At 47.7% G+C, this 115,343-nt stretch carries 102 protein-coding genes and 3 pseudogenes (1 of these 105 only partly in view); 49 read left to right on the plus strand and 56 right to left on the minus strand.

Annotation, left to right across the window (positions count from 1 at the left end; translation table 11 throughout):
• Window positions 1–426: 426 nt before the first annotated feature.
• The 3 genes from ilvA to ORJ00_RS12865 all read left to right on the plus strand — a co-directional run bounded on the left by ilvA (window position 427) and on the right by ORJ00_RS12865 (window position 3,182).
• Window positions 427–1,995 carry a threonine ammonia-lyase, biosynthetic gene (gene ilvA / locus ORJ00_RS12855; protein WP_306140046.1) on the plus strand — a complete coding sequence of 523 codons (1,569 nt, stop codon included), beginning with the start codon at window positions 427–429 and terminating at the stop codon, window positions 1,993–1,995.
• Window positions 1,996–2,062: 67 nt separating this feature from the next.
• On the plus strand, window positions 2,063–2,713 hold the full coding sequence (locus ORJ00_RS12860) for a hypothetical protein (RefSeq protein WP_306140047.1): 651 nt from the start codon (window positions 2,063–2,065) through the stop codon (window positions 2,711–2,713).
• On the plus strand, window positions 2,697–3,182 hold the full coding sequence (locus ORJ00_RS12865; RefSeq protein WP_306126559.1) for a DUF2269 domain-containing protein: 486 nt from the start codon (window positions 2,697–2,699) through the stop codon (window positions 3,180–3,182). Before ORJ00_RS12860 ends, ORJ00_RS12865 begins: the two co-directional genes overlap by 17 nt.
• Before the next feature lie 29 nt (window positions 3,183–3,211).
• Here the strand turns inward: ORJ00_RS12865 and ORJ00_RS12870 are convergent, their stop codons facing one another.
• Window positions 3,212–4,231, minus strand: a complete 1,020-nt coding sequence (locus ORJ00_RS12870) for an alpha/beta fold hydrolase (protein ID WP_305976910.1) — start codon at window positions 4,229–4,231, stop codon at window positions 3,212–3,214.
• Between the two features lie 145 nt (window positions 4,232–4,376).
• Window positions 4,377–4,586, minus strand: coding sequence for a phosphoketolase family protein (locus tag ORJ00_RS12875; RefSeq protein ID WP_306126558.1), 210 nt, complete (start codon window positions 4,584–4,586; stop codon window positions 4,377–4,379).
• Window positions 4,587–4,797: 211 nt separating this feature from the next.
• On the opposite strand from ORJ00_RS12875, the gene ORJ00_RS12880 reads away from it, so the two are divergent.
• Complete coding sequence (locus ORJ00_RS12880; RefSeq protein WP_306140048.1) at window positions 4,798–5,265, plus strand: DUF2059 domain-containing protein; 468 nt, start codon at window positions 4,798–4,800, stop codon at window positions 5,263–5,265.
• Between the two features lie 127 nt (window positions 5,266–5,392).
• On the opposite strand, the gene ORJ00_RS12885 is transcribed toward ORJ00_RS12880, so the two are convergent.
• The gene (locus tag ORJ00_RS12885; RefSeq protein ID WP_306126557.1) at window positions 5,393–5,956 is read right to left on the minus strand and encodes a hypothetical protein; all 564 of its coding nucleotides are present in this window, start codon (window positions 5,954–5,956) and stop codon (window positions 5,393–5,395) included.
• A gap of 63 nt (window positions 5,957–6,019) precedes the next feature.
• On the opposite strand from ORJ00_RS12885, the gene ORJ00_RS12890 reads away from it, so the two are divergent.
• The 3 genes from ORJ00_RS12890 to ORJ00_RS12900 all read left to right on the plus strand — a co-directional run bounded on the left by ORJ00_RS12890 (window position 6,020) and on the right by ORJ00_RS12900 (window position 9,733).
• Entirely contained in the window at window positions 6,020–6,292 is a 273-nt protein-coding gene (locus ORJ00_RS12890; protein ID WP_306140049.1) for a hypothetical protein, read from the plus strand.
• Window positions 6,292–7,158 (plus strand): ADP-polyphosphate phosphotransferase, encoded by an 867-nt coding sequence (locus tag ORJ00_RS12895; RefSeq protein ID WP_306140050.1) that lies wholly within the window; start codon window positions 6,292–6,294, stop codon window positions 7,156–7,158. The genes ORJ00_RS12890 and ORJ00_RS12895 overlap by 1 nt, the downstream gene beginning before the upstream one ends.
• Before the next feature lie 181 nt (window positions 7,159–7,339).
• The gene (locus tag ORJ00_RS12900) at window positions 7,340–9,733 is read left to right on the plus strand and encodes a heavy metal translocating P-type ATPase (RefSeq protein WP_306140051.1); all 2,394 of its coding nucleotides are present in this window, start codon (window positions 7,340–7,342) and stop codon (window positions 9,731–9,733) included.
• A 79-nt stretch (window positions 9,734–9,812) separates the two neighbouring features.
• Here ORJ00_RS12900 and ORJ00_RS12905 read toward each other — a convergent pair whose 3' ends face one another.
• The 4 genes from ORJ00_RS12905 to ORJ00_RS12920 all read right to left on the minus strand — a co-directional run bounded on the left by ORJ00_RS12905 (window position 9,813) and on the right by ORJ00_RS12920 (window position 12,718).
• On the minus strand, window positions 9,813–10,016 hold the full coding sequence (locus ORJ00_RS12905; protein ID WP_027669431.1) for a YgaP family membrane protein: 204 nt from the start codon (window positions 10,014–10,016) through the stop codon (window positions 9,813–9,815).
• Window positions 10,017–10,193: 177 nt separating this feature from the next.
• On the minus strand, window positions 10,194–10,457 hold the full coding sequence (locus ORJ00_RS12910) for a hypothetical protein (protein WP_306140052.1): 264 nt from the start codon (window positions 10,455–10,457) through the stop codon (window positions 10,194–10,196).
• Window positions 10,458–10,715: 258 nt separating this feature from the next.
• Complete coding sequence (gene ssb / locus ORJ00_RS12915; protein WP_027669459.1) at window positions 10,716–11,336, minus strand: single-stranded DNA-binding protein; 621 nt, start codon at window positions 11,334–11,336, stop codon at window positions 10,716–10,718.
• Between the two features lie 20 nt (window positions 11,337–11,356).
• The gene (locus ORJ00_RS12920; RefSeq protein WP_306140053.1) at window positions 11,357–12,718 is read right to left on the minus strand and encodes an MFS transporter; all 1,362 of its coding nucleotides are present in this window, start codon (window positions 12,716–12,718) and stop codon (window positions 11,357–11,359) included.
• 396 nt (window positions 12,719–13,114) lie between these two features.
• On the opposite strand from ORJ00_RS12920, the gene ORJ00_RS12925 reads away from it, so the two are divergent.
• Both ORJ00_RS12925 and uvrA read left to right on the plus strand, forming a co-directional pair.
• Window positions 13,115–13,831, plus strand: coding sequence for a PEP-CTERM sorting domain-containing protein (locus tag ORJ00_RS12925; protein WP_306140055.1), 717 nt, complete (start codon window positions 13,115–13,117; stop codon window positions 13,829–13,831).
• A 127-nt stretch (window positions 13,832–13,958) separates the two neighbouring features.
• Entirely contained in the window at window positions 13,959–16,781 is a 2,823-nt protein-coding gene (gene uvrA, locus ORJ00_RS12930) for an excinuclease ABC subunit UvrA (protein WP_306140056.1), read from the plus strand.
• Between the two features lie 22 nt (window positions 16,782–16,803).
• On the opposite strand, the gene ORJ00_RS12935 is transcribed toward uvrA, so the two are convergent.
• From ORJ00_RS12935 to ORJ00_RS12970, 9 genes and pseudogenes are all read right to left on the minus strand, one after another.
• Window positions 16,804–17,265: a methyltransferase family protein gene (locus ORJ00_RS12935; RefSeq protein WP_306140057.1), complete on the minus strand. Its 462-nt coding sequence runs from the start codon at window positions 17,263–17,265 to the stop codon at window positions 16,804–16,806.
• 367 nt (window positions 17,266–17,632) lie between these two features.
• A complete protein-coding gene (locus ORJ00_RS12940; RefSeq protein WP_306140058.1) occupies window positions 17,633–19,558 on the minus strand; it encodes a DUF2075 domain-containing protein in 1,926 nt (641 codons plus the stop codon).
• Window positions 19,555–19,782 carry a helix-turn-helix domain-containing protein gene (locus ORJ00_RS12945; RefSeq protein WP_306140059.1) on the minus strand — a complete coding sequence of 76 codons (228 nt, stop codon included), beginning with the start codon at window positions 19,780–19,782 and terminating at the stop codon, window positions 19,555–19,557. Before ORJ00_RS12945 ends, ORJ00_RS12940 begins: the two co-directional genes overlap by 4 nt.
• Window positions 19,783–20,083: 301 nt before the next feature.
• Window positions 20,084–20,830, minus strand: coding sequence for an RES family NAD+ phosphorylase (locus ORJ00_RS12950; protein WP_306140060.1), 747 nt, complete (start codon window positions 20,828–20,830; stop codon window positions 20,084–20,086).
• Window positions 20,827–20,970 (minus strand): annotated as a pseudogene (locus ORJ00_RS19015) (MbcA/ParS/Xre antitoxin family protein); the annotation flags it as partial. The pseudogene ORJ00_RS19015 and the gene ORJ00_RS12950, both read right to left, overlap by 4 nt.
• 84 nt (window positions 20,971–21,054) lie before the next feature.
• Window positions 21,055–21,198: pseudogene (locus tag ORJ00_RS19020) on the minus strand (antitoxin Xre-like helix-turn-helix domain-containing protein); the annotation flags it as partial.
• 157 nt (window positions 21,199–21,355) lie between these two features.
• Complete coding sequence (locus tag ORJ00_RS12960; protein WP_306140061.1) at window positions 21,356–22,147, minus strand: putative porin; 792 nt, start codon at window positions 22,145–22,147, stop codon at window positions 21,356–21,358.
• 211 nt (window positions 22,148–22,358) lie between these two features.
• The gene (locus ORJ00_RS12965) at window positions 22,359–22,700 is read right to left on the minus strand and encodes a hypothetical protein (protein ID WP_305976897.1); all 342 of its coding nucleotides are present in this window, start codon (window positions 22,698–22,700) and stop codon (window positions 22,359–22,361) included.
• Window positions 22,701–22,753: 53 nt separating this feature from the next.
• On the minus strand, window positions 22,754–23,353 hold the full coding sequence (locus ORJ00_RS12970; RefSeq protein ID WP_305976896.1) for a peptidoglycan recognition protein family protein: 600 nt from the start codon (window positions 23,351–23,353) through the stop codon (window positions 22,754–22,756).
• Between the two features lie 163 nt (window positions 23,354–23,516).
• Between ORJ00_RS12970 and ORJ00_RS12975 the strand changes: the two genes are divergently transcribed.
• Window positions 23,517–23,903, plus strand: a complete 387-nt coding sequence (locus ORJ00_RS12975; RefSeq protein WP_305976895.1) for a DUF4920 domain-containing protein — start codon at window positions 23,517–23,519, stop codon at window positions 23,901–23,903.
• Here the strand turns inward: ORJ00_RS12975 and ORJ00_RS12980 are convergent.
• A complete protein-coding gene (locus ORJ00_RS12980) occupies window positions 23,900–24,370 on the minus strand; it encodes a hypothetical protein (protein ID WP_306140062.1) in 471 nt (156 codons plus the stop codon). The genes ORJ00_RS12975 and ORJ00_RS12980 overlap by 4 nt on opposite strands.
• Window positions 24,363–24,902, minus strand: a complete 540-nt coding sequence (locus ORJ00_RS12985) for a DUF6942 family protein (RefSeq protein WP_306140063.1) — start codon at window positions 24,900–24,902, stop codon at window positions 24,363–24,365. The genes ORJ00_RS12980 and ORJ00_RS12985 overlap by 8 nt, the downstream gene beginning before the upstream one ends.
• Before the next feature lie 98 nt (window positions 24,903–25,000).
• Between ORJ00_RS12985 and ORJ00_RS12990 the strand changes: the two genes are divergently transcribed.
• Window positions 25,001–25,864 carry a DUF817 domain-containing protein gene (locus ORJ00_RS12990; protein WP_027669470.1) on the plus strand — a complete coding sequence of 288 codons (864 nt, stop codon included), beginning with the start codon at window positions 25,001–25,003 and terminating at the stop codon, window positions 25,862–25,864.
• A gap of 66 nt (window positions 25,865–25,930) precedes the next feature.
• Here ORJ00_RS12990 and ORJ00_RS12995 read toward each other — a convergent pair whose 3' ends face one another.
• The 3 genes from ORJ00_RS12995 to ccoG all read right to left on the minus strand — a co-directional run bounded on the left by ORJ00_RS12995 (window position 25,931) and on the right by ccoG (window position 29,156).
• The gene (locus tag ORJ00_RS12995; protein WP_027669471.1) at window positions 25,931–26,581 is read right to left on the minus strand and encodes a thiol:disulfide interchange protein DsbA/DsbL; all 651 of its coding nucleotides are present in this window, start codon (window positions 26,579–26,581) and stop codon (window positions 25,931–25,933) included.
• A 152-nt stretch (window positions 26,582–26,733) separates the two neighbouring features.
• Window positions 26,734–27,729 carry a serine/threonine protein kinase gene (locus tag ORJ00_RS13000; RefSeq protein WP_306140064.1) on the minus strand — a complete coding sequence of 332 codons (996 nt, stop codon included), beginning with the start codon at window positions 27,727–27,729 and terminating at the stop codon, window positions 26,734–26,736.
• Entirely contained in the window at window positions 27,729–29,156 is a 1,428-nt protein-coding gene (gene ccoG, locus ORJ00_RS13005; protein WP_027669473.1) for a cytochrome c oxidase accessory protein CcoG, read from the minus strand. Before ccoG ends, ORJ00_RS13000 begins: the two co-directional genes overlap by 1 nt.
• Window positions 29,157–29,425: 269 nt before the next feature.
• On the opposite strand from ccoG, the gene ORJ00_RS13010 reads away from it, so the two are divergent.
• On the plus strand, window positions 29,426–29,788 hold the full coding sequence (locus ORJ00_RS13010) for a hypothetical protein (protein WP_027669474.1): 363 nt from the start codon (window positions 29,426–29,428) through the stop codon (window positions 29,786–29,788).
• A gap of 14 nt (window positions 29,789–29,802) precedes the next feature.
• Complete coding sequence (locus tag ORJ00_RS13015; RefSeq protein WP_306140065.1) at window positions 29,803–30,225, plus strand: DUF3010 family protein; 423 nt, start codon at window positions 29,803–29,805, stop codon at window positions 30,223–30,225.
• A 14-nt stretch (window positions 30,226–30,239) separates the two neighbouring features.
• Here the strand turns inward: ORJ00_RS13015 and ORJ00_RS13020 are convergent, their stop codons facing one another.
• The 4 genes from ORJ00_RS13020 to ORJ00_RS13035 form a co-directional block, all read right to left on the minus strand.
• Window positions 30,240–30,560: a hypothetical protein gene (locus ORJ00_RS13020; RefSeq protein WP_027669476.1), complete on the minus strand. Its 321-nt coding sequence runs from the start codon at window positions 30,558–30,560 to the stop codon at window positions 30,240–30,242.
• Window positions 30,517–31,215, minus strand: a complete 699-nt coding sequence (locus ORJ00_RS13025; RefSeq protein WP_027669477.1) for a nucleotide-binding protein — start codon at window positions 31,213–31,215, stop codon at window positions 30,517–30,519. Before ORJ00_RS13025 ends, ORJ00_RS13020 begins: the two co-directional genes overlap by 44 nt.
• Window positions 31,216–31,407: 192 nt before the next feature.
• Window positions 31,408–32,166, minus strand: coding sequence for a peptidylprolyl isomerase (locus ORJ00_RS13030; RefSeq protein ID WP_027669478.1), 759 nt, complete (start codon window positions 32,164–32,166; stop codon window positions 31,408–31,410).
• Between the two features lie 69 nt (window positions 32,167–32,235).
• Window positions 32,236–34,221 (minus strand): DNA topoisomerase III, encoded by a 1,986-nt coding sequence (locus ORJ00_RS13035; RefSeq protein WP_306140066.1) that lies wholly within the window; start codon window positions 34,219–34,221, stop codon window positions 32,236–32,238.
• 166 nt (window positions 34,222–34,387) lie between these two features.
• On the opposite strand from ORJ00_RS13035, the gene ORJ00_RS13040 reads away from it, so the two are divergent.
• Window positions 34,388–36,172, plus strand: coding sequence for a coiled-coil domain-containing protein (locus ORJ00_RS13040; RefSeq protein ID WP_027669480.1), 1,785 nt, complete (start codon window positions 34,388–34,390; stop codon window positions 36,170–36,172).
• A gap of 127 nt (window positions 36,173–36,299) precedes the next feature.
• Window positions 36,300–37,367, plus strand: coding sequence for an MBL fold metallo-hydrolase (locus ORJ00_RS13045; RefSeq protein ID WP_306140067.1), 1,068 nt, complete (start codon window positions 36,300–36,302; stop codon window positions 37,365–37,367).
• A 14-nt stretch (window positions 37,368–37,381) separates the two neighbouring features.
• Here the strand turns inward: ORJ00_RS13045 and ORJ00_RS13050 are convergent, their stop codons facing one another.
• From ORJ00_RS13050 to ORJ00_RS13060, 3 genes are read right to left on the minus strand one after another with little or no spacing between them, the layout of a single operon-like run.
• Entirely contained in the window at window positions 37,382–37,660 is a 279-nt protein-coding gene (locus ORJ00_RS13050) for a superinfection immunity protein (RefSeq protein ID WP_306137720.1), read from the minus strand.
• Window positions 37,661–37,663: 3 nt separating this feature from the next.
• Window positions 37,664–37,819: a hypothetical protein gene (locus ORJ00_RS13055; protein WP_306140068.1), complete on the minus strand. Its 156-nt coding sequence runs from the start codon at window positions 37,817–37,819 to the stop codon at window positions 37,664–37,666.
• 41 nt (window positions 37,820–37,860) lie between these two features.
• Window positions 37,861–39,336, minus strand: a complete 1,476-nt coding sequence (locus ORJ00_RS13060) for an amidohydrolase family protein (protein WP_306140069.1) — start codon at window positions 39,334–39,336, stop codon at window positions 37,861–37,863.
• A 175-nt stretch (window positions 39,337–39,511) separates the two neighbouring features.
• On the opposite strand from ORJ00_RS13060, the gene ORJ00_RS13065 reads away from it, so the two are divergent.
• Window positions 39,512–40,036 carry an RNA polymerase sigma factor gene (locus ORJ00_RS13065; protein ID WP_027669484.1) on the plus strand — a complete coding sequence of 175 codons (525 nt, stop codon included), beginning with the start codon at window positions 39,512–39,514 and terminating at the stop codon, window positions 40,034–40,036.
• Window positions 40,026–40,607 carry a hypothetical protein gene (locus ORJ00_RS13070; RefSeq protein ID WP_027669485.1) on the plus strand — a complete coding sequence of 194 codons (582 nt, stop codon included), beginning with the start codon at window positions 40,026–40,028 and terminating at the stop codon, window positions 40,605–40,607. Before ORJ00_RS13065 ends, ORJ00_RS13070 begins: the two co-directional genes overlap by 11 nt.
• A 161-nt stretch (window positions 40,608–40,768) precedes the next feature.
• Here ORJ00_RS13070 and ORJ00_RS13075 read toward each other — a convergent pair whose 3' ends face one another.
• Window positions 40,769–41,716 carry a glycoside hydrolase family 16 protein gene (locus ORJ00_RS13075; protein WP_306140070.1) on the minus strand — a complete coding sequence of 316 codons (948 nt, stop codon included), beginning with the start codon at window positions 41,714–41,716 and terminating at the stop codon, window positions 40,769–40,771.
• Window positions 41,717–41,810: 94 nt separating this feature from the next.
• Window positions 41,811–42,614, minus strand: coding sequence for a kinase (locus ORJ00_RS13080; RefSeq protein WP_306126539.1), 804 nt, complete (start codon window positions 42,612–42,614; stop codon window positions 41,811–41,813).
• Window positions 42,615–42,653: 39 nt separating this feature from the next.
• Between ORJ00_RS13080 and ORJ00_RS13085 the strand changes: the two genes are divergently transcribed.
• From ORJ00_RS13085 to ORJ00_RS13110, 6 genes are all read left to right on the plus strand, one after another.
• Entirely contained in the window at window positions 42,654–43,961 is a 1,308-nt protein-coding gene (locus ORJ00_RS13085; protein WP_306140071.1) for a short-chain fatty acid transporter, read from the plus strand.
• Window positions 43,962–44,110: 149 nt separating this feature from the next.
• Window positions 44,111–46,234, plus strand: a complete 2,124-nt coding sequence (locus ORJ00_RS13090; RefSeq protein ID WP_306140073.1) for a TonB-dependent siderophore receptor — start codon at window positions 44,111–44,113, stop codon at window positions 46,232–46,234.
• Between the two features lies 1 nt (window position 46,235).
• Entirely contained in the window at window positions 46,236–47,384 is a 1,149-nt protein-coding gene (locus tag ORJ00_RS13095; protein ID WP_306140074.1) for a PepSY-associated TM helix domain-containing protein, read from the plus strand.
• Window positions 47,374–47,841 (plus strand): PA2404 family protein, encoded by a 468-nt coding sequence (locus ORJ00_RS13100; protein WP_305977409.1) that lies wholly within the window; start codon window positions 47,374–47,376, stop codon window positions 47,839–47,841. Before ORJ00_RS13095 ends, ORJ00_RS13100 begins: the two co-directional genes overlap by 11 nt.
• A 200-nt stretch (window positions 47,842–48,041) precedes the next feature.
• The gene (locus ORJ00_RS13105) at window positions 48,042–48,950 is read left to right on the plus strand and encodes an aspartyl protease family protein (RefSeq protein ID WP_305977408.1); all 909 of its coding nucleotides are present in this window, start codon (window positions 48,042–48,044) and stop codon (window positions 48,948–48,950) included.
• A gap of 218 nt (window positions 48,951–49,168) precedes the next feature.
• A complete protein-coding gene (locus ORJ00_RS13110; RefSeq protein ID WP_306126537.1) occupies window positions 49,169–50,425 on the plus strand; it encodes a T6SS phospholipase effector Tle1-like catalytic domain-containing protein in 1,257 nt (418 codons plus the stop codon).
• An 81-nt stretch (window positions 50,426–50,506) separates the two neighbouring features.
• Here ORJ00_RS13110 and ORJ00_RS13115 read toward each other — a convergent pair whose 3' ends face one another.
• From ORJ00_RS13115 to ORJ00_RS13125, 3 genes are read right to left on the minus strand one after another with little or no spacing between them, the layout of a single operon-like run.
• On the minus strand, window positions 50,507–51,250 hold the full coding sequence (locus ORJ00_RS13115) for an ABC transporter permease (RefSeq protein WP_027669494.1): 744 nt from the start codon (window positions 51,248–51,250) through the stop codon (window positions 50,507–50,509).
• Window positions 51,247–52,176 (minus strand): ABC transporter ATP-binding protein, encoded by a 930-nt coding sequence (locus ORJ00_RS13120; RefSeq protein WP_306136926.1) that lies wholly within the window; start codon window positions 52,174–52,176, stop codon window positions 51,247–51,249. Before ORJ00_RS13120 ends, ORJ00_RS13115 begins: the two co-directional genes overlap by 4 nt.
• 11 nt (window positions 52,177–52,187) lie before the next feature.
• Complete coding sequence (locus ORJ00_RS13125; RefSeq protein ID WP_306140075.1) at window positions 52,188–53,165, minus strand: alpha/beta fold hydrolase; 978 nt, start codon at window positions 53,163–53,165, stop codon at window positions 52,188–52,190.
• Window positions 53,166–53,271: 106 nt separating this feature from the next.
• On the opposite strand from ORJ00_RS13125, the gene ORJ00_RS13130 reads away from it, so the two are divergent.
• Both ORJ00_RS13130 and ORJ00_RS13135 read left to right on the plus strand, forming a co-directional pair.
• A complete protein-coding gene (locus ORJ00_RS13130; RefSeq protein WP_305977812.1) occupies window positions 53,272–54,432 on the plus strand; it encodes an ATP-binding protein in 1,161 nt (386 codons plus the stop codon).
• Entirely contained in the window at window positions 54,432–55,028 is a 597-nt protein-coding gene (locus ORJ00_RS13135) for a response regulator transcription factor (RefSeq protein ID WP_306126533.1), read from the plus strand. The genes ORJ00_RS13130 and ORJ00_RS13135 overlap by 1 nt, the downstream gene beginning before the upstream one ends.
• Window positions 55,029–55,037: 9 nt before the next feature.
• Here the strand turns inward: ORJ00_RS13135 and ORJ00_RS13140 are convergent, their stop codons facing one another.
• The gene (locus tag ORJ00_RS13140) at window positions 55,038–55,949 is read right to left on the minus strand and encodes a CE1 family esterase (RefSeq protein WP_306126532.1); all 912 of its coding nucleotides are present in this window, start codon (window positions 55,947–55,949) and stop codon (window positions 55,038–55,040) included.
• A gap of 249 nt (window positions 55,950–56,198) precedes the next feature.
• On the opposite strand from ORJ00_RS13140, the gene dgt reads away from it, so the two are divergent.
• Window positions 56,199–57,656 carry a dGTPase gene (dgt, locus tag ORJ00_RS13145; protein ID WP_306140076.1) on the plus strand — a complete coding sequence of 486 codons (1,458 nt, stop codon included), beginning with the start codon at window positions 56,199–56,201 and terminating at the stop codon, window positions 57,654–57,656.
• Between the two features lie 3 nt (window positions 57,657–57,659).
• Here dgt and ORJ00_RS13150 read toward each other — a convergent pair whose 3' ends face one another.
• The gene (locus ORJ00_RS13150; RefSeq protein ID WP_306140077.1) at window positions 57,660–59,468 is read right to left on the minus strand and encodes an alpha/beta fold hydrolase; all 1,809 of its coding nucleotides are present in this window, start codon (window positions 59,466–59,468) and stop codon (window positions 57,660–57,662) included.
• Window positions 59,469–59,575: 107 nt separating this feature from the next.
• On the opposite strand from ORJ00_RS13150, the gene ORJ00_RS13155 reads away from it, so the two are divergent.
• Window positions 59,576–61,642 (plus strand): winged helix-turn-helix domain-containing protein, encoded by a 2,067-nt coding sequence (locus ORJ00_RS13155; protein WP_306140078.1) that lies wholly within the window; start codon window positions 59,576–59,578, stop codon window positions 61,640–61,642.
• 127 nt (window positions 61,643–61,769) lie between these two features.
• Window positions 61,770–62,747, plus strand: coding sequence for an aldo/keto reductase (locus ORJ00_RS13160; protein ID WP_306126529.1), 978 nt, complete (start codon window positions 61,770–61,772; stop codon window positions 62,745–62,747).
• Between the two features lie 4 nt (window positions 62,748–62,751).
• Here ORJ00_RS13160 and ORJ00_RS13165 read toward each other — a convergent pair whose 3' ends face one another.
• Entirely contained in the window at window positions 62,752–63,399 is a 648-nt protein-coding gene (locus ORJ00_RS13165; RefSeq protein WP_027669504.1) for a TetR/AcrR family transcriptional regulator, read from the minus strand.
• 2 nt (window positions 63,400–63,401) lie between these two features.
• Complete coding sequence (locus tag ORJ00_RS13170) at window positions 63,402–64,859, minus strand: coniferyl aldehyde dehydrogenase (protein WP_306140079.1); 1,458 nt, start codon at window positions 64,857–64,859, stop codon at window positions 63,402–63,404.
• A gap of 473 nt (window positions 64,860–65,332) precedes the next feature.
• Here ORJ00_RS13170 and ORJ00_RS13175 point away from each other — a divergent pair, with 473 nt between their 5' ends.
• The 11 genes from ORJ00_RS13175 (at window position 65,333) to ORJ00_RS13225 (ending at window position 82,106) form a co-directional block, all read left to right on the plus strand.
• Window positions 65,333–68,305, plus strand: a complete 2,973-nt coding sequence (locus ORJ00_RS13175) for a TonB-dependent receptor (protein ID WP_305976640.1) — start codon at window positions 65,333–65,335, stop codon at window positions 68,303–68,305.
• 144 nt (window positions 68,306–68,449) lie between these two features.
• Window positions 68,450–70,015 (plus strand): tryptophan halogenase family protein, encoded by a 1,566-nt coding sequence (locus ORJ00_RS13180; protein WP_306140080.1) that lies wholly within the window; start codon window positions 68,450–68,452, stop codon window positions 70,013–70,015.
• A 40-nt stretch (window positions 70,016–70,055) separates the two neighbouring features.
• Window positions 70,056–70,793, plus strand: a complete 738-nt coding sequence (locus ORJ00_RS13185; RefSeq protein ID WP_027669508.1) for a SapC family protein — start codon at window positions 70,056–70,058, stop codon at window positions 70,791–70,793.
• A gap of 7 nt (window positions 70,794–70,800) precedes the next feature.
• Window positions 70,801–71,817 carry a cupin-like domain-containing protein gene (locus ORJ00_RS13190; RefSeq protein WP_156885895.1) on the plus strand — a complete coding sequence of 339 codons (1,017 nt, stop codon included), beginning with the start codon at window positions 70,801–70,803 and terminating at the stop codon, window positions 71,815–71,817.
• 45 nt (window positions 71,818–71,862) lie between these two features.
• Entirely contained in the window at window positions 71,863–73,353 is a 1,491-nt protein-coding gene (locus ORJ00_RS13195) for a tryptophan halogenase family protein (RefSeq protein WP_306140081.1), read from the plus strand.
• Between the two features lie 2 nt (window positions 73,354–73,355).
• The gene (locus ORJ00_RS13200) at window positions 73,356–74,066 is read left to right on the plus strand and encodes a DUF6445 family protein (RefSeq protein ID WP_027669511.1); all 711 of its coding nucleotides are present in this window, start codon (window positions 73,356–73,358) and stop codon (window positions 74,064–74,066) included.
• Between the two features lie 69 nt (window positions 74,067–74,135).
• Entirely contained in the window at window positions 74,136–75,464 is a 1,329-nt protein-coding gene (locus ORJ00_RS13205) for a GH1 family beta-glucosidase (protein ID WP_306136329.1), read from the plus strand.
• A gap of 42 nt (window positions 75,465–75,506) precedes the next feature.
• Window positions 75,507–76,835: a glycoside-pentoside-hexuronide (GPH):cation symporter gene (locus ORJ00_RS13210; protein WP_305976636.1), complete on the plus strand. Its 1,329-nt coding sequence runs from the start codon at window positions 75,507–75,509 to the stop codon at window positions 76,833–76,835.
• A 49-nt stretch (window positions 76,836–76,884) separates the two neighbouring features.
• Entirely contained in the window at window positions 76,885–77,886 is a 1,002-nt protein-coding gene (locus tag ORJ00_RS13215; protein ID WP_306126522.1) for a LacI family DNA-binding transcriptional regulator, read from the plus strand.
• A 375-nt stretch (window positions 77,887–78,261) separates the two neighbouring features.
• Entirely contained in the window at window positions 78,262–79,545 is a 1,284-nt protein-coding gene (locus tag ORJ00_RS13220) for a sugar MFS transporter (RefSeq protein WP_306140082.1), read from the plus strand.
• Entirely contained in the window at window positions 79,542–82,106 is a 2,565-nt protein-coding gene (locus ORJ00_RS13225) for a glycoside hydrolase family 3 protein (protein ID WP_306140083.1), read from the plus strand. Before ORJ00_RS13220 ends, ORJ00_RS13225 begins: the two co-directional genes overlap by 4 nt.
• Window positions 82,107–82,410: 304 nt before the next feature.
• On the opposite strand, the gene ORJ00_RS13230 is transcribed toward ORJ00_RS13225, so the two are convergent.
• Both ORJ00_RS13230 and ORJ00_RS13235 read right to left on the minus strand, forming a co-directional pair.
• Window positions 82,411–85,416: a TonB-dependent receptor gene (locus ORJ00_RS13230; RefSeq protein ID WP_306140084.1), complete on the minus strand. Its 3,006-nt coding sequence runs from the start codon at window positions 85,414–85,416 to the stop codon at window positions 82,411–82,413.
• Window positions 85,417–85,442: 26 nt separating this feature from the next.
• Entirely contained in the window at window positions 85,443–88,079 is a 2,637-nt protein-coding gene (locus ORJ00_RS13235; RefSeq protein ID WP_306140085.1) for a glycoside hydrolase family 16 protein, read from the minus strand.
• Between the two features lie 424 nt (window positions 88,080–88,503).
• Between ORJ00_RS13235 and ORJ00_RS13240 the strand changes: the two genes are divergently transcribed.
• The 7 genes and pseudogenes from ORJ00_RS13240 to ORJ00_RS13270 all read left to right on the plus strand — a co-directional run bounded on the left by ORJ00_RS13240 (window position 88,504) and on the right by ORJ00_RS13270 (window position 93,418).
• A complete protein-coding gene (locus ORJ00_RS13240; RefSeq protein WP_305976631.1) occupies window positions 88,504–88,641 on the plus strand; it encodes a hypothetical protein in 138 nt (45 codons plus the stop codon).
• Window positions 88,642–88,652: 11 nt separating this feature from the next.
• Complete coding sequence (locus ORJ00_RS13245; protein ID WP_306140086.1) at window positions 88,653–89,672, plus strand: DUF1996 domain-containing protein; 1,020 nt, start codon at window positions 88,653–88,655, stop codon at window positions 89,670–89,672.
• Window positions 89,673–89,779: 107 nt separating this feature from the next.
• Window positions 89,780–90,709, plus strand: a complete 930-nt coding sequence (locus tag ORJ00_RS13250) for a substrate-binding periplasmic protein (protein WP_306140087.1) — start codon at window positions 89,780–89,782, stop codon at window positions 90,707–90,709.
• Window positions 90,710–90,758: 49 nt separating this feature from the next.
• A pseudogene (locus tag ORJ00_RS13255) lies at window positions 90,759–91,099 on the plus strand (FKBP-type peptidyl-prolyl cis-trans isomerase).
• 110 nt (window positions 91,100–91,209) lie between these two features.
• Complete coding sequence (gene arfA, locus ORJ00_RS13260) at window positions 91,210–91,455, plus strand: alternative ribosome rescue factor ArfA (RefSeq protein ID WP_037053303.1); 246 nt, start codon at window positions 91,210–91,212, stop codon at window positions 91,453–91,455.
• Between the two features lie 384 nt (window positions 91,456–91,839).
• Window positions 91,840–92,424, plus strand: coding sequence for a DUF1240 domain-containing protein (locus tag ORJ00_RS13265; protein ID WP_306140088.1), 585 nt, complete (start codon window positions 91,840–91,842; stop codon window positions 92,422–92,424).
• 256 nt (window positions 92,425–92,680) lie between these two features.
• Window positions 92,681–93,418, plus strand: a complete 738-nt coding sequence (locus tag ORJ00_RS13270; protein WP_306140089.1) for a type 1 glutamine amidotransferase — start codon at window positions 92,681–92,683, stop codon at window positions 93,416–93,418.
• Window positions 93,419–93,654: 236 nt separating this feature from the next.
• Here ORJ00_RS13270 and glmS read toward each other — a convergent pair whose 3' ends face one another.
• The gene (glmS, locus tag ORJ00_RS13275; RefSeq protein WP_027670536.1) at window positions 93,655–95,484 is read right to left on the minus strand and encodes a glutamine--fructose-6-phosphate transaminase (isomerizing); all 1,830 of its coding nucleotides are present in this window, start codon (window positions 95,482–95,484) and stop codon (window positions 93,655–93,657) included.
• 53 nt (window positions 95,485–95,537) lie between these two features.
• A complete protein-coding gene (locus ORJ00_RS13280) occupies window positions 95,538–96,305 on the minus strand; it encodes a DeoR/GlpR family DNA-binding transcription regulator (protein ID WP_306140090.1) in 768 nt (255 codons plus the stop codon).
• A gap of 258 nt (window positions 96,306–96,563) precedes the next feature.
• On the opposite strand from ORJ00_RS13280, the gene ORJ00_RS13285 reads away from it, so the two are divergent.
• Window positions 96,564–98,342: a flavodoxin domain-containing protein gene (locus ORJ00_RS13285; RefSeq protein WP_306140091.1), complete on the plus strand. Its 1,779-nt coding sequence runs from the start codon at window positions 96,564–96,566 to the stop codon at window positions 98,340–98,342.
• On the opposite strand, the gene ORJ00_RS13290 is transcribed toward ORJ00_RS13285, so the two are convergent.
• Window positions 98,339–98,896 (minus strand): YceB family lipoprotein, encoded by a 558-nt coding sequence (locus ORJ00_RS13290; protein WP_027670538.1) that lies wholly within the window; start codon window positions 98,894–98,896, stop codon window positions 98,339–98,341. The genes ORJ00_RS13285 and ORJ00_RS13290 overlap by 4 nt on opposite strands.
• A 164-nt stretch (window positions 98,897–99,060) precedes the next feature.
• Here ORJ00_RS13290 and ORJ00_RS13295 point away from each other — a divergent pair, with 164 nt between their 5' ends.
• Window positions 99,061–101,910, plus strand: coding sequence for a bifunctional diguanylate cyclase/phosphodiesterase (locus tag ORJ00_RS13295; RefSeq protein WP_306140092.1), 2,850 nt, complete (start codon window positions 99,061–99,063; stop codon window positions 101,908–101,910).
• A 134-nt stretch (window positions 101,911–102,044) separates the two neighbouring features.
• Entirely contained in the window at window positions 102,045–103,184 is a 1,140-nt protein-coding gene (locus ORJ00_RS13300) for a dicarboxylate/amino acid:cation symporter (protein WP_027670539.1), read from the plus strand.
• Between the two features lie 242 nt (window positions 103,185–103,426).
• Here ORJ00_RS13300 and glmU read toward each other — a convergent pair whose 3' ends face one another.
• From glmU to mnmG, 14 genes are all read right to left on the minus strand, one after another.
• Window positions 103,427–104,791, minus strand: a complete 1,365-nt coding sequence (glmU, locus tag ORJ00_RS13305; protein WP_306140093.1) for a bifunctional UDP-N-acetylglucosamine diphosphorylase/glucosamine-1-phosphate N-acetyltransferase GlmU — start codon at window positions 104,789–104,791, stop codon at window positions 103,427–103,429.
• Between the two features lie 156 nt (window positions 104,792–104,947).
• Window positions 104,948–105,364, minus strand: a complete 417-nt coding sequence (locus tag ORJ00_RS13310) for a F0F1 ATP synthase subunit epsilon (RefSeq protein ID WP_027670541.1) — start codon at window positions 105,362–105,364, stop codon at window positions 104,948–104,950.
• Between the two features lie 22 nt (window positions 105,365–105,386).
• Complete coding sequence (atpD, locus tag ORJ00_RS13315) at window positions 105,387–106,772, minus strand: F0F1 ATP synthase subunit beta (RefSeq protein ID WP_027670542.1); 1,386 nt, start codon at window positions 106,770–106,772, stop codon at window positions 105,387–105,389.
• Between the two features lie 33 nt (window positions 106,773–106,805).
• The gene (gene atpG, locus ORJ00_RS13320) at window positions 106,806–107,669 is read right to left on the minus strand and encodes a F0F1 ATP synthase subunit gamma (RefSeq protein WP_027670543.1); all 864 of its coding nucleotides are present in this window, start codon (window positions 107,667–107,669) and stop codon (window positions 106,806–106,808) included.
• Window positions 107,670–107,722: 53 nt separating this feature from the next.
• Window positions 107,723–109,264: a F0F1 ATP synthase subunit alpha gene (atpA, locus tag ORJ00_RS13325; RefSeq protein ID WP_027670544.1), complete on the minus strand. Its 1,542-nt coding sequence runs from the start codon at window positions 109,262–109,264 to the stop codon at window positions 107,723–107,725.
• A 14-nt stretch (window positions 109,265–109,278) separates the two neighbouring features.
• Window positions 109,279–109,812: a F0F1 ATP synthase subunit delta gene (atpH, locus tag ORJ00_RS13330; RefSeq protein ID WP_027670545.1), complete on the minus strand. Its 534-nt coding sequence runs from the start codon at window positions 109,810–109,812 to the stop codon at window positions 109,279–109,281.
• Between the two features lie 11 nt (window positions 109,813–109,823).
• Window positions 109,824–110,294: a F0F1 ATP synthase subunit B gene (gene atpF, locus ORJ00_RS13335; protein WP_027670546.1), complete on the minus strand. Its 471-nt coding sequence runs from the start codon at window positions 110,292–110,294 to the stop codon at window positions 109,824–109,826.
• Window positions 110,295–110,343: 49 nt separating this feature from the next.
• Window positions 110,344–110,577 (minus strand): F0F1 ATP synthase subunit C, encoded by a 234-nt coding sequence (gene atpE, locus ORJ00_RS13340; RefSeq protein ID WP_010376881.1) that lies wholly within the window; start codon window positions 110,575–110,577, stop codon window positions 110,344–110,346.
• A gap of 41 nt (window positions 110,578–110,618) precedes the next feature.
• Window positions 110,619–111,479 carry a F0F1 ATP synthase subunit A gene (atpB, locus tag ORJ00_RS13345; protein ID WP_305977791.1) on the minus strand — a complete coding sequence of 287 codons (861 nt, stop codon included), beginning with the start codon at window positions 111,477–111,479 and terminating at the stop codon, window positions 110,619–110,621.
• Window positions 111,480–111,493: 14 nt separating this feature from the next.
• Window positions 111,494–111,874 (minus strand): ATP synthase subunit I, encoded by a 381-nt coding sequence (locus tag ORJ00_RS13350; protein ID WP_306127044.1) that lies wholly within the window; start codon window positions 111,872–111,874, stop codon window positions 111,494–111,496.
• 131 nt (window positions 111,875–112,005) lie between these two features.
• Entirely contained in the window at window positions 112,006–112,881 is an 876-nt protein-coding gene (locus ORJ00_RS13355) for a ParB/RepB/Spo0J family partition protein (RefSeq protein ID WP_305977756.1), read from the minus strand.
• A 28-nt stretch (window positions 112,882–112,909) separates the two neighbouring features.
• Window positions 112,910–113,704 (minus strand): ParA family protein, encoded by a 795-nt coding sequence (locus ORJ00_RS13360; RefSeq protein ID WP_027670550.1) that lies wholly within the window; start codon window positions 113,702–113,704, stop codon window positions 112,910–112,912.
• 19 nt (window positions 113,705–113,723) lie between these two features.
• On the minus strand, window positions 113,724–114,341 hold the full coding sequence (rsmG, locus tag ORJ00_RS13365) for a 16S rRNA (guanine(527)-N(7))-methyltransferase RsmG (protein ID WP_306127043.1): 618 nt from the start codon (window positions 114,339–114,341) through the stop codon (window positions 113,724–113,726).
• Between the two features lie 8 nt (window positions 114,342–114,349).
• Window positions 114,350–115,343, minus strand: the 3' portion of a protein-coding gene (gene mnmG, locus ORJ00_RS13370; RefSeq protein ID WP_306140094.1) for a tRNA uridine-5-carboxymethylaminomethyl(34) synthesis enzyme MnmG. Its footprint extends 896 nt past the window's final position; 994 of the gene's 1,890 nt are visible here — the last part of the coding sequence; its start codon lies beyond the right edge, outside the window; the stop codon is at window positions 114,350–114,352.

Below are 115,343 nucleotides of genomic sequence, written 5' to 3' on the forward strand. Positions count from 1 at the left end.
GGCAACAACACGCGGGGACGTTGTAAATACGTCCATGTAAACTCTTCTCCAGCCTCCCTGCTGGAGAGGCCCCGCTTTGTTGTCACCTGTCTTCGCTTGAAACTTAAGTGTGTCGACTGGCACAAGCAGCATAACTTAAGACGAAGGGACAGGTGTACTTTCGCAGCAGCGGCAGGGATGCCGCACAGGCTGAAAGGGCACAGGGATGTGCTCCTTGAAGGCGGCGAAGAAAGTATTTCCTTGGCGCTGAGTTTAAATCTGAGCCTTAGCCTACGACAGGCAACAACACGCGGGGACGTTGTAAATACGTCCATGTAAACTCTTCTCCAGCCTCCCTGCTGGAGAGGCCCCGCTTAGTCGCCACCTGTCTTCGCTTGAAATTTAAACGTGTCGGTTGGCACAAGCATAAAAAGCAGTGGAGCAACAATGAGCAACCTGGCAACAGTCACGACAATGCTGACAGATACCGATCTAATGCAGCAGTATCTGCGAGAAATTCTGCTGTCGCCGGTATATCAGGCAGCGGTAGAAACCCCTCTGGATGCCATGACCAAACTAAGCCAGCGCCTGGGCCACAATGTGCTGTTAAAGCGCGAAGATAAACAGCCGGTGTACTCGTTTAAATTGCGTGGTGCTTTTCATAAATTACACAAAGTAAAACTACAGAGCCCCGATGCCAGCGTGGTATGCGCGTCAGCTGGCAACCATGCCCAAGGCGTGGCGTTGTCGGCCAGCAAACTGGGTATCAACGCCACCATCGTTATGCCCATTACTACGCCAGAAATAAAGGTCGCGGCGGTAAAGGCATTGGGCGGTAACGTGGTGCTACACGGCACCGCGTTTGACGAAGCCAACAGTTACGCTATTAATTTGGCCAAGAACGAAGGCGCTATTTACATCCCCCCCTTTGACGATGCCGATGTGATTGCCGGCCAGGGTACTGTAGCCAAAGAGCTATTAAGCCAACATAACCACTTAGATACCGTGTTTATTCCCGTAGGCGGTGGCGGCATTCTGGCCGGTATGGCGGTGTACATTAAAGCCATTCAGCCCAATGTGCGGGTTATCGGTGTTGAGCCAGAAGACGCGGCTTGTTTAAAAGCCGCCATGGCCGCAGGCGAGCCGGTTACGCTGGAGCGCGTGGGGTTATTTGCCGACGGTGTTGCCGTAAAGCGTATTGGAACAGAGAACTTTAACCTGGCTAAACGCTTTTGCGATGAAGTGGTTACCGTAACCAGTGATGAAATATGTGCTGCGATTAAAGATATTTTCGACGATTTACGTGCCGTGGCCGAACCTGCTGGCGCACTGGCACTGGCTGGGCTTAAAAAATACAGCCAGCAACTAAAAAACAGCACGCTAAGCAAACCACAACAGCTTGCAGCGGTGCTAAGCGGTGCCAATTTAAACTTTGATACGCTGCGCTATGTGTCGGAACGCTGCGAACTGGGCGAGAAAAAAGAAGCGGTATTTGCTGTTACCATACCGGAAGAAAAAGGCAGTTTCCGCCGCTTTTGCCAAACGCTGGGTGGCCGCGCCATTACCGAATTTAACTACCGTTACGCCAGCGACAATAAAGCACACATTTTTGTCGGCATTAAACTGCGGCACGGACGGCAGGAACTAAACACCGTCACCAAATTGCTTACTGATGCCGGCTATGAATATCAGGACTTGTCTGATGACGAACTGGCCAAACTGCACGTACGCCATATGGTCGGTGGTATGCCACCCCGTGCGCTACAAGAACAGGTGTATCAGTTTAACTTTCCGGAATATCCGGGCGCCTTAATGAATTTTTTAAATACCCTGGGCGAGCACTGGAATATTACGCTGTTTCATTACCGTAACCATGGTGCCGCCACCGGCGATGTACTGGCTGGCTTTGAAGCCTCCAGCCACGACGACATTGCTGCTTATTTAGACAAACTGGGTTATCAGTATCAGCAGGTGAGCAATAACCGCAGCTACCAGACATTTTTAACCTCGGGTTAAGCAACATAATTGTTACTTTTATGCCATAGCAGGTAAGATAACACCTTGTCTGTTGTGGATTAGAACAATGCCAAAGCCCTATTACTTTTACACTACTTTACTGATTGCATTGCTGATTTTTGTTGCCTGCTTAATGATGAACGGCCCAATGCGGCCTGGCTTACCTGTGGCTGATGACCTGGTTACCCGCATGGCATACATCAACGCTAACCTTACACTGTGGCAATGGGGCTGGCTTAGCTGGATGGTAGCTGCACTTAGCTTGCTGGCTTTTGCGGTGATGTTATCAACCGAGCTTCCCCACGGTGCAGCCCGACAGTATGGCGTGCTACTGGTTGCCTTAGGCATGGCACCGGATTTAATGGCCGAAACCCTGTTCGCCTTTGTGATGCCACAAATATCTATTGCCAATATCGCTTTACTGCAATTTATCGACAACCTGGCGATGCACTTAACCGGTTTCCTTGGCAATGGTTTGTATAACCTTGGCGGGATGGTGTTAACGCTGGTGCTACTTAAACAGCAACCGGCACTTAAGCTGTGGCTGTCTCCTGGCATTCTAGCCTGGATACTGGGGCTGGGGTTATCTGTTGCCATTGCGCTACAGCAATTAACATTGGCAGAGTATTTTACTGCTGCCAGCATGGTATTAAGTACCGCGTGGTTTGTATTAATTGCCTGGAAGCTATGGGGAGCGAGCAATGTACGCCGCACTTAAAGTAGTGCATTTAGGCTCGTTGATTATGTGGTTAGGCCCGGCTATTGGATCCTGGCTGGTTCTGCGCTACATGCAGCAGCATGAAGGTGAATTATCGCCCGCGACAGCGAAGGTTTATCGGGTGTTTTTCTGGACGATTACACTAGAGCATATTGCGCTTTGTACCTTACTGCTAAGCGGTGCCACTATGGCATTTCACTACGGCTTTATTGCCATGCCGTGGTTGCAGCAAAAGCTATGGTTAGTCATGCTGCTCATCGTGCCACTGGAAATTGTCGATATTTGGCTGGGTAACTGGAAGGTAAAGAAACTCACCGAGAAACGCAGTGCAGGCGCTGAACTTAGTCAGCGCGAACAGGCGATGATTAGCTTCTACCACAAAGGCTTTACCAACCTGGCATTAATAACCTTGCCGGTTACCGTGTTAGTAATTATGTGGCTGGCCGTATCCAAGCAAACCTTATGGTAAAACCCAGCACATACTCACCAGGTATACTGCTACTTAGCCGCAGCTAAAGCTTGCAACAGTGCTTGGTGAAACCGCTCAGGTGCCTGAATTTGCGGCGAGTGGCCAAGATCAGCAAAACGGATTAACGTAGCATTGGGTATTGCAGAGGCCGCGGCGGGCCCGAGTTTAGCATAGTTACCCAAGGTTGCACGCAAGGCTTGCGGGGCAGCGTCTTTGCCAATAGCGGTATTGTCTTTATCGCCTATCAACAATATAACGGGCATGCTTAACTTACTAAATTCATACACCACGGGTTGCGTAAAAATCATATCGGACGTTAACGCCGATTGCCATGCTACCTGTTCACGGCCATCACCACGGTACATACCGGCTTGCATTTGTACCCAGGGCTCAAAATCGTCACGCCACTGCCCGGCATAATAGGTGTTGCGTTGGTAATTACGAATACCATCCGCCGACGTGTTAAGTGCACGTTGATACCACTGATCAATTGACCGGTAAGGTACACCCAGCGCTTTCCAGTCTTCCAGGCCAATAGGGTTTACCATCGCCAGTGCTACAGTATTATTGGGGTATTGCAAGGCAAAACGCGTTGCCAGCATGCCACCCATTGAGTGCCCCATTACGCTAACATTAGCAATGTTCAGCTTTTCCAGCAGCGCCTTGGTATTAGCCGCTAATTGCTGAAAACTAAACTGGTACTGTTGTGGTTTAGTTGATTTACAAAAGCCGATCTGGTCAGGCGCAATAACACGATAACCTGCGCTTGTCAGGGCGCTGATACTGCCTTCCCACGTTGCGGCGCAAAAATTTTTGCCATGCATTAATACAATGGTTTTGCCATTAGCGTTATGAGGCGCAGCAGCAACATCCATATAGGCCATTTCCAAGGACTGCTGCTGGCTTTCAAACGCAAAATATTGCACCGGGTAAGGGTATGTAAAACCTTCAAGCCGCGGGCCATAGGCCGGATCTTCGTTAGCCGCTGTTGCTTGAGCGGTTATTAATAGCAGGAAAACGCAGAGCACTAAACTGAGAAATTTCACCATCACCTTCCGTTAATTGTTAACGACACAAACCAATACTTTACCTTATTTAATATCAATACGACAAAGTGGGGCCGTTAGGTCAAAATCGATGACAACAATATCTTCCCTTGCTCCAGGCCAAGGGCAATCGCTACTGAAGTTACCGTCAGTGCGGTTGCCAGCGCCAGTTACGAATTTCCGGCATATCCTGGCTGTGTTGGTTAATGTAACTTTTGTGCTCAAGCAATTTATCGCTGAGTTGGCGCTTTAGCGCCTGGCCTGTTTCGCCGGTCTGCGGCAGGCGATCAATGATGTCCATCACCAGATGGAAGCGGTCAAGATCTCGAATAAAGTTGCAGCGCTTTTTACTCTGCATTTAATGGTATTGTCGAGGTTTTGTGTAAGCATCTAAGATAGACGCGCAACGCTGGAGCTATATTCTCTACATTAAATTTACAACGCTACGTATTGCTAGTGTAAAATAACGCACGTTGCCGCTGCTAGCTGCCTCAAGGTAGGGGCGATGTAATAAATTACACGCAAACGACTACAGTGCAACGGACCTTTAACTCACTCCCGGAAAAGAAATGAAATTAATCAAAATTAGCCTCATATTGCTTTGTCTTAGCGTTTCGACTATGTCTATAGCGGACCCAGCAGCTGAAAAAGAGGCCGAAAAATTATTAAACATCATGGGTATGGAAAATGCTTTGCAGCAATCCATGTCACAAATGATCGATATTCAGTTGCAACAAAATCAGGCATTAGCACCGTATAAAGATGTGATGATGGCCTTTTTTGCTAAGCATATGAGCTATGAAAGCTTAAAGCCGGATATGTTGAGAATTTATGCCGACGCTTTTACCGCTGTGGAACTACGTGAACTCAATAACTTTTATGCTACAGACGTAGGCAAAAAAACCATTCAACAAATGCCTACACTAATGGCTCAAGGGGCGCAAATTGGCGCTGCACGTGTACAGCAAAATATTGGTGAGCTGCAAGCGATGATAAAAGCCGAAGCCGAACGTATTAAGGCACTACAGCAACAATAAACCAAAGCGGAAAGGGCTGCCGTATCTAAAAGCACGGCAGCCAAGTTACGCAGTGGGATAAGCGTCGATTAAACACAGCGCACTAATAAGACTTGTGCGCCTAGCCAGTACAAATTGATACTGATTATCAGAAAACCAGCGACAACTGGGCGCCCACTGTAGTGCGACTAAAACGCTGGTTATCACCATTGTCTTGATAGTCAAATGGGTTTGATTGCTGCTGATAGCTGCGGTATTGCAAATTGTACCAATTGCCGTATATGTCTAACCGAATGTTGTCGTGCACTTTAAGCTCAAGCCCGGTTCTAACCATGGCATGACAACAAATGTCATTACTACTGTCTACCCACTCTATCAAACTACCATTTAAATCAAATCCAGCTTGAAAATATGGGCTCAGCCGCCAGTCCATGCCCAGCCGACCGTATAAAAACAGCGGTCTTATGCGACCATCATTATAGTCAGCCGGTTGCTGCTTTAACGTTATTCGCTGATAACTTAAGCCTAACTGCATGTAAAAGTCTGTGCGATCAACATTACGCAGACCAAGCGAAAAACCGCTGGTTTTTGCTTTATCACCAACTTCACTAAATACTGAAATAACTTTCTGGCTATCGCCAAACTCTGCCTGCGCTGCAGGTACAAACAGGGCACCCATCAAAGCCAACCCTGCTACAACTAATCTGCACATGTACATACTCTTAGTTAACAAAAAATACAAAATGGCGCGGATATTAACCGAAAGGTATGTTTGATGAAAGAGAAAAACCAGCCTACGTTTGATAGCGCACAGAGCCTGATTTTAACCTGTACTAATATCATCAGGAAAGCCATTGCTCAAAGCCATAGTTCAAAACCAGAGTTCAAAACCATAGTTCAAAAACCAGAGTTACCCCCATCAAAGTACATCCGCATGTGCTTAAGGTATGCAAAAGAGCAGGGTGAAAAACACATCTGCTCTATACTCTTTACAGTGTTACCCCCGTTACCTGAGGCTGGAGTTCACCAGCACACCATGGAGAAATAATGAAAATAACTCCAGATGACTACCGCGTACCACCCAACGAACCCGTTGACCTTTCGCAACGCCCCACCCTTGTTGAGCCAGCTTATGACTCGAAAAAAGCCTACAAAAAAATGCTACAGGCGCAAGTTGACGAACTAAGTGAGTTGCAACGGCTGCACTATGCGTCTAACAAGCACGCTTTACTATTAATTTTTCAGGGCATGGACACGGCAGGGAAAGACGGGGCAATTCGCCATGTGATGTCAGGTGTAAATCCACAGGGCTGCCAGGTATTTAGCTTTAAACAACCCAGCACCGAAGAGCTGGAACACGATTTCCTCTGGCGCACCACCAAGCGCCTGCCAGAGCGCGGACGCATCGGCATATTTAATCGCTCTTACTACGAAGAAGTATTGGTAGTTCGGGTTCACCCACCGTTGTTGAAGGCGCAGGGGTTTTCCGCCGATGCCATCGCCGGGCATCCTATCTGGGAAGAACGCTTCAAGTCGATCACAGATCTGGAAGCGCATCTGCACACTAATGGCACGCGGGTGATTAAGTTTTTCCTGCACCTGTCTAAGGAAGAACAGCGCCAACGGTTTCTTGCACGCATCGATGAGCCGGAGAAAAATTGGAAGTTCAGCACGGCTGATATCAAAGATCGCGCGCACTGGGACGACTATATGCGTGCATATCAGGCCTGCCTTAGTGCCACCAGCACTGAACAGTCACCCTGGTTTGTTATTCCGGCCGATGATAAAAAAAATGCCCGGTTGATTATCTCGCAGATTATCGTCGACTCGCTAAACAATCTGAATATGAGCTACCCCAAAGTTAGCGCGGCTCGGCGTAAGGAATTGCTAAAACTGCGCGAGCAGCTCGAATAAACCGGAGCAGCATTTAATCACTTATTTTCTATCGCACAACTCAGTCTGGCTTTCAAAGCAGTACTGTGTGCATCGCTAAGCAAAGTGCTTTGTAATAAAGCTGCACCGCAGTAGTTGACCTTACCATCGTGGTAAGCTTTAACCTTGTGCTACGTTACTGAAGAGAAACGAGGGTTGAACAATGAGTGATTCCGTACAACTGCACATTAAAGGCATGAGCTGCGCGTCCTGCGTTGGCCGTATTGAAAAAGCACTAAAGCAGGTTGACGGTGTCAGCAGCGCCAGCGTTAATTTAGCCAATGAAACCGCCACTGTTAGCGGTACCGCCAGTGTTTCCGCACTGGCCAATGCCATCACCAACGCCGGATTTCAGTTAAAGCAGCGCCAGCAGCAGTATGGCGTTACCGGCATGACCTGCGCTTCTTGCGCCGGCAGGGTGGAAAAAGCGCTACTCAAGGTGCAAGGCGTAGTAAACGCACAGGTGAACCTGGCAACAGAGCAAGTAAGCTTAACACTGCTTGATGCCGTGAACACGGAGCAATTACAACAAGCACTGGTAGGGTCTGGCTATACGTTGGTTGAAAAAGATCAGACAGATAATTCAGCAAAAGCAGACACTCTGCCATTTTATCGCCAGCCCTGGTTTCCGGTATTGGGCTCTGCCGTGCTGACACTTCCGCTGATCCTGCCAATGCTGGGTATGCTATTTGGCGTGGACTGGATGTTACCCGCTCTGTGGCAATGGATGCTGGCTACGCCGGTGCAGTTTTACTTTGGTGCACGTTTTTACAAAGGCGGCTGGGGTGCATTAAAAGCCGGCACCGGCAACATGGACTTGCTGGTTGCGCTGGGCACCAGCGCAGCCTACGGCTTATCACTTTATTTGTGGTTAACGTTCGATGGCCAGCATGGCGCGGCGCCTCTGTATTTTGAAAGCAGTGCTGCAGTACTGACACTGGTAATACTGGGTAAGTGGCTTGAACACCGCGCCAAGCGGCGCACCACCGATGCACTGCGGGCGCTGGAAAACCTTAAACCGACTGAAGCCAGAGTAAAGCGTGACGACACATGGCAAATGGTTGCCGCAGCATCGATACAAAGTGGCGAAATCGTGCAGGTGAAACCGGGCGAGCGCATTGCTATCGATGGCGAAGTGCTTAGCGGCGATAGCAGTGTTGACGAAGCGCTGATCAGTGGCGAGAGCTTACCACTGCACAAAAGCAGCGGCGACAAAGTGGTTGGCGGTGCCATAAACCTCGATGGCGTGTTGGAACTGCGCGCCACCAGCGTGGGTGCGGAATCAACACTGGCGAAAATTATTAACCTGGTAGAGCAGGCGCAAGGCGCCAAAGCACCAGTGCAGGCACTGGTTGATAAAATTAGCGCCATTTTTGTGCCGGTGGTACTGCTGGTCGCGCTGGTAACGCTATTAGGCTGGGGCTTTAGCACAGGTAACTGGGCACAGGGCATTTTAAATGCCGTTGCGGTGTTAGTTATTGCCTGCCCATGCGCTTTAGGCCTGGCAACACCGGCAGCAATTATGGCTGGTACTGGCACCGCCGCCCGCCACGGCATACTGGTAAAAGATGCGATCGCACTGGAGCAAGCCACAAAAATAGATTATGTGGTATTTGACAAAACCGGCACCTTAACCGAAGGCAAGCCTGAACTGGTGCAGTTTACTGCAATAACTGGCAGCGAAACCGAACTACTCACCCTGGCCGTATCGTTACAACAACATAGCGAGCATCCACTGGCCAAAGCCGTGCTGGTCAAGGCTGAGCAGGATAATGTTTCTGCTGTCGATACGCGTGACTTTTCAGTGGTCGCCGGTAAAGGCGTTAAAGCAAAAGTGGATGGTACCCAGTTGATGCTAGGTAGTAGCCATTGGATGCGCGAGCTGGGGCTTGAGCTGCCGGTTGACCTTATCAACGCCAAAGGGGCCTCTGTGTCGTGGCTGGCAAAAGCACCGGCCGATAACCCCGAACTAAAACCAGAGCAAAAACCAGAGCTGCTCGGCTTGCTGTGCTTTAGCGACACCTTAAAACCGCATGCCAAAAAAGCGGTGGCGCAACTGCAGCAGCAAGGCATTAAAGTAGCGATGCTGACCGGCGATAGCAAAGCCAGTGCCGAAGGGGTTGCCGCTGAACTGAAGCTGGATAATTATCAGGCCGAAGTTCTACCAGAAGACAAAGCCAGCTTTATTAAGCAGTGCCAAAAAGACGGCCATCAGGTTGCCATGGTGGGCGATGGCATTAACGACGCCCCGGCGCTGGCGCAATCAGATTTAGGTATAGCGATGGCAACAGGTACTGAAGTCGCCGTCAGTGCGGCGGCCATCACCTTAATGCGCGGTGAACCCGCACTGGTGGGCGCAGCGCTGACGATTGCCGGTAAAACCTACCGAAAAATTCAGCAAAACTTGTTTTGGGCGTTTATTTTTAACACCGTGGGCATCCCACTGGCCGCGCTGGGTTATTTAAACCCGATTATTGCCGGCGCAGCGATGGCCAGCAGCAGTTTAATTGTGGTCAGTAACGCCTTGTTATTACAACGCTGGAAAATGCAGGAGTAACGGTATGGCCAGCTTATTAACCCTCGGCGATGCTGCGGCAAATGCGGCTGACAAATGGCATCAGGCGCTAAGGGCTGATTTACTCAAATGCCGGTTTAGCCTGCCCGCCCATTTTTTTCAACAGCATGGCCATGGGGCAAAAGCCGGTAAATGACGACTGCAGCAAGTTAAGCCCAACAAACGCCGTTACCCACAACCAATACACACTGTGCAGTTGAGACAGCAATAAACTGGCTACGACTACTGCACCCGCAAAACGGATAACCCAACGATCAATATTCATAATAAGCACCGGTTTAATAAAAAACAGACTGACAATGTCATGCCCCTGCTACTAACGATGGCTTGCTAATCACCCGCGCGCGGATCCCTTCAGCATGCAGTTGCTCATAGGCCGCAACACACAGCGCCACCTCACGGCTGCCGCATTATCGCAAAACAAGATAGTTCGTAAGGTAGGTTACTTTGCTATGCGCCCGGCGCGTTTCAACGTGCGTGTTAGCGCCTTACTCATCTTACGTAAAATGCCGCCAGCAGGCGGAAATGTAGGGGTAACATCAGGGACCGCGTCGACCTGGTTTTTAATCAGTAGGTTATTTTTTATCACCGGCACCACCAGGGCGCTAGGCCAATAAGGATTAATGGCTAAATCAGTGGCAGCGTTAGCCGTGCCATGACCATCGCTTTTGTTATCATCACGACGGTTATCATCACTGCTATTCATATTGGTTACTCAGAATGGATGCAAGACACGTAAATGAGCTTGGCATTAACAACCAAGCTAACAGATCCCCTCTGGCGAATATGTGCGATAACGCACTTACCCCGGATATTACCCCTACATCGCAATATACCAGGCTGAGAAAAAACGCTGAGCCAAAAAAGGGAACATAGTGTAAAACCGCAGCATGCACCAACAAAAAAACCCCTGAAAACAGGGGTTTTGTTAGTCACTTAACGTTATTGCCACAGGCAGATAATGTCAGAACGGAATATCGTCATCAAAGTCGATTGGCGGTTCCATTGGCGCGCGCTGTTGTGGCTGGGCAGGTTGTTGATAACCACCTTGCTGAGGCTGTGCGGCCGGACGCTGCTGATAGCCACCCTGCTGCGGTGCTGCTTGCTGGTAACCGCCTTGTTGCGGTTGCTGCTGATAGGCAGGCGCAGCTTGCTGTGCTGGCTGTTGGTAACCGCCTTGCTGCGCTGCAGGTTTTTGATATCCACCCTGCTGGCCGCCACCCATACCGCCGCCTTGCTGGTTTTCGTTACGACCGTCCAGCATTTGCAATTCATTGGCAATAATTTCAGTGGTGTAACGCTCTACACCGTCTTTATCTTGCCATTTGCGGGTTTTTAATTTGCCTTCAAGATAAACTTTGCTGCCTTTACGCAGGTATTCACCAGCAATTTCGGCTAAACGTTGGTAAATTACCACGCGGTGCCATTCGGTTTGTTCTTTTTTCTCGTTGGTCGCTTTATCGGTCCAGCTCTCTGACGTTGCAACCGTTAAATTGGCTACAGCACCGCCCTGCGGCATGTAACGTACCTCTGGATCGGTACCTAAATTACCAATCAGGATGACTTTGTTAACTCCACGCGCCATGCGAATTCTCCTAAAAAATGTTAAGCCCCGGCTGCGGCAATTACAGCCTGCGCCTGCGCTGTGTCAAAATGTGCTGAACTGACTTTCAGATAACAGCGCTGCTCTGCCAGAAGCAATGTTACTTCCTGCACCCCGGCTAACGCCGTTAATTGTTTAGCTAACTGATTAGCCTGTAGTTCAGTGTGTACCGATACCGCCAAAGATAAGCGCTGCGCGCGCGGCGGAATAGTAAGGGTATTTGCAACTAGCAACCATATTAAACCAATAACTGCCAGCACAGCAAACAATGCTTGGTAGCCAAAATGTTGCACTATCGCGCCGCCCACCACGCCGCCTAAAAAGGCACCAAAAAATTGGCTACTGGAATAAATGCCCATAGCGCTGCCACGCTGTCCGGCTGGAGCAATACGCGACACCAGTGCCGGCAAGCTGGCTTCTAAAAAATTAAAGCCAATAAAAAACAGCAGTAAAGCGCAACTTAATGCAACAAAACCAGGTAGCATTAATAGCAGCATTGCACTTATTAAAAGCGCCACGGCCAACATAAAAAAGCCTTTTTCCTGTGCTTTTCGCATGGCGACGATCATCATGGGTATCATCAGCACAAAAGACCCCAGCAACACAGGCAAATAAAACTGCCAATGTTTCAGTGGTGCCAGCCCATAGCACTGCAACAAAGTTGGCAAGGCAACAAACATTGCGGTTAGCATTAAATGCAGCAACATAACACCGATATCCAATTGCAATAACTGCCGGTGTTTGAGCATGGCTCCCAGGCTTTGTGGTAATGCCAGCGTGTCGGCCATCGGAGCCTTGCTAACGGTTCGAGGTACAATAAAGGCTACGATAAGCATAGCGCTGCACGCCAACACGGCGGTTGCCCAAAACACACCGCTTAACCCGGCAAATTTAGCCAACAAGGGCCCAAGCACCATCGCAACAGCGAAGCTTAACCCTATACTGGCACCAATAATTGCCATGACTTTGGGCCGCTGCTCTTCGCGGGTTAAATCTGCGGCCAATGCCAATATGGCACCCGCCACCGCGCCAGCGCCCTGCAACACCCGCCCTAGGGTAACCATGTAGACAGAATCAGCCAATGCAGCCACAACCGAACCCAACGCAAATACCGCAAGCCCGCCTAACATCACCTTATGCCGGCCAATGCGGTCTGACAGCCAGCCAAGTGGAATTTGTAAGATAGCCTGGGTTAAGCCATAGGCACCAATAGCCAGGCCTATCCACATAGGTGAAAAGCCAGCCAGGTCGCTGCCATACAAGGCAAAAACCGGCAGCAGCATAAACAGCCCCAGCATTCGGCTGGAAAACACCAATGCTAACGCTATTGCGGCACGTTTTTCTATAGAATTCAGTTGATGCATCAGGTAAGAGTTAACCGCTGAAATAAGCGCGCAAGTGTAGCACATTACGCGCGCGCTTTAAGCTGACTTACGTTGTTTTCGCCGCTCAAGTTTCACTTTGTAACAAACAGACGCTTTGCCTTGGCGATACCGCTAGCCAGGCGTACTAAAAATAGTCAGTTTTTTTTACATGTTCAGCATCAGCATAAAACATGGCACAAGTAAAACACTGTTAAACAACAATAATTAATTTAGGCATGCTTTTTGCTAAAGACACGAAAATTGAGCACGTTGTTTTGCTTATTTTAGCAGTAACCATTAACAGTGTATTTCTTGATCTGTGTCTGGCTTACATCACACCCAGAATTATGAGCAACAGGATTGTAGCTTAGTCATCATGAGTTATAAGGATTTTAAATGAAAAACGCTTTTATTTTTGCAGCAGCATTATTCGTTGTTGGCTTTTTTACCACAACAGCCGAGGCGACGCCGATAACCATTGATGTGCATTACAACGGCATGGAAAATGGTTCAGAAAATATCTCAGCCTCTTTGCTGGGTAGGTCTAGCACCGTAATGGCTGGAATGATTTCATTTAGCCACAGTAATCCAAGCGCACCGTTACCGTTTAACTTCGACGGCGATTTACTGGCGTTTTGTATTGAATTTTCACAAATGCTGAACACAAGCCAAACCATGCAATACACTATTACAGCAGCCCACCAGTGGTTTAGTGCACTGCAAGCCGATGCCATTACCCGGTTATATACCGGCTTTGGCAGCCAAACGGGCACCGCGCGCAATGATGCCGCCTTCCAATTAGCATTGTGGGAATTGGTGTACGACTTCAACGGCACTGACTTTACCGGTTTGTCGCTGGCATCAGGTAACTTTAAAGCTAACCGTCAAAGCACTAGTGTGACACTGGCAAACAGCTGGTTAAATCAGTTAGCCAATGTTACCAGCCAACACACTATGTTTGTTATGACGAACGCGTATTCGCAAAACCAGTTAATTTTTACTGGCAACAATGGTACGCCGTTTAATGAACCACTGCCGGTATCAGCGCCAGCTACATTTGGCATTTTTAGCTTAGGTTTATTTGGCTTGGCGTTGCGTCGTCGCCTACGCTAACCTGAATGTAGCGCCTGGCGACAGGTGTATTTATTTACAGTATTTTTCGGCTTCCCCTTAAATTTTACTGATAGATCTGCAATACTGCAGCGCTCGTATCAAGGCGATATTTTTGGGGAACCTACTTGTGGATAAAATTGATATTCGGGGTGCCCGCACCCACAACCTTAAAAACATTTCGCTAACCATTCCGCGCGACAAACTCATTGTGATCACCGGCTTGTCTGGCTCGGGTAAGTCGTCTTTGGCATTTGATACGTTATACGCCGAAGGCCAGCGTCGCTACGTTGAGTCGCTTTCCGCCTATGCGCGGCAGTTTTTAAGTTTGATGGAAAAGCCCGATGTCGACCATATCGAAGGCTTGTCGCCGGCCATTTCAATTGAACAAAAATCCACCTCGCATAACCCGCGCTCAACCGTGGGCACCATTACTGAAATTTACGACTACCTGCGGCTGCTGTTTGCCCGCGTAGGCGAGCCTCGCTGCCCCACCCATGATTTACCGCTAGCGGCACAAACCATTAGTGAAATGGTTGATAAAGTCACCACCTTCCCGGAAGGCACCAAGCTGATGGTACTGGCACCGGTGGTGCAGGAACGCAAAGGCGAGCACGTTAAAACGCTGGAGAGCTTAGCGGCCCAGGGCTATATCCGCGCCCGCATAGATGGCGAAGTATGCGATTTATCTGATCCGCCAACGCTGGACTTACACAAAAAGCACACTATAGAAGTGGTTATCGACCGTATTAAAGTACGTGACGACGTGAAAACCCGGCTGGCAGAATCGTTTGAAACAGCACTTGGCCTGTCTGGTGGCGTAGCTAAAGTAGCACTAATGGACGACCCCAGTGCAGAAGAGCTGGTGTTTTCCGCCAACTTTGCCTGCCCAAGCTGCGGCTATTCGATGATAGAGCTGGAACCGCGTTTGTTTTCGTTTAACAACCCGGCAGGCGCCTGCCCAAGCTGCGATGGCTTAGGCGTAAAGCAGTATTTCGATCCCAATAAAGTCATTGTTAGCGACGAGCTTAGCCTGGCCGGCGGGGCTATTCGCGGCTGGGATAAGCGTAATTTTTATTATTTTCAGATGCTAAAATCGTTAGCCGAACATTATGGCTTTGCTTTGGATGAGCCATTTAACAGCCTGACAAAGCAACAACAGGACGCTATTTTACGTGGCAGTGGCCATACCGTTATCGATTTTAAATACTTAAACGACCGTGGCGATATTGTCCAGCGCAGCCATCCGTTTGAAGGCATCTTGCCCAATATGGAACGGCGCTACCGCGAAACCGAATCTAACAGTGTACGTGAAGAGCTAAGCAAATATCTGGCGCATCAGTCTTGCCCCAGTTGTAACGGCACACGCTTACGCGAAGAAGCTCGCCATGTCTTTATTGGCCAAACCAACCTGCCGCAAATTGTTGAGCTGTCGATTGGCGATTGTATGGTGTTTTTCCAGCAATTGGCCCTTAGCGGGCAACGGGCGCAAATTGCCGAGAAGGTGTTAAAAGAAATTCAGGACCGGCTCAGCTTTTTGGTTAACGTTGGGCTTAATTATTTAAATTTATCGCGCAGCGCGGAAACGCTTTCCGGCGGTGAAGCCCAGCGTATTCGCTTAGCCAGCCAAATTGGCGCGGGCTTGGTTGGCGTAATGTACGTGCTGGATGAGCCCTCTATTGGCTTACACCAACGTGATAACGACCGCCTGCTGGGTACCCTTATTCACCTGCGAGATTTAGGCAATACCGTTATTGTGGTAGAACACGATGAAGATGCCGTGCGCATTGCCGATCATATTATTGATATTGGCCCCGGTGCCGGTGTACATGGTGGCCATATCGTGGCGCAAGGCACGCTAGAGCAGGTTATGGCAACGCCAGAATCATTAACCGGCCAGTATCTGGCGGGCACACGTAAAATTGAAGTACCGCAAAAACGCCACAAGCCGGGCAAAAAATGGCTGGAAGTGATTGGCGCAACGGGTAATAACTTAAAAAATGTCGATATTGCTATTCCGTTTGGGTTAATGACCTGCATCACCGGCGTGTCGGGCTCGGGCAAATCGACCTTAATTAACGACACCTTGTTTCGGGTGGCGCACCGCGTATTAAATAAAGGCGAGGGTAACGACCCAGCCGCACACCGCGAAATTAAAGGCTTAAATCACTTTGATAAAGTGATAGATATCGACCAGAGCCCTATTGGCCGCACCCCCCGTTCTAACGCCGCTACCTATACCGGCATTTTCACTGCCGTGCGTGAACTGTTTGCCGGCACCCAGGAATCGCGCTCGCGCGGGTATCAGGTTGGCCGCTTTAGCTTTAACGTTAAAGGCGGACGCTGCGAAGCGTGTCAGGGTGATGGCCTGATTAAAGTAGAAATGCACTTTTTACCCGACGTGTATGTGCCATGCGATGTGTGTAAAAGTAAACGCTATAACCGCGAAACGCTGGAGATAAAATACAAAGGTAAGAATATTCACGAAGTGCTGGATATGACTGTAGAAGACGCACTGGCCTATTTTGAAGCGATACCGGCCATTAACCGTAAACTGCAAACGCTGATGGATGTTGGCCTTAGCTATATCAAGCTGGGACAGTCTGCCACCACGCTATCCGGCGGTGAAGCTCAAAGGGTAAAACTGGCCCGCGAGCTAAGCAAACGCGACACCGGTAAAACGCTGTATATTCTGGACGAACCCACCACCGGCCTGCACTTTTACGACATTCAGCAATTGCTAAACGTACTACACCGGCTGCGCGATCACGGCAACACTGTCGTGGTGATAGAACATAACCTGGATGTGATTAAAACCGCCGACTGGATTATCGATTTAGGCCCCGAAGGCGGCAGCGGCGGCGGTGAAATCCTGATTGCCAATACACCAGAGAAGGTAGCTGCTTGCGAACGAACTTACACCGGGCATTACTTAAAACCGCTACTGGCTTAGTCGGTTAAACTGTGTGCGGCGCTTATAACCAGCGCCGTACCTGCTTAATATACGCCTGATAGTCGGCGCCAAACTTCTGTAGCAAAAAGCGCTCTTCCGGCGTTATCTGAAACCTATTCATATACCAAATAAACAGCGGCAGTAATGCAAGCGCCGCCATATTCATTAAGAAACAAACCCAGGCTAAAAGCAACAACAGAAAACCAACGTACATTGGGTTACGGCTATAGCGATAAATGCCACGGATCACCAGACTAGAGCTTTGCTCCGGTACGCGTGGGTCTACCGTGGTATTCGCCCGGCGAAACGCCAACACGCCGGACAGCGCTACCGCTATACCGGCAATGGAAAAAATGCCGGCCAATACCAGCCGCCAGCGCAAGGGTAACGCCAAAGCTGGCAACAGCTGAGATACCAGCCACATGGCTAAAGCAAACAGCGCTACCAGCACAACAGGTGGGATTTTAAGTTCCAGGGTTTGCATATAAGTCATCCAGGCTTTTTTCTTCGTTGTATCATACTACTTGCAGTGATTTAGTAACGGAAGTTTGTTTGTTACTACACTTTTATGCGCAGAAAAGTGTTGGGTTTTCACATTTTTATGCGCATAAAAGTGTGGAGTATTACATTTCAAGGCGCAGAAAAGTGTGAGTGATTCGGTGCTTGCTGAAGAAAGCATTAAATATCAAGCCTCTGGTAGTGCAGCAAAACTTTTTCCATTACGAAACCAAAGTGAAATATCTGCGGTAAGTTGATCTGGTGGCATCTTATTCTTACCTTTTAACGCACATACTACCTCTTGCGTTTATACCTCTCGTAAACCACAGCTCAATAAAAATTGGAAAGTACCCTCATAGAATTTTGGGGATCCTTGTCTGGTCATTTATGTCTCCCGTTGGTATGAAAATGATCATGCCTTCGCGAGCTCGTGTTAACAAAACTCTATATGCATTTTCTAAGTAACGCTTCTGCTCAAAAAGGTGACGCTTCTGCCATTTCGACCCCGAAAAACGCCAGTGTTGAAACTGGTCATCAACAAATCGCAAATCCGCATCCCAAGCAACAAGAGTCCAATCAAGCTCTAGCCCTTGTACATCGAACTCGGTTGCCGCATCTTCTAGGAAATTACTAGACCTAATATCATTACCTTCAGCAAGAAACCAATTTTCTGGCTCTATGGTGTTCTTTACGAAAATACCTTCTGCTTTTAGTCGAATAGCGTTAGAGGAAGCCAATACCCCACATCGGCGATTTGCGACTGTTTTTTGTTTAATCCAAGTCTTAGCTTTTGCAATGTCGCGAGTTATTGCAATTGGAAAATATTGTTCAATAAAGCGATAAGTTTGTGCCGCTGCAATAGCATTGCCATCTATCAAGTGATGCACAAAGGACGATAATTTCTCGGCACGAAAGGAACGCATGGAAATCGAAAGATGCAAACTCGGCTCTTGCTCAAAATCTTTTATACTGTTGGCATCAATACCATTTCTAATGTACTCACCTGTTAGCAAGTTTGGAGAACAGTACACTTGCCAATGCTTAAAAGTATGTTGGATCGCACTGAACCAGCCGCTAATGCCAGCCTCACCAACGTTTATTTCTTGTCCGCCGCCAACCAACGCAATGATGACAGCCCAATCTTCGTGCCTATCCATCACAGAAACCAAAAACTCAGGCTCAGACATAGTAAAATCAGAAATACCGCGTTTATTCTGCATGAACTTGGCGGTTTGCTCTTTATTCCATGCCCGTTGCGCTTCATCAAATATTGCAACGTGCTCTGGTGGCTTCGATTGGTCTCGTAGATATTCGTCACGAAAACGATGAATGTTCTGAATAAAGCTCTCTACTCTTCTACGAGCTTCTTGTTTTGATAAGCCATCACGACCACTGGCTCTTTCTTTTAAATGCAAATCTCGTGCTAACGCTTCCTGTAATACAGTAACAAGAGGACCATTACCGCTTAAAAATACTGAGTATTCGTCATCATCTTTATTGGCATGCTGATTAGCAATATTCAACCCGACTAATGTTTTCCCTGCGCCCGGTACCCCGGTTACAAAGCAGATAACTTTCTGCTTGTTCAGCCTAGCTTGATGAATAATGCTAAATAACCGAACACTGGTTTCAGCGATATTTTGGCTACCTGCTTCAGAGCGGGTAATATCGACAACATTGTGATTGGAATATAACGCTTGCGCAGCTTCAACTATGGTAGGCGTTGGTTTATATGAAGCTTCTAGCCATGCTTTTATGTCAATCTCTGGCAGTGATAACTGATTTATAGTCTGATTAATTAGCTCGGCTAATTTAAAACCTGACATACATAGCACATTTGCAACTTGCTCTTGGTTAAATTCCAAAATAGCGTTTTGCTCTGGTGCTTTTGTACAAATTAGTACAGGAACGAGATACTTATCATGGCTACCAGCATGAAAGTGTTTTAAATCTAAGGCATAACCAGCAGTTTGCGTGCGATCAGCATAATTATAAGATGCGGAACCAATTTTAAATTCCAATACGAAAATTACACCTCCAATCAGGATGATTACATCTGCTCGGCGTCCCATTCTAGGGATCATAAATTCAAAGAAAATAGCCCCGTCTTGGCCCGTGTTAGCGAAAACTTTTCGAAGAAATTGTATTTGCTCAGTCCACGCCATTGTTTGCGAATGCTGTAATTCCTGACCATGTGCTTTAGTTAATTCACCGATAATTGAGAGCTCATCAGTCTGAAGAAATGTTTGGATAGCTGCACTGTAATATGCCCGGCTCATGTATTTAATTCCGGTATATTAAATAGCTCCGAAACAGAAACATTGAGCGCATTGGCAATTTGCAAAATATTTTTAAGGCCTACATTACGCTTACCTCGTTCGATACCACTAATATAAGTACGGTCCAAATTTGAGAGCGCGCCGAGCTCTTCCTGACTGATATTGCGCGCGAGCCTTAATTGCTTAACCCGCAGGCCAAATAACTGAAGTGCATCTTGATGCATAACTCTATCCGTTAACTTATAGAGGTAACATCGTCAGATTATGTGACTTATAATGCTACGGACTATAAGTCACACTTAGAGTTGTGAATGAAATTCCATAAGCAAAAAAATGAATACTTTGAAATTCTTAGCGAAAAGCTTGTGCAGCAATACGGCATCAACTTCAACGATACAGGTTATTCAGAAAGCGAATGGCTCGCGTATTTTGAGGATTTAACGATATATGAAGCAATAACGGCTTTCGTACTAAAGTACGACTTGACCGCAGTTGGCGACCTAATCCTTTAAGTAAAAGATATTTTTAAGCAGGCAATGGCAAGCTACCATCAACCCAAAACTGTTCTGCGCTAAAAGCGTGTAACTGCGTTTCGCCGTGTTGTTTAAACACCACCTGCTGTGCGCTTAGTTCGCATAACCACTGGCTGCTGCTTTCAGGCTGGGAAGTGGCAAAAGCGGTTGGGGTGAACAGGCCGACACAGTGCTGGTTGGTTGCTGTACGGGCAGACTGATATTCAAATAGCTCAACGCCGGCGGCGCGCATGGCGCTGCCCAGCTGTTGGGTTTGCTGGTAATGAGTTTTGTTGGTTAGCTCCGCCTGATATGCATTAAACGGCGGCTGTTGCAGGCAAATACCTTGTTTGGTGCCATATGCGACGCTAAACAAAGTATGCGCAGAACGCAGCATAGCTTTAACCGGTGGCGCGGCGATAGATTGCCAAAAGACTAAGCGATAGTAAGCGGATTCTGCCAGTGCCGCTGTTACAGAGCCACCGCCGTAGAAAATACTGGGCTCGTTTATGCCGCCAAAGCGTGAACCCCATTTTAGCGGTGGATAACGAAACGGTGTTTTAAGCAAATAATGCAGGCTTTCTGCTGCAGGTGGCAGTGCTGGCTTGGTGTCTTCCAATAATTGTTCCAGCAAAGCTTGTTCGGCCAGGTTGTCGACTAAACTGAGCGTCGCGGCGTGCTCCTGGCTTTCTACCAAACGAAACAGCCTGCCGGATAGGGCTTTGATATGCTGTGCGCCCTGGCAAGCTTGCCAGATCACAACTTACCTCTGATAGCGTCAACAAAGTGCAGTACCTGCATTAGCCCGTGTACCGTTTGTACCTGTTGTGCCGGTATGCCTCTGGTAAGTTGGTTGGGTGAATGCATAAAATGTTTTATCCAGGCGGCATCGCCCCCCGTTAGCGCATATACCGCACGGGCAATGCGAATAAGTAATAGCGCTAACTCACCTTGCTTTGATTTGGGATCAAGTGACAATGCCTGCTTGAGGCGGCTTACTGCCGTGCGGTGTATGCCTAGTACTGCGGCAAGCTCAGCCTGTTTCAAACCCAATTGATCAGCCGCATTTAACACGGCCTTGGCAAGGACTTCGTCCGGTGTACTAACCGGTTGCAATAGCGCTGTCATTGACCACCTCAAGATGCTTCATTTGCACAAAATATAGCCTAAATGTGCAAATATGACAATTTTAAATATTAACAACGAGGTGGGTTGCTGGTTTAAACCAATAAAAAAGGGGCAACAACGGTTGCCCCAAACGCACTAGTGTAGCTACCAAGGAAACTTAGAACTGGCCGGTAACGCCTACGCTGTATGTTTTCAGCTCTGAAATATCAGTGTTGCTGGCAAAACGTGCTTCAACAGCCCAGTTTTGCGTTAAGAAATGCTTAGCAGTCAGGCTGTAGCTGTCGGCTTTATTGTAAGTTACTCCAACAGACGTCATTTTGCTGAAGTAGTAGTTGCTCGCTAAAGCCCACAATGTTTCGTCGTCACTTCTTTCTACAGTGACTTCTGCAGTAAGGTAACGCTCATCACCCAGGCTGCTAAAATATTTGCTGGTTACGCCGTAGTAGTCAAACTCGTCATCTGCGAAGGCAGTAAAACCAATATAGTCATTACCTTGCAGTTGGTGGTTGTAACGGGCAGATAATAAAAAGTCGGTGTCACCGTCTTCTGGCTTTATGGCTTCAACTTTTACCAGTAAGTCTTTCGATACCAGATAACCAATACCTACTGTCGTTGCATCAAAATCACCTGCGCTCTGGTGTTTGGCAGATAACATTAAACCGTTTTCTACAAAATATTCTCCGCCGACGCTCCAAAAATTGCTGTCAAATCTACGTGAGTAATCGGCAGTAACATTTGTTTCAGCAAGAATGTAACCAAATTGGTCTAAAGGACCCAGCGTGGTGATTTTATTAAAGTAATGCTGACCTTTGACACCCCAGTTAGATTCGCTTTCACCACTTACTCGGTAGTGGTCAGCGCCTACAGTAACAAAAGTTTGATAGTCTTCAGCAGATACAGCAGCAGATGCGGCCAGCGCGATAACAGGTAATACGTACTTTAACGTCATTGTTTAATTTCCCTAAGTTGGTGATAGCGGCGCGCATCTTACAGAGGGGAAAAAACAATGTAAACATTAAGTGTACAAAAAGATGCGCAAACAGAGCTAATCGCTCAAATTAAATACAATTAAGTTACAATAACGCAGTGTAAGCATCGCAGCCAGACAGTGCCTGGAAAAGCGGCCGTTGCGCCAGGCGCTTAAATTTCTTGAGGAAGGCTTATAACAACGCAGACGGTTTTTTAACGAAGAGTTGTTCACAATCATCACAGGCGAAATAACGTACGGTGTCAGCACACCTGATTTGACCGGTTGCACCGGCGTTAATTTTCCAGTCACAACTTTGCTGCTGATAGCGTAATGTGCCCTCTATACCGCAAGGTGCAAAATTATAGTGGTCGTGTAGAATTTTATAATCAACTTCCCGTGCTTGACGGAAAAACTGCATCGCTTCTACATTAGTTAAATCTACATCTGACGGCTGGCACTGCAAAGGGGCGTCTGAAACAAAATCGGCGACATAAAGTTCGCTTAACTGGGCAACAGAAAAAGGCTGCGACATAATGCCGCAAGCGGCAAGTATTATGCTAGCAGCCGTTGTAAATATCACCCGCCTCACCAACTTGCCCCTTTGGCTTCACCTGGGTTTTTGTATGACACATCAGGATGACGATATACATCGCTGCCGGTTAACGAAAAGTGCTGATACAATTCGCCAAGCAACCATTTTAATGATTCGTTCTGAGCGGGTGTCACCGCCTCATACTGCTTGTCGTCTATGTGCTTACCTACAATTTCAATGCCGACAGAATCTGAGTTAACCGGGTAACGCTCTGGGTACGCTTTTAACCGCTCGTGTGAGTCCATCGCTTTAATTTGTGCACTCCATGATTTTGCCAATATCTTTGCCATTTCGGTACTGTCACAAGTGGATTTGTTAAGTGTTAAGCACTTAGACTTGATTAAGCGACCAACGTGATAGCATCGTTTTTTTGTACTGGCGGTTTGATAGATATCGCCGTTTTTTGCAATAAGAAAATGCGCACCATTGCCGCCGGCATTATAGCCATTAAAGGTATGCTGTGCGCTAGGGGCATCGGTTTGATGTACAACAACGGCACAGACGCTGGCCAAATCACCATGTTCAATACTGGTGTAACGTTTTAACGTTACTTTTGTGTCAATCAACATGCCATCTTTATCTATTGTAGACATTGCGTTTTCCAAACCCGGCTAAACAAACTTAGCATCAGATATAGCCTAAAAAACACCAAATTAACACCTTTAATTTACATTTAGTACATATTAAGTCAGAAATTATCTATTTGATTTTGGCTATTGATACGCCACAATAGCCTGACCACTGGAGGGATGAGCTATGTTAAAACCTGTTTTTACACTACTGGCTGTAAGTTTGTTGATAACAGCCCAAGCGGCGTCAGTGTTTGGGGAAGCTGTAGATAAAACCGCAGTAATGCCGGTAGAACAATTGCTAACACAACCTAAAAGCTATTTGGATAAGGTCGTTACCATTAGCGGCACTGTTGATTCGGTATGTTCTAAGCAAGGCTGTTGGATGAAGTTTACTGCCGATAACACAACTACGCCGTTTAGGATTAAAGTGCGTGATGGTGAGATGGTGTTTCCGTTAAGCGCGAAAGGCAAAACCGCTTATGCCACTGGCACGGTAAATTTATGGCCACAAGGTGAAGATCAGCCGGATGCCTATCAGTTAGTGCCCACGGCGGTAGAAATTGCCGATTAACTCAGGCTGTTTAAGCGCAGTCGCACCAAATAGCGCCTTAACTGCGCCACCCGCTGAGGCCGGTCAAACAGCTGATAAAGCTGTAACCAATCTGCCGGAGGCATCCAGCAGATGTTATCTTGCCAGTGGCAGCGCTGTGACTTAAAGGTCCAACTGACTATTGCATTGTTTCGCTTTACCGCTATACCCGCCATCAACTCGATATCCGGCCAACCAGCCCGGCTGAAACGGGCAAAATGCGCAGACACATACTGCGGATGAGCAGGACTATACTGCTGCTGAAATTCGGCGGATAACACCTGGAAAATGGCCTTAAAATCCTGCTCTGTGCAGACGATATCAATATCTTTTGGTTCAGTTTCTAGTCCAAGCCGCCAAAGTAGGCAGCTGCCACCAATACCAAACTGATATGGCTGCAACAAGCCGCTGATTTTTTGCAGCTGCGTCGTCAAATCCACGTTAGTCATCTAAAGCCTTTATCAGCTGTGCCAGAAAAGCCAATTTTTCATTGTTTAGTTGCCGGTAGTCAAAATAAGGACAGACTAACAGCCGGTTGTGTTGATCGACAGCAAACTCATTATTCAGCCAGCTCAGCTGTGCTGCTAGGCCGGCGTCCAGTAACGCCTTGGCGTGAGTGCGCCCGGCAATAATATGTACTGTTTTCGTTGATGCCGGCACCTCTGGCATGCTAAACAATAGCGCCGTGCTGCTGGCGCCCTGCAGTAAAAACGTATCGCGATACTGCTGCCAACTGCTGGCCTGCTGTGAAAAAGAAAACTGCGTTGGGTTCAATGCAAATAACATCTTGGCGTAGACATTAAACACCTTACGCCAGCCGTTGCCACAGGCTTGGTTTATCAGCGCGATCTCGCTACTGTGCAAAGGTTGCACCATTGCTAAGTTACCGTACTCCGCCATTGGCGGTGGTTTAGCAATATAAACGCGGATACCGGCGTTGGCATCGCCAAAACCTTTGGCTAATATGGGCATGGTTATCATAGTGTTAGTCAGCGTTAATTCAGGCAATCACTTTAACATAACGCTTCGCCTGTGCCTTAAAACGCTTAGTGTCCGTTTTCACAACACCAAGGAACCTTATGTCAGCCTTTTCTACTGCCACTGTTAACCGGCTGGATCAATGGTTAATGCAGGCAGCCCCGCCCGCGAACACTGTCGGTTTTACCCGCTTTTGCTGGGAGTTTTGGTTTTTTGGTCTGAAGCAGGCGCGGGCATGTTTATTTGTCGCACTGTTTTTTGCCTCGGTATTACTGGTGCCTCGCAGCGGTATTATGGGCATACCACGTTACGATATGCTGTTGGTTCTGGCATTGTTAATTCAATTTTGGATGGTATGGAGCAAACTGGAAACCGTAGACGAGCTAAAAGCGGTTAGTTTGTTTCATCTTGTGGGCTTTGCGCTGGAGGTTTTTAAAACCTCAGGTGCTATCCAATCATGGAGCTATCCAGACTTTGCTTACAGTAAAGTATTCGGCGTCCCCTTGTTTGCCGGTTTTATGTATGCTGCTGTCGGCAGTTATATTATTCAGATTTGGCGTTTATTGCAGCAACGGGTAGTGCACCACCCGCCGTATTGGATGGCAGTAGTGGTTGCGCTATTAATTTATACTAATTTTTTTACGCATCATTATATCGGTGATTACCGTTGGTACATTGCTGCTGCAACACTGGGCTTATATGCCCGCAGCGTGGTGTATTTTACCCCGCTGGATCGCGAGCGCAGCATGCCGTTACTACTGGGTTTTGTTTTAGTGGGCTTTTTTATCTGGTTGGCAGAAAACATCAGCACCTTTATGGGGTTATGGAATTACCCTAATCAACTTGGGGCCTGGTCGGTTGTGCATCTGGGTAAGTGGAGCTCTTGGTCATTGCTGGTGATTATGACGTTTACCATAGTGGCGCAGCTGAAATATGTTAAGCGGCGAATTGATGTGCCCCGCTAAAGCACAAAATAAAAACGCCTCTGTATTCGAGGCGTTTTATCTAGGCTGACCAATCAATAGCTCAGGTTAGCTTGTTTTAGCGTCTTTTTCTAACAGGTAATTAATCAAGTCGACCAGTTCCGCTTCCATGTTGGATTGGCCTAAGCTTTTGTTAATGATTTTGTATTTACCATTAACCACCAACATTGGTACTCCTGACAGAACCCGGCTTTCTGATAAAGCGTCCTGCTCTTTTTTCATTTGATTAGCTGCGCCGCGAACTGAAAAGCTTTTCATCGCGCTATCGTAGGTTTCGCCGTCGATATCATGCAATAACACTAAACTACGAATTTCCTGCTCATTGGCAAAAGGTGCACGGTAGCGGTGAATTTGATTAAAAATAGCACTGGCCACTTTATCGCCTTTACCCAGTTTTTTCGCTACCAGATATGCACGCGCCAGAGTATTTTGCAGCTCAGGCGAGGCTGCTCGAATAAAATCTACATGCGACTTTTTAAACTCAACGCCTTCTGGCAGTTTTTGCGCAACGCTTTGTGCTACGGGTTCAAATGCATTACAGCCACCACAATAAAAAGAGAAATACTCTTTTACTTCGGCTTTAGGTGTTACTTGCTCGGCAATAACCTCATAATGTTTGCCTTCTTCAAACTTGGCATCAGCGAATGCAGTCAGTGGCAACGCCGCCATTAAAAAGCAGGCTACAAAAAATTTCTTCATCAGTACTATCCCTTATGCATCTTTCGCCAGCAAAAGCCCGTTAGCTTCTACTGCACTTCTTTTAGGTTATTTAAAACATCAACTTACGCAGACCATCTACGAAATTCGCTTCCGCGCAACGTATTATAACTGCAGCTCAGCTTAACAAAAACTCAGTAGCATGGCACTAACGAAAGTGGGGCTTGCTGCAGTAAAAATAACTGCTCTTTCAATGCCAGGCATTGTTGCTCCCAGTATTTGTCTGTTGCAAACCAAGGAAAGTTCATTGGAAATGCAGGATCTTGCCAACGACGAGCCAGCCACGCCATATAATGTACCATACGCATGGCGCGTAAAGACTCAATCAGTTTAAGCTCGGAAGGGTCGAACTGACAAAACTGTTCATATTCTTCCAGCATCAGTTCTAATGTATCACGCTGCTGATGGCGATCACCGGATAACATCATCCACAAGTCTTGTATCGCCGGGCCCATACGGCAATCGTCCAGGTCAACAAAGAACGGCCCCTTATCAACGTAAAACAAGTTACCGGCATGGCAGTCACCGTGTAATCGAATAAGCTGCTTCGGCTTATATTGCTCAACGCACAGTGCAATAACATGCTCAAGGGCGGTGTCAAATGCAGGACGTAGATAAGCTGGAATTAGCGCTAAGCTTTGCAGTTCGCGCTGACTTTGCAACAAATGACTTTCGACACTGAATTGGGGGCGGTGGCTAAAGGGTTTGCTTTTGCCAACCTGATGCATACGGCCAAGAAATCGCCCCAACATGGCAAGTTGTTCATCATTGTCTATTTCAAGCGTACGGCCACCACGGCTGGGAAACACAGCAAAATGGTATCCGCCATACTGTAATAATGACTGGCCGCTAAATTGCAGTGGGGCAACAACGGGTATATCTGCGTTCGCCAGCTCATAGGCAAACTGATGCTCTTCCAGCAATTGTTCCATGGTCCAGCGCTGCGGCCGGTAAAACTTTACGACAAATTTTTCTGGCAGTGCAGCCCCATCGCGGTAAGCACTAAACTGGTACACCCTATTTTCATAGCTGTTTAAGGCGGTTAAACCCGAACTTACATCCAAGCCTTTATCTGCCAGGGCATCAAGCAATAGGTCTGGCTGTAACGTGCTGAAATCAAAAGCCGTCATCAATGTCCCAGGAAAAACGTGGTCGATTGCTGCAATTGTACACCGGTATCGCCTTGCTGTTGTACGGTAAACGTCATTTCTAACGAATGAGCGTCAGTGCTATCCGGATCCAGTGCCAGGCTTACTGGCACGCTAGTGGTTTCACCGCCCAGTAACGTAACCTGCTCAGGACCAATCCAACGCAAGCCAGGCACGTTATTAACACTTAGATTAAACACCGCGCTGTGCTGTGATTTATTAGAAATGCTTAAGGTATAGGTGTTTTCTACTAATCCGTCATTGGTTTCCCGATACAAAGCGCCCCGATCACGGATAATGTTCATCTCCAGCGGCACCCGGCTGTATAGCGTCCAGGCAAATGCCGCACACACTGCAATAAGTATAAATAGATAGCCCACCAGTTTTGGCCGTAATATCCGCGTAGGCTTGCCATTTAAGCTGTGTTCAGTGGTATAACTAATGAGCCCGGTAGGATAGCCCATCTTGGTCATGGTATCGTCGCACGCATCTATACAAGCACCGCAGTTAATACATTCATACTGCAAACCATTGCGGATATCGATACCCGTGGGGCATACCTGTACACACAAGTTACAGTCAATGCAGTCGCCAAGCCCTTTCTCTTTGTAGTCTTTATCTTTTCGGCTGCGCGGGCCCCGGTTTTCACCGCGTTTTTCATCGTAGGTTACCGTAAAGGTATCTTTATCGAACATAGCGGACTGAAAACGCGCATAAGGGCAAATATGGGTGCACATTATTTCTCGCATCCAGCCCGCATTGCCATAGGTGCACAGGGTAAAAAACAACACTGTTACGACGGCCCAGAAGCCAGATTGAAAGGTGAAAAACTCAATAAATAGCTTATCTACCGGGGTGAAATAACCAACGAAAATAAGAGCCGTTAACAACGAAAACGCCAGCCAACAAAAATGCGTCGCCGCTTTTTTTAAAAATTTACTGGCAGACCAAGGATCGGCATCCAATTTCATCCGCTGATTACGTGTACCCTGAATTTTTTCTTCAAACCAAATAAAGATAAAAGTCCAAACCGACTGTGGGCATAAATAGCCACACCACACCCGACCATAAAATGCGGTAATAAAAAATAATGCGTAAGCGGCGATGATAAAAATCCACGCCAGAATGGTGAAATCCTGTGGCCACAGCGTTAAACCAAATATGTTGAACTTTTGTTCAGTAATATTCAATAAAATAGCCTGATGCCCATCGAACGTTAACCAGGGCAGCAACATAAACAGGCCCATAAACACAAAGCCCATGTAACGACGAATGGCCTGGTGTAAGCCTTTAACTGCCCGCACGTATATACGGTCCCGTGGATTATAAGCTGCTGCTTTTGCCGATTCGGGTTTATGCACTTCCACGTGTACGGGAATATTCTTTATATCTATTTTCTGGTGTTCCACTGATAACCCCGATGCTGCCAATTGCACGTGCTGCCAAGTATAACAGCTTGCGCACGGTAATTTTTGACCTGAAGCAAAGCAATATCCATGCCGCAGCACTTTACCGGTGAATTTGTTAGTTGTCCCACAGCGAAAGTGCAAACTAAGTTTACGAATTCAACTTTAACTGCAAACAAGGTTTACAATATACAGATATCATTACCGCATCGATGCAGACTGCGTTACGATTCTATACAATAGCCTTAGTAATTTTTGGAGTACCCAAAACAATGAAGAAGTTTTTATGGTTAGTGCTTATTGTAATGTTGCTTATCACCTTTTCTGATAGCAGCTTACTTAGACCTTATAAAGAGCAGCTATTGGAACTTATAGAAGATAACATTGCTGCTGCAGGTGACAGTAAAGAGGCTGTGCTACGTAAAACACGTAAGGAGCTGTTCGCTTTAGCCGAGGAGTGGGGTGATAGCCAACGTGACTATTTGGACAAGTCCAGTGAGACCATTGACAGCCTGAAAAAGTTTCGCCGTAATTTTTGTATTAACAAAGATTTTAACCCCATACTGTTTGGTGACCCACTAAAGCAAAGCTGTACAGTTATTGAAAAACATTATCAAAATTTGATTAAACCTTAAGTAAAGGACGCCTGATGCGCACCTGCGGAATAGAGATTAAGGGCAGCGAAACTATTATCTGCCTGATGACATTAAAAGACGGATTGTTCGAATTGCCCGATTGCCGGCAAAATCGTTTCGCCCTGAGTAAAGACCAGGATCAACAACAAATGCGGCATTTTCAATTCACCTTTGCCAAGTTTATTGAAGATTACCAAATTACTCAGTTAGTTATTAAAGAGCGCCCACAAAAGGGCAAATTTGCAGGCGGTGCTGTTGGTTTTAAAATTGAAACTGCGCTACAACTTATTGCTGGCTGCGAATGCAGTATTATTAGTGCTACACAGTTGAAAGAAAAAATTAAACGATATCCCCTGCCGGTAGATTTTAGAGACACGGGCTTAAAAGTGTTTCAGGAAACGGCATTTCTTGCCGGATATGCTTTTTTAGCTAAATAGGCTTTATTGCAGCGTCACTTTTTCTTTTTAGCCAGCTGCCGCTTAACCGGTTTGCTGGCTTGTAAAATGAGCTTGCGGATTAATTTTGATTTAGCCTCACCTGTTGCCAAACTCAATTCTGTAAGGGCTTCTATCGCCTCCTGGCTTAGGGTAAACGTAGCATGACGCATGGGTAAGCATGTGGTGTCATCAACTTCTTCTGCAGTAGGTTGACGCATGCTAACAATACGTGGCATGCCCATCGCATAATTGTTAGCATCATCAATAAATTCGTCTGCCGTAAAACCGGGTTTACCGTGCGGCTGCGACTTTTTCTTCAGATCGGTCAGCGCCATCTTCTTGTATCGCCTTCATTGCCAGTAGTTCAGTCACTATATCACGGATTTCCTGCGCCGCTTTGCCATTGGGCTCTACGTCCATCACTGACAAGCCTTTTTCTTCACTATCATCATAGGCATTGCGATTATAAGTAATGGCATCAAGCACCCGAATATTGAATGACTTACAAACTTCTTTCGCTTCCAGAATGCGCCCGGCCTGATTAGGCAGCGATGGGCATTGGGTTATAACACAGCCGACAATCATATCCGGGTTTACTACATTACATGCACTAACCAAGTCTTCAAGATGTTCTAAGGTCTTTAAGTCACGACGTTTTGGCCGCAACGGCAAGACAACATGACTGGCGACCACCATTGCAGATCGAAGCGCCACACTATCCTGACCACCACAATCAACAATCACCACGTCGTAATGCATTTCCAGGCTTTTTAATTCGTAACGAATTTTGCCATACATCTGTACACAGTTAATCCAGGGCAACTCTGCGTCTGTATGCCGCTCTTGCACCCAATCAGATGAGGTGCGCTGCGGATCGCAATCCACTAGCATGACGTTAGCGTTCCGCTCACGGGAAAAGTACACTGCAATGTTTTGCGCCAGACAGCTTTTACCGCTGCCGCCTTTCTCTCCACCAACTAACAAGATCATTAGGCTGTCCCTCATCGCTACAATGGCTGAACCTGTTTCAGATTGTGCCGTGAGATAAGTGTAGATGACATCGTAAACTTGACCAGTAAAACTACAGAAAGATTTTTAGCTAACCAGATGCTTTAGAACAGAATAATACGATAACTAACAAAAACGGAGCTTATCGCTCCGTTGGGTTGGTACTCAATCTGGCTATCGCATACGCCGTTTAAACAGTAACATACTTAGGGGGAACAACCACCAACCAAAGCTACCACCGCTGCTGTCGTCAGGGTTAGTTGGCGGCGGTGCGGTATTTGGTACCAGTGTCAAACCTGCAACAGTATTAACCCGCTCATCAACGACAACCATCGTTTCTATCGTCACAAGGTTGTCCGCAACAAGAGGCTTGTTATCATCCCGGTCGGAATTAGTATAGTTACGCAGTGGCAAATCAATGATACCGCTAAAATTGTAGCGAGGCAGCGCAGCAATAGCGTCAACAACCGCCATGTCGGTACTGCTGATCTGACCAAATACGGTAAAACCACTGTTTTGTTGATCTAAATTTGCTGCATTATTAGCTAAATTAACAAACCACTGATTCGTCGCACTGTTGGGGTTATTCGGCTGCTTTGCCATCGCAATAGTGGCTCGCACATTTGACCATTTTGGCTCGTTGACAATCTGCGCGTTTGTCGCAGTGGCTTTTAATGGCAATTGCTGATCAAACTTAAATCCCCCACCCTGGATTACAAAGCCAGGTATTGAACGATGGATCACAGTGCCATCGTACCGTCCCGATTTCACATAACTCAGGAAGTTTTGTACTGTCACCGGAGTTGACTCATCATAAAGGTTAATTTCGAACTTACCTACGTTGGTGGTAACTTCTACAACAGTAGCCTGGGCCAGGGTGCTGCAGCCTAACACGAGGCTTACCAGCAGTGCATTTACCGCTTTTATCGACATAATGATACTCTCCGCAATTTGCGCTGCAGCATAAAACAAGCTCCAAAGTAAAATCCAGCTAAGTAACAATTAATTACGTTTGCCAGCTGTTCCAGCGTCACTGCTGGTGCGACGAGAACGGGTTTTGCCATTTTTCCCAACTGCTGGTTTTTTACGTTTCCAGCGCGCGGGTTGCCCCATCGGTAATCCGCTTGGCAATACAAACGCAGCTTCAGTGACCAGCTGAGTCAATTGTGCAACCAAAGGCTGCATAAACCCTTGATAACTTTGCTGGCGCTGACAAATGGCATTTAAAGCCGCTTCCCAACGTGCTGTCATATCAGGCAGTACTGCCTGCACCGGTAACGCATTGATTAAAGCCGTGCCAGTCTGCGTAGCATGTATATTTTTCCCCTCCCGGCGTAAAAAGCCTCGTTTAAACAGTAGCTCTATAATCCCAGCACGCGTTGCTTCGGTTCCCAATCCATCAGTGTCACGTAATATTTTACGGATAGTTGCATCGGTAACATAGCGGCTAATGCCTGTCATAGCACTTAACAGACTGGCATCATTAAATGCCTGCGCTGGCTTGGTTTGCTTTTCTAACATTTGGCTGCCCACACAAACCAGTTGCTGCCCAAGCTGAAGCTTGGGTAATGCAGTTTGTTGCAAAGCTTGTTCTGCTTTATCCGTATCCTGGTAATTTTCATTCTCACGGCGATACAGCGATTTCCATCCTGCTTGAATCTGTGTTCTGGCTTTAGCTATAAAGCAACCGCCAGCCAGGGTGACATCAACTTGAGTATCGCTATAACAAAATGCAGGATAAAACTGCGCCATATACTGTCGGGCTATTAATTGGTACAGCCGCTGTGCCGCTAAACTTAGTTGAGTGACAGACTGACGCTTTTCTGTTGGAATAATGGCATGATGCGCTTCAACTCTGGCGTCATTCCACGCCTTACTTACCAAACGCATGTCTGCTGATGCCACAACGGCTGTTAACTCAGAGTCATTGTTAGCAATGGCCTGACATACCATTGGGGCTTGCTTCAACTGATCTTTAGGTAAATAGCGATTATCTGAACGCGGATAAGTAATTAATTTATGTTTTTCGTACAATTGCTGGCAGGTATCCAACACTTGCTGCGCTGTCATACCATAGCGGCGGGCAGCATCTATTTGTAATGTCGATAAGTTATACGGTAAGGGTGGAGCCTGTTTGCCATCTTTATGCTCTAGTTTACTAATTACTCCCGTTTCACCGCTGATTTTTTGTTGTACTTTTTCAGCCAGCGCTTTTGACAACACCCTGCCTGCGTCATCTTGCCAGGGCAAGCAGGCAGCACTGGGTTGCCACAATGCTGAAAATTGCTGCTTATCTTGCGTCTCGAGTTCAGCTATAACCTGAAAAAACGGCTTAGCGATAAAGTCTGCTATATCCTTATCCCGCTTTACTACCAGGCCCAATAATGGGGTTTGCACGCGCCCGACGGATAACACGCCTTGATAGCCCGCTTTTTGCCCCTGCAGAGTATAAGCACGGGTCATATTCAGCCCATACAACCAGTCAGCCCGGCTACGCGCTAATGCTGACGTCGATAACGGGACAAACTCCTTATTAGGTTTAAGCTGCGTTAACGCTCGCTTCACCGCGGGCAAATTAAGATCGTTAATTAATAAGCGTTGTGTATTGGCTAATTTTTCGCCCGTTACACCGCAAAATGCAAGAACTTCATCAACTAACAATTGACCTTCTCGATCAGGATCTCCGGCATGAACTACACTATCTGCTTGTTTTAACAGTTTTTTAATTACATTCAGTTGCTGCTGCGCTGATTTCCGAACTTTTAATTGCCATTTATCCGGCACTATAGGCAATTGCGTTGCCTGCCAGCGTTTAAAATCCGGACTATAATCATGTGGCTCAGCTTGCTCCAACAGGTGGCCAACACACCAACTAACGACGTCACCGTTGGCTAATCGGATAAAGCCATTCTCTTTAAACTGTGGCTTAGGCAATGCTGCAGCGATGGCTCTGCCTAAACTGGGTTTTTCGGCGATATAAAGTTTCATTGCGGCATCACAACTGTAATTTTAAACAGTACTTTAGTTGTTTGAACGTTAAGATGCAAAAAAAATGTAATTAAAAGTTGGTTTTAAGAAAAAAGTGCATAGAATGATTGCTTAGTATAAGCCAGTAGTTTTTAGGTTTTCACCCCCGTCAGTTGGATGTAGAGCGATGCAATATAGTGAAGTTAAGAAGATCTGTGATGAACTGCATAAAACAGGCAAGCCTGTTTCATTAGATTATTTAATTTCTCAAGTACCTGGTGCTCAAGCCAGTTTGGTAGTGCATTACCAAAAATGGCGGAATGAACAAGCCAATGTAGCGCCACCAACGACGACTGGTGAGAGCATGTTTAGTGAAGATTTTGTCGCAGCGTTTCAGCGCGAGTCCGCCCAGCATTCGAAAAAATTAACCGACCAGCTAAATCAGCAACTGCAACAAGCTATGCAAGCTGAAGTGTTGGCGGCTGAACACAACCGAGAGTTACAACAGGAAGTTGAGCAACTGCAACAGCGCAAAACGGAGTTAGAATCCAGTTTGCAGCAGCAACAGCAGCAGCTTTCAACTCAAGCCGAAAAGTACTCTAGCCTTATAGAAGAACGCGACCAGGCATTGGCTGTAGGTAAAGCGCAGCAGCAGGAACTGGATGACGCCAGATCGCAATTGTCGCAACAACTGGATACTATTGAGCAGACCGAATTAGAACTGCAGTCTCAGAAAACGGCTCTTGAACAAGTACAACAACAGCTACAGACAGCTGAGCAAGACCTGGCTGCCGCGAAACAAGAAACTGAGCAAGCAAAGCAAGATGCAGAACAGTTACAGTTAAAAATAATCAGCCTGCAACAGTCACAAGATGAACTGGAACAACAGCTGCAAGGCGAGCAAGAGCTTAACCAACAAAAGCTTCAGCAGTTGCAAGATGAACTGGCGGCTAACGAACAAGAGTTAGAACCGTTAAAAGCCAAATTAGAAGCAGCACAGCAAGCAGAACAGCAGCTGAAAGCGCTGGAGCAAGCCGAAGAAAAAGTTAAAGCAGAGTTAGCCGCTGCACATAAAACCAGCAAAAAGTTACAGCAAGACTTACAAACACGCGAGCATGATGTTACAGAGCTCGAGGCAATGTTAAGTGAGTTTGAAAATAAACTTCAGCAGGCAACCAAGACCGAAACTCAGGCAGTAGCATTAAATAAACGATTGCAAGCTCAGTTAGAGCAAGCGCAACGAGCATTGAATGATCAGGATGACGGAGTTACACCCACAGCATCCGCAGCCGACAATTCAGCGAATAGCGCGTTATTAGCTGATCTTGAGACTGCACAGCAAGAACTGGCAAGCGCGCAGCAAATGGTTGAGCAGCTGAGCGCTGAACGTGACCAGGCGCTAAGCAAACTAGAGCAGGTACAGCAACAAGAAGGTACCGTAGTTGTTGAGGCGCAAGCCAATAACGATGAAGCCCAAGCCAGAATTACACAGCAAGAGCAAGAGTTAGATGCGCTTAATACACAAATTAGCGAGCTGAATAAAGAGCTTGATCATATTCGCCGTGAAGCTGACGTACAGCGCGACAATGCCGTTAAAGCGCAAGAACAGTTAGATGCCATGCAAAAAGCGCAGTCTACTGAAATAGATGACTCACAAGATATTCAGGCAACATTGGAACAGCTGCGCACCAACAATGCCATGTTAAAAGAGCAAAGTGCTATTACCGCGGGTCATCAGTCGGAGCAACGCGAGGTCATTCGCCAGTTACGCGAAGAATTACAGCAACAGCGTGATTTAGTTGCCGATATTCAGCTGGAAAAAGAAAAGCTGAAGAAAGAAAGAGCCCAACTTGAACAACAAGTTAGTTTTGTAAAAGACAATGCCGCGTCAACCATTGAGCGCTTAACGCGTTACCGCGAACAGGCTCAGGAAAAAATTGAAAAGCTGGAGAAAAAGCTTAATAACGCTTAACTAAGCCTTATTGCTTGCACGTTATACAAAACCACTACCGGGCATATTGCCCGGTAACGGCTAAATTTATTCACTCTGCACTTGTAACCACCCCGCGCCAAACTTAGTTGAACCTACAGGATTATTCATGAAGTTGACATTCGTTCTCGCAACGACACTCCTGGGTAGTTTAATGCTACTGAGCGCATGCAGCACATCAAATACCGTGCAACAGCTTAACGGAATACCAGATAACGCCGCCGATATCGTAAAAAATAAAGCCTATTTTCAAAATATGTACCGCGGCGACATTCCGTACCCTGCTAACTGTGAGCAGGATTGCTACTTACCTCACCCGTTAGTAGAGTGCCAAACGCCAGCAGAGCAGTGTCGCTATACCGGCGCTAAAGCATCACCGGAGTTAAAAACCGGTTTTAGCGTACACTGGTTAGGGCACGCCAGTTTCAGTATTAATACACCAGACGGTCAGCAACTTTTGCTAGACCCGGTAACCGGTCAGTTTGACTGGCCAGTTAACTGGGCTGCACACCTCTTTGGCACTAAGGCTCGACCTACTATGCCTGAGCTTAGCCCAGAACAATTGGCTGCCACTGATGCTGTACTGTATTCGCATTTGCACTATGACCACTTTAGTACCCGCGATATTAAACTTATTGGCACCAGCGCTCATTATTATTTGCCCTACGGTATGGCAGCATACATGCCAAACGGCGGCTATCAAGTCACTGAAATGGCTTGGTATAGCAGCGCGCAACAGGGCAAGCTAACCATTGATGCTGTACCGGCACGTCACTTTAACAGCCGTACCCTAAGTGATGAAAACCAAGCATTGTGGGCAGGCTGGCTAATTCAACACGGCGATAAAAAGCTATTTTTTGCCGGTGATACCGGCTATTCACAGCATTTTAACGACATAAGGCAAAGGTATGGTGTTATTGATATTTGCCTGCTGCCCATAGCCTCTTACCATGGGCCAAATTACCGCGCCGTACATATGACACCAGAAGATGCACTCATGGTAGCGGAAGAATTGGGCTGTAAAGTGATGATCCCCTGGGGGTACGGCAATGCCAGCTGGCAGATGGGAGATCACAGTTCACACTCACCACTGCTGCGGTTGTTGCATATGCAGCAGCGGCTAAAAAGTAAGGTGCCGCTGCTGATTTTAAATGAAGGCGATCGTGTTGCTCTGTAACGCAGCACTGGGAATTACAGCACCGGTTTTAACCGGGCTTTAGTGGCCAGCCTATTGCTGAGTTTTCCGGTAACGGCCCACACCAGTAGCGCCAGCCAGGCAATCCAGGAAACACCGGCCGGAATATTTAGCAGTGCAATTTTGCCAAAATGCTGGCGGTTAAACGCCAGCGCTAGCAGGCTGGGTAAAAACCACACCATTAAAAAGAACAGACCAAAGCCAACTAAAAACAGTACATCAGCTTGTTGCCAGGCCGTGCTGAAGGTGGCGATAAAGTGGTTTATAGTTTCCATGTTTTAGTCCTCGTTTGTTACTTTTTTAACTGCAGCTTCAAGCACCACGGCAATCAGCCACATTGCCGCAAAAAAGATGCCGAAAGATACTAACTCGTTGCTATCGACCTGGTACCAAGCGGTTGTCAATGGTGTTATTAACTGTTGTAAGGTTTCCATGGTTATTTCCTCGCTTGGTTTAATGTGTTTTAAGTTCAGATTTACAGTTCAGTGTTACTTAGGTTGGCCAGCTCAGCTTTTAGCGCCTCAACAGGGTGGGCTTGGCCTTGCTGCACCACGGTGTGCACAGTATTTAGCGCAGTAAGATTGGTAAGCGGATTAGCTCGCATCACAATAAAGTCAGCAACAAAGCCTGGTGCAAGCTGGCCGGTGTTAGCCAGGTTCAGATGGCGGGCGCCGCCTATCGTAGCCAGTTGCAATATTTGCCAGTTCGTTAAACCTGCACCCTGGCTAAGTTGTAATTCACGCAGATAAAAGGGGCCGCTGGCTACACTGTCGGTGCCGATGGCTAATGGCACGCCGGCGTCAAATAAACGTTTAAACAATTGCTGTACTTTTGGTAGTTGCTGCTGCGCAGTAGTAAATTCTTCTGCTGTCCAGTCATAACTTGGCGCCGCCATCGTTGCGCGCCAACGCTTGCGCATCTGTGGGTGAAATACCCACATATCATCCTCAGAATAAAGCGCGTCTAACTCGCGGGCGAAATATAACAATTCATTAACAACCAACGTTAAATCAATCCGGGTTTGTTGCTTAACTAAGCTGCCGATCAATCGCTGCACTGGCTCACTGTCGTAGTCTACATGCTGGAACCAGCTGTAAATAAATCGCTGATTAAGCAGATTTTTTCTTTCAGCAAGATAAGAGACTTTAGATGCCCCGGTTAACAGCTCAGCACTGGTTGGCAGAGCATGGGTTAATATATCAACGCCGAGCTCTGCCGCGTACTGCCAACTAACACTGTCCAGATGCGCGACTGTTTTCAAGCCTGCCTCATTAGCCAGCCGCACGCCCATTGCCACCTCATCTTTACTCAGACCCGCATAAAGCTTGATGTAATCGGCCCCCTGCTCTTTTTGGCTAGCTATTTCTACCTGCCAACCGGCTTCATCTTTCGGATGTACAGAGCCTCCTAAAATCGGCGTGGGTTCAAAGATATAACCGGCATAGCTGAGCTTTGGCCCAGGCCAACTCCCTGATTGCTGTTGACGCAGATACTCAGCATTCGCAGCCGCGTCGCCCGCCGGACTAAAAGCCGTGGTCACGCCGGTGGCAAGCGTACTGATGGCGTGATAACGGGTCATTTCACTGTTGCCTTGCAATGTCAGTGCTGGCTTACCGTCCTGCATCACCACCCGTGGTGGGCCGGCGGTCAAATGCAGGTGAACATCAATCAAGCCAGGCATGACATATTGGCCCTGCAAATCAATCTGATTTGCCGCCTCAGGTAAGCCGGCATCTGCCTGAAGCTGCCCCATTTGCACTATGTTGCCATTTTTTACCAACAACCAACCGTCGTTAAGCTGTTGCTCAGTTGCCGGATTTAGCAAGGTAGCGTTGTGATACAGCACCGTGTCTTGCTGAACAGCGCTTAAATTATCTGCCAGCACCAGCTGCGATGAAAAACCTGCGACCAAACAGACAAGTAATGATTTTTTCAAGTTTATTGTTTTCAAGGTAAGGCTCCTGCTATTTTCTGTATTTGCTGATTAAGTCGTTGATTTTTTGTCAGGTGTTACAGATTATTTTTTTATTTATTTGTGTAACACTTGGTCTGACTTAACAGACTAAACGGGTAGGCGCGGTAAAAGCTGCGTAACTCAGACAGACTTAATAAAAGGGCGTCATCGTTTGATAACAGCACCCAACAGCGGGCAAAACGCTACCAATTTCGTTTTGAAACTATGGCAGCAACACCAGGGCGCCATTGGCCGTGCTTTAATGGCAAACGAGGCAGATCCGGCAGCGCGGCAAGATTTAAAGCAGGATATTTTTCTGGCATTGCATCAGGCAGCAGACAGGCTAAAAGCTGCAGAAATGCCGCGCGCTTACCTGTTTCGTATCGTGCACAATGTCACTGTCGATCATATAGCCCGTGCACAGCGGCATAAGTGGCAGCCACTGGATGACGAATTACAGCAACAGATGCTGGATGATTGCCCGTCAGAACTATTAGGTGAACAACAACAAAGCCAGCAGTTAATGCGAGCCGTAAGGCAATTGTCTGCAGCTAACCGGCAGGTGATTTTGCTGGCAATGGAAGATTTAGATGCACCAGAGATTGCAGATATTCTGCAAATTAGCCACGGTGCAGTGCGGGTGCGGCTTAATCGCGCCAAAACAGAATTGATGGAGCTGATGCAAAATGGCAGATAACTTTGACTTTGACGCCCTGGCGAAAAGCTGGCAGCAGCAACCTGCGGACGAGGCGGCTCCAAGCACCACTGATTTAGCCGAGGCCAGTCAGCGCCTGCGCGAGCAAAAATTGCTGATGTATGGCGAGTGGCTCGGGGCGGTTATTATGGCTATTACTGCAGTGTGGTTATTATTTAACCTGCCTGGCTGGCTAGGGGGAGTTTCAGCCCTATTTCTGGCACTTGGGGCCTTAAGTACAGCATATATTAGCTGGCAGATACACCGGCCAATACTGGCTTATGACAACTGGAGTAGCAACGGCTTGCTGCAATTTCGCCGCCGGGCCTGCCAGCTTAATGTACAGCATTATCGCTATACCCAGCTCAGCTGCTTGGCACTACTGTTATTTACGCTGGTACTGTGGATTTTGCACCTGTGGCAACTGGACGATACCCCACTTACCATGCTGCTATTTTACAGCCTGATCGTATCGCCGGCCTGTGTGTTTGGCATTTACCGGCTGCAAAAAAAGGTTCATCAAAAAGCCATTGAGTTGGCGCATTTAGATGCGCTGGCCGCGGACTTTGACTAAGCAATTGTCCCAGCACTAAGCTGCCGGCAAACACCGGCAGCAACTAGCACTGACATATACGCCAGAAAGGCAGCTACGATACGCTACTGTAAACATCGCTGAGTAAAAGCGGCTGCATTTCTGCAGCCGGGGAGCAGCATAAGAATATTTACTACCTTGGTTTATAAACCGCAATAGGCCGCTAAGCCTTTGTCGGCAACCTCGTCCACAGCATGTTGTCCGCCAGCGCGCAGCGCAGCAACTTTGGCTTCAACTTCAGCGGTGTTGAGTAATTGATCTTCAACATGCAAAACCCAGTCAATGTCCTGCTGATACTGCCTGGGCTCAGCTGAGTTAATCGGACCAACAGAGCCGTCGGCGCCTTTAGGCATAAACCACAGGTTAAAATTCATCGACATCGGCACTTCCGGCGCCACGGCGGCACTGTGCTCGCCAATTTCGCTACCATCAACATAGTAGCGCACCGACTCTGACGTTACATTCATCACCAGCGTATGCCAGCCGGCATAATCACCCGGTACGCGGCTAAACTCGTTCACTTTAGTCCAGGGCTCTAACTGAAAGGTTTCCCAGGTGGTGGTCCACATCGCACTATCGCTGTTTTCGCCCCAACCACCGTTTGGCAGATACTCAAAATCCACTTCGCTGTAATCCGGATCCAGTGGTGCGGCAAGCGGGCTTATCGCATAAAAGGTCTGGATCACTTCATCGCCATCCGCACCATAAGTGGGCTCGTTGCGAAAAAACACTCGTGCAGCATAGGTGCCGTACAAATATTTACGCGCATGACAAATTTGCGTATGGCGTGTGCCGGCACCGCTACCATCCGTGACCGAGCTCATACGGGCAATGCCGAACTGCGCTTGCTCTGGTGCAGGGTGAACACTTATGCCCTCTGCCGACCAGGTGGCAGCAGCAATACCGGGATGGCCGGTTTCGGTGCGGGCAGTCCAGCCATTGGCAAACAACGCCTCAGCACTGGTGTAGTTAAAATCGTCAAACATCAAACCAGTTTGATCAGGCATTGCCGCAGTTTGATTTGAATTGGTAACCGTAGCTGGCCCACAACCGCCCAGTAGCAGCAATACAGCAAATGATGAATAGCGCATAATTTTCCCCGTTTTTTGTTTAAAAAACAGCCTAACGGTTAAATGACAACGCTGTCAATTGCTAATTCCATATACTTTTCTGTTGTTTGGTTAATTATCTGCCAGTAATTAACGTCATATTTTGTTGCTGATCTAAAGTGATAATACTATTAGCCCGCTGCGGCATCTGCTGCCAACCGGCCTGCGTTAAACGTTGAAACGGCAACATAAAGCGTGCCAGTTCGATATCTGTCATGCCGCTGCCGCGTTGTTGCCATAACTGTTGCTCTTGCCTGGCGCGCCAGCGGCATACGCAATCCCAGTTGGGTGCTTGCAGCCAAATAAGCGATTTTAGTAAATGCCAATATTCAGTATAAGGCCCGGCAAGCTGCGCATTAATGTAATGGCGCCAGCGGCCATCTTCATCCTCACTGGCTTCCAGCGTATTTACCGGCATAGCCAATTCAGCCTCTGTTTGTGGGGTAACACCAACACACCAGCCTTCAACAATCAGTATATCCAGCTGTTGCAACGGCAAAGGCGTAGCCGGTTCATCCAGTGCTTTATCAAACTTCGGCAGCGTAACGGCCTCTCCCGCCAGCACTGCGTAAGCATCTTTAATAGCTTGCTGAATGTTGTGGGTACCCGGCACCCCGCGCTGTGCCAGCAAAGGATGAATACTCTGCGCCAGCTGCGTACGCTGCACCTTGCTCAAATAGTAGTCATCAAGCGACACAGCTGCTGCTTTGATGCCGTGCAGGGTTAGCTGCTGTACTAACAATGCTGCCAGCGTACTTTTCCCACTACCCTGAGCACCGCTGATGCCAATGACTGCTGGTAGGCTAAAGTCGGATTGCAGTTTTTTGACCAACTGCGCTAAGGTTGTCTGATACTGTGCGCTACTGCGAAAATCAGTCATGTTAACCATCCGGACAAATAACAGAATAATGAGTCTACTATGCTAAACACCGCTGCTAAACCCCTGGTTAAACTGGTAGAACGCTACCTGCCCGATCCCTACATCTTTGTGTTACTGCTCAGCATAGTGGTGTTTGCCGCAGCAGTGCTGTTTGAGCAACAAAGCCCGCTGGCCGTTATAGGCTATTGGGGTGATGGCTTCTGGGGCTTACTCGGTTTTTCCATGCAGATGCTGCTGGTACTGATTACCGGTTTTATGCTGGCCAATACCCCGCTGATCACGGCTATATTAAACCGCCTTGCCGCACTGGCAAAAACCGCCGGCCAGGCGATAGTGCTGGTAACGGTGATCTCATTAATTGCCAGTTGGTTAAACTGGGGTTTTGGTTTAGTAGTCGGCGCTTTATTTGCCAAAGCCTTAGCGCGGCGCATCAAAGTAGATTACCGCCTGCTTGTGGCCAGCGCCTATTCCGGCTTTGTGGTGTGGCATGGCGGCCTGGCAGGCTCAGTGCCGCTGACTATCGCCACACCAAATCATTTCAGCGAAGCGCAAATCGGCATTATTCCCACCAGCGAAACCATTTTTGCCGGTTTTAATCTGCTGTTAGTCGCACTGCTGTTTATCGCCGTACCGCTGGTGAACTATCTGATGTTACCGGCCAAAGGCGACAGTGTGTATGTTGACCCAGCCAAGCTGCAGCCTGCTCAGCCGCTGGATACCGGCAGTGCCCGCCCGGCTGATAAACTGGAAAATAGCCTGCTGCTAGCATTGCTAGTGGGTTTAGCCGGTATTGCTTACTTGGTGCAATATTTTTCCAAGGGTGGCAGCCTTAACCTGAATATCGTTAACTTCCTGTTCTTGTTTTTAGCGATAGTGTTGCACGGTACGCCACGGCGGTTACTGCATAGCCTGCAGCAGGCCATTCAGGGCGGTGCTGGCATTGTTATTCAGTTTCCGTTTTATGCCGGTATTATGGGCATTATGCTGCAATCTGGCTTAGCGCAAAGTATGTCACAGTGGTTTGTCAGTTTCGCCACGGCGGAAACGCTGGCGTTCTACAGCTTTATCAGCGCTGGCATTGTGAATATTTTTGTGCCCTCCGGCGGTGGTCAGTGGGCTGTACAAGCGCCGGTAATGCTGCCCGCAGCATTGGAATTAGGTGCCGATGTCAGCCGCATAGCTATGGCCGTTGCCTGGGGTGATGCCTGGACCAACCTTATTCAACCCTTTTGGGCCTTACCGGTACTGGCCATTGCCGGTTTAAAAGCGAAAGATATTATGGGCTTTTGCTTACTGCAGCTTGTTATTACTGGTGTAATTATAAGTCTGGTGCTGAGCTTTGCCTGAGCTGGAACAGCGATGAGCTACGAAGTAGCAGAACGTCAAACTAACGGCTGGCAACTGCAACTCATCGCAATCAAAACTTAATACTATTGATAATAATTATCATTACTGTACCATCATCGGGATTTCCGAGGATGAGCATGCAGTTAACTATGAACAAATTAAAACTGGCGCTGGCAGTGCAGCTGGCGTGTTTACCGGTCGCCTCTATTGCGGCTGATTCGCAGCAAAATGACGCAAAAGCAGTTGAAACCATTACCGTACGCGGCCAATACACGGTAAATGAAACCATTGATACTGCTACAGGCTTGGGCTTAACCCTGCTGGAAACGCCGCAGTCTGTAAGTGTGATGACAGCACAGCGAATAATAGATTTAGATATCAGCTCTATTGCAGATGCCATAATCCAAACGCCGGGATTATCATCCAAATCCTTTGATAGCACGCGTAATACGTTTAGCGCCCGAGGTTTTGATATCGATAAATTTCAGCTCGACGGTGTGCCGATGGCCTGGAGCCTGGCCGGTGACTCCGGCGAAACCATTACCGATGTGGCCATTTACGAACGCATAGAAGTAGTGCGTGGCGCTACCGGCCTGTTAACCGGTGTCGGTGAGCCATCAGCATCAATTAACTTAGTACGCAAGCATGCTAATGCCCGTGAGCTGACTGGCAGCATCAACGGCGGTGTTGGCAGTTGGAACAAACGCTTCCTGACTACCGATGTCAGCACACCGCTGACAGCTGACGGCAATGTGCGCGCCCGCTTTGTGGCGAAAAAAGAGCTCAGCGACAGCTTCCGTGATTTGGCAGAAGAAGATAAAACGTTACTGTACGGTGTGCTGGATGCCGATTTGAGCAACAGCATCACATTAAGCCTCGGCAGTAGCTATCAGGATAATGACCCAACCGCTTCTACCTGGGGTGCACTGCCTCCGTTGTTTACTGACGATACGCCAACCGACTGGGACAGAGGTACCACTACAGCAGCAGATTGGACGCGCTGGGATTCAACCAGCAAAAACCAGTTTATCAGTTTAACCCAGCAATTTAATAACGGCTGGCAGCTCAAAGTAAACCTGAACCACAATAAAAACACCGCCAATACCCGCTTGTTGTATATCTATGGTGCAGCCGACAAAGACAGCGGTGAAGGCCTGATCGCCTGGCCGTATAACAGTGACGGTTTTAGCAAACAAACCAGCGTCGATATTCAGCTACAGGGTAGTTATAGCTTGCTGGGCCGCGAACATGAGTTTGTTGCCGGTGCCTTAGACAGCAAACAGCAATCTGAAGTGCAAACCTATGCCGCACTGGCTTGGCCAGACAGCGGTAACTTTTATCAATGGGATGGCAGCGTGGCTGAGCCGGGTTGGGCCACTACGCCGGAACAGGCCGTTGATCTTGATACCGATCAGCGCGGTTTTTATGTGGCAACGCGTTTTGCGATCACTGAACACCTTAAGCTGATTGCCGGTGGCCGCTACACTGAGTGGCAACGTGCCGGCATAAACTACGGTGCAGCGCTGGATTTTGGTGACGATAAATTTGTGCCTTATGTTGGCCTAACCTACCAGATTGCTGAAGACCATATATTGTATGCCAGCCATACCGAAATTTTTACACCGCAAAATGCCTATGACCGCAACGGTAATTTCCTCAATGCCATCGTCGGCAGTAATCAGGAAATCGGTGTGAAGAGCAGTTTCCTCGACGGCGCTCTGCAAACCGCCTTTGCCGTGTTTCGTATAGAACAGGACAACCTGGCGCAGGCAGATGCTACCTATAACGACCCGGCAAATAATTTCTTCCCGTCGTTTGCTGCCCGTGGTTCTGAAAGTAAAGGCTTTGAACTGGAAGTCATTGGCCGCGTTAACGAAAGCTGGAATATCAGTGCAGGTTATTCACAGTTTACGGCTGAAGATCGCGATGGCGCAGACATTAATGTTAACCACCCGCGCAAGAAGCTGAACCTGTTTTCTACCTATGAGTTTACCGACATACTGGCAGGACTTACGGTTGGTGGAGGCCTTAGCTGGGAAAGCGAATCGTACAGTGATGTAATTGCGCTACCGTTAAGTGGTTTGCCCTATCAGATTAAGCAAGACAGCTTTGTGCGGGCCAACCTAATGGCTCGCTATGAGGTTAACAAGCAGTTTTCGATACAACTGAACCTGCATAACTTGTTGGATGAAACGTATTATGGCGGCTTAACGCAGCAGTATAACTACGGTGCACCACGTAACTTTAGCTTAGGCGCTACCTGGTCGTTCTGATATGGCAAAAATTAGCAATCGCTTTTGGTTTCAGCTACATGGCTGGGTGTCGCTGCCAGTCTGGTTAATCTTCTGCTTTGTTTGTTTAACCGGCACTATCGCGGTGTTAAGCCACGAATTAACCTGGCTAACCAACCCCGCTTCGCGCGCCACTAACCCGGATAATTTGCCGGCCAAACCGGTAGCGGAATTGGTGGCTAAAGTGCAACAAGCCTACCCAACTGCCGACGTGGGTACAGTAATGATATTTGAGCCTTATCTGGTCAACGCCGTGATCTTTACCGATCACGATAAGCCCTATGCTATTGCCTACGTAAACCAGTACAGCGGTGAAATTCAGCAAATAAATGAGGGTATTACCTTTATTGGTTTTATGCGCAGCCTGCATGGCTGGTTATTATTTCCCTGGCCGGGCAGTTACAGTGTGGGTTATTACCTGGTATCGGCAATGGCATTGGTGATGCTGGGTGCACTGGTTACCGGCTTAGTGATTTACAAAAACTTCTGGCGTAGCTTTACCCAACCGAAAATCCGTTTTAACCAAGGTAAGAAAACTGTGCTTACCGATTTACATCGCTTAGCCGGCGTGTGGTCAATTTGGTTTCTAACGGTGATGAGTGCGACAGGGCTGTGGTATTTGGTTCAGGCGATAATGTGGCATGCCGATATTGATATTGAACCACATGCGCCGCTGGTAACCGTAGAGCAACTGCCGGCAAAGCAACAAACTCCACCGGTCAGCTTTGCCGATGCCATGCAGATTGCGCAACAGCGCTTCCCGGATTTTCGCCCCAGTTATCTGATGTTGCCCGAGCATAACCGCGGTATGTATAACCTGATGGGCGGCGGCGAGCATATTTTTTATGACGAGCAAGCTTACAACCTGAGTATTAACCCCTGGACCGGCGACATTGCTCAAGAGAAGTCGCCGCAGTCGATGACCGCATTGCAAACAGTGATGCATATTGCTGACCCATTACATTACGGCACTATTGGCGGTATCTGGACCAAGGCCATTTGGTTTTTGTTTGGCTTAATATTGTCTGGTATGTCAGTTACCGGTTTTATGATTTGGGGCAGCCGTACGGTAAAAGCTGTGCGTGATAGCCGCAAAGCCGCCGCGTTGCAGGAGATTAACCATGGCGCGTAGTAACAGTTTTTGGCAGCGACACAAATACAAACTGAATGGCCTGGTGTTGGTATTACCGTTTTGGTTTTTATATCAGTCACTGACGCCCGAGTTCCCGGCAGCCTGGCCGGCACAGCAAGTGGGCGGGTTTGAAATTTCGCCTATGCCGTTAAACCAGGAGCCACCTTACGCGCACCACGACGAATACGTGAAAGACTTTATGCTGATATTCAGCAAAGGCGATATCAGCACCTTACGTCAGGGCTATTTAAATATTGGCCCTGCGGCTTTGCCGCTGGCACAGCTGCAACAGGGCGAAGCAGGTATTTTACACGGCAGCCGCCACGGCCAGCATGTGCACGCCATAGCGCCAAAAAATCTGGCTGGCCGTGACAAAGTCTGGCTGACGCTACAAACCTGGCAGGATGAAATACTCACCACAAGCTGGGATTTACCCTCAAGCTTACTTAGAAAATAATAATCGTAAGGCAGTATATGCCATGCTGTACTGCCGTATCTTCGTTTAAACCCCCTGTTATCATGGCAAACCGCTGCAGTACCATGTCACGCTTAAAATGTTACAAATTACATAGTACTACTTCCCTGTTAACTTAAATGTACTTTTAGCCACCAGTTGTTTAACATGCGTTTTTTAATTAAGTAAGGACGCTTTCTGTTATGAAAGTATTATTCACTTTGTGCTTTGCAGTTTTAACAGCCCTACCGGCTCTTGCTGGTGTTACACCCTGGATGGAACTTAAGATTGAGAATGGTCATATTTCAATACCCATCACCATTTCAGGCATTGAAACAAAAGCAATTATAGATACCGGCTCACAAATTAACGCCTTAAACAGCGCGTTTCGTAATAAAAACGAGCTGAGCTTCGGCACTGGACAAAATTATAAACTCAAGGGCGTGCACGGCACGGAGATGGTCAATAGTTTTAACCAGGTACCGGTAAATTTGTTTGGCGCCGAGATGAAGCTGGACGGGCTAGCTGACATTTCCTTGGGGCACCACTCAACAGGGTTATTATTGGGCGCCGGTTTCCTCGAGCAATTTGTATTACAAATCGACTACCCTAATCAGCGCATCCGTTTTGTCACCCACGGTGTACTTAAGATGTCTGAACTGCAAAATATCGACTTTCAACTGCAAAAAGGCAGTGGTATGCCAATAGTAAAAGTGGGGCTGGGAGAGGATAAATCAGCCTGGGTGCTTTTTGATACCGGCAGCAACGGCGGCTTACTGTTTAATAAATCCATGGCTGAAGCTATGGGCTGGCATGACACCTTGTCTGCTGAGCAAAGCCTTTCTAAGGGCGCTACCAGCCATGTCGCCGTAATGGACAACTACCGTGTTCCAGAGGTCGTGTTTGGCCCTTATACTCTGGAGCATGTGTTGGTAAGCATTCCTGCTGATGACAGCCGCATTTTTCAGCAAGATCAGTATAAGGCGCTCGGGTCTAATATCCGGGGCAAGAAAATACAGGGCATTCTTGGTTACGATATACTGCAACACTTTGTATTAACCGTTGATTACAAAAACGGTTATGCCCATGTTGGTCTGCCAGAAGAAGGCTAATCTCAGGGCCTTGCATCAGGGTGCGGTGGTCGGCCAGACACCACCACCTGCACTGTGATACCCGCTAGACTTGTTAGCAATTGCTATAACACCATCCTAAAAATGTGTGCAGCAACAGCTTGTACACTTTTTAACCATTAATACACTATACTTCTTTGCACATTCGACGCTGTTATCGCTAAGCGATATGCCGGTTATTTTTTAACAGGAGCAAAGTTATGGTGGCAGCAAAACGTATTATCATTTGTTGTGATGGTACCTGGAATGAACCAGATGACATCCCAACTAACGTTACAAAAATGGTTAGGGCTATTTCCCCCGTCAGCCCTGACGGCATTCATCAGGTTGTATTCTATGATCAAGGTGTAGGCACCGGCGGAAAAATAGATAAATTTATTGGCGGCGCCTTTGGTAGTGGGTTGGAAAAAAATGTACTGGATTGCTATCGGTTTTTAATTCATAACTTTCAGCTAGGGGATGAAATATACGCCTTTGGCTTTAGCCGTGGCGCTTATACCGCACGCGCTTTTGTTGGCTTAATCCATGCCGTTGGGCTGTTGGAAAAAAGCACGCTGGATAAGCTAACTCAAGCCTACAAGCACTATCGCACTGAGCCTGAAGATCGCCAGCAAGGACTATACGAAGACAACTATCGCCCTGATATTCGTATGGTTGGCGTGTTTGACACGGTTGGCGCTCTTGGCGCACCAACACCTTTACTTGGTAAGTTTACCCGTAATTGGGTGGGCTTTTTTAATACCCGCATCTGTGCACAAGTTAAATATGCCTACCATGCTCTGGCACTGGATGAGAGGCGGGCGCCATTTCAACCCGATTTGTGGACCGGTACTTTGCAAGACGACCAATATATGGAGCAATGCTGGTTTGCCGGTGCCCATTCAGATATTGGCGGTGGCTACGCAGAATGCGGCTTGTCCGATATCGCCTTGCAATGGATGGTAGGCAAGGCATCGGCACTAGGGTTGGTGTTTAACCAGACCTATTTGGATGCACAGTGCAAACCAGACTTAAATATGCAACCACATGACTCTTATAGTTTTAGCTATAAATTGCTGGAAAAAATGGCCAATGCAGAGTCGGTGCGACTCGTGTTTGGTGATCCGGCAAACCCGCCTATAAATGTCAGTATTCACGACAGTGTCTATCAGCGTGTTGCGAAAGGTAATTATCAGCCGCAAAATCCGGACTTTCCTGCAGCTGATAAATTGGCTGACCGGCGTAATGCCGTGCGCTTTCAGGTAAACGATACCCCGCAAGCGCAGCTGACACTAAAAGAGTTTGCCGCAAGCTGTAAGGTGCTCGACTTTAGTAAAGGCGGTGGCGCCCGCATTCAATTTGACGGTGAGTTAAAAACGGGCGATAACGTAAGCATTGACAGCGAGCGCTTTGGCCACAATATCGCACAGTGTGTCTGGCAAAAAGGCAACCAGTATGGTTTACAATTTGCTGCCTGACATGCCAGGCAGTAAATTGTATTTTCCCCCTGCGCTTGCTGGTTCAGATAGGTTCGGTTTAGTTCAGGCTTATTCATTGTTTCATGCTTTCTGTCCTGTCAGGCGTTTAAACGACCACACCGCCAGGGCAGCTAACAGCACACTGCTGACAACCAGTACTAACAAATGTAGCCACAGCGCATGGCCCTGATCCATATCGATAACTTTGAGACCCAGTTGTGACAAGTGATAGCTGGGCCAAATCCAGCTGGCTTGCTGCAATACCGTTGGCAACAAATGAATTGGCAGCCACAGGCCGGATAAAAACGCCATCGGTAGATAAAGTAAGTTGACCACACCCGGCGCAGCTTTATCGCTAAGTGTTAAACCTAAAATCAGCCCGATTAAGGCAAACGGCAAGGTGCCCAACAACAATACCATCGCCAGTAGAAACCACTGTGCACTATGCAACCTGACATCAGCAAACAGGGCGGCCACGGTGAACAACGCCACGATAATTACCAGCGAAAACACCAGCGCGGTACTGAATTTAGCCAGTAAGTAAGCCGGAACCGGCATTGGCGATAGTCGTTTTAGGGTTAACCAACCGTGAGCTCGGTCGCTGGCAATATTCATGGCAAAGTTAAACATCGCCGGCCCCATAATGCCAAAACATGCGTAAGTCACCAGCATATAAGTACTGGCAGCGCCTGTATTGAATACCACACCAAAAAACAGATAAAACATCAGCGGAAATGCCAGCGACGGTATAACAAAACCGGGCGTACGCCAAACACTGATTAAGTCGTACCAGGCTTCTTTACGATAGATTGCGGCAGTGCTCATGCGGCTTGCTCCTCTGTTGTTTTGCTACCTTGGGTCAGCTGCAAGAAAGCCTGTTCCAGCGCTACCGACCGCACTTCCAGCTGATGTAAACTTTCGTCTGCCAGTAGCAGGGCTTTAACCGTTTGTTCAGGCTGGCTGCTATGTAAGGTAATCCGTTTGTTGTCACGGCTTAGTTCTTGTACGCCGGGCAGTGCAAGTAAAGCGGCATTGTCCAGTGCACTATGACAGCTGATAACTTTGTACTGCGTTAACGCTTTAAGCTCAGCCGGGCTACCGCTGGCAACAATAACCCCCTGATCCAGCACTAAAACGCGGTCGGCCAGTTGTTCGGCCTCTTCCAGGTAATGTGTGGTTAGCACCACAGCAACGCCTTGCTGTTTTAACCGGCCAACCTGCTGCCATAAACTACGACGGGCTTCAACGTCCATACCCAGTGTCGGCTCATCCAGAAACACCAGTTGCGGCTTACCGGCAAGTGCCAACGCAAACAATAAACGCTGCTTTTGGCCACCTGACAAGCGACTAAAACGTTGTTTAACATGGCCCTCCAGTCCGGCAAGGCCAACCAGTTCTGTCGGGCTATAGCCGTTGTGGAAATAACTACTGAATAAATCGCATTGCTCAAACACGGTTAAATTGGCGCTAAGGCTGCCCACTTGCATCATCACACCCAGCTTCTGTCGTATAGCCATACTGCGCGCCATGCTGTCTTGCCGTTGGCCCAAGAGGCGTATTTCACCGCTGTCAGTCTTAACCAGGCCTAAAATAGCCGAGATCAGTGTGGTTTTACCTGCACCATTTGGCCCCAGTATCGCAAGTACTTCGCCAGGAGCAACATCCAGCGTTACCCCTTGCAGTACAACGTTGCTGTTGTAGCTTTTGTGCAGGTTGCTTACCTTTAGCGCTGCATCGGTCTGTGGTTTCATCTTGCACCCCTTTAACCTTGCTGCTTAGACAAAAACTGCTGAATGTGCTGGTTAAGCCACTCAGGTGCATCAGCCATAATAAAGTGTTTGGAATCATGGGCAAACGCGAAACTGTGAAACGCTGCCGGGGCATTAGCCAACTGACTTTCGTAATTTTTTTGCACCTGTTCCGGTGTGCTGTAAGGCGCGCCATGTTGCAGTGCACCCAGCGTAAGCACCGGTACGCGAAGATTAGACAACTGTGGCCGTAAATCTGCCCGCATCAGTTCGCCAAATACCCGGCCTGAGGTTTGGCCATCCGAGCGATACATATCCGCCACGATGCGCTGCTGCCATTGCTCGTTGTTTGCCATGCTTTTTGCCATTGCTACAGGGTCAAAGCCACCCCGTTGAGGCTGTGGTTTGCTATCGCCAGTCCCGGCCGTGCTTTGTGATGCGTTTTCTGATGTATTTTTTGATGTACTTTGTGATGTGTGTTGCGTATTGCTCTGTCCAAGCATCGCACCGAGTGCCGGCAAACCATCAACATTAATCGCAGCACTAATATGCTCCGGTGCATCCGCAGCCAACGCCAGCGCCAGATAGCCACCCAGTGAATGACCAATGATTACCGGCTTATCTAACTGCTGTTCACTGATATAGCGAAGAATTGCTTGATGCTGTAATGCCAGATAGCCTTCACCCCAGCTTTGCATAGGTATTGGCTTGACGCCGGCAAATCCGGCCAGCGTAAAAATATGTAGCTGATAGTCAGCTTTCAGTGCTTCAACCGTGCTTTGCCACACCTCACCAGACGAGGCTAAACCCGGAATAAGAATTACCGCAGGGCCTTCGCCGACTACTTTAACTTCAAAACAAGCGCATGCCTGCTGCTGTTGTGCCGCTGTCGCAGGGACAGATTGTTGCGCCGCGGCAGGCAGGCTCAGCAAGTTGCTACCCAAACCTAATGCCAGAACCAGATTACAAATTGTCGTATTGAATGCTTTCATGTCGTAGACCCCGTCAGTGTTTAGCTGTGTGTGATGTTGATGGAGCCAGTGTAGGTTGGAAGTTCAAATGCCACAGGTAACGCTTGTCAGCAATAGTGGATGACAAATGCCACCTTGTAATATGACCTTTGTCACTGGCGCCACAAACCAGTTACTGATTACACTGGCGACTAAACCCAAGCAGGAGAGCGCGATGACATCCTACGAGAAGCTTGAAAGTAAACTCAGCTGGATTTACCTGATCAATCTGGTGTTTTATGTCATTCCGTTATTTGTCATGCACTTTGCTATTTGGGAATACCTGAGTATGGCATCTGCTTTAGTGCTGTTTTTGCTCTGTTACTTTTGGGCTTACCGCTGTCAACGAACCGAGCTACACTGGCCTATCGTAGGTATTGTGCTGGTCGCCAGTCTGATTACACCGATTAACTCCGGCTCTATCGCCATGTTTTCTTATGCCGGCTTCTTTATTGGCTTTGCCTATTCGTTAAAACGTTATCTGTTATTAATGGCAATGCTTATAACACTGTTGGTTGTACTGGACGTAAGCCTTAATATTGAATGGCAGCTGTTTTTAATCATGGGGCTACCTATCATAGTGGCGGTAAGCTTGCTAGGCCGTGCCGAGCAAGCTAAGCAGCGCCATCGCCTGGCAGAACTGCAAAGCGAAGATGAAATTAAACAGCTGGCGACCATGGTAGAGCGCGAGCGTATCGGCCGCGATTTGCATGATATTCTCGGTCACACCTTATCCAGTATCATTCTAAAAGCAGATTTAGCCGAAAAACTACTAGCCCGCCAGCACACTGACGCTGCACAGCAACAGCTTACCGAGCTTAGTCAGATAGCGCGCGATGCGCTAAGCCAGGTACGACAGAGCGTGTCAGGTTATAAACATCAGGGGCTGACGGCAGAGGTCGCTAAACTACTAAACCGGTTACGTGATGCCGGTTTTCAGGCACTGCTAATCGGTGATATGCCTCAGCTGGACAACCGGCGCGAAACTGCATTAATACTGGCACTAACTGAATTAGCTACCAATGTTATTCGCCACAGTAATGGCGATTGCTGCCAACTGAGTTTTGATCAACAGGATAAACTGTTGCATATTAACCTGCATGACAATGGCAACGTCACTAAAGTAACCGAGGGCAATGGTATCAAAGGTTTACGTGAACGCTTATCCGCTATCGGTGGCCAGCTAACAACCACCTACACCGACGGTTTTAACGCCGCCATCCAACTGCCGCTGCAGGAGCAAATGTAATGAGAATTTTACTGGCTGAAGATCAGGCCATGGTGCGCGGGGCACTAACAGCGCTGCTGACACTGGAAGGCGATTATCAGGTAACAGAAGCGGCCGACGGCACTGCTGCATTAGCCTTGTTAAAACAACAACCATTTGATTTACTGCTCAGTGACATTGAAATGCCTGGCCAAACCGGCATTGACTTAGCGCAATACGTAAAGCAACAAAAACTGGCAACCAAAGTAGTAATCATTACCACTTTTGGCCGCGCCGGTTATGTTAAACGTGCTATGGATATCGGGGCCAGTGGCTTTTTATTAAAAGATGCGCCAGTGGAGGAGTTAGTTAGCGCCATCACGCAAGTAATGGCAGGCAAACGCGTTATCGACAGCGAATTACTGCTTAATTCGCTGGGAGAACAAGACCCATTAAGCGATAAAGAGCGCCAGGCGCTAAGACTTGCCGCTGATGGACAGAGCACCAGCGAGATTGCCAGTGCTTTGTTTATAGCTGAAGGTACCGCGCGTAATTATTTGTCTGAGGCTATCAACAAGCTTAACGCAGCCAACCGCATCGACGCCGCACGCATTGCCCGGCAAAAAGGCTGGTTGTAATAAGCAAGATTAAAAGGCTGAGTCAAATAGGGTATGCATCAACGTGTGAAGTTCTGTCTTAATGTAATCCGGTTGATGTTCTGTTGTTTCTACCAGGGTATAACCCGTTACCTTTAAACATCCTTGATACTCGAAGCGTGTTGCCAGGTTGCCAGCAGTTTGCAGCTGTTTAGGTTCGATCTCCTCATAGGTTGAGGCACAACCATTTATTTGCCTGAAGCGTGCCAGCGTATCCGTTAAGCTGTTAATCTTCTTACCCGATATGGTCACGCGGCCGTTTATCGGCATTTCGGTGTCACCGGTGCCATGTAAATGATGTAATGCAACCGGCAGTGCGGGCTGGCAAGCAGCAAGCTCGCCTACTGCCTGGCCAGAAATAGTAAACGCGGCTTTAACTTGCTCTGGGATCTGACATATCAGCTGGTAAGACATCATAGCACCTGCCGAAAAGCCTATCGTTGCGACCTTTGAAGCATCCGCATTGTGAGCACTAACCAAGCGGTCAATGATGTCTTGAGCATACTGGGTATCAACGCTTTTGGTTGCACCAGGTTGCAACTCGCTGCTCCACGCCCAATCATCACCACCTTGCGGTAGAGCAATCAAGTAACCATATTGATCAGCAAACTGCTGCAAGGCTAAAAATTGATTTAGCTTTTCCGGTGTACCATATGAAGGTGGCGAACCATGAAAGGCCAATAACACCGGACGAGGCTCAGCCGATGCGGCAACGGGTGAAATCAGTTGAAAAAGCCGACCTGTAGCAATATCACATTTTGCTCCAACGCCAAATATTGCACATTTATCTTTCGATACAATCGGCGGCTCACTGGAGGAACCGCCACTGCAGGCACTAAGAATACTGGCTGATAATAAAGTTGTTAGGGTAAAAACCGGCGAAGATATTGTTATATTCCACATTTGAATTCTCCTTGTATTACCCCGTTTTCAGGCACCGCACCCGAACCGAAGCACGCTAGAGAACTTATTTGTCTATTGGCTTACGCAACAGGCCTTGTGGCTAATATTTTGCTTACGAAAAGCTTACGCAGTGAAAATGGTTAAAAACCGGCAATATAGATTATCCGGCATTTGCGTATTGTCTGTCGTACAACAGGCTGTTAATGTCCAACTGACCGAATAGCCTTTTCATCAATAGCAGGCATGCCAATGGATTTTCGCAATAAAATCAAAGCGGATCGCGAACTACAAAGTCGCAGTAGCGATTTGCAAAGCGCATTGGAAAGCGACCGTGGACGCATTATCCATTCCGCTGCTGTGCGCCGGTTGCAGCAAAAAACACAAGTTTTTCCGCTGGAGCGCAATGCCGCCGTGCGTAGCCGCTTAACGCACTCGCTGGAGGTGCAGCAAACCGGCCGCTTTATAGTGCAGACTATTTTTCGCAGCCTGACTGCAGAACAACTCGAACAATATGGCCTTACTGATTTAGAGCGACCGATAGAATCGATGGTTGAAATGGCTTGCCTGTTACACGATGTGGGCAACCCGCCGTTTGGTCATAGTGGCGAAAGTGCAATAAACGATTGGTTTAGCCAGGTGTTGCCTGAGCTGACAACAACACATAACTTACAGCAGCAGCCACAGTGGCCCGTGCTGTGCACTGAACTAGCGCAATTTGAGGGTAATGCCCAAGCGATACGGCTGGTGCACAGCTTACAGCGGATGAATCTGACCTATGCACAAACCGCCTGTATTTTAAAATACACCCGCTGCGCGACCAGTAGCAAACCTGATAAACAGCAGCCTCTTAGCTATTTACAAAAAAAACCGGGGTATTACTTTTCTGAACAGGCGTTTGTTGAGCAACTGTGGCAGCAGCTAGACACTGCGCCGGGTTGCCGACACCCACTTACATATATCATGGAAGCGGCAGATGATATTTCCTATTGTCTGGCTGATATTGAGGATGCAGTAGAAAAAGGTTTATTTAGCCTGACAGAACTGGCTTATCAGCTTAACACCGCCTTTGCTGAGTTAGAGCCAGAAGGGCGATTAATTAAGACCGAGCGCGGTGGCAGTGCCAGTTTTTCAGCGCTGATAAAAGCCGCGTTAGATAGCGCACATACCGAGCCGGTGAATACCGCGTCGACCTTTTTTATTAAACTGCGGGTAATGATGATACACCCGCTGGTAAGACACGCCGCACACCAATTTGTAAGCAATATTACTGCTGTGTATGACGGCAGTTTAAACCGCGCCTTGCTGGAAGATAATAGCCAATATCATGCTATAACCAGCACATTTAAGCAGGTTGCCCGGCAGTTTGTTTTTAACCAACCAGAGGTAGAAACCCTTGAAATACAGGGTTTTCGTATGCTTGCTGGGTTACTGCAGTGCTATAAACCGTTATTACTGCTGCCATCAGCTGAATTTAGCGCTGTACTGCAAAACAACGCCTACCACTTAGCGCAGCAACAACGGCTGGCGCACCGGCTGCCGAAAAAGCATGTTGGCGCCTACCAGCTTGCCGTGTCAGCGATGCAGGAAGAAGATAAGGCACTGGAGCTTTACTATCGCTGCCGGCTGATTCAAGACTTTATCAGCGGTATGACCGACCATTTTGCCTTTGATGAGTATCAGACACTGGTAAGTTGCATTAGCGGCTGATATTCAGGGTAACTGTGCCTGCCTGAACAACCAATCCAGTGCTAATTTAATTTGCTGCGGCTGTTGCAATGGCACCAGGTGATCGCTGTCAGCCAAAGCAATATATTGGCCATTAGACAACGACGCTTGCTCTGCGCTCCAGGCACTGCCTTCCTGCTGCCACAGCTGTAACGCTGCAGCCAGTTCCGGTTCATTGGCGGCCTGTTCGATTTGTTGCTGTTCAAAGTCGCTGTCGATCACACTAACTGGAATGGCCGATATCATAGGCAGTGTGGCATAGCTGTCCAAATCAGCAATATAGGCCGCTATTTCAGTCGCCCGTGCCTGCTGCTGTGGAATAAGCAAACGTAGCTGCATAATTTGCTCAAAGTAATTCCAGTCCACAGAGACATTGTGCTGTGCAGCCAACTGCTGTACTTCCTCATATTCAACAGCCAATTTATCTTTGGTTCTGGCGCTCCAGTTACCGGCAGCCAGATGCGGTAATAAGGCAGGCAAATTCGCCAAATACCAGTCTGCCGGGTAGCCTTGATACAAGCTTAGTGAATGTGGCAACGGGATATCAGGGTCGATATACAACATAGCGTTAATTGTAAACTGTTGCTGATATTGTTGATAAAACCAACGCGCGCTGATACTGCTGCTGGCAAAAGCAACCAGTGTAACTTGTGTTTCTTGCAGTTTCTGTAATACCAGTGCCAGATCGTCAGCAAAGCGGCGATAAGATAAATCGTCACTGGTGCTGCTAAAAGCATTACCCAGCCTGTCAATACTGTACACGCGGAACTGTTGTGCTAACAACGGCTGCAAAGCCGCAAACCAGGCGCTGTCACTGTGGAAGTTGTAATTTGGTCCGGCCAGTAACACTATCGCCGGGCCGGGGTTATTCAGCCCCATAGCACGAACATGAAACTGTCCCTGTTCAGTGCTAACCCGTTGCGAGTGTTCAGGTAATTCGGCTTGCTCTGCGGTGGCGAAAAAATTCAGAATTTCCCGGCGGGTATCAAAGCCGGAGAATTGCCAGTTGTGCTCACCGTCTTTCATACTGAACAGCTGGAATTTCTGTTTGCCATTATGGTAGCTGGTCAGGTTAACGCTGGCATTCAGTGCTTTTTCTAACACATAAGGTAAAGCCGCATTTTTGCCAGCCAGTAAAGCTATAGCATCTGGAGAACTAATCAAACCAAAGTTACTGTGCACCATGCCGTTGTAAGGCAACACCGGATCGGCAGTACCGTGCACCATCATTATTGATACCGGCTGCGGTGGCGCGCAGCTGGATGCCAGTTGAACAGACATTGGGGCGGCTACCACGGCCACAGCTTTAAACTGCTGTGGCAGGTTGCAAGCAAGGTTTTGCACAAAAAGCCCGCCTTGAGAGTAGCCAGCAGCATAGACTTCGCCGGGCGTCACAGTATGACGCTGCTGAATATCGACAATCATATCAGAGGTAAATTGCAGATCATCTGCACCCAGGCGGTGAGCAATATTGCAGTTACAGCCTTCGTTCCATTCTACCTGCTCGGAATCAGGATAGGCGACAATATAGTCGTTGTTACCCTGTTCAAAATGACTTAGCGACTGCATTCCCTTGCCGCTGCCGCCTGATGGATGAAACGCCAACAATAGTTTATAGCTTTTGTCAGATTGATAGTGTTGCGGCAATGCCAACCAATACTGCCGATCACCGAGTTGCATCAACTGTAACTGTTCTAACGGATCTGTGTTTAACTCTTGCTCAGAAGACCGACAACTGCTCAAGCAAATCAGTAGTGTTACAACAGCAACTATTGTGTTTATTGGCTGTTTCATATTAATGTCCTGTTAACCTGGCTACAGACCAAGCTTACGCAAAAGAGATGTTTTTGCCTCGGCCTTACTGCTAATGATTTCGTGATGAAAAGCTTACCGGACACTAAATGACCCTTGCGACAAACACGGCACACACCAAAACCTGGCAACTGGGCAATATCGTTTATGTTGCAGCTAGCCGTCAGTTACAATGCAGTGGACAACAGCTTTATCTGGAGCCTCGTCAGCACAAGCTGTTGCTCGTGCTGTTACACAATGCGTTACAAGTCGTTAGTCGAGAGCAACTTATTGATACCGTATGGGATGGTAGAATTGTCAGTGAAGGCGCCATTAATCGCGCTATCTCAATGCTGCGTAAGGCACTATCCAGCCTCGACCCACAGACAGAATATATTGAAACCCTGCCCAAGCTTGGCTACAGGCTGCGCCAACACGCTACCGTTATTACACTGCTGCCGGAAACATCACAGCCAACTGTGTCAAAATCATCAACACCGAGGCTCTGGCTTGGATCGACACTGCTCGCCACCGCGCTCTGCGGTATGGCAATCTGGTTTATAATAACGCAAGCTTCACCTCAACTTAGCGCCAGCGGGGCAACTCCTCACACCAGCTTTAAAGGTCGGGAAAGCCAACTTAGTAGTAATAGCGAAGCAAATGCATTGCTATACCAACGAACCGCTGATAACGGTAATAACCAAATTTGGCTTAATACGTTGGATGACAACCAGCATCAGATGCTAACAGATGACGCAACGGATAGTCGTTATGCTGTGCTTAGCACTGATGCTAAAGCGTTTGCTTATGTTGCCTACACGGAAAATAGCTGCAAAATTATGCTACAACCGATATCACAGACAACTGAACCCGGTTCGCAGCGAGAATTACACCAATGTCCTATCGACAACATACCCATGCTAAGTTGGCGTGCCGATGGTAAAGTTTTATATTTGCGCCAGCGCGCTGATAAAACGCAACCTTATCAGCTGTACCAGCTGGTTGTTGCCACAGGTAAATTACGCCAGTTAACCTTGCTGCCCGCTAATTATTCAGGCCAGGGCGACACGGCTCTTGCCGCTTCTACAACTTCAGGTAGCATGGCATTACTGCGCTATTTGTCGCCCGACAACACAGAATTATTGCTGGTTGACAGCAACAATGGCCAAATAAAGACATCGCAATCATTACCGATAAACGCAACAGCGTTAACGTGGTATAACGACAATATACTGTTGCTAAGTGCCGGTAAAACCGTCTATCAATATCATATAGACCGAGCTCAACTCATACCGCTATATCAGGCAGCGGATCCCATTGACTCACTAACCGTGCTGGGTAACACACTGTATTACAGCAGTACTGAAGTGCACGCCGATATTTGGCAGGCAGATAGCACCGGCGCTATTTCAGAACGTATTAATAGCTCACGGCTTGACACTATGCCGCGTTTGTCGCATGACGGCACCCAACTGGCTTTTCTTAGCACGCGACAAGGACACTATCAACTGTGGTTGCAACAAGCCAATGGCGCTTTGCGACTGCTAACGGAGCTCCCCGGGCAGCCCGGTTTTATTCGGCACGAATGGTCACCTGATGATAAAAAGCTGCTGTTCAGTAAAGATGGTGCAGCCTACCAGGTGGATGTCGCCAGCGGTGCTTTACATACGCTACTGCCTGGCGAAAAGCAGGTAATGGTAGCAAATTGGGGAGAGGACATTAACAGCCTGATTTACAGTAGCCAGCGCGATGGAGACTGGCAGTTATGGTTACATGACATTGCAAACGGTAATGAACATAAAATTACAGAGCGCGGCGGATACAGCGGGCGCATCTGGCATGGTCAATTGTATTTCAGTAAGTATCATCACGATGGTCTATGGTTTAAAGATTTACGTACAGGCAACGAAGAGTTGTTACTAGCGCAGTTTGATAAAATAAACTGGTTAAACTGGCAATTAGATGATGGCTTATTGCATTATTATCAGCCAGACAAAGGTATATATCAGCTGGACTTAACAACCGGTGACAGCAAGCTACTAGTATCGGAACCCAGCCAGTTTGTCAGGCATTTTAGCGTACGCCAAGGTTTAGCCGTATTTGGCCGCCACAGCGACGTGCAAGGCGATATTTATCGGCTGCCGTTGACGCTGGTTTATAAAAAGCCACTGCAATAACTGCGCTTGTGTTATTACAGCAGACAATTATGATGATTTATCCGCTTAATATTTGCCGGGCACTGCCGGACAATGTGTCAATTAAACGGTAGTAACCGCCTTCTTATTACTTTACTCAGGATGCCTTATGTCTATACCCGCTTACCCCCTTGCCAGTTACCTTACAAAAACCAGTCCAGTTGTATTTGGCTGTATGAATTTAGGCGGCGGCTGGAACACGAACCCAATAACAGCTGACGATATTCGTCATACCCATGCGGTTATTGATAGGGCGTTAGAGGCCGGTATTTGTGTGTTTGACCATGCTGATATTTATACCTTTGGCAAAGCCGAGCAGGTATTTGGCCAGGTATTGCAACAACGGCCTGAACTTCGTGAGCAAATAACACTGCAGTCTAAATGCGGTATTCGTTTTGCCGATGCAAACACGCCGCAACGCTATGATTTTTCTGCTGGCTGGATCAGCTCATCTGTCGATAACATTCTATCCAGGCTTAACATTGAGCAGTTAGATGTCCTGCTGCTGCACCGGCCTGATCCGCTGATGCAACCTGAAGAAGTGGCAGAGGCTTTTGCCCAGTTACAACAAGTGGGGAAGGTAAAACAGTTTGGCGTGTCGAATATGCAGCAGCACCAGATGCAGCTGTTGCAGGACGCATTGGCCACGCCTCTGGTCGTCAACCAATTGGAGCTAAGCCTGAGCCATTTGGCCTGGCTGGATGAAGGTACCACCGCAGGTTGTAGTGGCGAACCGGGTGTTAACTTTAGCAGTGGTACTATCGAATACTGCCGCCGCAACAGCGTACAACTACAAGCCTGGGGTAGCTTAAGTCAGGGCATGTTCAGTGGCAAAGATGTCAGCGCCGAACCCAAGCCTGTTCAAGCTACAGCGGCGCTGGTGGCAAAATTGGCGGCGGAATATCAAGTCAGTAAAGAAGCCATTGTATTGGGCTGGTTAATGCGCCACCCGGCCAATATTCAGCCCGTTATCGGCACTACTAACTTGCAGCGCATTAAAGCCTGTGCCGAAGCCAGCAAAGTACAACTAAGCCGCGAGCACTGGTATGCGTTATACCTCGCAGCCCGTGGACGTGCACTGCCATAGGGCCTTAACTACTTACTGCACCTAACCACAACCGGCGGATAGCTATACTAAGCTCTGTAGCAAAATCGCGCTGCAATTGCGTCAACCCGGCCTGTTGCAGCAAGGTTTGCACCGTAGTGGGCAGCTGGGTGCTTTGATACAATCCCAATGTTAGGGCGTAGCTGTGCAGCAGTAACTGACTGGCGTCAGCCGCTGTCATTTCGCTGTAGCGCGCAGCAAGTTGGCCACCCAGTTTATCCAGCGCCCCCGCAAGCTGCTGCTTAAAAGCTAATAACTGCTGCTGTTGCAGGTTTTGTTCTAATACCGCATTAAGCAATGCCAACAGTGGCAGTAAACTGGGCGACTGCAGCAACAATTTAAGGTAAGCATCAGCAAACGGTGCTGCCGCCGCAGGCAGCGGCTGTGGTAATTGTGGTATCACTATCTCCAGCTCACTAAACAGCTGGGTAAAGTCTTCTGTTAATAACGCCAAAAATATTTGTTCTTTGCTTTGAAAGTAGCGATACACCGTGCCCTTAGCTAAACCAGTGTCGGCGGCTATGTCAGCAACGGCCGGCAATTGCTGCTGCTGTAAAAACAAACGCCTGGCCGCATGCAAGAAATCCTGCCGCCGCTGCTGTTTGGCTTCTGGAGTTAAGGCATTTTGCTTCATGTTCAGCCTTTAAACTTAATTAACCAGTCGGTCATTTTATTCGCCAACCAGCCGTAAGGTGGCATCAACAAACTGACACTGTTGTAAGCGCCCTGCTTAAAGATTGGCCGCAACTTACTAAAAGTTAAAAAGCCTTCAAAGCCATGATAGTGCCCCATACCACTGTCACCGATACCGCCGAACGGTAAGTCATGCTGACCCACATGTAAAATGGCGTGGTTAATGGTTACGCCACCGGACATCACCTGTTCAAGATAAAACTGTTGCAGGCTTTTATCATGGCTAAATGGATAAAATGCCAGCGGCCGGGGATGTGAGTTTATATACTGCACCACGTCTTGTGCATTACTGTAGGTTTTAACCGGCAACAGCGGGCCAAAAATTTCCCGCTGCATCACCAACATATCATCGGTAACATCGAACAGCAGCGTTAACGGAAACTTGCGCAGCCCGGGCACACTTTGCTGGCCGGCCATTAAATTCACTGCCCGCGCACCCTTACTGATAGCGTCATCCAGGGTAGTTTGCAAACGCTGATACGCCCGCTCATCAATAATGGCGGTGTAGTCATTATGATTAATGTCGGGGTAACGCTGCGCCACTAATTGCTGCGCCAGTTCAGCAAATTGTTGCTCCGCACCTTGGGGGATAAACACATAATCGACATTGGTACAAATTTGGCCGGCATTAAAGGCCTTAGCCCAAATAATACGGTCTACTGCTTTGTCCAGGGCAAAATCCGGTGCCACCACGGCTGGCGACTTACCGCCCAACTCCAGTGTTACCGGGGTTAAGTTTTTTGCTGCGCTGGCCATTACCGCACGCCCCGTTTGAGCCGAGCCGGTAAAGAACAAATGATCAAACGGCTGGGCCGAAAATGCCGGGCCACTGCCGCCGTTATCAGCAAAAACCTGCAGTTTTTCCGCAGCAAAATACTGTGGTACCAACTTAATAAGCAATTGCGCCAGATGTTCTGAATTTTCAGACATTTTCACCATTGCGCGGTTACCGGCGGCAAAGATGGAAACGATGGGCGCCAGTGCTAACATAATAGGGAAGTTCCACGGCACGATAACGCCAACAACACCCAGTGGTTGTGGCACAACAACGCAGCTGGAGGTGGGGAACAATAACCGGTCAATATGCCGTTTTTGTGGCTTCATCCATTTCTTCAGCTGTGTTTTGCTGCGATTGATATCTTCCAGCACCATTAAAATTTCTGAAAAACGGGTTTCAAAGCGACAACGGCTGCCGTAATCAGCATTAACCGCCTCTACCAACTCAGTTTCATGATCCCGGATAAGCGCTTTAAGCGCATCCAGATCAGCGATACGTTGCTGTATTGTCGGCACCGGGTTGACATGATAAGCACGCCGCTGCGCTGCCAAACATTGGCTAAATTGTTCAAACGCAGCGGTATTGTCTGGTATTTTCGTCTGTTCCTGCTCTTTGCTGTTCATCGCCTGTCCTTTACCAACCCATAAATGACTAACGGTCATTCGCACACACAAACAATAGTGACCGCGGGTCATTTTGTCAAATAACGTATCCAATTAGCTTCACAGCCAGATAATTAACCGGCTAATTAACGATCTTTTTTATTTTCTATGCCAAAAATGCAATGTAAGCGTTTACATTTACTGTGCATAGCGACGTAATTTCCAACGACTACTTTTCAATTTAACGGCTAAATATCTGTAAACAAACTAAGCATAAATATTTAAACCCCACAAATATACAGGCTTAAATTTATGATATTTATCAAAAAATGCAAAAAACCGCTAAAGATTAATTTTTTTACATTGACGGTTGAAAAAAAATCACCTAAGTTTATGAAAGCGCTTACAGATGCGTCATCGTGCTTTTTGGCGACCTGTTCGGCGTTAACGCTTTTTTAAAACTAGAATTAAATATTGTCGACAGGGAACTACACATGAAATCGCACACCTTTAAAAAGACTAGGCTGGCTACCAGTTTATCTTTGGTCCTTGGTATGGGCGCATCGATATCCGCCATGGCTCAGGAAGCCCCCGCACAAGCACAAAATTCAGAAATAGAAGTTATCTCCGTTACTGGTATTCGTGGCAGTTTAACGAAATCAATGGATGTTAAACGTGGTTCTAGCGGTATTGTCGACGCTATTTCAGCCGAAGACATCGGTAAATTCCCCGACACCAACCTGGCAGAATCACTGCAGCGTATCAGTGGCGTGTCAATTGACCGCGTCAACGGCGAAGGTAGTAAAGTGTCGGTACGTGGTTTTGGCGCCGATTATAACCTGGTCACGCTAAATGGCCGTCAGATGCCAGTAACCACTGGCTCTCGCTCATTCGATTTTGCCAACATCGCTTCAGATTTAATCAGCGGTGTTGAAGTGCATAAAACTAGTTTCGCGGCGGACCCTACAGGTGGTATCGGGTCTACTATCAATGTGCAAACTTTGCGTCCACTGTCCTATGGCAACACCAAAGCAATTATCAACTTTGCTGCAGTAAGCGACTCCTCAACCGAGGAAGGCTCGTCAGTGACACCTGAATTATCGGGTATATATTCAACCACGTTCGATAATAACAAATTCGGTGTACTGGTTTCCGCCAGCTACCAGGAGCGTGATAGCGGTAGCCAACAAGCTAACGTCGGTACGGGCTGGCGCAGCTTTCCGGGCATAACAGATAACGATTGGTCAGGTGGCAACGCCGACTGGGGTGGCGTACCACAGGATAATCAGGTTAACCGCCCAGGCCCTGGTGATGTTTACTCTGTGCCGCAAACCACCATTTACAAATTCGAAGAACAGCAGCGCACCCGCACCAATGGCCAGTTAGTGTTGCAATATGCACCTACTGATGCCGTAAAAGCGACGCTGGATTACACTTACATGCGCAACGATATCGATACCCAGTACAACGATGTGTCGGCATGGTTTACCTTTGCGCCATCGCAAAACGTCTGGACAGATGGCCCGGTATCATCACCACTTATATACTCAGAAACGTATGATACCCCAGCCGATCTTTCAATGGCTGCTGGCGACTACGGTGTGCGTAATGAAAGCGGCTCACTTGGCTTTAATATCGAGTGGCAAGCCAGTAACGCACTAAAACTTACCTTTGATGCGCATAATTCAACTGCTGAATACAAACCCAACCATGAATTTGGGTCAAATAACACCTTAAGTACGGCGGCTTTTATCCGGACTAGTGCGGCAACAGACTTTAGCAAAGATTTACCTTTGCTGGCAGTAGGTGGCGGCAACAGCGTACAGCCATCCGATATGGTTGTTACCGGCAGCGTGTTTGGTAGCGCAACCAATAAGTCTGATATTGATCAGTATCAGCTAACCGGCGAATATGTGTTTGAAGAAAAGGGCAGTATCGACTTTGGTATTGCTTTAAACAACGTCGATAACCACTCTAAATCAGTGAACGTACAGCGTAACGATTGGGGCGGTGTTGGTCAGGCTGGCGACTTTGACGAGTCATTCTTTCCGGCGGACACCATCCACGATAAATTCACTGCCAGCAAAGGTGATTTTTCTTTAGCATCAGGCCAAACGTTTGAGGTACTTAACCGCATTTTCATGTGGGATTTTGCCAAACTCCGCGATCGTGCTGAAGAGCTATATACCCCAGCAGGTTACGTCGGTGCCGGTGATTGCGGTACTGATTTCTGTCCTTCTACTGACTATGCCAGTGACGTAGATCGCTACACCGAAGAAGAGTCGCAATCATTGTTCGTGCAATACAACTATGAATCAGACTTTAACGGCCGTCAGTATGATTTTCATATTGGTGTACGCTACGAAAAAACAGATGTTACCTCAACTTCAGCTGTAGCCAGCTATGATGGTGCCAACTGGATTGCCGAAACTGAAATTGAACTGCAGGCGACCGGCATACGCGAATTCCAAACACAGAAAGGCAGCTACGACTACTTCTTGCCCAGCATTAACTTTAATATTGAAGTGATTGACGATGTTATGCTGCGTGCAGCTTATAGCGAAACTATTGGCCGGCCAGATTATGTTGCTATTCAAGGCGGTACTGTTGTTAATACACTGGCAAATCGTGGTGGTGGTGGTGGTTCTTCGGGTAACCCAAGCCTGTTACCACTGGAATCAAAAAACATCGATTTCTCAGCAGAATGGTACTACGCACCATCAAGTTATGCGTCTATTGGTTACTTCCGCAAAGACACGTCAAACTTTATTAGCAACACGGTGGTTGAGTCGACTATTTACAATATTCCTAACCCGGTAAATGGTCAGAAATATGCCGAAGCTATTGCCGCAGTAGGTTCAGATGCACTGGCCATTCGCAACTACATCTTCGCTAACTACCCTAATGCCCCGGGCGTAGATGTTGCTAATGGCGTAATCAGTGGTGTCGCAGGTGAAGACAACGATTTGGTGTTTAAAATAAACACGCCATCTAACAGCGACGTGTCTGAAGTTATCGATGGCTGGGAATTTGCGATACAGCATGTGTTCGGCGAATCGGGCGTGGGAGTCTTAGCAAACTACACACTGGTTAACAGCGAAAATGAATACAACAACTTTATTCTGGCCGATCAACCGGCAATCCTGGGTATTAGTGATACTGCCAACGCCGTATTGTTCTATGAAAAAGATGGCTTCCAGGCCCGTATCGCTTATAACTGGCGCGACGAGTTCTTAAGTTCTCGCGGGCAGGATACCGGCGCCAACCCACAATACACTGAAGCCTACTCACAAATTGATGTGTCAGCCAGTTATGACCTCCCCATGGTTGAAGGACTAAGTGTGTATGTTGAAGCGCTGAATATTACCGATGAATACAAACGCGTGCATGGCCGCGCTAAAGAACAGGTGTTAAGCCTGGTTGAGGCCGGTCCACGTTACAGCATTGGTGCACGTTATACCTTCTAACCCCTGACCAATATCTAGCAAGGCCATAGCAATATGGCCTTTTATTTACTAACAACTTCAATGCAGCTTATAGATGCGTTATCTTGAAGATACTCTGCAAATACAGCCAGACCTATACAGGTCGCTATAGCGGTAAATAGCCAGATGGAACAACAGATTAAGAGTATTGTGATTGTCGGTGGTGGCACTGCAGGTTGGTTAACTGCAGCGATACTGGCTGCCGATCATAATGTTGATCAAGGCCAACTTTTATCACCTACGGCCCTTAACATTACTTTAGTTGAGTCACCTGATGTCGCTACCATCGGCGTTGGCGAGGGGACTTGGCCGTCAATGCGCCATACCTTGCAACACATTGGTATCAGCGAAACCGAATTTATCAACAGCTGTGACGCAAGCTTTAAGCAAGGATCGCAGTTTAATAACTGGTGCACTAACAGCGCTGACACTTACCTTCATCCATTTAGCCTACCGGTGGGTATTCCGGATTTTAATATTTGCCCATACTGGTTGCCTTTTTTACAGCAGGTCAGCTTTGCTGATGCCGTTAATGCTCAAGCTCGGCTTAGCTTAGCAGGGCTCGCACCCAAACAAATATCCACAGCTGAATACAGCTTTATCAATAATTACGGTTACCATTTAGACGCAGGTAAGTTTAGCAACCTGCTGCAGCAACATGCCACCTCCAAGCTCGGCGTGCAGCATGTTAAAGCGCATATAGCGCAGATCCGCAATACCGTAACGGGCAATATTGACGCCATTATCACAACAGATGGCAGCGCACTGCATGCCGACCTGTTTATTGACTGCAGCGGCGCGGCATCACTGCTTTTGGGTCAGCACTTAGCGGTGCCATTTATGCCGCAAAAACAGGTACTGTTTAACGACTCAGCCCTGGCCGTGCAGGTACCTTACCCACAAGCGGATGCAGCAATAGCGTCCTGCACACAGTCAACCGCACAGCCAAACGGCTGGGTGTGGGACATTGGCCTGCAATCGCGCCGCGGTGTTGGCCACGTATACTCGTCTGCCCATTGCAGTGATGATCAAGCCGAGCAGCAATTGCGCCATTACCTGCAGCAATCTGGTGCTGAAAACACAGAGCAGCTTACGCTGCGAAAGCTCAGTTTTAACCCGGGCCATTATGCGCGCTGCTGGCAGAAAAACTGTGTTGCCATTGGCATGGCCGCTGGGTTTATCGAACCGCTGGAAGCCTCGGCTTTGGCGCTGGTAGAGTGGAGTGCTAAATATGTTTCAGCACAGCTGCCGCTGCCTAACTCGCTGCTCAGCGTTGCGGCAGAGCGGATGAACCAAGCCTTTAACCAGCACTGGCAGCAAATTATTGAATTTTTAAAATTACACTATGTACTGAGTAAACGCAGTGATCACGACTACTGGCATGATCATCGTGAATCGTCCTCTATACCCGCAAGGCTGCAGCATTTGTTACAATTTTGGCAGCATAAAGTGCCGTCAAACCAGGACATTACGCACAGTGACGTGCTATTTCCGGCCGCCAGTTATCAGTACATCCTGTATGGTATGGGTTTTGAGACTCAGCAATCTGCGCCGTTAAAACCATCGCAGCAGAAAAAGGCCCAGGCCTTATTTGAAGAAAACATAAAACGTGTCCAGCAGTTGGCCGCTGCGCTGCCCCCTAACCGGCAGTTGTTAGACAAAATTCGCCAATATGGCTTACCACCCATTTAACGATAATAATAATAGCTCACGTATTCAACAGGATAAGACGATGACCAAGCATGTATTACTAAACAGCATAGAGCATCTGGATTTAAAAGTTATCACCGAGCGCGGTGCTGAATTTGGCGACAATGTTTGGTTTACGCCAACCTTTCCACTCGAGTTTCGCAGCGTTCAGGCGCATTACCCCATTTTCTTTCATAAAGATGCATCTACCGGGCAATTTTTCTCGGTCGCCGTATTTGGCTTTTCGCACCAGGAAAACCTGTTTTTACATGATGACAACTGGCGGGGCTACTATGTACCACTAACACTGCGGCGCCAGCCGTTTTTAATTGGCAAGCAAGTGGTACGCGAAGACGGTGCAGAACAAACGCAAACGGTTATTCACCTCGATATAGACAGCCCTCGCGTCAGCAAAGAGCAAGGCGAAGCGTTATTTCTTCCTTTGGGCGGCGGCAGCCCGTACTTAGATGAAGTATCCAATATGCTAAAAACCATTCATTTGGGCCTGCAAGATAACGCTGCCTTTGTCGCTTTGCTGTTGGAGCACAAACTGCTGGAATCTTTTACCTTGGATATTCAGCTGGACGATGGCAGCAAGCACCAGATGATAGGTTTTTATACCATCAATGAAGACTCCCTCGCAGCCTTATCTACCGAAGTACTGGGCCAGCTGCATGCCAAAGGTTATCTGCAGGCCATTTATATGCTGATTGCCTCGCAAGCCAATGTCCGCAGTCTGCTTAAGCTGAAAAACCAGCTTAACGCCACCGCTGCTTGCTGAGATAAACATGATGACAGCCAGCCTCACCTCCATTGAAACGCTACCCGCTTGCGACAATGCCAGCCTGCAGCAGATCATTGCAGGGGCAACTGCACCATTAGTGTTTAAACAGCAATGCAAAAACTGGCCGCTGGTGCAGGCGGGGTTAAACAGTGCCACTGCTGCGGCAGACTATTTGCGCCAGTTCTATCAGGGCGAGCCGGTAACCGCCTGCTTACTGCCTGCCGAACAGCATGGGCGGATTTTTTACAACGATGACTGCAGCGGGTTTAACTTTCAGGGTGGAAAAATTGATTTCAACCAATTTATTGACCGTTTACTGACGCAGCCAGAAGACGACAACAGCACCTTATATATGGGGTCTACTGAGATAAACCGCTGGTTTAACGGTTTAGCGGCTGATAACAGCATTAGCCTATCGAACGTTAATCCTTTGACCAGCGTGTGGATTGGCAATCAATCACGTATCGCAGCGCACTTCGATTTCCCGCACAACCTGGCTTGTAATGTCGTGGGAACCCGAACATTTACCCTGTTTCCACCGGATCAAATTGGCAACCTGTACCCCGGTCCTATGGAGTTTGCGCCTGGCGGACAGGACATTAGCATGGTCGATTTTGAGCAACCGGATTTTCAGCAATTTCCTCTTTTTTCTCATGCACTTGAAGCAGCACAAAGTGTTACTTTGCAGCCGGGCGATATGTTATTTATCCCCAGTATGTGGTGGCATCATGTTAAAGCGCATACACCGTTTAATGTGCTTATAAGCCATTGGTGGCGCGACACGCCAGCGTATCTTGGTAGGCCCAACAACGCCTTATTGCTGAGCATACTTAGTTTACGCAGTTTACCCAAAGCGCAGCGCCAGGCCTGGAAAGCCATTTTTGAGCATTATATTTTCGACCACGACGACATATCACAGCAGCATATTCCGGAGCAAGCGCAAGGAATGCTAAGCAAACCACTTAGTGAGTTGCAAGCGCGCCAGCTACGCGCCGATTTACTCAATAAACTTAAGCGTTGAGCCATAATGACAACTAAAAATGCCGACGTAGCCATGGAGACCTGTATGAACAACGCACAACGCATAAAAAAAGTGGTGATTGCCGGCGGTGGCACCGCAGGCTGGATGGCAGGTGCCGCCATTGCCAAAATGCTGCAAAAAAATGTTGAGGTGGTACTGGTGGAATCTGACGATATTGGTACTGTAGGCGTAGGCGAAGCTACTATCCCTACCTTACATATCTTTCATCGTTTACTTGGCTTAAAAGAAGCTGAAGTTATGGCCGCGACCAATGCCACCTTCAAACTGGGTATTTCGTTTGAAAACTGGCATGACATCAACAAAAACTACCTGCACTCCTTTGGTTACTTAGGCAAAGATTGCTGGGCGTGTGGTTTTCAGCATTTTTGGCTTAAAGGCCGTCAGCGTGGTATCGCCGAAGATATAGGTGCTTACTGCACAGAACACTTAGCTGCACGTGAAGGCCGTTTTGCGGTGTTGCCTAATCAGGATCTTAACCATGCCTACCATTTGGATGCGTCACTCTATGCGAAATACCTGCGCCAGCTGGCAGAGCAGCATGGTTTAACACGCATTGAAGGTAAAATTGCTACCGTAAAACAACATGCAAATGGTGATATTGCTGGCCTAACTCTACAAAGCGGCGAGGAAATAGATGGCGATCTGTTTATTGATTGCACCGGCTTTAAAGCATTGTTAATAGAGCAAACCCTTAACACTGGGTTTGAAGACTGGAGTCACTGGCTACCTTGTGACAGCGCCGTCGCCGTACAAACTAAAAGCATTGCGCCGCCCATTGCTTATACCCGCTCGATAGCACGGGAGGCAGGCTGGCAATGGCGCATACCGCTGCAAAGCCGGGTGGGTAATGGTTTAGTGTATTGCAGCAAATACCTTAGCGATGATGCGGCAATTAAATGTATTACTGACAATGTTGAAGGGGAGATGTTAACCCAACCCAGACTGATCAAATTCCGCACTGGAACCCGACGTAAGCACTGGCATAAAAACTGTGTTGCCATCGGGCTGTCCGCGGGCTTTTTGGAGCCGCTGGAATCAACCAGTATTCACCTTATTCAGCGCAGTATTATTCGTTTGCTGCAAATGTTTCCGGCGCAGGGCATCCAATCTGCTGATGTTGATGAGTTTAACCATCAGACTGAAGTTGAATTGCTCAACATCCGTGACTTTATTATCCTGCACTACAAAGTAACTGAGCGCAGCGATACGCCGTTCTGGCGTTATTGCCGTGATATGGACGTGCCAGAGTCATTGGCGCATCGCATCGCCTTGTTTAAACAAAGTGGCAAGGTATACAAGTTTGCGCAGGAGCTGTTCGGCGAAAGCTCGTGGATCCAGGTGATGTTGGGGCAAGGCCTGAAACCGGAGCAATATCATCCTATTGTCGACGCCATGTCCGACAGCGAGCTGGAAAGCTTTTTGCAACAAATTCAAGCTAATGTGCAGCGTAGTGTGGCGAAATACCCGCTACATAACGACTTTATTCAGCACTACTGTAAAGCCACGGCGATGTAACTATGCCGCAATTTGATTTTGGCATAAATAAAGCGTTGCAACCCGAGATAGTGTATCTGGGGCATGAGGGCACGCCGTTAATCATTATTGATGATTTCGCTACCGACATTGATGTGCTTAAACATACTGCACAGCAAAGCAACTTTCAGCCTGATGTAAATGCCTATTATCCGGGCCTTAAAGCACCGCTACCGAAAGACTATGTTGGTGCTACGCTAAGCACACTTTATCCGCTTATTTACGATATTTATCAGGTGCCGACACAACTAAGGCTAAAACCGCAAAACCTGTTTTTTGCGCTGATTAACCAAACCGAAGACACTCTAAAACCGCTGCAATGTATGCCGCATTTTGATACATCAAGCGGCTATTACTTTGCTTTTTTACACTATTTAAACTCACAGCCACATGGCAGCACCGGTTTTTTTCGCCACATCCCCACCGGGTACGAGCGTATCAGCGATAACCGCCGTGAACACTATTTTAACTGTGCTCAACAGTTTATTGATGACCACGGCAGTCCTAAACAACAGTATTTTGTCAAAAGTGATGCCCATTTCGAACTTTACTATCAGGTACCTTATAAAGCCAACCGGCTAATTATCTATCCCGGCAACCTGCTACATTCCACCATTGTTGATACAACGACCGACATCGACAGTTCAGCCGTCAGTGGTCGACTGACAGCAAATCTGTTTACAAGCTTTATATAAACCAGGCGAGCATTAAATGAAACTTACGTTACGCCTATTTAGCAGACACAAAATGAAAGCGATTACATTATGAAATATAGCTTACCTAGTACGTCAAAATTGCTTGATAAAGCCTTTACCTTTGGGGTGGCTACAGCCTCTTTTCAAATAGAAGGCGCCTCAGAAAGCAGACTACCCTGTATTTGGGATACCTTTTGCGCCACCGCAGGCAAAGTACGTGATGGTTCCAACGGCGATGTTGCTTGCAACCACTACAACTTATGGCAACAGGATGTTGAGTTGATAAGCTCTTTGGGCGTTGATGCCTACAGGCTATCAATATCCTGGCCACGCGTTATGCACAAAGACGGCAGCCTGAACCCGCAAGGTGTTAACTTTTATATTGGTTTGCTAGATGCGCTAAACGCGAAGGGCATAAAACCCTTTGTCACGCTGTATCACTGGGATTTGCCGCAGCACCTTGAAGACAATGGCGGCTGGTTAAATCGTGAAACAGCCTACCTTTTTCGCGATTACGCTGACAAAATTACTCAGGCGCTGGGCGACAGAGTATACTCTTACGCCACCTTTAATGAACCGTTTTGTAGCTCTTATCTCGGCTATGAAGTTGGCATACACGCACCGGGGTTGGCGAAAAAATCCTATGGCCGTCAGGCTGCGCACCATATTTTACTGGCTCACGGTTTAGCCATGCCAGTACTACAAAAAAACAGCCCGCATAGCTTAAACGGTATCGTGCTTAATTTCACACCTGCTTACCCGCTCACCGATAGCGAGGCAGATAACACTGCCGCCAAACTGGCCGACGAGTACTTTAACCAGTGGTATATCAAACCGCTGTTCGATGGCGCTTATCCAGACAGCTTTGCCCTGTTATCTGACGAAGACAAACCGATTATTCATGATGGTGACTTCGACATTATGCAGGCGCCACTGGATTTTCTTGGCGTTAACTTTTATACCCGTACCGTGTATCAGGCCGCCGCAGGCAAGCCGTTTGCGGAAGTTGATATGCTGGATGCTCCTAAAACCGACATGGGCTGGGAAATATATCCGCAAGCCTTTACCGATCTACTTGTGTCACTGCATGAAAAATACGCCCTACCGCCAGTGTATATTACTGAAAATGGTGCGGCCATGCCCGATAAGCTGTTAAACGGCGTGGTAAATGATCAGGATCGCATCGGTTACTACCAGATGCATTTAACCGCGGTACATAATGCCATTGAGCAGGGTGTCAATATCGACGGTTATTTCGCCTGGAGTTTAATGGACAATTTTGAGTGGGCCGAGGGTTACCTCAAGCGCTTCGGTATTGTTTATGTTGATTATGCTACGCAGCAAAGAACGATAAAAAACAGCGGTATCGCCTTTAAAACACTGATTGGCTCACGCTAGTCACAACCAAAACATAAAGAAAAGAACAGGGTTGAGGTAAGTATGGTTAGCATCAAAGAGAAAATGGCCTACGGGCTGGGTGATACCGCGAGTAATATCGTGTTTCAAACCGTGATGTTGTTTTTAACCTTTTTTTACACCGATATTTTTGGCATTTCACCGGCTTTTGTTGGCACGATGTTTTTAGTGGTCAGAATAATTGATGCTATTACGGATCCTCTTATGGGGGCGTTTGCTGATCGTACACAAAGTAAGCACGGCAAGTTCAGGCCCTACTTACTTTGGTTTGCACTGCCCTTTGGCGTGATCAGTGTGCTGGCGTTTACCACACCGGATTTTTCTGAAACCGGTAAAATGATCTACGCCTTTGTGACTTACACCCTGTTAATGATGGTTTATACCGCAATCAATATACCCTATTGCGCTTTGGGCGCCTCGTTAACAGACGACCCGAAAGAGCGTGTGTCTGTACAAACATACCGCTTTATTTTTGCTTTTATCGGCGGCGTACTGGTTTCAGCCTGCACTTTGCCACTGGTCGAATATTTTGGTCAGGGTGACAAAGCCAAAGGCTATCAACTGACTATTCTGGCAATGAGCATTTTAGGTGTGATGATGTTTTTAGTGTGCTTTTACGGCACTAAAGAGCGTGTGATACCACCTAAAGAGCAAACGGGTACCTATCTGCAGAACTTTAAAACTTTATGGCAAAATGATCAGTGGCGCGTATTAGCATTGGCCACACTCTGCTTAATGAGCGGTTTTGTATTGCGTACCACACTGGCTATTTACTACATCAAATATTACTTAAATATGCCCGACAGCATTTCACTGATTATTACGCTGGGCATGTTTGGCAGCATTATTGGCTGTATTGTTGCCAACCAATTGGCTAAGAAATTTTGTAAAGTTAAACTGTATATCACCATTCAACTACTTGCAGCAACGCTGTGTGCCGCCAGCTTCTTTGTGCCGGCTGAACAAGCGATCCTTGCAATAGCATTGTATGTACTGTGGAATATGGTGTTTAATACTGGCACCCCTTTATTGTGGGCTAAGATGGCAGACACCGTGGACTACGGTCAGTGGAAAACGGGGATCAGAACCACTGGCATGGTGTACTCATCAATCGTGTTTTTTATTAAACTGGGTATTGCGGTAGGCGGTGCTACAGCAGGTTGGTTGCTCGCGGGTTATGGCTATCAGGCTGATGTCGCGCAAACCGATGCAACCAAAGCCGGTTTATTGTTATCATTTAGCCTATTCCCTGCTATTGGCTCTGTGCTAGTGGCCGTTATAATGCGCTGGTACATGTTAAACAATGATAAAATTACAACGATTACTCAAGAATTAAAACATGCGCCGGAGTAACCCTGGCGCTTCAAATACGTTTTATAGGTAAAATAAGCGACTGCAGACTATGGCGACAATTTATGATGTATCTCAACTGGCTGGGGTGTCTTTAGCCACCGTATCCAGAGTGATGAACAAAAACACCAATGTCAGCGATAAGACACGACAGAGGGTGCTCGACGCCATGGAAAAGCTGGGCTACCGGCCCAATACTTTTGCGCAGTCGCTGGCGTCCAATTGTTCTAACAGCGTAGGGGTGCTGGTATCTCAATTGGATGGCCCTTACTACGGCCCGATGATGGCAGAAATCGAATCCTCTCTGCGCTTAGAAAACAAACACGTTATTATTGCCGTAGGCCATAGCGACGCTGCTCAGGAAAAAGACAGCGTCGAGTTTTTACTTGACCGTGGTTGTGATGCGCTGATTTTAGACGTTGAAGCGGTTTCTGATGAGTACTTGATCAACCTGAGCAAAGGGCCAACACCAATTGTGCTTATCAACCGCTACATAGAGCAAATAAGCGAGCGCTGTATTTATTTAGAGAATGAAGTAGGCGGTTATATGGCCACTAAGCATTTAATTATGCAAGGTCATCGGCATATCGCCTATATATCCGGACCAGCAAAAAAACATGATGCTATCGAACGTTTAGTGGGGCATAAGCGTGCGCTGAGTGAAGCCAATGTAGAATTTACTTCCGCACTGTGTTTCGAAGGCGACTATAGCGAAGAAAGTGGTGCCACAGGTATGACCTATTTACTACAACAACGCAGCAAAAAACCGTTTACTGCTGTAGTGTGTGCCAATGACCAAATGGTTTCCGGTGCAATATCAGTTTGTTTAGAAAGCGGTATGCGTATACCGCATGATTTATCTTTTGTTGGTTACGATAACATCCCTTTTGCCCGTTACATATCCCCTAAGCTTACTACCGTGAACAACCCCATACACGAAATGGGTAAAATGGCTGCGCTGTGGTTATTGAAAAACCTGTATAACAAAAACATCGACGTGAACAACGTATTTATGCCTGAGTTAGTAATACGCGAATCGTCCATCCCGGTTTAACCTGCCCAAACACTGCGTTAGCAAACAAAAAGTAATTTCATTGATCTAAAACGAAGTAATACTTATATCCAGAGCGTTCAGTATTGTACTGAGCGCACTCTTATCAATATCTGCTGCCATGACTAACTTTGGTTTAAAAATTTGTCCGCCGCCTCTTAACTGCCTTACTTGCCAACGAGCCGCTATACAGCCTAATAAAGCCAATAATTTTGAACGATCAACAATGACGTCTTACCACTCTAAAGTAGTAAGCTAATAAGCGACAAAAAATTTACCAATTGTTTGATATATGCTATACATGAAAGCGCTTACATAACACCAGACGGCCAATAGTAGCACGTCAATAAAAAACACTATTCACCCCAGGGGGACAAGATGGCAGCAACACCAATTCAAGCAACGGCTGGCCTTAGCGCCAGTGGCGGGCAAGCCAATTATCGCTTTGCACTTACCGCACTTACCTCATTGTTTTTTATGTGGGGGTTTATTACCTGTCTGAATGACATTTTAATACCTTATTTAAAAATGTTATTCGATTTAAGCTACACCCAGGCCATGCTAATTCAGTTCTGCTTTTTTGGCGCCTACTTTATTGTTTCTGTCCCCGCTGGCATATTGGTGAGCAAAATAGGCTATAAAGCTGGCATTGTGACCGGCTTATTGATTGCAGGTGCAGGCTGTTTGTTGTTTGTGCCAGCGGCCTCTGCTCATGTGTACGCCATGTTTTTACTGGCGTTGTTTGTGTTAGCTTCTGGCATCACTATTTTACAGGTCGCCGCCAACCCTTACGTTAGCGTACTAGGCAAAGCTGAAACCGCCTCTAGCCGCCTTACTATGACCCAGGCTTTTAACTCACTGGGAACCACCGTGGCACCCTTTTTTGGTGCCTGGCTGATTTTTGGTGGTATGGATGCACCCGAGCCGGGTGTCGTCACGGAGTCGACCGTTCAGTTACCTTATTTAATTTTGGCCGCCGCACTTGTTGTATTGGCCATAGCTTTCGCCTTATTAAAACTGCCTGCTATGGGCAAAAAAGACCCCACCGAAGCTTTACCTCTGGGTGGTGAAGCCTGGAAACAGCGGCATCTCATGCTGGGCGCACTAGGCATTTTTGTCTATGTTGGCGCAGAAGTCGGTATTGGCAGCTTTTTAGTCAGTTATTTATCAATGGCAGAAATTGGCGGTATGTCAAAAGCAGCCGCCTCACATTATATTGCCTGGTACTTTGGTGGTGCAATGGTTGGCCGCTTTATTGGTGCGGTGGTTATGCAAAAAGTCAACGCAGGCAAAGTACTGGCCTTTAATGCAGTTTGTGCTGTTTTGCTGCTGGCATTAACCATTTTATCATCCGGTAAACTGGCAATGTGGTCGTTACTCCTGGTAGGCCTGTGTAACTCTATTATGTTCCCAACCATTTTCAGCTTAGCCATTTCCGGATTAAAACAATATACCAGCCAGGGCTCGGGTATTTTATGTCTGGCAATTGTTGGTGGTGCCATCTTGCCGTTGCTGCAAGGCGTGTTTGCCGACAGCTTTGGGGTGCAGATAGCATTTATCCTGCCGTTACTGTGTTATATCTACATTGCCTTTTACGGGCTGAATGGCTGCAAGCCACGTGAAATAGCCGCTCAAGCTGCTGTGGCTAAGGAAGCATTATGATGTTACGAATAAAACCAATGTATCTTAAACCCTTATTACTGGCACTAAGTAGTGGCTTGCTACTCGCAGCCTGCTCAAAACCGGCACCGGAGCAGGCAGCCACCGAGCAGAGCAGTGAAGATGTTAAAGAGAGCCATATCTGGCCCAAACTCACCTTGCCGGTACCACAGGATTTAGCGATGGAGCAGTCAATTACTGCATTGTTAGCAGAAATGACCTTGCAACAAAAAATCGCCCAGATGATCCAGCCAGAAATACGCGATATCAGTGTTGAAGATATGCGTAAGTATGGTTTTGGCTCCTATCTGAATGGCGGCGGTGCGTTTCCGAATGATGATAAATACGCCACACCTGCCGACTGGATTGCCCTGGCCGATGCACTATATCAGGCATCTATTGATGATAGCCTTGATGGCAGTCGCATTCCCACCATGTGGGGGACCGATGCAGTACATGGCCATAACAATGTGATTGGCGCCACCATATTTCCGCACAACATCGGTTTAGGTGCAGCGAATAACCCGGCGTTAATTGAACAAATAGCCAAAGTTACTGCCCGTGAAGTTATGGTTACCGGCATTGATTGGGTGTTTGCACCAACTGTGGCGGTTGTGCGTGATGATCGCTGGGGCCGCACCTATGAGGGGTACTCGGAACAACCTAAAATAGTCCACGATTACGCTGCCGCTATTGTTACCGGCTTACAAGGTACAGCAGGTGAAAATTTTCTAGGTGACGAGCAGGTTATTAGCACCGTAAAGCACTTTGTCGGTGACGGTGGAACTACGAGAGGCGTTGATCAAGGCAACACCGAGGTAACAGAGCAGCAGTTGTTTGATATTCACGCCCAAGGCTATGTGGGCGGTTTGCAAGCGGGGGCTCAGTCTGTGATGGCGTCATTCAACAGCTGGAACGGCAGTAAAGTGCATGGCAATAAACACCTGCTAACTGATGTGCTGAAAGACCGCATGGGTTTTGATGGTTTTATTGTTGGTGACTGGAACGGCCATGGGCAAATACCTGGCTGTACTAACGACAACTGCCCTCAAGCGGCAAATGCCGGCTTGGATATTTACATGGTACCCACTCAAGCCTGGAAGCCACTGTACTACAACCTGATCGCACAGGTAGAAGCCGGTGACATTAGCATGGCCAGAATTGACGACGCCGTACGACGCATCTTGCGGGTTAAAAAGCGCGCAGGTTTATTTGATAAAGCAAGCCCGGCTAAGCGCCCCTTGGCAGGTAAAACGGAATTAATTGGCTCGGCAGAACACCGAGCGGTTGCACGCGACGCCGTGCGACAATCGTTAGTGTTGCTGAAAAACACCAACCAGCTATTGCCGTTAAGCCCAGGGCAGCGCTTATTAGTTACCGGCCCGGGTGCAGACAATATTGGCCAGCAAGCAGGTGGCTGGACAATAAGCTGGCAGGGTACCGGCAACAATAATGCTGACTTTCCGGGCGGTAGTTCTATTTATGCCGGTATAAAGCGCCAGGTAGAGGCGGCTGGCGGCTCAGTAGAGTTATCCAGCGATGGCAGCTACCAACAAAAACCCGATGCCGCTATAGTGGTATTTGGCGAAGAACCCTATGCAGAGGGTAATGGCGACATTGATAACCTGGAATACCAGCGCGGTAACAAAACCGATCTGGCGCTGCTAAAACAGCTAAAAGCCGATGGCATTCCGGTGGTGTCGCTGTTTATCAGCGGCCGTCCAATGTGGGTAAATCCTGAACTCAATGCTTCGGATGCCTTTGTCGCTATTTGGCTGCCAGGTAGTGAAGGTGAGGGCGTCGCAGATGTCATTCTGACTAACGCTGACGGTTCCCCTCAATATGATTTCCATGGCAAGTTATCGTTTTCCTGGCCTGCCAGCCCACAGCAGACAGTGGTCAACGTTGGCGATGCCAATTATCAGCCGTTGTTGCCCTATGGTTTTGGTTTACGTTATGGCGAAAGCAATGTGCTAAGCGCTGATTTACCAGAGCAAATAGAGCAAACAACCCAGCTGTCAGACTTAGTTATTTTTGAACGCGCCCCGCGCTCACCATGGCAGCTACAACTGCAAAGTGGTACTGAAAATGCCGCCGTTGTCAGTAGTATTCAGCAGCTGGGAGCTATTAGTAGCCGCACCTTTGATAAAGACGTACAGGAAGACGCACGCCGCTTTGAACTGGACGGCAGCAGCAATGCCGCTTTAGCTTTTATTAGTACGTTTCCGCGGGACTTAAGAGCCTATACTGAAACTGATAGTCAGCTTACGCTGCTGGTTAAACGCCTGGGTGACATACCCGCCAACGTGACCCTGAGCATGGCTTGTGGAAATAACTGTGGCGGCAAGGTTAATATTAGTAAAGCGCTAACCAGTATGCCAGAAGATGAATGGCAGCAATTAGCGGTGAGTTTAAGTTGCTTGCAGCAGCAAGGCATGAACCTAAGGCAGGTTTCTAAAGTGCTGGCTATTGAAACGAATGGTGCGTTAACCCTTAGCCTGGCTGATGCCCGAATTAGCCCGGTAACCAACAACACTGAGCTTAGCGCCGTCGCTTGCCAGTAATTTGCAATATCACTTTATGTTAAAAAGGGCGCCAGCAGGCGCCCTTTTTGTATGCCTAGAAGAGCAAGCGAAGACCAAGAGACTGGTGCGCTTACATTACAGCTGCAGGGATGCCGAGTAAGCTGAAACGGAAAAAGGATATGTTACTCAAAGCTGGCGCAGTAAGCATCTGCAGGCCTCACCCAGCCTATCGCGTATGGCATAACTTTGCAGCTATTGTATTGCTTTAACCTTTACGCCTATTCCGGGCAAAAAAATACCCGGCTAGCCGGGTACTTTCGTTATCAAACAGTCTTGACTATGGTCAATTGCCCATGGCGTATCTGACCCCAATGGCATACCGTGGGCCGTATTGAGCAGCACTTAAGAACTGTCTTTCGAACCGGCCATAATTACGCTCGGTTTCATTGGTCAGGTTAATACCTTCGAAGAATACAGTCAGGTTGTCATTAATGCTGTAATTAACGCTTAAATCCCACTGTAGGAACTCTTCAGCATAATTAGGCGGCGAATCGGTGGTGTCTGGCTGGCCCGTTCCGGCCAGATATTCATCACGCCATGCCGCTGTTAACTTGACCGACCAACCGTGTTTTTCATAGAACAGCTGCCAGTTAGCCGAGTTACTCAGGCCGGGCAGAACAGCCTGATTCATCAGCACGAAGTTATCATACTCTACATCACCGTCCACCAGTGTGGCGTTTATGCCGGTACCGAACCCGCTGTCGCCAAACAGGTGCTGCACCGCAAACTCCAAACCATTCACTCGTCTGGCACCGGCGTTTTCAGGCGAGTTAATTGTCCAGGCAATCAACGGGTCCGTATTAGGGTCTGGTAACACACGGTTGTTTTCACCTAACCCCACACCGTTGGCAACAATTTCATTGTAAATAGCGCCGTCGGTGGCCTGCTCGCCACGAGCCTCGATAGCGGCCACCGCAGCGTTCCAACGCTGGCCCTGATAAACGTCATGCAAGCCCTCGAAGGTTGTGGTAACTAGTGAGTTTGAGTTATCAATCCAGTCGTCAACGTCTTTCCAGAACAGCCCAATGGCGGCGTAGCTCGCCTCGGCATAGTAATATTCCAGCGAGATATCCAGGTTGGTTGACTGAAACGGCTTCAAATTAGGGTTGCCGCGACTACCACTTCTGGAACCTATCTTAGGTGAAGGCGTCAGACTAAGGTTGCCCAGCATTTGCCCCAAGGTGGGCCGGGTAATGCTCTTACCTACCGAGAAGCGCCCCACCCAGTCATCGGTAATATCCACTTTCAGGTCCAACATCGGCAGCAGTAGATCATAGTTGCCGGTGAAATCAACCTCAACAAACTCGCCGCCACTGGCAAACTGCGTTATCCACTCTGACCCGCCGGCCCAATAGACATATTCTGGCACGCGGCTCTTAGCCGGGCTGACAATGTCGGTTTCTTCATAGCGCAGACCAAGGTTTACGTCGACATAGTAGCCTTTTACTTCAAATTCCCACGCCGTTGATACATAAAGGCTGACCGTTTCTTCTTCGATACGATTTACCGGAAAGCTGTCGAAGGTGCCAATCTCGTAGGCGTCAGAGCCCAGCACATCTTCAGTAAGCGCGGCCAGTTGCCGGGTGATGGCTTCATCGATATTAAAGGTATAGGCATAGCCTGGCGATACACCCGCTGAGCCGAAGGAAAATTCATCCAGGAAGTTACTCAAGTCAACACGTGTAAACATGCTATCCGGGAATATCTCAGCAAAGGTGCCGTTATTAAAACCTGGCGCATTTGCGTTGTTGGAGCCGCCAGAGCCGCTCAGCGATTGCTCGGTGTAAGCCGCACCGAATGAAACACCCACCAGGCCATATCCGAGTTCGGGCAACCACTCACCGCCAAATTGATACTGCGTCACTTCCGACTCACCCGGTGTGCGGGTGAATATACTGAAGTTCGAGCCTATTTCATTCGGGCTAAGTTCATTGCTGCCATTTTGCCATTTAATGTTGTAGCCAGGAACATCACCGTCGCGGAAAAGATATTCCTTGGATGACAGTGCAGCCGACCCTAAAATAACCCGAGCCTGTGCCCCCAAGCCCTTATCCATGCCATTGTCTGTGGTGGTTTTGGACGTGTGTGCATCAAAGTTGAAGCTTAATGCATCAGAAAATGCCCACGCCACATTAAAGCCAGTAGCTTTTGAGTCGACTTCGCTCGTTTCCCTGAACCCCGTAAAAGAGCCATCATCGCCGGATGAGTTGTAATAAATCGCCGTGCCATTTTCATCCAACTCATAGGCATTAGCGTTGCCGCCGAAAGAACCGTTCCATACCCCCCAGGACAGCGAGTTATTGCCAGTTACCGCGTTGGAAATGGTGTGATCCAAAGTCAATATCACATTATCCGTTGCTGCAAACTGAAAGGTCACCTGACCATTGGTTCGCTCACGCTGAATATCATCGCGGGCGAAACTGATTTCCTGAGGAAAGAATGCTGCCGTAACAGGTTGTAAATCGCCGTTAGCATCGGGAGCCCAGAAGCGGGGAATGACCGCGCCGTTGGCATCTACTGGTCGGCCATCCACAATATCCGACTCATCCACCGACAAGGAAGGGTTTAACTGCCAAGAGCGGACATTAGCCGACTGCCGCTGAAAATCTCTGCGATGGAAGGAGAAGTTTGCGGTAACACCAAAACGCTCATCCATAAAGGTATTGCTGTAAATACCCGCAAATTCAGGTGTTACATCGTCGCCGGCTTTATTCGAGGAGTCATGCAGGCCTTTCGCCATAAAAGAGTAACGCTCTCCCGGGTTTTGCAGCGGTTTAGCGGTAACAATATTGACCGTTGCGCCCAAGCCGCCTGTTGGCACATCGGCCCGGGCAGTTTTGTAGACCTCTAACGCACTAACGCCCTCGGAAGATAAGTTCTCAAAGTTAAACGACCGTGAAAAACCCGTTCCGGCCATCTGGCGCCCATTAAGCGTAATCAGGTTGAAGTCAGGACCAAAGCCCCTTACGGTAATCTGACTGCCTTCACCGTTTGCCCGGCTTACCGATACCCCGGTAATACGCTGCAACGACTCAGCCAGGTTGGTGTCGGGAAACTTACCCATTTCTTCTGCTGAAATGGCATCCACCACGCCCGAGGCTTCGCGTTTCACGTCCATTGAACGCGCTAAACTACCGCGAATACCTTTAACCTGAATAATCTCAACCTTTGCTTCCTGTGCCTGTTCACTTGTTGTTTCCTGAGCTTGCAAGGGTATTAACAGGCCAGTGGTCAGTACGACTGATACCGCAATGGCAACCGGGCTTTTATTAAATAATGTTGGTTTCATAATGGTTTTACTCTCGTCGCACTGAATTAGTTATTAGAAATTTCAACGTTATCAATTTGATAAACTGCACCTTGTCCGGTGCCCCACGCAGGAAACACCATAATCACGTTGATGTCGCTGATATCTAAGCCAGCGTCAAACAGGCTTTGCAGACTAAAGTGATATTTTGCCCACTCGCCGGTTGTTGGTGCCTCGCCGTTGTTACCGCTAGCTAATGGCAACTCTACTGCGCTAGATGCACCGGTAGATTCAATTTTAAATAACCAGGTAGAATCCGGGTTAGCAGGCGCATCAACGACCCGCATATCAAAACTGACGCTACCGCTGGCCAGCAAAGCTGTTGCATCAAAAGACACGCCTTCGTTGGCTAAAATACCCTGTACGGTTTCTGGCGAGCCAAGCACTGAAAATTGTGCCACATTGCCATAAGGCGCACCGGCATCGACAACCTGAGGAGTTGAACCAGCACAGCAATCCCATAGCGTCCAGTCCGGATTCACCGCATCACGAAACAGCGATAACATACCTGCACTTTGGGCGTTAGGGTTGTAAATCCGAACGTTATCCAGCCGGTACACTGCACCATTACCGGTATCCCAGGCAGGGAATACCATCAGCACATCAATCGCGCTGATATCCAGACCCGCATCAGACAAACTTTGAATGCTGAAAGTGTAAGTTGCCCACTGGCCTGTAACAGGTTCCTGGCCTGCGCTACCAGCACTTAACGGTAACTCAACGGCTGACGCGGCACCATCGGCTTCAATTTTAAACATCCAGCTGGAATCGGGGTTGGTCGGCGCGTTTACCACTTTCATGTCAAATTGCACGACACCTTCGCTAAGTAAAGCAGACGCATCAAATGGCTCTGCTGCGGCCTCAAGCAAGCGAGTGTTAAAGCCCATTACTGTTGGCGAAGCGCCAATAGAAAACTCAGCAGTAAGACCATGAGCTTCATCGTCCATTACTTCAACCGGGGTAGTACCACCACAACAATCCCACATTGGCCAGGCTGGGTTTTGCTCGTCAGTAAAAATGGTTAACGCTGGTGATGCACCATCAGGCTGAGCAATTTTTACGTTATCGACCTGATAAACGGCACCATTACCGGTATCCCAGGCTGGAAAAATCATCACCACATCAATAGCCGATAAATCCAGGCCGGCGTCAGCCAGCATTTGCAATGGGAAGGTGTAGGTTTGCCATTGACCGGTAATGGGTGCAATGCCCTCGCTACTGGCGGTAATAGGCAGTTCGGCGGCTGTGGTATTCTCGTTGCTCTCTACTTTAAACACCCAGGTTGAGGCTGGGTTTGACGGCGCCGACACGACCAGCATATCAAAGCTGACACTGCCGTTTTCAATTAACGGCGAGGCGTCAAACGGGCTGGGCACCCCTGACGGATCAGTAATAAAGGCAGAGCGGGTAATAAAGCCATTTACGGTAGGCTGGGCATTGACAACAAACTCATATACATTACCACGGCCCTCAACTTCCATCAGCGCCGGGGTAGAACCACCGCAACAATCCCAGGCAGGCCAGTTTGGATTAGGCATATCTTCGAAAATAGTTAAATTTTGTGCCACACCTGTTGATGGTGGCGAAGGAATGGGTGCCTTGCCTTCTACTAGTGTGTTTTCATCTTTATAGCCGGCACGAACGGTTTCACAACCTTTGCCGCTGTCCAGATCCTGACCGCACTGGTATACCCGCACATAATCAATCTCATAGATTTGGCCATCAGCAAAAGCGTCTGCATCAATACCCAGATTATTAACGTTCTCAGGCCAGTTACCACCTACAGCTAGATTCAGCAGTAAGTGAAAGCGCTGGTCAAAAGGGGCACTGCTCCACTGCGTTTTAAGTTCGCCAGTGATGATATCAAAGTTCTCAGTGAACCAGCCACGATGACTAAGGCCAACCGCTTCGCCCCGGCTGTTAAAACGCACTGTTGATGCCATTTGGGTTTGAAACAGGTAACCATCGACATACCAGCGAATTTCGCCTTCCTGCCATTCAATGGCATAGGTATGGAAGTCATCAGCCGGATTGGCACCATCTGGTAATAAATAGGCCTTGCCCGAACTGGCATTGTCCGGCCAGGCGCGGCCATAATGCAGGGTGCCATGAACGTTAGCTTCGGCCACGCCATCTTCACCCGCTACTTTGAGGTTAACCGCTTCCAGTATGTCGATTTCGCCAGATTTAGGCCATTCACCATAAACATAATCAGTAGGCAGCATCCAGAACGCCGGCCAACTACCCTGGCCAGAAGGCAACTTAGCACGCATTTCAAAACGACCATATTTCCAGTCACCCTGGTACTTGGTATTTAACCGAGCTGAGGTGTAAGGCTGCACCGCGCCATCTTCAGCTGGCAGGGCAACAATTTTGAGGGTGCCGCCTGACACAAACGAATTGTCCGGGCTGTCGGTATAGCATTGCTTTTCGTTATTACCGCCGCCGGCGCAATTTATTTCATGCGTCCATTTGTCGTCATCAATGCTGGTGCCGTCAAATTCGTCACTCCAGACCAGTTGCCAGTCACTTACCGGCTCGGCTGGGTTAACCGCCGTTAAATTGGTCGTGGTAGCAGTATCACCACCACATCCGGCCAGGCCTGCCGCCATTAGTAAGGCGGTTAACGTTGTAAGTTGTTTCATTTTTATAGTCATCCCCTGGGTCATTGCTATCTGCTGACTGAAGCGCCAACACCATAAGCAAGATGCCAAGAAAGATGTAAGCGCTTCCAAAAGCTAAATGATAAAATTTCAACCGTCAATAGCAATGCAGCAAAAAGCTGACCCAAAGTAGGGCGTTATATGACAAAAAAATGACTTTCCCATTAAATTTCAACAAATAAGCGCGCACCAATAAAATGAATAATAAAACCACCTTGCCAGATTATGGTGCAGCATATCGCTGAGCTGCCACAACCTCACTTTACGCGCCTCTTACGCTAGCTTGACACTTATTTACATCGCCTGTTTTACACTTATCCGTTCAGCCAGCGAGCACCATAAACCGCCGAAATTGGGACGGCACGAGATAAAAATGACTGGCATTCAAATTAACAGGAACTAAAAGATGAATACTGACAAACAAGCACTGACTTTTGCGATAGTAGCGTTTTTAACTGGCTGTGGTGGCAGTACGTCAACAGATACACCGACCGACGATGCCACTTCAAGTACGACCACAGCGCCGCCGTGCACCCGGATTTAATAGCAACACAGGTGCAACCAGCCGCCACAACCGACAATAGCTGGCGTGGCATACTGCGCATCAACTGCGATTTGTCGCATTCAGGCTACAATGACCCTATCGTTTACCCTGGCCAACGCGATGCCGCCCACCTGCATCGTTTTTATGGCAACACCCTGCTGGATGAGCACAGTAATCTTACTTCACTCTTCACCACCGGCGAGTCGAGCTGTCAGGGCAACGAGCTGAATCGTTCTGCCTATTGGGTGCCGGCCCTGTTGGCACCGTCTTACGAACCCACCAGCGGTGAGCGTTTACTTGATAATAACGGCGAGCCAGCCTGGAAAATCGTGCTTGCCGTCGTAGGCAACGACGATGAAGCGAATGAGATATTTTATTACTCAGCAGGCGTCGACGACCTGGCCTCTATTCAACCAATCCCGCTGGGGTTAAAAATGATTGCCGGTAACCATATGGGTATGCCAGGCATGGAGCAGGATACCTCGATAGTGCGCTGGCATTGTCAGTCTTGGGAGTCAAATGATGCCACTAACCCACGCTGGAGCAGCAGCATTCCAGAGTGTCTGGCACCCGATCGGTTACGGATGGATATTTTCTTCCCCAGTTGCTGGAATGGCACCGATCTGGATACCTATGATCACAAGAGCCATTTAGCGTATCCGGTTAATAATGGCGGCCCCAATGGCACAGTATGCCCGGCCAGCCACCCGGTGCCGATTATCCGCGTTAGTTTTCATTATGCCTACGGTGTAAAACCCGAAGTGTACGATCCACAAAACCGCTCTAGCCGCGGCTGGCGTTTTGCTTCTGATATGTATGACGTAAGCAACAGTACCCCCGGTGGTATGTCATTGCATGGCGATTGGTTTAACGCCTGGCACCCGGAAGCCTTGCAAGCTATTTTGGATGGCTGCATCCGCCAACGGCTGGACTGCCACGACGGTAACCTTGCCAACGGCTACCGCTTAACCGGCACCCGCGCTGGTAGCCAAACTGAGCCACCTATCGTTAATAAAGGGTTAGGGTACTAGTCTGAAAAAGGCCATCATATATAACGCTGATGGCCTCAGTTTTGCCATGGAGCACAACACCAAATTGGTGCATACTAACCATCTTATTTCTAAATTCGAATGGCGTTGTGCAACGGCTAATATCGTTCTTACACCAACCGCAAGCTTACCGGCGCGGTTATTTATCGCGCTGTTACCTTGTACTGTCGTTGCTTTTTACTGTGCCAGTGTCTGGCGCAGAAGCGGCAGAGAGTCAGGCCATTACGCCAGTTTATTACCCGGGCAAACTGCGGCAAGATTATTACACTGACTTACTACAGTTGGCACTAAGTTACCCTTGTGCTACGCAGTATGCATTGCTGCCGTCTGATCTGGATTTACCGAAAAAACGTGCCTTTGATTTGATGAACGCGGGCCAGGGCATTGATGTAATGTTCGGCAGCGCCAGCAACGAGCGCATCAATACTTACCGCGCAATACCCTTTCCTATTTTACGTGGTTTAATGGGGTTACGTATCGCGCTGGTTAGCAGCGCTGAACCCAATATACTGAAAAACGCTCATAGCGTAGCAGCCTTATCTCGGCTTCGAGTCGGGCAATTTATCAGCTGGAGCGACACGGCTATATTGCGGGCAAACGACTTTAATGTCGAAGCCGCCAGCACGTTAGAAAGCCTGTATCAAATGCTCGACAAAGGCCGCATCGACTATTTTCCACGGTCAGTACTGGAAATACAGCAAAATCAGGCAGAACATGCCGAACTTAACCTGCAAATAGACCCGCATATTCTGCTGTATTACCCCACCGCCACTTACTATTACGTTGCCAAAGACAACAACTCCCTGGCCGACGCCTTGCTCTGCGGTTTAGAACACGCCCAGCAAAGTGGCCAGCTAAACCAGCTGTTCGAGCGCTACTACGGCGACGTACTGCAGCAACTCAATGTCGCCGGCCGGCGGGTGATTAAACTACAAAATCCGTTACTACCAGCAGGTGTGCCATTACTGCGGCCCGAGCTGTGGCATCCGTTACCAGATAACAGCGCCAGTAAGCAATAAAGCCACCATTAAAGATTACAGCATTGGCAAAACAACAAAAGAACCCGTTATGCAACCCGAACTAAAAATTGAAGATTTAATAGAAGGCACCGGCAAAGCTGCCGAACGCGGTGCGCTTATCACCGCGCATTACCGCGGCTGGCTGGAAGATGGCACCGAGTTTGACTCGTCCTACAAACGCGGCGAACCTTTTCAGATAGTGCTGAGCAACAACCGGGTGATTCAGGGCTGGATTTTGGCTTAAAAGGCATGAAAACCGGCGGTAAACGCAAACTCTGGGTACCGGCAGAACTGGCCTATGGCGAGCGGCAAATTGGCAGCATGATCCCACCAAACAGTAACCTAATTTTTGAAATTGAACTGTTGGAAGTACTAACCCGGGATGATTGATAGCGCCAGCAGGCGCTAATTACCCTGGTAACTTAAACTGAACTTATTGCACTTGCACTAGCCTAATCTCGCCGTTACACTTTGCGCGTTTTTTCAACAGGAGTAGCAAGATGAGTAAACCAGCAGCAGCCGAGCATGGCCGCGGCGAGATCCGCGATAATGCGATAAAGGCGTTAGTCACCAGTAAATTGTTTCAAACCAAGGTGGTAAAGGCGAAGAAAGGCAAAGGCTCATACAACCGCAAAGGGCGTAATTCAAAAGATTACGCCCTTATTGTTTTGGCCAACCGTAAACTATCTTCCCGCTCAGGCTTGCTCGCGGTCAATCTTGGCGATAATGCGATCCAGCATCATTAAGTCATTCGCCTTTTCCATATATTCGTCGCTATCTTCATCCAGTTTTACAAGCTCAGGACGCCCCCGGCAGCAAGCTGTTTTGTAAGACATAAACGTATATGGCGTAATTCAACCGTTGAGAACATAACTAACTTACCTCAGATTTAGGCACGCTCAGGAAACTTGGAATTGCAGCTGTTTCCAACTGCTTCAGCTTTTCCAGATATGAATAGTGCGGCATATCGTGCAGTGGTTTTTCGGCCTAACGAAATAGGTCTTCCGGTACCGCCATATAAAACTGAACAGGAGTATGCATTTTTTCTCTCGAAAGGTTGTCGATTCAGCGAATATACCTCACACTGCGCCACATGTTAAAAAAAACAAACAAGATGTTAAATATTAAGAGTGTTATCTGTACTTAAAGACGCTATCGCTTTGCTTCTATTTAGCATGCTATTGATTTTGGGCTGCTGGACACTACTTTACTCAGTGCAAACCCAGTTTGCGGAAGTTAACAGCGCAAAGCCACTTATCGTTTTAAGCAGCTTTCATGGCTACTTACCGGGGGCGTTGTTGGCCCTGATATTTATGACAGGCTATGCCGCAAACCGACTTTGGCGGGGGCTGCGTCGGCAAACATTATCAGCCAATAACGGCAAGCTGACAGCAATCGGTGTGCTAACCGGTCTGGTTCTGGTAGTTATAGGTAATTTTGCCATTAACGCCTACTGGCATAATAAAGCCGAGTATGCAGGTTATCAGGAATGCCCGGCTTTTACGCTATTGACGAACCGGATAACCATGACAGCATGGAGCAAAGATGAAACCCTCTGCCTCGATAATGATGCAAGGCAAATTATCGTCCGCGGCACGCCGGATGAAACGCACCAACTGGCAACTCACCTGAACGCCAGAGCAAAACAACAGCAGGCAAAACAGCAGTTTTTGCAGCAAGAAGCACAAAGGAAAAGCGATAGTTCGAAAGGGTAAGCGGCTGCTAGCCAAGCGCAGCGCCGGTACTGCTTTAACACCGCGCCAGCAGGCACTGGTGCAGTTTTACCATATAAGCTTTACCAATCTGGGGCTGATCACGCTGCCAGTTACGGTGCTGGTGATTATGTGGCTGGCCGTGTCGAAGCAAGTGTTGTGGTGAGGCGAAAGTAACCCACCTGAAGGTAGTAGTGAGCTGGCCAGAATGATAGGCTAGCCAATCAGATGAGCATACGCATTACAGGAAGCTATACCAATGCGGGTACACTTTATCGTACACGAGAGTTTTGAAGCACCGGGTGCATATGCAACATGGGCAAAGCAGCGTGGGCATGATGTTAGCTTCTCCCGGGTCTATGCCGGTGAAAAACTGCCAGCTAATGCGCAGGGTATCGATTTATTGATCGTGATGGGTGGACCGCAAAGCCCGGCCACGACGCTTGAACAGTGTGCGCATTTTGACTCAAAAGCAGAACAAGCGTTAATCGCTTGCGCCATCAGCCAGGGTAGCGCTGTGCTCGGTATTTGCTTGGGTGCGCAGTTGCTGGGCGAAGCGCTCGGTGCCCCGTTTACGCATAGTCCGGAAAAAGAAATTGGAAAATTCCCAATCTTTCTAAGCCCGGCAGGAAAAAAACACTCGTTGTTCAGCCAGTTTGGCGAAAGCCTTGCTGTGGGGCACTGGCATAACGATATGCCGGGGCTCACTGCAAATACAGCAATTCTTGCCTACAGCGAAGGTTGCCCACGTCAGATAGTCGCGTATTCAGATTTAGCCTACGGCTTCCAATGCCATATGGAATTCACGCCAGACGTCGTTGAACAGCTGATTGCCCATTCAGAGAAAGATCTGAGCCAGGCAACAGCATACCGCTTTGTTGAAACCGCAGAAACGCTGCGCACACATGACTACAGTGAAATGAACAAGGCGTTGTTCATCTTCCTCGACAAACTGGGAGCACATTACCTCTCGGTAAAAGCCGCTACGAAAAGATAAGGCCTATAAACTAATCGCTCAGGCTTGCTCACGGTCAATCTTGGCGATAATGCTATCCAGCACCATTATGTCATTCGCTTTTTCCATATAATCATCGCTAACTTCAAGTCCTTTTAACGTGATGAGTTTAAACTAAGCCAGCCAGCGAAAAAAACAAAGCACTTTTTGGTACAAGGGTGAGCAGAATGTAAAAAGCCCCGTTTTGCGGGGCTTTTATTTACGGTAAAGTTAACGGTTTATTCGACTGTTACTGACTTCGCTAAATTACGTGGCTGGTCTACGTCGGTGCCTTTGATAATGGCGACGTAGTAGCTGAGTAACTGCAACGGCAGGGTGTAGACGATAGGAGCCAGGATGTCGGCGACGTGTGGTACGTTGATTACCCGCATGGTGTCGTCAGACTGGAACTTGGCATCGGCGTCGGCGAATACGTATAAAATACCGCCACGGGCGCGCACTTCTTCGACGTTTGATTTCAGCTTTTCTAACAGGTCGTTGTTAGGCGCTACCACGATAATCGGCATTTGCGCGTCAATCAGAGCCAGCGGGCCGTGCTTTAACTCGCCTGCGGCGTAGGCTTCGGCATGAATATACGAGATTTCTTTAAGCTTTAACGCGCCTTCCATGGCGATAGGGTACTGATCGCCACGGCCTAAAAACAACGCATGGTGCTTGTCGGCAAATTCCTCGGCTAAGGCTTCAATTTGTGGCGCCAGCGTTAAGGCTTGTTCCAGTTTACCCGGTAAGCTTTTCAGCGCTGCGGTTAACTCGTGCTGTTGTACCGCGGTTAAGCCGTTATATTTGCCAATCGCCAGCGTTAACATGGCTAAGCCCACTAATTGCGTGGTAAAGGCTTTGGTAGAGGCTACACCAATTTCGGCGCCGGCGCGGGTCATAAAAGCTAAGTCTGATTCACGCACCAGTGATGAACCCGCTACGTTACAAATGGTTAAACTGCCCACATAACCGGCTTCTTTGGCTAAGCGCAATGCGGCTAAGGTATCGGCCGTTTCGCCAGATTGCGAAATGCTTACCAATAAACTATTTGGCTGCACGAACGATTTGCGGTAGCGAAATTCAGAAGCAATTTCAACGTTACAGGAAATGCCGCCTAACGATTCTAACCAGTAGCGCGCCACCATGCCCGAGTGATAACTGGTACCACAGGCGACAATTTGCACGTGCTTAACTTGTTTAAATAGCTCTGCTGCACCGTTACCAAAGGTTTCATCTAACACGGAATCGCTGCTTAAACGGCCTTCAAGGGTGTTATTGATTGCGGCTGGCTGCTCGTAAATTTCTTTTAGCATAAAGTGGCGGTACTGGCCTTTGTCGCCAGCGTCGTAACTTACGTTAGACTCGTGTACTTCACGCTCGACAGCATTACCATTGCTATCAAAAATGCTTACGCTGTGGCGGGTAATTTCTGCCACGTCGCCTTCTTCAAGAAACATAAACCGACGGGTAACCGGCAACAATGCCAGCTGATCTGAGGCAATAAAGTTTTCACCAATACCCAGGCCAATAACCAACGGGCTGCCTGAACGGGCAACTACCACGCGGCTGGCGTCGGTTTTGTCCATAAGCACGGTGCCATAAGCGCCATGCAATTGCTTAACCGATTTTTGAACTGCCGCCAGCAAACTACCGGCAGTTTTAAGTTCTTCTTCCACTAAGTGCGCGATAACTTCGGTGTCGGTGTCAGAGGTAAACACATAACCTTTAGCTTTTAAGGCATCGCGAAGCGGGCTGTGGTTTTCAATAATGCCGTTGTGCACTACGGTAATATTGCTGGAAACATGCGGGTGAGCATTGCGCTCGCTGGGCTCGCCGTGTGTGGCCCAACGGGTGTGGGCAATACCGGTGCCACCTGTTACCGGCTTTTCAGCAACGGCATCGGCCAGCTCTTTTACCTTACCCAAACGGCGTAAGCGGGTTAACTCACCGCTTTGCGTCACAACCGCAACACCGGCAGAGTCATAGCCGCGGTATTCCAAGCGGCGCAGACCTTCAACCAGAATATCTACCACATCACGTTGCGCTACCGCGCCAACTATTCCACACATACTGTTTCTCCAAAAACCGTTAATTCGTTGTATTTATGCAAAGGCCGCAGCGGTTAACCGGCTACGCGGATTACCCTTACGCCTTGTTGTTCTATTAATGCCGCATCGGCGGCAGGCAAGCCTTCGTCGGTGACTAATACTTTGATCATTGACCAGGACAATTCTAAGTTGTGTATTTTGCGGCCCAACTTGTCAGACTCCAACATAACAATGACTTCGCGCGCTACGTCGGCCATTACCCGGCTTAAGCTGTATAACTCGTTGTACGTGGTGGTACCACGCGCTAAATCGATACCGTCTGCGCCAATAAACAGCTGATCAAAATCATAGTTGCGTAGCATCTGTTCCGCTAACTGGCCTTGAAATGCCTCTGACTGCGGGTCCCAGGTTCCGCCAGTCATCAGCAGGGTTGGTTCGTTTTCCAACTCGCGCAGCGCATTGGCTATTCCCAACGAATTGGTCATTACCACTAAGCCAGGTTTTGCAGCCAGTTCAGGTAACAATGCCGCCGTAGTGCGGCCGCTATCAATAATAATGCGATAATGATCTTTAATCAGACTGGCTGCTGCTTTGGCAATTGCCAACTTTCGTTTCGAAACCTTTGCTAAACTTGAATCACTTACAAAGTCTTGCGGTACTGGCACCGCACCACCATAACGGCGCAATAACAAACCGGCTTGTTCCAGCACAGTCAAGTCCTTACGAATAGTGACTTCCGATGTTTGAAACTGTTCTGCCAGCTGCTCAACCGATAGCTCGCCTTGCTGTTGTAGTTGGCTAACAATGAGATGGCGCCGTTGTTGGGTATTTCGTTTATTCATATCTTTCGATTAAGTTTCGAAGTGAAAGATATTTTAAGCTGAATTAATAATTTTGCAAGTCGCAATTTTCTGGCTGGCGAGTAACGCAACAAAGTTAATGATAACCATTTGCATTTGATAATTATTCGTATTATAGTTTGTCGCGTTAACGGATTAAATGCTTTACCAGGCCACGGATGGGTCTCCTGGTCGTTGTTTTACTTGTCTTGCACGTTAGGGGGTGGGTTTTGCCACCCCTGTTTTTTTCTCAGGTTATTTATGTTTCAACGCTGGCAATATCTGTTGGAAAAATGGCATTTGCTGGCCTTGCTGCTATTGCCTTTATACTATGCGTACTCAACAACAGCAGACAATTTACGGTCTGTAGTTCTGCTTTACGGCCTGTATAGCATCATTGTTGTTGCCAGCCTATGGCGCTTACCTTTGGCCTGGCCACCAGCAAAAATAACCGGCTGGGCCTGGCTGGAACAGTTTTTATTTCTTGCACTTTTACTCACACTGCTTGGCCTATTTTATCTGCCGCAGGCTCCCTTTTCATCTTTCGCTGCGCAGGTACTTTGGTTAAATACGCAACTGGCTTTAGCCGGATTATTGCTAAAGCACTACTGGGCAGTAAAAACACGCCAAGCTAGCGCAAAAACGGTTAATACCGCACCGCATTGGTTGGTGGGGTATGCCAGCCAATCAGGCGTGGCGCAACAGCTAGCACAACATAATGCAGCCCAACTACAGCAAGCGGGCTTTGCGGTTACCCTGGCAGAGCTAAACCAAATTAACCAACTTCAACTCAATAGTTTCCAGCGGGCACTATTTGTCGTCAGTACTTACGGTGACGGTGAGCCACCAGATAATGCCAATCAGTTTTATCAACTGGCGCAGCAGTGGCAGCATTCACTGCATCAGTTGCAATTTGCCGTATTAGCTTTAGGAGACAGCCGCTATCAGCAGTTTTGTGCTTTTGGTCGCTGGCTACATACCTGGTTACAACAGCGTGATGCTAAACCGTTGCATCCACTTCTAGAGCTAGACACGGCAAAGCAGCAAGCGCCGGTAATGACACAATGGCAACAGCTGTTAACTGGCTTTACCAAAACACAGGCCCCGCAAATGCAACCAATCTGGCAGCAAGCGCGCTTAGAAAGCCGTTACATTGCCAACCCAGCCAGTAAAGGCTTGCCGTGTTTCATTGTAAAGTTACAGCTGCCTAGGGGGAGCCAATGGCAAGCCGGTGATATTGTCGATATTCAGCCAGAAAACAGTAAGTGCAACGTGGCGTTATGGTTAACGCAACACCAGATCAACGGGTGTCAGGCAGTACAATACAAAAGCCAACATATGCCGCTATGCTGGGCGCTAGCTGAGTTACAGCTGGACAACGTCTTGCCGCCACCTGAAGGGGTGCCGGTAGAACGTTGGCTGGCGCAACAGCCAAAGCTGCCACTGCGAAGTTATTCTATCGCGTCGTTGCCTGAAGAAGGCCCTGCCGTGCTGCTGGTACGCCAAGTGAAAAAGCCCGACGACACCTTGGGTATAGGTTCAGGCTGGCTTTCGGCGTGGTCAATAGAGCAACAGTTAATACAAGTGCGGCTGCGTGAGCATACACCATTTCATTTACCCCAAGACGACATACCGTTAATCCTTATCGCCAGCGGTACGGGTATTGCCGGACTACGCGCCTTATTGGCACAACGGGTTAAACGGGGGCAGCGGCAAAACTGGCTGATATTTGGTGAGCGCCACCCAGACAGCGACTTTTTCTTTGCTAAAGATATTCGCCATTGGCAGCAGCAAGGTTTTATACCGCAATGCGATATGGCGTTCTCACAAGCGCACGCAAACAAGTATTATGTACAACACGCACTGGCAGCAAAACGTGAGCAGGTAAAACAATGGTTGGCCAGCGGCGCCGCTATCTATGTTTGCGGCAGCCTGCAAGGTATGGGCAGCGCTGTACATCAGGTGCTCACCAACATTATGGGAGATGCCGCGCTTAGCCGGTTACAACAACAGGGGCGTTACCGGCGAGATCTGTACTAGTTATTACCCGGTGCAAAGCTTATGCGGCCACTTTGTACTGCCATATTTATAGGCACCGCGGTAAGTAATTTTACCGTAGGGTTGGAGGTGTCTAGCCGGTAAACCGGATTATTCGCCAGAAAACCATTTACCAGCGCCAGCAATTCATTGCTTACCGGCGCCAGGTTACCGCGGTAGCCTGCCGCTTCAATAGTCGAACCCAGTAACTTAACCGAGCGCAGGTAAACGGCTTTTTCAGCGCCGTCATAATAAGGTACGCCTTCAACGTTCAGCTGCATGGTGGCCGGATAACTTAAACCAAATAACGACAAGGTTGCCGTTGCCCCCGTATTAACACGCACGCGGTCTGAATTGTCCGGGCCAATATCAACTTGCATTGTATCCACTTTCATATTTAGCGGAATGCCAGCCACATTAGCCTGACGCGTTAAGCTTGGTATTTGCTGGCGCAACAGTTGCTCAAGGTCCGCCTCTGATACCGAGTAAGTAGACATTTGTTGCAATTGGCTGCAACCGGCTAGCAACAACACAAAAATATACAGGATGAATCTCATAATATCCCCAAAAATTATTGCCCTAAAGGCAAGGGCAAAAACATGTTTTATCTGTGCTCTGTTATACCATTTCTTTCGCTAATCTGTATAAACTCATGCTTGAATAAACTTGTAAAGTACGTATTCTTGCATTAGCAGTTTCTCATTTAACATGGTAGCGTCGTTTGCCTAAACCAAACCAACCTCAACCTATATCACTTAAAGCGCGGCCAATAAAAGTAACCTTATTGATTTTACTGGTTATGCTTGGCATCACGTCAATGCCTTCGTTGTTGAACGTGGTGTTACCAGAGATACCCTATAGCATTTACTTACCTCTGCATACCATATTGGAAGTGATTGCAGTTGTGCTTGCGGGGATGACGTTTGCCGTTATTCGAGAACAAGCGCTGGTAAAAATGACACTTCGTAGTGCAGTAGTCGCATGCGCGTTTTTCGCTATTTTTTGGCTCGATTTAGCACACTTACTGTCTTATAAAGGCATGCCACCATATTTTAATGAAAATACAGCGGAAAAAGCCATTAACTTTTGGCTTGTTGCGCGGCTGTTAGGTGCTACAACACTGTGTTTTGTTGTTTTACCGCTGGCAGATAAACGTACAGGCTTAAAGCAGTATTATGCCATGCTAACAGCAGCGATAACGCTGGTTTTAGCTTGCCATTACTGGTTTATCTTACACCCCGGAGCGATACCACGCACTTATATTGAAGGTATGGGGCTAACTCAGTTTAAGATTGTCACTGAATACAGTGTCATTTTTATTAGTGCAGTTACGATTTACCTAATTATTTTATATCGTCATTTTCAAAGAGCATTTCACGCTCCGGCACTGCTCGCTGCTGTGGTTACAACGATACTTAGCGAGCTATGTTTTACGTTATATAACCAACTAATTGATATTTATAATATTATTGGCCAACTATTAAAGCTTGTTTCTTACTTATTTTTATATCGAGCTCTCGTTTATGAAACATTAGCGGCCCCTTACTTACAACTCGTTCGTTCTAAAGCAGAATTAGCCGCAACCCTATCAGCAACACCCGATATTCTGCTCGATGTTGACCAAAATGGTGTATTGCATAGAGTACATTCCCGCCCAGACAGTAATATGAGTATCGCATCAACGCACTTTATCGGCAGTAACACCAAGGACGTATTACCACAAAATATTGCTGAAACCATGTTAAAAGCAATGAATCAAGCCGCGCAAAGAAAAGGCTGTTCAGACGCTTATCAATGTGCGTTAAACGACGCGAATGCCGCAGCGCCAATTTGGTTTCAGATAATTGCTGCCATTAAACCCAATACAGCTTCTTTACAGCGCTTTATTTTGTCTGTTCGCGATATTACTGCGCAAAAAAATTTACATGCCTCGGAGCAATTAAACGCTTTGGCGTTTCATACTCGTGAAGCCATTATGATTACCGATGCTGAGCAACGTATTATTCGGGTTAACCCCGCTTTTACTGACATTACCGGTTACAGTGAAGCTGAAATTGTAGGACAAAACCCTTCCAGGCTGAGTTCTGGCTTACACGACAAATTGTTTTACCAGCGACTGTGGGGAGCGCTTAAAGAGTACGATGTGTGGAGTGGTGAAATTTACAATAGACGGAAAAATGGCGAGGTTTTTCCAGAGCATGTCATTATTAATGCCCTGAAAGATAATGAAGGGCAAGTTACACATTATATCGCCAGTTTTAATGACATTAGTAAGGCCAAGGCAGATCAACAACGTATTCACCGTTTAGCGTTTTACGATCCACTCACGCATTTACCGAATCGCCGTTTATTATTGGACAAAATTGTTGATACACAATCTGAAAGTCAGCGTAATGGCCAGTTTGCAGCGTTATTTTTTATCGATCTGGATCATTTTAAACGCCTAAACGACAGCTTGGGTCACTCGTTTGGTGATGAACTATTACGTCAACTTGCCGACAGACTTCAACTGACAATTAGAACTTCGGATATCCTGGCCCGCCCCGGCGGTGATGAGTTTATTTTACTCGCTAAACTACAAACAACCGACCAAACAGCCGCGGCTTTGGACGCACAAATTCTTGGCAACAAGGTACTTGAGCAAATTAGACAGCCTTATATGCTGAAAAATCACCAATACAATATTACTGCCAGTATTGGTATTGCGTTATTTAATGACAGTAGTAACGGAGTAGACGAGTTAATGTCGTCAGCAGATCTTGCTATGTATCATTCAAAAGAAAGTGGTCGCAATCAACTTTTTTTCTTTGAACCTCAAATGCAACAAAAGCTAAAACAGCGCCAAAAAATGGAGCAGGGGTTAAAACAAGGTTTGGCTAATGAACAATTCCATGTTTATTATCAGCCCAAAGTAAATACGTTAGGCCATGTTGTTGGTTATGAAGCCCTTATAAGGTGGCAGCACCCTGAGTTCGGTTTAATTAGCCCAGATAGTTTTATTCCGCTGGCAGAAAGTACCGGCCTTATTATCGATATAGGTAGTTGGGTATTGGAACAAGCTTGCGAGCAAATTGCTAAGTTTAGTGCTCAGGGAGAGTCGCTTTCAATTGCCGTTAATGTTAGCCAGCGTCAATTAACCCGCACAGACTTTGCGGAATTGGTCAGTACGATTGTCGTTAATAGTGGCATTGTTCCCTCGCTGCTGGAGTTAGAAATTACAGAAAGTATGCTCAATGATGATCTGGAAAATACGCGACAAAAATTAACGGCCCTTAGCCAACTAGGTATCACTTTTTCTCTAGACGACTTTGGAACTGGTTATTCATCGCTCTATTATTTACAAAAGCTTCCAATGAATGTACTTAAAATTGACCAATCCTTTGTGCGGGAATTTTTAACACAAGAAACCGATTACGCTATTGTTAAAACCATTGTAGCAATGGCAAAAGCACTGTCCCTTAAAGTAGTGGCTGAGGGCGTAGAAGAACAGGAACAGTATGAGGCGCTTGTTGCTTTAGAATGTGATTTTTTTCAAGGTTATTTATTTGGAAAACCATCTCCGTTGTCATAAAGTGAGTTTTAAGTGCTCCACGTGAAACACAACCGACCAGTAAAGCACAGTCACTGTGAAGCAGTCACACCGATTAAGTTGTGATATGCTCGAGCGCGTTCACGGGAACCTATACAACATAACGAGAAACGACCATGTCCTTGATCCTTAAACTTATTGCCGGCATTGTGCTGGGTATGCTGTGTGGTTTATATGCGCCACATTGGGTTACACAGCTGTTAATTACCTTTAAAGGCCTGTTTGGCGAACTGCTGTTTTTTACAGTGCCACTGCTTATCTTATTCTTTATCACTAGCGGTATTGCGGCTTTACCCCGTAATTCTGGCAAGTTGCTTAGTCGTACTCTGGGTTTAGCCTATTTATCGACAGTAACTGCCGGTACGCTGGCGTTTTTGGTTGCCAGTGTTGTAGTGCCTATGCTCACTCAAGCGAATAGTGCCGCCGCACCCGCCAACGTTGCGCATTTAGCTCCCTTTATTGAAATGGATATTCCACCAGCCATCAGTGTAATGACGGCACTGGTATTAGCCTTTATCTTTGGTTTGGGTATAGCGGCGACACAAGCGCAGCAATTAAAACAGTTATCTGATCAAGGCCGCGATGTTATCCAGTTAATGCTGGAAAAAGTGATTATTCCACTATTACCTCTGTATATCGCCGGTGAATTTGCCCAAATGGCAGCAGCGGGCACCGTGTTTGGCACACTTAAAACTTTTGGTATCGTTTTGGTGCTGGCCGTTGCTATGCATTGGTGCTGGATCATCACGCTGTACACTATTGCCGGTATCAAGGCCGGAAAATCGCCTTTTGCACTGATTAAAAACATGATGCCAGCCTATTTTACTGCGCTGGGTACCATGTCAAGCGCAGCGACCATTCCGGTCTCGTTACAAGCGACCAAAGCCAATGGCGTAAAACCGGATGTGGCTAACTTTACCGTACCGCTGTGTGCAACTATTCACTTATCTGGGTCAACCATCACTATTGTTACCTGTGCTATGGCTGTGGTCACTATGGTTAATGGCCTGGAAATGCCGTCATTATTAACGGTGTTACCATTTATTTTTATGCTGGGTGTAGTAATGCTGGCTGCACCGGGTGTACCGGGTGGTGCCGTGATGTCAGCAGTAGGTTTACTTGGTTCTATGTTAGGCTTTGGCGAAGCGGCTATCGCACTGATGATTGCGCTGTACATGGCACAAGACAGCTTCGGTACTGCCTGTAATGTAACCGGCGACGGTGCTATAGCGGTGCTCGTAGACAAAGCTGAATGAGTTTCACACTGATAGTGTAGGTTGGAATCCCGATTTGGGCGTCACAGAGTGTCTGAGCCCTGCCGTAGGCAATAGGGCGACAAATTCGTCAGGAACAAATTTGAACAGCTTCGCTGGCCTGAAAGGGCTTGGGCAGGAAGCCCAAGCTAGTTGCTGTGACAAGCCAAAGCGGGAATTGCAACCGGAGCTTACGCCGTCTGGACTATAATAAAACAGCCCGCAAATGCGGGCTGTTTTTTAACTCACTTTTTAATTTTTACCGGCCGTTGCCAATCGGCAATATGCCGCGGTTTCGCACGGGCCACCACCAGCTCGCCATCGGCGGCATCACGGGTCAATACTGAACCGGCACCGACAGTAGCATTAACGCCAACCGTTACCGGAGCGACCAAAGAGCTATTAGAGCCAATAAAGGCGCCATCTTTAATGGTGGTGACAAACTTATTCGCCCCATCGTAGTTACAGGTAATAGTACCGGCACCTACATTCACTTTGCTGCCGATAACCGCATCGCCCAGATAGGTAAGATGGTTCGCTTTTGAACCCTTACCCAGGGTGGTTTTTTTCATCTCGACAAAGTTACCAACATGGCTGTCGTCCAGCATTACGCTGTCCGGCCGCAGACGAGCATAAGGCCCAACAGAACAATCCGCGCCAACGCTGGCTTTTTCAATCATGCTGTTGGGTTTAATTTCGCTGTTATCGCCAATTACGCAGTTTTTTAAAATACAGTTGGCACCTATGGTAACGCCTTTGCCCAGCACAACCTTACCTTCAAATATCACGTTGATATCGATCATTACATCGTTACCCACCTCAACCGTGCCGCGTACATCGATACGCGCCGGGTCGCGTAAATTAGCGCCAGCCAGCATCAGTTCTTCAGCTTTGCGCTGCTGATACGCCCGCTCTAACGCCGCTAATTGTATGCGGTTATTAGCACCTTCCACTTCCATTGGATTTTGCGGCTGGGCGGTGGTAATTTCTACACCTTCACTGTGCGCCATGGCAATAACGTCAGTTAAGTAGTACTCGCCCTGAGCATTGCTGTTAGACAAGCGGCTAAGCCATGTCTTTAGCTGTTTACCGGGCAATGCCATAATACCGCTGTTCACTTCGTTAATAAGCAGCTGTTCAGGGTTAGCGTCTTTTTGCTCAACAATGCCGGTAACTTTGCCGTTTTCACGCACAATACGGCCATAGCCAGTCGGGTTTGCCAGATTAACGGTTAAAATGGCCAAGCCGTTATCTGGTTTTACCGCTAATAATTGCTGTAAGGTGTCCAAACGAGTAAGCGGTACATCACCATATAACACCAGTACGGTATCGTCATCAGCAATATTTGGTTCTGCCTGTGCTACGGCATGGCCGGTGCCCAACTGCTCTGCCTGTAATACCCAATGCAAGGGTTGCTCACCCATAGCCGCTTGCAATGCCTCTGCACCATAGCCATACACCAGTTGTGGCTTGTCTGAACCTAGCGCTCTGGCAGTATCAATGACATGCTGCACCATCGGCCGCTCAGCCACTTTGTGCAATACCTTTGGTAAGTCTGATTTCATCCGCGTGCCTTTACCGGCAGCCAGAATAACTACATTTAATGCCATAAAAAAATCCTTGTAATAATGCGTCTTATCGCTAGTGCCGATATTCTAATAGATATCGCAGCAGATTACAGGATCAGGGTGAAGTTTTGCTTAACGGTGGGGACAGCCAACAAAAAAGCCACCCTAAGGTGGCTTTTTAAACTTCGGAACCCGAACTTATTTTTTACGCATTTTCTGAATAATGCGCAGCTGTGCAATGGCTTCGGCCAGTTGCGCGGCAGCTTCAGCATAGTTGAAGTCTGCGCCAGCGTGCTGCATCGCTTCTTCGGCACGTTTTTGTGCGTCTAAAGCCGCTTGCTCGTCTAAGTCTTCGCCGCGTACCGCGACATCGGCCAGTACAGTGATGGTATCGGGTTGTACTTCAAGTACACCACCGGCTACGTATATCACGTGTTCTTCGCCAAATTGTTTCACGATACGGACCATGCCAGGTTTCAGGGTGGTCAGTAACGGGGCGTGGAAAGGTAAAATACCTAACTCGCCCTCACTGCCTGTGACCTGCACGGATTCGACAAGGCCGGAGAAGATTTTTTCTTCGGCACTTACTACATCCAGTTGCACTGTCATCGCCATCTCGCTCTCCTAAAGCCTGAACTTACAGTTTCTTCGCTTTTTCGATCGCTTCGTCGATAGAACCAACCATGTAGAACGCTTGTTCTGGCATATGGTCGAACTCACCTTCCAAGATGCCTTTAAAGCCACGGATAGTTTCTTTCAGCGGTACGTACTTACCAGGTGAACCGGTAAATACTTCAGCTACGAAGAAAGGCTGTGACAGGAAGCGCTGAATTTTACGCGCACGGTATACGGTTGTACGGTCTTCATCAGACAGTTCGTCCATACCCAAAATTGCGATAATGTCTTTCAGCTCTTTGTAACGCTGCAGTACAGATTGCACGCCACGCGCTACTTCATAGTGCTCTTTACCGATTACCAGCGGATCTAACTGACGAGACGTTGAATCCAGTGGATCGATCGCCGGGTAAATACCCAATGATGCGATGTTACGGCTCAGTACTACGGTCGCGTCTAAGTGCGAGAACGTGGTTGCTGGTGACGGGTCAGTTAAGTCATCCGCAGGTACGTATACGGCCTGGATAGACGTAATAGAACCTGTTTTAGTAGAAGTGATACGCTCTTGTAGCGCACCCATCTCTTCCGCCAGCGTTGGCTGGTAACCTACCGCTGATGGCATACGGCCTAAAAGTGCAGACACTTCAGTACCAGCCAGCGTGTAACGGTAGATGTTATCAACGAAAAACAGTACGTCACGACCTTCGTCACGGAATTTTTCTGCCATGGTTAAGCCGGTTAACGCTACGCGTAAACGGTTACCTGGTGGCTCGTTCATCTGACCGTAAACTAACGATACTTTATCCAGTACGTTAGAGTCTTTCATCTCGTGGTAGAAATCGTTACCTTCACGAGTACGCTCACCAACACCGGCGAATACTGAATAACCGCTGTGCTCGATCGCGATGTTACGGATCAGTTCCATCATGTTTACGGTTTTACCTACACCGGCACCACCGAACAGACCTACTTTACCGCCTTTAGCGAACGGGCATACCAGGTCGATAACTTTAATACCAGTTTCTAACAACGCGTTAGATGCCGCTTGATCTTCGTAGCTTGGCGCGGCACGGTGAATAGGCATACGCTCTTCTTCACCGATAGGGCCTGCTTCGTCGATTGGCTCGCCTAATACGTTCATAATACGGCCCAGCGTGGCTTTACCCACCGGAACGTGAATTGCTTTACCGGTGTTAGACACGGCAGCGCCGCGACGTAAACCGTCTGTTGTACCTAACGCGATAGTACGCACTGTACCGCCACCCAGCTGCTGCTGCACTTCCAGCACTAAACCAGCCAGATCACCGTCAGTCACGTTTAACGCGTCATAGATACCAGGTACCGCATCTTGTGGAAAATCGATATCCACAACGGCGCCAATGATTTGGACGACCTTACCTTGACTCATGATGTTTCCTCAAATTTCTCAAAACTGTTTACCTTAGCCTACAGCTGCCGCACCTGCGACGATTTCGCTAAGCTCCTGGGTAATCGCGGCCTGACGTGCTTTGTTATAAACAAGCTTCAGGTCGTCCATCAGGTTACCGGCGTTGTCGGTTGCAGCCTTCATAGCTACCATCCGCGCCGCGTGCTCGCTGGCAGAATTTTCTACCACGCCCTGATAAACTTGCGATTCGACGAAACGGTCTAACAACATATCGATGATAGGTTGTGGGTCCGGCTCGTACAGGTAATCCCAGTTATGTGCTTTTTGCTCAATTTCTGCTTTTGGCAAAGGTAAGAGTTGATCGATCACTGGCTCTTGTTTCATGGTGTTTACAAACTTGTTGTACACCAGAAACAAGCGGTCAATCCGGCCTTCGTTAAATGCGTTAAGCATCACTTTTACCGAACCAAGCACATCAGCCAAACGTGGTACGTCACCTGAACCCGCCTGTTGCGCAACTACCTTACCACCGAAACGCTTAAAGAACGTTGTAGCCTTATTACCGATAACGGCAAACTGGGCATCAACGCCTTTGTCTTTCCAGCTTTTCAGCGAAAGGGCAACTTTCTTAAACTCGTTGGTATTCAGGCCACCGCAAAGTCCACGATCAGTAGAAATGATAATATAACCAACCCGTTTAACCTCACGATCCGCTAAATACGGATGGCGGTATTCCAGGCTGCCATTAGCAACGTTACCGATCACTTTGCGCATACCTTCAGCGTATGGGCGTGTTGCAGCTACACGGTCTTGCGCTTTGCGCATTTTGCTGACCGCAACTTTTTCCATAGCACTGGTGATCTTGCGAGTATTGTTAATACTCCCGATCTTACTTTTTATCTCTTTACCACCGGCCATGACTGTATCTCCGTTTCATTCAACGAATGGGGTGGCATCGCCACCCGCATTGATTACCAGGTCTGCGTTGCCTTGAATTTATCAATAGCAGCTTTGAACGTAGACTCGATTTGGTCGTTGTAGTTACCGGTTTTATCGATATCAGCCATCAGCTCAGCGTGTTCAGCTCGCATGAAAGCAATCAGACCGGCTTCAAAATCCAGGATTTTGGCTACGTCGACATCTTTCATAAAGCCTTTTTCGATAGCGAAAATAGACACGCCCATATCGGCTACAGACATTGGGCTGTACTGTAACTGTTTCATCAGTTCAGTAACCTTTTGGCCGTGCTCTAACTGTGCGCGGGTCGCTTCGTCAAGGTCAGACGCAAACTGGGCAAATGCCGCAAGTTCTGAGTACTGAGCTAATGCCAGACGAATACCACCACCTAATTTCTTGATGATCTTAGTTTGTGCCGCACCACCAACCCGTGATACCGAAATACCGGCGTTCACCGCAGGACGGATACCAGCGTTGAATAAGTCAGTTTCTAAGAAGATCTGACCATCAGTAATCGAAATTACGTTAGTTGGTACGAATGCAGAAACGTCACCCGCTTGAGTTTCAATAATTGGCAATGCGGTTAAAGAACCGGTTTTGCCTTTTACTTCACCATTGGTGTACTTTTCTACATAGTCTGCGTTAACGCGTGATGCGCGTTCCAGCAAACGTGAGTGAAGATAGAATACGTCACCTGGATAAGCTTCACGGCCTGGTGGACGACGCAACAGTAACGAGATTTGACGGTAAGCTACAGCTTGCTTTGACAAATCATCGTATACGATCAGCGCATCTTCACCGCGGTCACGGAAGTATTCACCCATGGTACAACCAGAGTATGGAGCCAGGAACTGCAATGCAGCGGCTTCTGACGCTGACGCTACCACAACGATAGTGTGAGCTAAGGCACCGTGCTCTTCTAACTTACGTACTACGTTGGCAATAGTAGACGCTTTTTGGCCTACCGCAACGTAGACACATTTAACGCCAGTGCCTTTTTGGTTGATGATCGCATCGATAGCCAGTGCCGTTTTACCGGTCTGACGGTCACCGATCAGCAATTCACGCTGACCACGGCCGATAGGGATCATCGCATCTACTGACTTATAGCCAGTCTGCATTGGCTGATCTACCGATTGACGCTCGATAACGCCTGGTGCAATTTTCTCTACTGGTTCAAAACCGGCAGCATCAATTGGACCTTTACCGTCGATAGGTGCACCTAAGGTGTTAACTACACGGCCTAATAACGCAGGACCAACCGGCACTTCTAAAATACGGCCGGTGCTTTTTACTTTAGTGCCTTCGGTTAAGTCCGCGTACGGGCCCATAACTACAGCACCAACTGAGTTGCGCTCTAAGTTAAGCGCGATAGCATAGCGGTTGCCAGGAAGCTCAATCATCTCGCCCTGCATACAATCTGCAAGACCGTTGATACGGATAATACCGTCAGTTACCTGAACGATAGTACCTTCGTTACGAGCTTCACTGACCACTTCGAACTGAGCAATACGACTCTTGATCAGTTCTGATATTTCAGTGGAATTCAGTTGCATTCTCTGTTCCCCAATTATGACTGCAGCGCAGTTGCTAAACGATCCAACTTACCGCGGATCGAGCCATCAATAACCATGTCACCTGCTTTGATCAGCATACCGCCAACCACTGCAGGATCTTCGCTACAGTTTAATTTAACTTTGCGTGCCAAACGTTGCGATAATGCCGTGGCTAGCTTGTCTTGTTGTGCTTTAGAAAGCTTGGTAGCAGAAACCACAGACACGTCGATTTCTTTTTCATACTCAGCTTTAAGTGCAACAAACGCAGCTAACACCTCGGGCAACGCCAACAAGCGATGATTTTCTGCCATCACTTTTATAAAGTTCTGGCCGTGCTCATTGAGTTGCTCACCACATACCTGAATAAACAGACCGGCCTGCTTGTCAGCAGCGCCGTTGGCGCCTAAATAAGCACCAACCTGGTCGTTCTTTGCTACTTCAGCAGCAAAGGCCAACATCTGCAGCCAAGCGTCTAGTGCATTTTGCTCAACCGCAAAATCAAAAGACGCTTTGGCGTAAGGACGAGCAATATTAGTCAAATCAGACATAGCTCATCCTCTTACAGTTCTTGAACCAGTTTTTCCAGAATGTCGCTGTGAGCAGCTTCATCAATAGAACGTTGCAGAATTTTCTCTGCGCCGGCTACTGCTAATGCAGCAACTTGCTTGCGCAGCTCTTCGCGTAAACGGTTACGTTCCGCTTCTAATTCTGCCCGGCCAATAGCCAAAATATTTTCACGTTCCGCATTGGCTTTGTGCACCGCTTCATCCAGCATTTTGGCTTCGCGTTTTTTCGCTTGGTCAATAATGTCGGCTGCCTGTGCTTTAGCGTCTTTTAACTGATCTTTGGCTTTGTCCTGGGCTAATGCCAGGTCTTTTTCCGCACGATCAGAAGCTGCTAAACCATCAGCAATTTTTTTCTGGCGCGCTTCAATCGCATTGATCAGCGGTGGCCATACAAATTTCATACAGAACAGTACGAACACCGCAAATGCGATTAATTCGCCTAACAGAGTGGCGTTTAAAGTCACGACCGCTCCTCCTTAGTTAACAGTTGTTCGGATTAACACAAATCTTCTATTACAGTGCGAACAACATGTACATGGCGATACCAACACCAATCATCGCAACAGCATCGATAAGACCAGCTAAGATGAACATTTTAACTTGCAGTGACGGCGCCAGTTCTGGCTGACGAGCACATGCTTCTAAGAACTTACCACCCATGTTACCGAAGCCCAGTGCAGTACCGATAGCACCGAAACCGATTAACAAAGCAACTGCGATTAATTTAATAGCTACTGCAATTTCCATTTTTATCTCCAGAGTTTTTAAAGTTAAAGTTAAAGTAAAAATTAATGGTTATCTGAACTGGCCATACTTAAGTAAACAATGGTCAGCATCATAAATACGAACGCCTGAAGTACGATAACCAAAATGTGGAATACCGCCCAGACAAAGTGCAGTGGTAGCTGCGCTAAACCAATGGCACCAATAAGAATAAAGATCATTTCGCCAGCATACAGGTTACCGAATAGACGCAGTGCCAGTGAAAACGGCTTAGCGACTAATGCAATAGTTTCCAACAATAGGTTCGCCGGAATTAACACTATTTGTAGCGGTACGTTTTTGCTGCTGAAAGGGTGAAGAGTAAGCTCTTTAATAAAACCCATTACACCTTTGATGCGAATTGAATACCCGATCATCAAAATAAACACACCAATAGCTAGCGCTGCGGTTAAGTTGACATCTGTAGTTGGTACAATTTTCATGTACACATCATGTGAGTCCATACCGAAAGCTTGCTCACCAACAAAACCAGCAAACGCAGGCAGGAAGTCTACCGGGATTAAATCCATCAAGTTCATCAGGAACACCCAGACAAAGATGGTCAGTGCCAGTGGTGCGATTAACTTACTTGAACCGTGATACGTGTCTTTAACGTTAGTAGCAACAACCTCGACTACCATTTCAATAAAACACTGAAATTTCCCCGGCACGCCGGTTGTAGCTTTTTTTGCTGCACTGCGGAATACCCACAAAAACAACAAACCAAGGCCAATAGACCACGCTAACGTATCGATATGCCATGTCCAGAACCCGGCCTCACTACACGCTTTATTAAATGCAACGCTACCATCAACGGTGCACATTTTTGCGTTAGTAAGGTGGTGCTGAATATGACTAGAGAGGGTTAACTCTTCACCTGCAGCCATGTTTCATCCCATTGTTAATGTTTAAAAAAAACTGGTGCTGACCATTGTGTTAGCAGTGTCAGCAAAAAACCGGTTAAAAAAACTCCAGGTACCAGTTCCTGCTGCGTAAAAACAACTGCTAAAAGCACAGCGGTTAAAATTAACTTTAATGACTGCCCCCGCATAAAGGCAGCCAAAACAGCATTTGCGTCATCTAGTGCGCTAAAACGAAACGCGAAAAACACAAACACACAATTCGGTATTACAGCAGCTAGGCCGCCTTTAAAGGCTGACTTTGCTGCGGCTGCATCGGCAGCTAAAAAAAAAGCCAGTGTTATAACGCCGGCTACTGCAAGTTGGCATAACACCAACTTGTAGGCTGATTTGCGTGCCAAAGCCGCACTTTTATCAGTCACTGTAAGTCCCCCTGAAATAACCCGTGAAGGGGGTATAAAAACTTGCGAAAGTATACTTATTTGCCTTCAATTTGCAACAAAAAGCGGCGTGAGCACTATCACAGTACAGATATCTGGTACATTTTGGTGCATTAATCTTCAGTTATATTCAACTTGTTAATAATGCCGTCTAATTCAGCAAGACTACTATAATTAATTTCCAGCTTGCCTTTTCCTTTGTTGTTGTAACTTATTTGTACTGGCGCAGCAAAACGCTCACTTAAACGCTGCTCTAATGCCAATACGTCTGGATCTCGTGGTTTTTCCGCTGCGGCGGGTTTTGGTTCTAAAATACGTCTGACTAAGTTTTCAGTTTCACGTACGGTGAGCTGTTTTGCTGCGACTAAACGAGCCGCATCTGATTGTTCATTATCTTGTAATGCTAGCAATGCTCTAGCATGGCCCATATCGATATCACCATGCTCTAATAACAGCTTAACATCATCATTTAGTTGATTAAGGCGTAATAAATTAGTGACAGAAGCTCGTGATTTCCCTACAGCATCAGCAACTTGCTGGTGAGTAAGACCAAATTCTGTTAATAGCTGATCCAAGGCAACAGCTTCTTCCATTGCATTTAAATCTTCACGCTGAATATTTTCAATCAGTGCGATAGCGACAGCAGCTTCATCCGGAACATCTTTAATAATACAGGGCACTTCAGCCAGTTGTGCCAGCTGGCTGGCACGCCAACGTCGTTCACCGGCGATAATCTCAAACTTATCTTTCGCTATTGGTCTTACCACAATAGGTTGAATGATGCCTTGAGCCCGAATTGAACTGGCTAAATCTTCCAGCGCTTCTTGCGACATGTCTTTACGGGGCTGATATTTACCCGGCGTTAAAAATTCAACCGGCAATTTCTGTAATTCGCTTGTAGTTGGGCTGACGGTATCATTATTACTGGTTCTATTGGATGTAAGTAAGGCATCCAACCCCCGGCCCAGGCCTCGTTTCTTTACAGACATGTTAAATACATTCCCTAAATTACTCTAATCAGACACTGGTTGTGCTGTTAACGGTTTTTTTATCAGCCCGGCGCAGCATTTCTCCCGCTAATGCCAGATACGCTTTGGCTCCGGTTGAATTTTTATCGTAATACATCACTGGTGCACCAAAGCTGGGCGCTTCTGCTAAGCGGACATTGCGCGGAATTACTGCGCGGTATACTTTGTCACCAAAATGTTGTTTCAATTGTTCAGAAACATCATTAGCCAAGCGGTTACGTGGATCGTACATAGTTCTTAGTATACCTTCGATCTTAAGCTCTGGATTCACAGCCGCAGCTAACTGATTAATAGTTTCTACCAGTGCTGTTAAACCTTCTAAAGCAAAATACTCGCATTGCATGGGTACTAACACGGTGTCTGCCGCAGCCATGGCGTTAACAGTTAGCATATTTAACGACGGTGGGCAGTCAATAAAGATAAAATCATAACTGTTACGATAGTCTTTTAATGCGTTGCGCAGGCGTAACTCACGGGCAAAAACATTCATTAACCTCACTTCTGCAGCGGTTAAATCAGCATTGGCGCCAACTAAGTGATAACCACCGCTGGTATCTTTAACCAAAACGTCGACCAAAGGTTTTTCGTCAACCAGTAGTTCGTATGCAGTAGCCGGAATATCATATTTATCGACACCGCTGCCCATGGTGGCATTACCCTGAGGATCCAAATCGATCAACAGTACCTTGCGCTTAGTCGCAGCCAAAGAAGCAGCCAGATTTATGGCTGTAGTGGTTTTACCTACACCACCTTTCTGATTAGCTATTGCGATTACTTTCGCCACAAGATGTCCTCGATATCAATTAGCAGGGAAGCAGTATTACCAAATGCCGCTGTGCTTGCAACTGCGGTACAGCAAGTGGTTGAACGGAGGCTACTTTAACAAAATCAGGCAAAGCTGCAATTTCTTCTTGTACTGCAGCAGCCTTCATGGCGAAAAAGCGCCCATTTACTTGCGGTAAATGCTTACACCAGCTCAACATATCATTCATAGAAGCAAAAGCGCGACTAATTACGCCATCGTAACCCTGCTCTGGATGGTGATCTTCAACCCGGCTTTGTAATGGGTGAATATTGCTTAATTTTAACTGCAATTTTACCTGATTTAAAAACCGGATTCGTTTACCTAAGCTGTCCAGTAAGGTGAAGTCTTTGTCTGGATAGTAAATTGCCAACAATACTCCTGGCAATCCGGGCCCGGTGCCAACATCAATAAACCTTTCGCCTATTAAGTGAGGTGCTACAACAAGGCTATCCATGACATGTTTTATTAACATTTCTTGCGGATCACGCACCGATGTCAGATTGTAGGCGCTATTCCATTTGTCGAGTAACTGAACATAATCAATACATTGCTGTAATTGTTGCTCTGACAGTGACAAGCTGGTTTGCGCCACCAGCGAGCGTAATTGATCTAACATGCCTTTCCTTAAGCCGATTTACGCAATAAACCCTGTTTTTTCAGATAGACCAGTAACAACGAAATAGCAGCTGGTGTGACTCCCGAAATACGAGACGCTTGTCCTACAGTTTGAGGTTGTGTTTGATTTAATTTAGAAATGACCTCATTTGACAGCCCTCTAACAGATTCATAATCAAACTGTTTTGGTAACAGTGTCTGTTCATTGCGTTGTTGCTTAGCAATTTCGTCTTGTTGGCGATGGATATAACCTTCATATTTAATTTGAATTTCAACTTGTTCAGCTGCTGCAGGATCTGTTAAACCCGGGCCCAGATCATTAATTTGCATAAGGCCGGCGTAAGTCACTTCAGGTCTGCGTACAAGTTCTTCTAAACTAGCTTCTTTGCTTAATGGCGTTTTGATTAGTGCATTTACTGCAGTTAGCGCTGCATGTTGCGGGTGGATCCAGCTTTGTTTTAAACGTTGACGTTCTAATGCTATTTGTTCCATTTTTTCGTTAAATGCTGCCCAGCGTTCATCGTTAATCAAGCCAAAGTCTCTGCCTTTTTCTGTTAAACGTGAGTCAGCATTGTCTTCCCGAAGCATCAAACGATATTCAGCTCTGCTGGTAAACATACGATAAGGTTCTTTAGTTCCCATTGTGGTTAAATCGTCAACCAATACTCCAAGATAAGCCTGATCGCGACTTGGCGACCATCCGTCTTTATTTTGGCTAAATAGCGCTGCGTTTAACCCGGCTAACAGGCCTTGTGCACCTGCTTCTTCGTAGCCGGTAGTACCATTGATTTGACCAGCAAAAAATAAGCCACTGATAAATTTAGTTTCAAGTGTGGTTTTTAGATCTCGTGGATCAAAGAAATCGTATTCAATTGCATAACCAGGACGCGTTATATGAGCGTTTTCCATGCCTTTAATCGATCGTACAATACTTAGCTGCACATCAAAGGGTAGGCTGGTTGAAATACCATTTGGATAAACTTCATGGGTGGTTAACCCTTCT

Origin of the sequence: Rheinheimera baltica (assembly GCF_030731985.1) — a bacterium.
Classification (GTDB): Bacteria; Pseudomonadota; Gammaproteobacteria; order Enterobacterales; family Alteromonadaceae; genus Alishewanella; species Alishewanella baltica.

Coding starts and splice junctions, on each gene's coding strand:
- ORJ00_RS12960 (WP_306140061.1), bottom strand. CDS start 22,147: ATGACGTTAAAGTACGTATTACCTGTTATCGCGCTGGCCGCATCTGCT.
- atpG (WP_027670543.1), bottom strand. CDS start 107,669: ATGGCCGGTGGTAAAGAGATAAAAAGTAAGATCGGGAGTATTAACAAT.
- ORJ00_RS13200 (WP_027669511.1), top strand. CDS start 73,356: ATGCCGCAATTTGATTTTGGCATAAATAAAGCGTTGCAACCCGAGATA.
- atpD (WP_027670542.1), bottom strand. CDS start 106,772: ATGAGTCAAGGTAAGGTCGTCCAAATCATTGGCGCCGTTGTGGATATC.
- ORJ00_RS13115 (WP_027669494.1), bottom strand. CDS start 51,250: ATGAGCACTGCCGCAATCTATCGTAAAGAAGCCTGGTACGACTTAATC.
- ORJ00_RS13080 (WP_306126539.1), bottom strand. CDS start 42,614: ATGACTGATTTTCGCAGTAGCGCACAGTATCAGACAACCTTAGCGCAG.
- ORJ00_RS12880 (WP_306140048.1), top strand. CDS start 4,798: ATGAAATTAATCAAAATTAGCCTCATATTGCTTTGTCTTAGCGTTTCG.
- ORJ00_RS12980 (WP_306140062.1), bottom strand. CDS start 24,370: ATGACTAACGTGGATTTGACGACGCAGCTGCAAAAAATCAGCGGCTTG.
- ORJ00_RS12945 (WP_306140059.1), bottom strand. CDS start 19,782: ATGCATCAAGATGCACTTCAGTTATTTGGCCTGCGGGTTAAGCAATTA.
- ORJ00_RS12925 (WP_306140055.1), top strand. CDS start 13,115: ATGAAAAACGCTTTTATTTTTGCAGCAGCATTATTCGTTGTTGGCTTT.
- ORJ00_RS13155 (WP_306140078.1), top strand. CDS start 59,576: ATGACCCTTGCGACAAACACGGCACACACCAAAACCTGGCAACTGGGC.
- ORJ00_RS13110 (WP_306126537.1), top strand. CDS start 49,169: ATGGTGGCAGCAAAACGTATTATCATTTGTTGTGATGGTACCTGGAAT.
- ORJ00_RS12995 (WP_027669471.1), bottom strand. CDS start 26,581: ATGAAGAAATTTTTTGTAGCCTGCTTTTTAATGGCGGCGTTGCCACTG.
- ORJ00_RS12895 (WP_306140050.1), top strand. CDS start 6,292: ATGAAAATAACTCCAGATGACTACCGCGTACCACCCAACGAACCCGTT.
- ORJ00_RS13105 (WP_305977408.1), top strand. CDS start 48,042: ATGAAAGTATTATTCACTTTGTGCTTTGCAGTTTTAACAGCCCTACCG.
- ORJ00_RS13150 (WP_306140077.1), bottom strand. CDS start 59,468: ATGAAACAGCCAATAAACACAATAGTTGCTGTTGTAACACTACTGATT.
- ORJ00_RS13010 (WP_027669474.1), top strand. CDS start 29,426: ATGAAGAAGTTTTTATGGTTAGTGCTTATTGTAATGTTGCTTATCACC.
- ORJ00_RS12940 (WP_306140058.1), bottom strand. CDS start 19,558: ATGAGCCGGGCATATTACAGTGCAGCTATCCAAACATTTCTTCAGACT.
- ORJ00_RS12875 (WP_306126558.1), bottom strand. CDS start 4,586: ATGCAGAGTAAAAAGCGCTGCAACTTTATTCGAGATCTTGACCGCTTC.
- ORJ00_RS12965 (WP_305976897.1), bottom strand. CDS start 22,700: ATGTCGCAGCCTTTTTCTGTTGCCCAGTTAAGCGAACTTTATGTCGCC.
- ORJ00_RS12890 (WP_306140049.1), top strand. CDS start 6,020: ATGAAAGAGAAAAACCAGCCTACGTTTGATAGCGCACAGAGCCTGATT.
- ORJ00_RS12985 (WP_306140063.1), bottom strand. CDS start 24,902: ATGATAACCATGCCCATATTAGCCAAAGGTTTTGGCGATGCCAACGCC.
- ORJ00_RS13230 (WP_306140084.1), bottom strand. CDS start 85,416: ATGAAACCAACATTATTTAATAAAAGCCCGGTTGCCATTGCGGTATCA.
- ORJ00_RS13070 (WP_027669485.1), top strand. CDS start 40,026: ATGGCAGATAACTTTGACTTTGACGCCCTGGCGAAAAGCTGGCAGCAG.
- ORJ00_RS13210 (WP_305976636.1), top strand. CDS start 75,507: ATGGTTAGCATCAAAGAGAAAATGGCCTACGGGCTGGGTGATACCGCG.
- arfA (WP_037053303.1), top strand. CDS start 91,210: ATGAGTAAACCAGCAGCAGCCGAGCATGGCCGCGGCGAGATCCGCGAT.
- ORJ00_RS13205 (WP_306136329.1), top strand. CDS start 74,136: ATGAAATATAGCTTACCTAGTACGTCAAAATTGCTTGATAAAGCCTTT.
- ORJ00_RS12870 (WP_305976910.1), bottom strand. CDS start 4,231: ATGGTGAAATTTCTCAGTTTAGTGCTCTGCGTTTTCCTGCTATTAATA.
- ORJ00_RS13100 (WP_305977409.1), top strand. CDS start 47,374: ATGGCGCGTAGTAACAGTTTTTGGCAGCGACACAAATACAAACTGAAT.
- ORJ00_RS12975 (WP_305976895.1), top strand. CDS start 23,517: ATGTTAAAACCTGTTTTTACACTACTGGCTGTAAGTTTGTTGATAACA.
- atpB (WP_305977791.1), bottom strand. CDS start 111,479: ATGGCTGCAGGTGAAGAGTTAACCCTCTCTAGTCATATTCAGCACCAC.
- ORJ00_RS13090 (WP_306140073.1), top strand. CDS start 44,111: ATGAACAAATTAAAACTGGCGCTGGCAGTGCAGCTGGCGTGTTTACCG.
- ORJ00_RS13125 (WP_306140075.1), bottom strand. CDS start 53,165: ATGAAAGCATTCAATACGACAATTTGTAATCTGGTTCTGGCATTAGGT.
- ORJ00_RS13095 (WP_306140074.1), top strand. CDS start 46,236: ATGGCAAAAATTAGCAATCGCTTTTGGTTTCAGCTACATGGCTGGGTG.
- ORJ00_RS13160 (WP_306126529.1), top strand. CDS start 61,770: ATGTCTATACCCGCTTACCCCCTTGCCAGTTACCTTACAAAAACCAGT.
- ORJ00_RS13050 (WP_306137720.1), bottom strand. CDS start 37,660: ATGGAAACTATAAACCACTTTATCGCCACCTTCAGCACGGCCTGGCAA.
- ORJ00_RS13355 (WP_305977756.1), bottom strand. CDS start 112,881: ATGTCTGTAAAGAAACGAGGCCTGGGCCGGGGGTTGGATGCCTTACTT.
- ORJ00_RS13055 (WP_306140068.1), bottom strand. CDS start 37,819: ATGGAAACCTTACAACAGTTAATAACACCATTGACAACCGCTTGGTAC.
- ORJ00_RS13180 (WP_306140080.1), top strand. CDS start 68,450: ATGGAACAACAGATTAAGAGTATTGTGATTGTCGGTGGTGGCACTGCA.
- ORJ00_RS13290 (WP_027670538.1), bottom strand. CDS start 98,896: ATGAGATTCATCCTGTATATTTTTGTGTTGTTGCTAGCCGGTTGCAGC.
- ssb (WP_027669459.1), bottom strand. CDS start 11,336: ATGGCGCGTGGAGTTAACAAAGTCATCCTGATTGGTAATTTAGGTACC.
- dgt (WP_306140076.1), top strand. CDS start 56,199: ATGGATTTTCGCAATAAAATCAAAGCGGATCGCGAACTACAAAGTCGC.
- ORJ00_RS13020 (WP_027669476.1), bottom strand. CDS start 30,560: ATGGCGCTGACCGATCTGAAGAAAAAGTCGCAGCCGCACGGTAAACCC.
- ORJ00_RS13170 (WP_306140079.1), bottom strand. CDS start 64,859: ATGAACAGCAAAGAGCAGGAACAGACGAAAATACCAGACAATACCGCT.
- ORJ00_RS13240 (WP_305976631.1), top strand. CDS start 88,504: ATGAATACTGACAAACAAGCACTGACTTTTGCGATAGTAGCGTTTTTA.
- ORJ00_RS12865 (WP_306126559.1), top strand. CDS start 2,697: ATGTACGCCGCACTTAAAGTAGTGCATTTAGGCTCGTTGATTATGTGG.
- ORJ00_RS13310 (WP_027670541.1), bottom strand. CDS start 105,364: ATGGCGATGACAGTGCAACTGGATGTAGTAAGTGCCGAAGAAAAAATC.
- ORJ00_RS13025 (WP_027669477.1), bottom strand. CDS start 31,215: ATGATCTTGTTAGTTGGTGGAGAGAAAGGCGGCAGCGGTAAAAGCTGT.
- atpH (WP_027670545.1), bottom strand. CDS start 109,812: ATGTCTGATTTGACTAATATTGCTCGTCCTTACGCCAAAGCGTCTTTT.
- ORJ00_RS13075 (WP_306140070.1), bottom strand. CDS start 41,716: ATGCGCTATTCATCATTTGCTGTATTGCTGCTACTGGGCGGTTGTGGG.
- ORJ00_RS12920 (WP_306140053.1), bottom strand. CDS start 12,718: ATGCATCAACTGAATTCTATAGAAAAACGTGCCGCAATAGCGTTAGCA.
- ORJ00_RS12970 (WP_305976896.1), bottom strand. CDS start 23,353: ATGTCTACAATAGATAAAGATGGCATGTTGATTGACACAAAAGTAACG.
- ORJ00_RS13120 (WP_306136926.1), bottom strand. CDS start 52,176: ATGAAACCACAGACCGATGCAGCGCTAAAGGTAAGCAACCTGCACAAA.
- ORJ00_RS13000 (WP_306140064.1), bottom strand. CDS start 27,729: ATGACGGCTTTTGATTTCAGCACGTTACAGCCAGACCTATTGCTTGAT.
- ORJ00_RS13300 (WP_027670539.1), top strand. CDS start 102,045: ATGTCCTTGATCCTTAAACTTATTGCCGGCATTGTGCTGGGTATGCTG.
- glmU (WP_306140093.1), bottom strand. CDS start 104,791: ATGGCATTAAATGTAGTTATTCTGGCTGCCGGTAAAGGCACGCGGATG.
- ORJ00_RS12860 (WP_306140047.1), top strand. CDS start 2,063: ATGCCAAAGCCCTATTACTTTTACACTACTTTACTGATTGCATTGCTG.
- ORJ00_RS12935 (WP_306140057.1), bottom strand. CDS start 17,265: ATGCAAACCCTGGAACTTAAAATCCCACCTGTTGTGCTGGTAGCGCTG.
- ORJ00_RS13285 (WP_306140091.1), top strand. CDS start 96,564: ATGTTTCAACGCTGGCAATATCTGTTGGAAAAATGGCATTTGCTGGCC.
- ORJ00_RS13085 (WP_306140071.1), top strand. CDS start 42,654: ATGCTAAACACCGCTGCTAAACCCCTGGTTAAACTGGTAGAACGCTAC.
- ORJ00_RS13045 (WP_306140067.1), top strand. CDS start 36,300: ATGAAGTTGACATTCGTTCTCGCAACGACACTCCTGGGTAGTTTAATG.
- ORJ00_RS13165 (WP_027669504.1), bottom strand. CDS start 63,399: ATGAAGCAAAATGCCTTAACTCCAGAAGCCAAACAGCAGCGGCGGCAG.
- ORJ00_RS12990 (WP_027669470.1), top strand. CDS start 25,001: ATGTCAGCCTTTTCTACTGCCACTGTTAACCGGCTGGATCAATGGTTA.
- ORJ00_RS13215 (WP_306126522.1), top strand. CDS start 76,885: ATGGCGACAATTTATGATGTATCTCAACTGGCTGGGGTGTCTTTAGCC.
- ORJ00_RS13225 (WP_306140083.1), top strand. CDS start 79,542: ATGATGTTACGAATAAAACCAATGTATCTTAAACCCTTATTACTGGCA.
- ORJ00_RS13040 (WP_027669480.1), top strand. CDS start 34,388: ATGCAATATAGTGAAGTTAAGAAGATCTGTGATGAACTGCATAAAACA.
- glmS (WP_027670536.1), bottom strand. CDS start 95,484: ATGTGTGGAATAGTTGGCGCGGTAGCGCAACGTGATGTGGTAGATATT.
- ORJ00_RS13220 (WP_306140082.1), top strand. CDS start 78,262: ATGGCAGCAACACCAATTCAAGCAACGGCTGGCCTTAGCGCCAGTGGC.
- ORJ00_RS12885 (WP_306126557.1), bottom strand. CDS start 5,956: ATGTGCAGATTAGTTGTAGCAGGGTTGGCTTTGATGGGTGCCCTGTTT.
- ORJ00_RS13175 (WP_305976640.1), top strand. CDS start 65,333: ATGAAATCGCACACCTTTAAAAAGACTAGGCTGGCTACCAGTTTATCT.
- ORJ00_RS13270 (WP_306140089.1), top strand. CDS start 92,681: ATGCGGGTACACTTTATCGTACACGAGAGTTTTGAAGCACCGGGTGCA.
- ORJ00_RS13195 (WP_306140081.1), top strand. CDS start 71,863: ATGAACAACGCACAACGCATAAAAAAAGTGGTGATTGCCGGCGGTGGC.
- rsmG (WP_306127043.1), bottom strand. CDS start 114,341: ATGTTAGATCAATTACGCTCGCTGGTGGCGCAAACCAGCTTGTCACTG.
- atpE (WP_010376881.1), bottom strand. CDS start 110,577: ATGGAAATTGCAGTAGCTATTAAATTAATCGCAGTTGCTTTGTTAATC.
- ORJ00_RS13185 (WP_027669508.1), top strand. CDS start 70,056: ATGACCAAGCATGTATTACTAAACAGCATAGAGCATCTGGATTTAAAA.
- ORJ00_RS13135 (WP_306126533.1), top strand. CDS start 54,432: ATGAGAATTTTACTGGCTGAAGATCAGGCCATGGTGCGCGGGGCACTA.
- ORJ00_RS13235 (WP_306140085.1), bottom strand. CDS start 88,079: ATGAAACAACTTACAACGTTAACCGCCTTACTAATGGCGGCAGGCCTG.
- ORJ00_RS13030 (WP_027669478.1), bottom strand. CDS start 32,166: ATGTCGATAAAAGCGGTAAATGCACTGCTGGTAAGCCTCGTGTTAGGC.
- ORJ00_RS12910 (WP_306140052.1), bottom strand. CDS start 10,457: ATGAATAGCAGTGATGATAACCGTCGTGATGATAACAAAAGCGATGGT.
- ilvA (WP_306140046.1), top strand. CDS start 427: ATGAGCAACCTGGCAACAGTCACGACAATGCTGACAGATACCGATCTA.
- ORJ00_RS13035 (WP_306140066.1), bottom strand. CDS start 34,221: ATGAAACTTTATATCGCCGAAAAACCCAGTTTAGGCAGAGCCATCGCT.
- ORJ00_RS13130 (WP_305977812.1), top strand. CDS start 53,272: ATGCCACCTTGTAATATGACCTTTGTCACTGGCGCCACAAACCAGTTA.
- ORJ00_RS12900 (WP_306140051.1), top strand. CDS start 7,340: ATGAGTGATTCCGTACAACTGCACATTAAAGGCATGAGCTGCGCGTCC.
- ORJ00_RS12905 (WP_027669431.1), bottom strand. CDS start 10,016: ATGAATATTGATCGTTGGGTTATCCGTTTTGCGGGTGCAGTAGTCGTA.
- ORJ00_RS13140 (WP_306126532.1), bottom strand. CDS start 55,949: ATGTGGAATATAACAATATCTTCGCCGGTTTTTACCCTAACAACTTTA.
- ORJ00_RS13015 (WP_306140065.1), top strand. CDS start 29,803: ATGCGCACCTGCGGAATAGAGATTAAGGGCAGCGAAACTATTATCTGC.
- ORJ00_RS13190 (WP_156885895.1), top strand. CDS start 70,801: ATGATGACAGCCAGCCTCACCTCCATTGAAACGCTACCCGCTTGCGAC.
- atpA (WP_027670544.1), bottom strand. CDS start 109,264: ATGCAACTGAATTCCACTGAAATATCAGAACTGATCAAGAGTCGTATT.
- ORJ00_RS13280 (WP_306140090.1), bottom strand. CDS start 96,305: ATGAATAAACGAAATACCCAACAACGGCGCCATCTCATTGTTAGCCAA.